Raw genomic sequence first — 115343 nt, forward strand, 5'->3', positions numbered from 1 at the left:
GCCGCCAAAGAAGTAGAGAAAAATAATTCGTTGCTGAAATTTTATGAAAACGCCGGACTGCGGCAGGCTGAAGCCATCATCAGTGCGGCAGGACTGGCCTATCGCGCGGGTGAGATCAGCTTTGCAGAATTATCCCAGTACCTGAGCCAGGCTATCGACATACAACGGAATTACCTGGAGCAATTGAACGCCTACAATCAATCCGTTATTCATTATGATTATTTCCTTCATCCTTAGTTCTCCTTTTATGAAAAAATATTTTTTCCCGATACTGATCCTTTCATTGGCGCTCTTTTCCTGCGGACAAAAAGATAGTGTTAAGCCTGCAGCACCCGCAGTGCAGGAAGAAGAAACACACAGTGAGCTGATCAGTATGACCGGTGAGCAGATCCGTAGTATTGGTTTGCAGACCGGCGTTATTGAAGAAAAACAATTGACCGCATCGCTGCGTACGACCGGTGCGCTGAGAGTGCCGAACCAAAACAAGGCGGTTATCAGTCCCGTTTATGCCGGCTCGATCAAAACCCTGCTGGTGCAACCCGGTAGTCATGTACAAAAAGGCCAGGTAGTAGCGACCATCAGCAATCCTGATTTTATGCGTACGCAGGAAGATTACCTGACGGTGAATGCGCGGATCCGCCTGGCAGAGCAGGAATACCAGCGTCAGCAGGAACTCAACCGGGGCAATGCGGGCGCTCTGAAGAATCTGCAGGCGGCAGAAGCCGAGCGGCAAGCGCTCCATACGAGGCGGCTGGCTTTATCGCAACAATTGCGGTTGATGGGCATTGACCCGGACAAATTATCCGCAGGTAAACTGGTATCCGTTCTCTCCCTGCGCACACCGATATCCGGTGTAGTGAGTACGGTTACTGCAAAAATGGGTAGCTATGTGGATGTGAGTACGCCCGTAGCGGAGGTGGTGGACAACAGTCAACTGCACCTTGATCTTTTTGTTTATGAAAAAGACCTGAACAAACTGCGCAACAACCAGCGTATTCACTTCACAATGACCAATAATCCCGGTAAAGAATACGATGCGGAGATTTATTCATTGGGATCATCCTTTGAAGATGAAACAAAAGCGGTGAGCGTGCATGCGCGTGTGATCGGTGATAAAACCGGACTGATCGACGGCATGAGCATCACGGCGCTGATCAGTCTTGACAAAATTGCTACACCTGCGGTTCCCTCCGACGCCATCATTGCGTACCAGGGCCAGGATTATGTGTTTGTGGTAAGTGAACCCGAAGCCAGGAAAGAAGCAACGGATCACGGTCATGACCACGAAGAAACAACGCCAGCCGGAGAAACTGTTTATTTTAAGAAAGTGCCCGTTGCGCGTGGCACAACGGAGGTCGGTTATACACAGATCACGTTATTACAGGAAATTCCTGCCAATGCCCGCATTGTAACAAAAGGTGCGTTTTTTGTATTGGCCAAACTGACCAATTCCGGTGAAGACGCACACGGGCATTAAGTCAAAATTCAAAAGTAAAAAGTCAAAAAAGTAGTAAGTAGCAGGTTATAGGTAAACAGCCATGGGGAGGTATAGGGTTTGAAACTTTCGAAAGCTGTTCGTAAAACCTTCTGCTGGCTCGTGAGGACACGAAGCAAGACCGCTGTTTATTCACAATTGACCATTGACCATTCACCATTGACCATTCACGTATTCTCATCAACATGAAAAAAATACAACTGAACATCGACCTGCTGTTGCCGGACGTTCCCGACGAAAAAGATGCCTGTGTCCGCCGCATACTGGAAGAATTGAAAGATGAACCCGGACTGGAGAAGGTGCATGTACTACCGGCTAAGGACGAACAACCGGCTCAGCTTTGTTTACACATTGACACGTCGGTAACCACGATTAAAGAAGTGGAAAAGATCGCGAAGGAAGCCGGCGCACGCATCACGGAACGTTATCGCCATCTGTTACTTGAAGTGCGTGGCATCCGCCATCAGCGGCAGACCAGTCTTATTGAAACACGACTGCGCAATAAAAAGGGAATACTGGGTGCTTCAGTATCGGGTACGGGAAATATCCTGATTGAATACGACAACACGTTAACTAACCGGGATGAAGTAATGCTGTTGTTGAAAAAAGAGGGATTAAGCGTTGTTGAGCCTGCACAGCAGCAGACAGCGCACGATCATGAACACGCGCATGGAGAAGAAGGCCATCATCACGGAGGGCTGCTCGGACCCAACAGTGAGTTATACTTCAGTCTTATCTGCGGGCTGTTTACCGGCGTGGCATGGGCATTGGAAAAATGGGCGGACGTTCATCCCGGTATCACCTTGGCTTTGTTTGGCCTGGCTTACCTCACAGGTGGCTATTATACAGCAAAAGAAGCTGTGCAGACCATCGCCAAAGGAGGATTTGAAATAGACTTTCTGATGCTGGTAGCCGCTGCCGGCGCAGCGATATTGGGAAATTGGTTTGAGGGTTCGTTGTTATTATTTCTCTTCAGCCTGGGTCATGCGCTGGAACATTTTGCGTTGGAAAAAGCACGCAAATCCATCGCGTCCCTGGCTGATCTGCGGCCCAAAACAGCCCTGCTTTCTGTAAATGGACAAACAAAGGAAGTAGCTGTTGAAACATTGCAAACCGGAGACATCATTCTCGTAAAACCGCACAGCAAGATCGCGGCAGACGGCGTAATCGTAAAAGGCAGCAGCAGCGTGAACCAGGCACCCATTACGGGCGAAAGCATGCCGGCAGAAAAAATGGCTATCCCTGCAAACGCACAAACAAACGGTAAGGTACCCGATGCAAACCGGGTATTTGCCGGCACGATCAACGGTGATGGATCATTGGAAATAAAAGTATCCGCTAAAGCCGCCGACTCTACGCTGGCAAGGCTGATACAAATGGTGAATGAGGCGCAAACACAAAAATCACCCACGCAACAATTCACCGACCGGTTTGAGAAATATTTTGTCCCCTCGGTATTGATATTGGTGGTATCGCTCTGCTTTGCGTTTCTCGTGATAGATGAATCGTTCAGGGAAAGTTTCTACCGCGCGATGTCGGTGCTGGTGGCTGCAAGCCCCTGCGCATTGGCGATCTCCACGCCGAGTGCGGTACTGAGCGGCATAGCACGTGCGGCACGGGCCGGTGTACTGATCAAAGGCGGACGACCGTTGGAAGACCTGGGCACCTTGCAGGCTATGGCATTCGACAAAACCGGTACGCTTACTGAAGGAAAGCCAAAACTTACATTGATAAAAACATTGTCCGATAAAATAACTGAAGCGCAATTACTTCAGATAGCGGTATCCATCGAATCCGGCAGCGACCATCCGCTGGCACAGGCCGTGGTAAAAGGAGGAAAAGAAAAATTAAATAACGCAACGATCGATGCTGCGGAACAGGTACAGGCCATACAGGGAAAAGGCGTTCAGGCTATGATCAATGGACAAAAAATAGCAGCGGGTAATCTCGCTTTGTTTGAAAAAGAAAACCCACCCGTTGCGGTAACCGATGCAGTGCATGAAGCGGAAAAAGCAGGAAACACCATCATACTTATCCGGAGAAATGAGGAGTACATCGGTCTGCTGGGATTGATGGATACGCCACGCGTGGAAGCCAAAGAAACCATTCGCCAGTTGAGAAAAGCAGGTATCCGCACCGTGGTGATGTTAAGCGGCGACAACCAAAATGTAGCAGATGCCGTAGCTGCGCAAACCGGCATCGACGAAGCCCGCGGCGGTTTGTTGCCCGAACAAAAAGTGCAGGCCATGGAAGAGTTGGTGAAGCGCGAGAAAAAAGTGGCCATGATCGGCGACGGTGTCAATGATGCGCCGGCGATGGCGCGCAGTACGGTTGGCATTGCCATGGGCGCAGCCGGAAGCGATGTAGCATTGGAAACTGCCGATGTTGCCCTGATGGGCGATCGTTTATCGTTACTGCCTTTTGCCGTGGGACTGAGCCGCAAGTCGCGGCAGATCATCCGGCAGAACCTGATTATCAGCCTGGGAATGGTCGCCTTGCTTGTGCCGCTCACCATTGCCGGAGTGGCAACGATCGGACCGGCGGTGATGGCGCATGAAGGTTCTACGCTGGTGGTGGTGATGAATGCATTGAGATTGCTCGGGTATAATTCAAAAGAGTGAATGGTCAATGGTGAATGGTGAATGGTCAATGGTGAATCGTGAATAAACAGCCGCTTTGGCTCGTGTCTTCCTACAACCCTATACCCTATGTCTTACACCCTACACCTTATGCCTTTTATCTTATGCCTTTCGGGCTATAAAAAACGGGCATTCATCGAAAAGTGGGGGCAACTCATCGAAATTCTGAAAAATCGGCAGACTATCTTCTTTTCTTTGAACTGGTTTAGAGGGCTAAAAGACAGGGCTGAGCAACCTTTCCAGGTTATTCAGCCCTTCTTGTTTTAAGTCAAAAGTAAAAAGTCAAAATTCAAAAGCGGGAAGAGGCAAAGTCCTTAAACTTATCACTCAATACTTATTACTTATTACTCAATACTTGCCTGCGAATTCCTTCGCAAATTCTTCCAGCCTGATGGCTCCTGTTACCGGCGCGCCTTGTTTGATGAAATCGGCGGGAATGATCCCTTTGCGGAAACCTGCGCCCATCTCCGTATACAAACCGGCAATTTCTTCGGGAACGCCCGCCGCTTTCATCCCTTCCAGTGACTGTTCATCGGTGAATTCAACCCAGGGAAGTCCGGGTTTGCCCACTGCTGTGCCGAGTGCCGTGGCTACTTCAGCCGCTGTGCGGTAGTCGCTCACCACATAACGCACTTCATGACCATTGCCCGGCTCCTGCAAAGCTTTGGCTGCGGCTGCGGCGATATCTTCCGGATGAACGAAGGGGATTTTGGTACCGGCCGGATAGTTGCCGCCAAGGATATCCTGGTGTTTGATCAGCGGAATATCATTGTAGGAATTGATATAAAAATAGCCGGCACGGAGATAAGTAACCGCCACCTCTTTCAGTTGCTGATAGCTTTGCTCAACGGCATACAAACCACCGATGGGGCCATTGCCTTCGGGGAGATCGGCGCCGATACTGCTCAGCATCACCACACGTTTAACACCACTGCGGCGAATAGCTTCGGCGAGCGCTTCCCCGGCGGCGGCAGTATGAGCTTTGATATTTTGTCCACCGAGATTGGGCGGAGTCATGGTATAAACAGCATCAGCACCTGTAAAGGCTGAGGTCAGGAAACCGGCGTCATCGATGGAGCCGATAGCCGCTTTTGCACCGAGCGCTTCAATGTCGCTGCGACGGGCATCCTGGCTGCTGATAACTGTTATATCGTGGCCAGCTGCGATGAGGGTTTGTGCCAGCGGTTTGCTGATATTACCGAGCGAACCTGCAATTGTAATCTTCATGGTATTTATTTGTTTTATTGAAAAGCAAAGCTAACTTTGTACTTACTTTTTTACAAGTACTTACCCCAAAGTATGTATCATGGCAGCAGTGAAAGAACAATCAACTATTCAGGCCAATAAGCGCATTGCGCAGGCCGAATGCCCGGTGACCTATGTAATGGAAAAGATCGGCGGCTATTGGAAACCGATCATCCTGTATCATCTCGCGGCCGGTGACAAACGCTACAGCGAATTAAAAAAAGCCATACCCGCCATCACGGAGAAAATGCTGATCCAGCATCTTAAACAATTGGAGCAGGACAACCTTGTGATCCGCGAGGCGCGGCCGGTGGTGCCGCCCTATGTTACTTACCGGCTCACCGCTGCAGGACATGGATTGCAACCGGTGATCCGTGCCATGGCAGAATGGGCTTTTAAGGATATCAAAGGAAGTTTTAAAGAAAAGGCGACGCGCAAATCAAAAGCGGCTATTGCTGCGTGAGGGATAGAAAGGGGAAGTACCGGCTAAAGCCGGTACCAAAGCCCTGCATAGCCCGGCCGCGCCGCAGGCGCGGACACGCCCAAAAAAGAAAACCAACTACTATTTGCCTTTCCATGCAGTACCAGACTTTTTCTCCAGCACCCGGCCTTTCCGATCTGATCGATTGTTACTGGACACTCGACGACGACGCTGATAGTCCCGCGGCAAAACAAACCATTGTTCCCGATGGCCGCATGGAAATGATTTTTCATCTCGGTGATCTGTATCAACAATACCTGCCCGATAATACCAGTATCATTCAGCCACGCTCCTTTGTGATCGGGCAACTTACGCGTCCCTTGACGATCGAACCCACGGGCAGGACCGCTATTTTCGCCGTTCGTTTTCAGCATGAAGGATTGCTTCCCTGGCTTTCTGTTCCGTTGAAGGAACTGGAAAATCGCGCAGTCGCGTTGGAGCAATTGTACGGAGAAGACGGCCTGGCGCTGGAACGGCAAATACATACAGCTTCGTCGGTGCATGACCGCATTGCCATTATCGAGAACTTTTTGAATCTGCGGCTCGGGTCATCCGATGAAATTGTGGCAAGAGCTGTGGATACGCTGCTCGAAGCGAACGGCCGGGTAACCGTAAAAGATATCTGCCAACCGCTGCCCATCGACCGGCGCCAACTGGAACGACGCTTTTCGGCAAGCGTGGGATTGAGTCCCAAACAACTCGGGCGGATCATCCGTTTTCAGTCCGTGATCCGCCGCCTGCTCGACGGACAGTTCTCTTCCTTTACGGCACTGGCTTACGACGGTGAATATTATGACCAGGCGCATTTTATCCGCGACTTCAAAGAATTTACGGGTTATACGCCACGGGAATTTTATGGCGACAATCTCCGGATGTCGTCCTTATTTTACGGTACGCAGGACTGATGACGCATTTGTACAATTCGATCTGCACACTATTTCTTCTTTTTGCCAAACCAAAAAGAATGCATTTATGAAAAGAAATAATTTCGCTTTTACGATCCTGTTATGCCTGTTGCTGCCATTTATGCACAACCAGACCCATCCGGCTAAATGGCTTACCGGCACCTGGGAATACAAAACCGCGAGAGGCAGTATTTTTGAAACATGGGAAACGGCAAACGACAGCTTGCTGCTCGGCCACTCTTATCGTTTGCACGAAAAAGATACTGTACCAATGGAAACGATCCGGCTGACCCGGGAACGGGACAGTCTTTTCTATATTCCAACCGTACAGGATCAGAACGGCGGTCAGGCTGTTCGCTTTGCGGCCACGGTGGTGAAGGACAATGAATTATTATTTACCAATCCTGCGCATGATTTTCCGCAATGGATCTCTTACAAACTGATCCGTCCCGATTCGCTGGTAGCCTCGATCGGCGGCACGTTGCAGGGCCGGGAACGCAGGCAGGTATTTCCGATGAAAAAAATCCGTTGATCCGTTTTTTTTCGTTGCCCTCAACGCTTCATTCGCCGGAAATAATTAACCGTTCGCAGATATCTTTTGTGCAGGCTGTCGCATTGGGCGCTATTTGTACTAAAAAAGATGATCAGCGCATTAAAGACATTGCCGGCCTGGATAAAAGTATCCGTTTATTTTATTATTCTCTGGTTAGGCACCCTGCTCGCAGGTACCGTCACCGTCCTGAATGACTTTTCGTTCTTCCTGGCCATAGCGGTATTAGCGGCCATGGCATTTACGGGTTCCCTGCGCAAGGCAACCATTGGTTGCGGCTTCTTTCCGCAACGCCGGCAACATTTAATACAGTTTGCTGCGGGACTGGCCTGCGGAATTTGCATGCTTTTGGTAACCGCATTTATCACTTTTTTGTTGACCGGTGACAGTTGGCAGTTCAATCGTCACCCCTCCCTCCCGCTTATTTTACTCACCTTTATCTTCTGTCTCTGGTCGGCTTTTGTGCAGGAAGCTGTTTTCCGCGGTTTCCCCTTCCAGGTAATGCTGCAACGTTACGCTCCGTGGATTGCACAACTGGCCATTGCCATTCCTTTCGGCCTCATGCATGTGAAGCAAGGCATGAGTGGCGGGGAAATCTTCATCACCATGCTTTGCACCGGAATGGGTTCGCTATTGTTTGGCCTCGCCTATATCCGGACGCGCAACCTGATGCTCCCGATCGGTTTGCATTGCGGCTGGAACTATGCACAGGCGTTGATACCACGAACACAGCCCGGTACTACACCCGATAGTCTTGTTATTGTTTCCGGTCATGTTGCGGATTACAATTTTCTGAATGTGATAGCTCCTTACTTATTGGTAGTATCCCTCGCCATTGTGCTGTTATTGTTTATGGGCCGGAATCTCCGTCAGCCTCAATCATCAACAATAGCTTAATATGGCAGCCCTTATTACCAATAATACCAGGACATTTTTACGTGTCATCGTCTTTTACCTGCTGACGGTATTAGTGTTCATTGCCGCAGACAGCCTCGCTTCAACAGGTATGGCCAGGCATATCAGGCTCATGCTGGCTGTAGCAGGCACGCTCGTACTTGTTTACGTTTTCTGCAAGACGGAACCGCTATCCCTGCACAATGCGGGTTTAATTCCTGACGCAAAAACCATTTACCGCCTCAGCGCGGGCATTGGTACAGGCCTGGGGATGGCCACCGTTCAGCTATGGGCATTAAAAACATGGGGACATATAACCATCACTACCAATGCCCTGCCGTTTTCCTTAGCAATCAGTTATGCATTGCTCTTTCTATTGCTTGCATTGCGGGAAGAAATTGTTTTTCGTTCCTGCGCACTTCAGGCGTTATGCCGGACGGCAGGCCCTGTACCCGGCCAAATCTTCATCCTGCTTATTTTTGTACTGGAACATTTACTGGGAGGAATGAACCTGATTACTGCAGTAATCGGATCCGGAATGGGTGCCCTGCTGTATGGTATAGCTGCTGTAAAAAGCAAAGGCATTGGCTTGCCACTCGGCTTGCATTTTGGCTGGAATACCGGACAATGGCTGTGGGGCTTAAAAAATATGCCTGGTTATAACATCATCTCCGTTGAAAAAGGTTACGCGCTACAAGCGGAAATAACCGGGATGATCGCTTTTTTTATCACCGCCACCATAACCATTCTGTTCCTCTATCTTTATTACGGCAAAATTACAGGCGGCAATGCTGTGCCGGCAAAAAGAAAAGTAATATGACTATTTCCTTCCTGCATAATCCGGGCTTCAGACAGCGATTGGTCATGCATGTGCTGTTCTGGATACTATTTTTTGCGGCACGCCTGTATCTAACGGCTATCACGTTCAATGTATACAGCCAGTTTCCTTTTTCGCTCACGATACTGTTGATACTGGCCAATACCCTTTTTGCTGCCGGGGTCTACTACTTCATCATTTACCTGCTATGGCCGCTTGTTCTGAAGAAAAAATACCTGCTGAGTTTTTTTATCATGGTATCGGTAGTGATTATTTACACTCTTGCAGACGCGTGGACCGAACAGCAATTGATAACAGCATGTCCTTCCTGCCTGGCCGACCTAAGGGTGACACAACCGGCGTACTATGCGCTGATCACGTCTGACCTGATCAATATCTTTCTTAAACGTTTCGTTACGCTCGGCACACCTGTATCGCTGCTGCTGATGCTGAGTATTCCGCTCTGTATTAAATTTGCGCTGAACGGATGGCGGCAGCAGACAAAAGCATTGCAACTGGCAAAAGAAAATATTGAATTGGAATTTAATTTTTTGAAAGCGCAATTAAATCCGCATTTTCTGTTCAATTCGATGAACAATATCTACGGCCTCATTCTTTCCGGCAAACAGGAAAAATCGGCCAGCCTGGTGACACGTTTGTCGGACCTGCTGCGCTACCTGCTTTATGAGTCCAACAAGCAATACATGGCGCTTGGCCGGGAGATCAAATTGATGGCGGATTATGCAGAACTGGAACGGGTACGGTTAAACTATACAACACTGGAGTTTACCCATTCGATCGATCAGCACGCCTACCAGATCGCACCCATTCTCTTCATGCCCCTGCTGGAAAATGCCTTTAAATTTTGCCCTGATCAACCAGGATCGTTTATACTCATTCATCTTGAAGTACAGAAGGCCGGCCTGTATTTCAGTGTCACCAATACCATCTCTCCCGATTATCAACCTGCAACAGCAGGAGGCATCGGGTTGAACAACCTTCATAAAAGACTCATCCTCTACTACCCGGGGCTTCATTATTACGAAGTGAGGACCAGCAGCGACACATATACGGCAACCATTCAATTAACACTGACATGAACCCGATCAAATGCCTGATAATAGACGATGAACCGATTGCGCGTGACGTGTTGAGAGTGCATATCTCGAAGCTGCCCGAACTTCAACTGGTACAGGAATGCCGCAACGCTGCTGAAGCAACGGAAGCCTTGTACGAACACGAAATAGATTTACTCTTTCTTGATATCCACATGCCGGTGATCACGGGTACGGAATTCCTGCGTTCGTTGCGGAACCCGCCACTCGTGATTTTTACCACCGCTTACGATAATCATGCGGTGGAAGGATTTGAACTAAATTCGGTCGACTACCTGTTGAAGCCGGTCAGTTTTGAACGCTTCTACCAGGCGGTGCAACGTGTGCGCGAACGATTGCAGCTTCATGCAAAACCGGCACCGGTTCAAACAGATCATTTTTTTCTCCGCCAAAACCTGAAGCTGATCAAAGTAGCTTTCGCAGATATCGTTTATATACAGGCCGAGCGGGATTTCTGTTCGCTTTACATGACGAATGGCAAACGGCTGCTGGCGGGTATGCAACTGAAAACATTTGAAGAGATGTTGCCGGCAGCATCGTTCATGCGTGTGCACCGGTCCTACATTGTACAGTTGTCACAGATCAGCGCCATCAATGGCAATACGCTTGAAACCGCCACTGCAGCCATTCCGGTGGGGAACAGCTACAGGGACGATTTCTTCCGGCGGATAAAAACAGGCTAGTTATTTCGTCGCATTCATCTGCTGCTCCCATACCAGTTTCCCTGTTTTATCAAAATACCGGACGCCGGTGAAACGGGTTTTGTTCTGAAACAATTCTCCTTCCTTTGATGCCGTTCCGATTCTCATGGAGCCATTTTCGTCGCCGATGATCAGCGCTTTGCTGCCGTCTTCGAGACAAACCATGTGCATGGCTTCACCGGAATCATCATCCAGTCCGATGACGGGTCTTGATTTACCGTCTTTGGTGGTATTGACACCGGCACCGCCGCGTTCCCATCCATCCTGTGTATTCCACAAGATGCCCGTGGAGCGGAACATGCGTACGCCCACATTGGCATCGGAAAGATTGTCGCCTACCTGCACCACATCAAACCCTTTGTCGTTCATGAATACAATTCCCTCAGCAGAATTTTTATAGGATGCGTACCATTTCATGTATTGATTGGGATCGCGGAATTTGCCGGCCCAGAATTTTCTGACCAGCGCGGTATCTGTCCGCACGCGGTCTTTGGAAGGAGGAATGGGTGCTCCGATGAGAATACGGTCGCGGCCGGTTTCATCTTCGATGATAATACCTTTGGCCCTGATCAGCCCGAATTTGTTTTCCCTGACAAAACTCAATGTCAGCAAGCCTGTCATCAGCAGACAGGCCGATACCGCTATAATGGTTTTTAGCTTTTTGTAATTCTTTTTCAGTTCCTCTAGTTGCTGCAATACGTTTTTGTCCATCATAATAACTTGGTTTAGTTAGTTTGATGGTAATACGTTTGAAACGCAGCTTTGTAACAGGAGTGAAAACCGGAAAGCCCGCAGACACAGGAATATAACTATGAACGACAGTTAACAATCAGCGGAAAAGCATTAACCGTCAACGGGTAATTTTTCGCTGTTCCATTTTGTTGGCGGTAGACTTTTCAAAGTCTTCGCGACAATCTTTGAGCGCTTCATCATAACCTGCGCGATCGCTGAAAGCAGCAGGATTATAGCGGGCACCGGGCTTGTGCTTTTTGTGCAGGTCGAACTGGCCGGCATGTGAAGCCACCCATATATCGAAACGAAGTGCCTTCATGGCGTCCAACGTATAAGCATAATCTTCGGCGATATGGGGATAGGCGGGAATATCGTTGAAATGTTTGTCGGTAACAATCGTTGGAATGTTGGCGATAAGGACATGCCAGGTTTTCTGTTCATCTTTAACATCGAGCAGGAAACTGCAGGAGCCTTGCGTATGCCCCGGATGGTGCAACATCTTCAGGTGGTTATTGCCGAGGCTGATGGTATCGCCGTCGTTGAGTAATTTATCGATACGTACGGGTCGAAAAACAGGGTTGTCGCCACCCAATGCATAATCCGAAGTGCCGCCGTCGACCACCACTGCCGAATCGCCGCGGTCGACGAAAAAACGTGCCCCGGTCATGTCCTGTATGGCGGCCATAGCACCGAGGTGATCGTAATGTGCCTGCGTGGTCAATAATATTTTTATATCACTGAATTTAAACCCGAGTTGCTCCACGCTCTTGCGGATCATATCAGCAGATGCTGCAAGGCCGGTATTGATCAGGATATGTCCCTGCGGCGAAGTAACGAGGTAACAGGCCAGATCATAGGTACCTACATAATACAGGTTGCCCGCTATGCGGAATGGAGCATAAGGTTTGGCCCAATCCTGCGTATAAGGTTTGGGTTCCTTCACGGTCTGGGCTTTCGCTGAAAGGCAGGAACCACATAAAATCACGATAAAAAACAACAAACGTTTCATGCTATAAAACTATTAGATTTCCTTAATTCACAGGTGATTGTTGATAATATTTCTTTCTTTATCTTTCATAAAACTTGTGTGTATGGGCAGCAATGTGGATCCCGGTAAAAATGAGTTGGAGCTGTTCCTTGACGGATTTCCGTCGTTAGCAGACCATAAGTCGCAATTGATAGACGAATTGCAAACAATTACTTTTCCGAAAGGAAGTATATTGATCCGGGAAGGGCAGCCACTGAACTATTGTTATTTTGTGTTGAAGGGCTGCATTCGTCAATATGTAAATGATGAAGGTGTGGAAAAAACGATCAATTTCTTTACCGAACACCAGGGCGTGGTGTCCTTTTCGGCCGGTCCGGACAACCGGTTCTCCGATCATTACCTGGAGTGCATGGAAGAGTGTATGGTAATTCGCGGAGAAATGAACGGAGGCGGGGAAATGCTGGAACAGATACCCGCACTACGCGAGATCATCGGGAAAATGATAGAAGCGGACCTGGGTCAAACACAGGAGGAACTGAAAAGATTTATTTTATTGTCGCCTGAAGAACGGTACGGTTATTTATTGCAGCAGCGCCCGGAGTTGATAGCGCGCGTGCCGCAGAAATATATTGCGAGTTATTTAGGCATAGCGCCTGAGTCGTTTTCGAGAATGAAACGGCGAATTGTCAATCGTGAATCGTGAATCGTCAATTGTGAATAAACAGCCATGGCCCTTCGAGAACCTCATGGACCATGGCTGTTGACTTATAACTTATTACTTAAAACTTACTACGTATCACTTATAACCTATAATCCACCACTCTCATGCATACCGGAAAACGCTTTACTCCTATCGAATTTGCCAAATGGACACGTAAGGATACTTATTGGATGTTACTGTTGGCTACCGTGCCGACTATTCTTTATGAACTCGGACTTAAATTCCTGGCCATCCCGCTGGCGCCGGTCGCTATACTCGGAACATCGGTTGCTTTTATTGTTGGTTTTAAAAACAATGCCAGCTACAGCCGGCTCTGGGAAGCACGGCAGATCTATGGTTCCATCATCAACGACAGCCGGAGTTTTGCTTACACTTTGCGCGATGCGTTGGGAACCGATAATAACAACATCATTCAACGGATGTTTTACCGGCACTTCGCGTGGCTGACCGCCCTGCGTTATCAATTGCGGGAACCACGCAGCTGGGAAAACATGCAGCGCTATAACAACAAGGAATTTCAAAAAGAACATTACAATATACCCGAGCGCCAGACCACACTGGAAGATGAATTACTTAAATTCCTTTCACACGAAGAACAGCAGTACATTCTTTCCAAAAAGAACCGTGCTACACAGCTCACGGCCCTTCAGTCCGAAGAACTGGCTGCCTTACGGCAAAAAGGATTGATCAACGATTTTCAGTGGACACAGTTGCAGCAGGGATTGATGAAGTTTACCGACGACCAGGGCCGCGCCGAACGGATCAAAAATTTTCCTTACCCCCGCAATTTTTCTTCTATCGCCACTTACCTGCTTTTTATTTTTGTGGTGATGGTACCATTTGGATTGCTGCGCGAGTTCGACAAACTGGGAGTGGGTACTTTTCTCGAAGGTTATTCCATCTGGCTTAATATTCCTTTTTCCGCCGTTGTTACATGGGCCTTTCACACGCTCGATACCGTTGGCGAAAGTTCCGTCAACCCTTTTGAAGGCAGTGCCAACGACGTGCCCATCACGCAGATCAGCCGCACCATAGAAATCGATATGCGCGACATGCTGAATGAATCTGCCTTGCCCGCACCCGTAATGCCGGAAAACAATATTGTTTTGTAAATATCAATAGTGACGGATCTTTTCCTCTTCGATATCGATGTGGTGAAGATATTTCCGGATCAGGTCTTCATCCATATGGCCGTCGGTTTTGTTGCGTTCGAGCAGCCACTTGCGTTGGGCATCGAGGACTTTTAAATAAATACTGCGCGTAGCGACAGGCATAACGGGATCCGAATCGTCGCGGCTTTTTTCACGCCACTTCGTCGCCATGTGTTCCAGCATCGGATGCTCTTTCAACTCCTGCTGGTGATTGGCCGAGAGATATTCCAGTGAACTGCGCGCCAGTTCCCGGCGGATCAACACTTCCGCGGCTTCTTCATCACCATAGTCATCGTAATAAGACGGAAGCTTGATGGCTTTGATCAGATAGGGCAAGGTCAATCCCTGCAATAGCAGCGTTACGAGAATCACGACAAACGTGATAAACAAAATAAGGTTGCGGTGCGGGAATGGCACGCCCTCCGATATATACACAGGTATGGATAATGCCGCGGCAAGCGATACCACACCGCGCATGCCTGTCCACCCCAATAAGAATGGACCGCGCAAACCCGGGCTTCTTGTATCCGCCACGGTAATAAAATTGCGCATGATCAGCGTGGTCACTACCGCGCCAAAGGCGGAAAGTATACGCGTAACGATCAGCACGGCCGTAACGATCAGTCCGTAACCAATGGCTTCATTCATCGCAACACCTTCCGTTTTCAGCCCGTCGGTAATCTCCGGCAGGTCAAGACCGATCAACAAAAACACCAATCCGTTTAATACAAAAGCAAGACTTTCCCACACGTTCACACCCCGTAACCGCGACGCGCTGCTGAGAAAGAGATGCCGTTTGTTGGACAACAACAATCCGCCACTCACCACGGCGAGCACACCCGAGCTATGCACTTCCTCCGCCGCGATGTACATCGCATAGGGTGTTACGATCGTAAGAATAATATCCATGCTGGGATCGGTCGGCAGGTATTTGTGCGCCTTCATAAAGATCAGTCCTACCACTATTCCAATGCCCACCCCGCCGATCACCATCCACACAAAACTCAGCGCAGCATCGTACCAGATGAACTGACCGGTGGCCACTGCCACTAACGCAAAACGAAAAATGATGAGCGACGAAGCATCGTTCAGCAGGCTCTCCCCTTCCAGGATCGACGATACCCGTTTGGGCACTTTTACAAACCGCAGAATGGCGCCGGCACTTACGGCATCCGGAGGTGATACAATACCACCGAGCAGGAAACCAAGTGCCAGGGAGAAACCGGGAATGAAATAATTGGCCACGAAAGCCACAGACAACGCTGTAAGAAATACCACTACAAAAGCAAAACTTCCGATGATGCGCCGCCAGCGCCACAGTTCTTTCCAGGAAATGGCCCAGGCTGCTTCGTATAAAAGGGGCGGAAGAAAAATAATAAAAATCATTTCCGGATCGATGTGCAACACCGGCACACCCGGAATGATACTGATGAGCAATCCTGCTACGACCAGTAAAACAGGATAAGCGATTTTAAGTTTATTGGCCAGCATGATGAGCAGGACGATCGCTACCATCATGGCGAGGTACAGGTGAAAGTGTTCTACCATCGGAGTGTTTGTGTGTTTATGCCCTAAATTTAAGGGATTAGCCGATGCAGAAAAGTGGCGGACTTATTTTTTGATTTTCAGGCGTATTTCGTACTGTTCACCAATTTTTTGTGCTTCCGGCCCCAGGCATCCAATTGAGCGATCAATGGCGCGAGATCTTTTCCGATTTTGGTCAGCTCATATTCCACACGTGGTGGCACTTCGGCAAACACGGTCCGTTTCACGATCTGCTGTTGTTCGAGTTCACGCAGTTTCAAGGTGAGCATGCGTTCGGTGATGCCCGGTATTTTCTTCCGCAGTTCACCAAAACGGTGTTTTCCCAAAATAAGATAAGAACAGATAGCCAGCGTCCACTGGGTACCCAATATACTGGCTGCGTACACTTCGGGGCATGCATCATTCATTATTTTCCTGTTCTCAAAATTGGTCGAACTTTCCTTTACTTGTCCCATTACTTACTTTTTTTATAGTACCCTACAATCGGCTGCAAAGATACCGGAAGCAGGGTAACCGCTGTAATTTTGTGCTATGAAAACGCTGATCATCATTACCCACCCCGACATCAACCATTCGGTTGTTAATAAAAGATGGATGGAGGAATTGAAAAAATATCCCGGTGAGTTCAGGCTTCATCATCTCGACACCACTTATCCCGACGGCATCATTGATGTGGCCAGCGAACAGGCACTGGTGGAGCAATTTGACCGCATTATATTCCAGTTTCCTTATTACTGGTTTTATGCGCCGCCGATGCTGAAGAAATGGTTCGACGAAGTGCTATTGCACGGCTGGGCTTACGGCAGTAAAAGCGGTTACAAATTACAGGGAAAGAAAATTGCATTGGCGATGAGCCTGGGTGTGGAGGAGGAAGAATATGCTCCCGGCGCGCGCTACCGTTACAGCCTGAAGACATTAACAGCGCCTTTTGAGTTGACCTTTGATTATGTGAAAGCAGATTACCGGCCCTTCTTTGCTTTCTACGGACTGGAGTATAACTTATCTGACGAGCGGCTGGAGCAGAGTGTGGTGGATTACCTGGCTTACTTAAGGGAGTTTTGACTCCTATATTTTTACCCGGCGACTCTCTCCAGCCCTGCCTTCAGTCCTTTAAAAATCATTTGTCCATAACCATCATCCGGTAAAAACGACTGACAGGAAAGGCCCGCCTGGTAATGAAGCGCCGCCTTTTCAAACTGGTGAAGGTCTTCGTAACATTTGCCGACATTCAGGTAAAGGGAAGGCAAAGCCGCTTTTACGGTATCATCCTTTATTTGTAATGCGTGCTGGAGTGCAAGTGTATCCCATATTAATTTTCCCTGCACATCCGGCTGGTGCCGCGCCACATAATGCGCCGCCGTAAATTTCTCTACATCATCTCCGGCCTTTTCCCATGCTTCGCCAAACAATCGCGCAGCTTCTGCGGGTTTGCCCTGTCCTTCCATTTCCATTCCTTTTGCGCAAAGGCGCACTATCTCGTTTTCCGGATCAAAATGCATCACTGAAAATAAATCTCCCGCAATAAATATGCTCTATAAATGATGACCAACCGGGTTAAGAGACAGACAAAGCATCGTTTTTTAATGTTGAATGGAAGTTGTTATTTGTCTTTGAACGCGGCTACCAGCAGCTTCTCCACCCGTTTGATCTCGTTCTCGTAAAGCGGTTGTTTTCTTCTTCCAAAATACAAGGTGTTTTCCGCAGCCTTATAGCCTTCCCAAAGTTTGGTGATGTCCCCTTTCTCGATCGCTTCGCGGCAGAGAAAATCCGGGATAACGGCCAGCCCTTTCCCGATAGATAAACAACGTGTGATGGAAAATTTATTCGGGACAATATAATTGGGCACAAAGCCCGGCAATTCATCAAAATTCGATTGCCAGAATTGTGTCAACGCTTCCATATCCGCGGCAGTACTGTACCACAATTGCGAGCGCATCCACTCCGCGAGTTTAGTCTTGTCCTTCTTCTGACGTGCGGAACGGAACCCCGATACATCGGTGCCCCTGCCGGCAATCAGCACCAGTCTTTCTTTGGCAAAGGAATGAAAAACCAGGTTGGATGCGTTGCTCGTGGTAGTGGTCAGTACCAGGTCTACCGAACCATTTTCCAATAATTGTATTAATTGCGGACTGCTGCCGAATTGCATCATGAGGTTGAAACCGAGTTCAGGGATATGCTGTTCCAATACATGCTGAAAAGTTTCCACGCACATGCCCACACTAACGGTTGCCGCCACGTCTCCGGATTTTCTCCGGAACCGCGTCTCGATATCTTCCAGGGTAGTGAGTGCATGGAGCAACTGCTGGTACAGGAGCTTCCCTTTTTCGGTCGGTATCATTTTACGCGGTGTGCGTTCGAACAAGGGAAACCCGGTATAGGCTTCCAGTGCGTTCAAATGCAAACCCACGCCGGGTTGTGAGATGTATAAGTCTTTTGCCGCGCCGCTCATGGTGCCTGTATCGTAGACCGCGCGGAAAGTCCGGAACCATTCGAGATTACCTTGCATACCAAATAATAATTATAGATATACCAAAGTTAACCTATTTTAATTATACATGTGCCTGTGCTAATTTTGTTCCATACAATCGATTCAGCACATGCAAAAGATATTCGTTATCAATGGCGGGCAGTATTTCGCCCACTCCGGCGGAGCCTTCAACAAAACGCTCACAGCACTGGACCAATCTTTTTTCACAACCGGAAACGGTTTTGAATTACAGGTCACGGACATTAATCAACCCTATGATCCGGCGGAAGAAGTGGCCAAATATGTGTGGGCGGATACGATCATTTATCATTTTCCTGTATGGTGGTTCAGCATGCCCAATAAATTAAAAGAATACATCGATGTCGTATTCACCGCCGGCCACCGCAACGGCATGTATTACAGTGACGGGCGTAAGTCGGCCACACCGGACCTCCATTACGGAACAGGCGGATTGATGCAGGGAAGAAAATACATGGTGACCACTACGTGGAATGCACCGGAAACAGCCTTTACCTTACCGGGTGAATTTTTCAACCAGACAAGTGTGGATGATGGCGTGCTGTTTGGCTTTCATCGCATGAATGCCTTTCTTTCATTGGAAAAAATTAAGGGTATTCATTTTCATGACCTGGAGAAAAATGTGACGCAACAACAGATCGACGATTACAGCAGGCGTTACCTCCGTCATCTCGAACAAAGTTTTATTTCTTCGGAGTTATCGCTGGCTTCTTAGTGTGCATTCGTCCGGCATCAATCCCACACATATTTCCAGGTGCCGTCGGATTGCTTTTTCCATACCGTATGAAAAATGCCGTGGTAGGACGTTTCTTTACCAGCAGCATCAGTTATCACCCAGCGGTATTTACCATAGGTGGAAGCCATTGTGCCGTCCGCGGATATTTCCACTTTATCCGCCGCCCAATAGCCTTTTGCTTTATTTTGCTGCCCCTGGTTGTAAAAATGATAAATGGCATCCGGTCCATAGATGAGGCTGTCCTTTTCCCTTTTGATAACGGCATCCGGCGATGCATATTTACGGAAAGCGAAGGCCGCTCCGTACTGGTTCAGATCCGCGGAGAAGGACAACTCCATTTGCTTTACTTCCTCCCGCCTTTTTTCCAGCTCACCTGCTGGCAGTTGTGCCTGCAGCACATGAGTGATCAGTAGAAATGCACACGCGAAAATGAGCCTGGTTCTTTTTAAGCATACCATTATTGACAATTTTAAATGATAAAATAGTACCGGGCAAATGCGGCAGAAAGGAGACTTTGAGCGTGTAGTTGATGCGAATGTAATAAAGGGCCTTAATAAATAAAAGAGAGGCGTAATAAATGGTTTGTAAAGACAGCAATTATGGCGACGAACTACGCAATACATCCATGAAAGAGAGAAGAAAGCGATAAACGATTGCTGAGGCCAGGATAAGTGCAGCTGCCATTGGCGATGATGCCTTCATCTTTGAAATAAAAAAGGCGCATAAAAATGCGCCTCCTGAGTCAAAAAAGGGCCAGGCCATTAACCGCAAAGGGATAAACTGCTACCCTAACATTTTTGCCAATAGCATCTTCAGCGTGTCGTGAGCCGGATCTTTTAGCAATATTTTTCCGTCGGTATCCAGCAGGAAAGTGGAGGGATAGGCACTTATCTTGTACAACTCTGCGGCTTCATTGCGGGGCTTGAGATCCGATAGTTCTTTCCATTCGAGTTTGTCTTCGCGGATCGCTTTGATCCACTTGCCCCGGTCCTGGTCAACAGATACACTGACTACTTCAAACCCTTTGTCACGCCACGCAGCATACAGTTCACGCAGGTGTTTGTTCTCTACACGGCAGGGCTTGCACCAGGAAGCCCAGAAATGCAGCAACACGACTTTTCCTTTGTAAGCGGACAGCGATGTAAGTGCACCGGTGCTGTCGGGTTGGGAGAAATCGGGAGCGCCCATACCGGGAAGTAAACGAAGCTTCTGATCAAGATCGGCTACCAGTTTTTGTCCGGCCGCTGATGTTTTCAGCGATGGATCCAGGCGTGCATAAAGATCTTTTACAGCCTGCATTTCGAGTTCCGTTTCTGCGCCACCCGACATGGACTGCAGTTCACTCAGAGCCACGGGGGAGGCGGGACAGGCAGCCACAAATGCTTCGATGGCTTTCCAGAATGGCAGATCGGTAAAGGCCATCGTGTCTTTCGGAGGCGTGTTCTTTAATTTTTCGTCGAGTATGCGGGAGTATTGCGCATACTCGCGGTTGAGTACGGTTCCTTTGACTTCTGCCGTGGCGGCCGAGTCTTTACTGGTGAGTTGTACCACGCTGCTGTCGATAAAGAAAAAAAGCTCGTCATAAGGCCAGGTGGCTTTTTGGCCGTTGCGGCTCAGTAACAACGAAACCTTTGCCGGAAATACCGCTTTGCCTCTGTACTCGAACGTTCCTTCTTTCAATGTACAGGAATCGAAATAAGCTTTGTTGTTCGATCCGTATCGGATATACACTTTCGCGGGTTGGGGATGTTGACCCAATTGCCCTTTTATAACGAAAGCCTGTTCTTTCTGTGCCTGCGCAATGATCGTACTGCCCAACAGGGCCAATACCGCAATGATTCTTTTAATTATATCCTGCATTTTGTGTAAGATTTGGATTGATGGTTATTTCAGATACAGGCAATGGCAGCAAGGTATCTGTTGCCTGCCATGACCCGCCTTTTCCCGCGGCCACGCCTGATGGGCCGCGCATTAGTGGATCGAGCCGTTGCGTTCTTTTCAGGTCAAACCAGCGATGTCCCCATTCGGTGAACAATTCCACGCGTCGCTCCTGCATCACGGCGTCCAGCATCGCATCAGGCGTTTGTGCACCGGAATAATCTGGCAGCCCTGCTCTCCGGCGAATGGCATTGATATCATCTACCGCCTGTGTTTTTGCCTGACGGGCGCGGGCCTCTGCGCGGATGAGGTATTGCTCCGCCACGCGCATTACCATCGCATATTCGGTAACGGCAGAACCACGCTGGTTGTTTTTATATTTCGAAGCATAATAATAGCGTGTGGCGCCTGCGGTAAAACTTCTCACCCAGTTTAAATAACGTTTGTCTCTTGTTTTGTCTTCAAAAGCATTTTCCAAATGGCTGCTCATGGCTACGTGATGCAGAAAGCCCGGCGACTGGGTCAATGTATAAAAATAGCCCTCAAGTGTATTAGTGATGGACGGATGAACGGAGGGCATTTGCCAGATGGCTTCGCTGCTGTTTTTCAAAAACACCTGGTTAATATCTGTTTTCAATTCATACCCTGCCGCATTGATCACTTCGGTTGCCTGCAGTTCCGCATTTACCCAGTCTCCCTTATAAAGATAAACTCTTGCCAGCAGCGCTGTGGCGGCTATTTTGTTAGGCCGTATACGCTCACCCGTTTCGGCATTATTCTGATTAAGGTATTCATTCTTTAAATGAGATTTTGCTTTTAACAGATCATCCACCATCAGCGCATACAGATCACGCTGCGGACTCCGCGTCAACCGGTTGTTGATCCGGTAATCCGTTGAGGTTACCAGGGGAACATCGCCGTATAAATTGACGGCATAAAAATTCATAAAGGCGCGGATAAAATAAGCTTCACCAAGCAGTTGATCTTTTACTTCTGTCGTAAGCGTGGCGGACCTTCCTACTCCGTCGATCACCGTGTTGGCTACGTAAATATGTTTGAACAACTGTGACCAGAAATAGGTGCCCGGACTGGAGACCAATTGATTAGTATAAAACTGTGTGGCAGCCACTCCGATAAAAAAATTATCGGTCTCGTCGGCGGCGGTACCCAGAAACTTACCAATACTCCAGTTGCCGTCAGCCATATTGTTTATCGTGATCATGTTGTTATAAACGCCCGTCAACACTGCAGTCGCCGTTTTAGCATCGGCAAAAACCGTCTGACCGATGAGGCTGCTGTCCGGCGCGGGCACTTCCACGGCTTTCCGGCAGGAATAAAATAACCCGGTAACCACAACCATCAACAACAGCATAAAAAAATATTGCTTTTTCATGTTACACATTTTAAAGAGTAAGATTGATACCAAAAGTGAGTACACGCAATGGTGGCAGACTCAGGTAATTTCGATTTTCCGGATCATATCCTTTGTAGTCCGTGAAGGTCAGCAGGTTTTGTCCCTGGAAGAATAACCGCGCCGCCTGCAGGTGCAGGGCCGAAAGTATCCGCTGCGGGGCCTGGTAGCTCAGGGATAAATTTTTCAACCTGATAAATGATGCAGTACGCACTACCTGGTCGCTCAGGAAGGCGTAGTTGGCCGAAAGCAGGGTGCTGTAATCCTGGTTATACCGTTGAATGAAAGCAACGTCGCCGGGCTTCTGCCAGCGGTCCAGTACCGATACAGGTTGGTTGGCACCGAATGTACCGGGCAATGCGCCCACACCTTCGTAAAAGAAGTTAAATCCTTTTTGTTGCACGAACTGTAATAAGAAGTCGACACTGAATTGTTTCCAGCCAACAGTGTGTTGCCAGCCTCCATACAGGCGTGGCGCCAGATCCACAAGGCTGTTGTTATCCACGAGTGGTATGGGATCCAGCGTAATCGCTCCGTCACTTCCGCGGAACTGGTACAATCCGGTTGCGGGATCAACGCCCGCATACCTGAATAATTTCTGTACCGAAAGCGGCTGACCGATGACCAGCGTTTCATTAAAACTGGAAGACCCGAGCCCGGGAAATGCGAGCAGTCTATTTCTCGGGACCGTCAGATTAATACCTGTGCTCCAGGTAAAATCCTTGTTACGAACGACGGTTGACTGAAGTACCAATTCAATACCTGTGTTCTGTACTTTGGCGGGAAGATTGATGGCTACAAAAGGAAATCCTGTAACTGCAGAAAGCGGCGACTGCAATAATTGGTTGGTGGAAATATTGCGGTAATAACTTGCCGAGAAACTCAGGCGGTCTTTCCAGAAGCCGAGCTCCAACCCTGCTTCCCATTTGCGGTTCACTTCCCAGGCAAGCTGATCATTGTAGAGGCTCACCGGATACAATCCCTGCGCACCGCCATAGGGATAAGTGGTAGACATATAACGGTCGAGGAAAGTATAATCGGCCAGTTGATCATTTCCGGAAGTACCATAGCTCGTGCGGAGTTTTCCGTAACTCAGTACCGGGAAAAATTGCTTCATCCAGTCTTCGCTGGTAAAAATCCATCCGAGACCTGCGGCGGCGAAATTGGCAAATTGCCTGCCAGGACCAAAACGGCTGCTCCCATCACGGCGTGCCGTGACATTTACCAGGTAACGTTCTTTCAGGTTGTAATTGATGCGGCCGTATCCGCCGTTGTATTTATAACGGATATCGGTCACATTATCCACCGCAATCGTTGAAGCGGCCTGCAGGTTGTTTAGCAACTGATCAGAACTGAAACCACGACCGGTTTGTTTAACAGCTTCATTACGGCTTTGCTGAAAACTCATACCCACGAGAAAACTCAATTTCCCTGCTCCTGTCTTTTTAACGTATTCCATCTGCGGTTCGGCAATCCAGGAAAGTGTATGAGCGGTGTTGAAGGTGGCTACTCCGCTGTTCTCACCCAATAACGGGTTGATGGAATTGAAAGGTTTGGTGATACGTTGATCACTTTGAATATTGGTTACACCGAGGCTGGTGCGCAAGGTCAATCCCTCCGCGAGGAGGTAACTGAGATTGAGATTGGCGAGGCTGTGGATATTGGTTGCTTTATAAAGTTGTTCGGTAATCGCATACGGGTTGCCCGCAATCCAGGTATTCTCGGCCCAGTTGAGCGTACCGTCTTCATTGTAAGGTTTGGGTGCATTGGGCGCCAGTGATGTCATTAAAAAAGTGAGATCGCTGCTGGGCAAGGTAGATTGATTGTATAAAAAAGTGCCGCGCAGGGCCGTTTGAAACCGCTGGTTGCGGGAAGCGGTGTTCACACCAAAATGCAGGGAAGCTTTCTGATCGCTGTTATCGCCGGGGAAAACGGTTGTTTCCCGGTGGTAACCTGTACCAACGATGTATTGTGTCTGTGTATTACCACCGCTGACGGATGCCTGCAGGTCATTGTAGGTCGCTTTGCCGCCGATGAGTTGGCCCTGCCAGTCCGTATAACTGTTTGGATCCCATGTGCTGCCGCCCAGCACATCAACATCGATAGCCGGATCGGGAACGGCACCGTCATTGGCAAAAGCTTCGCGGCGCATTTCGAGGTATTGTTGTGTGTTCAGGTATTTAACGCGGCGGGTAATTTTTCCAAAACCTGTATAGGCAGAAATATTTACGCGCATATCGCCAGCCACGCCTTTACGCGTAGTGATGAGTACAACGCCGTTGGCTCCCCGGCTTCCGTAAATGGCCGTTGCATCCGCATCCTTCAACACTTCGATACTTTGGATATCATTGGGATTGATCAGGTTCAGCGGGTTGCCGCCGGCCGGGTTGAGATTATTATCCGACTGTATCTCGGGTGCCACGGAAAAAATAACACCATCGATTACATAAAGGGGTTCATTGCCACTCTGGATGCTGTTCTGTCCCCTGATCTGCACCTGGAAAGAACTTCCGGGCATGCCGGAGAATTGCGTGATCGACATGCCGGGTACGCGGCCGGCCAATGCCAGGATCGGATTGGACACGGGTTGCCGCGCAATATCATCGCCGTTTACCTTACTGATATTGCCGGTCTTCAGGCGGTTGGTGGTGCGATAGTAACCGGCATTGATCGTCACTTCCTCTCCCTCCGTAGTCGCGGTTTGTACGGTGACCAACAATTCCGTCTGTCCATTCAATTTTATTTCTTTCGGTACGATGTTAACAGCCGTGATACGAAGGATCGCGCTTTTGTCTACACCTTTTAATTCAAAATAACCTTCGTTGCTGGTGCTGGTTCCCTGTTGTGTACCTTTCACCTGTATGCTTGCAGCAACTGGTTTGCCTGATTCATCTACCACACGGCCGCGTATGTCAATGGACGGAATCTCCTGTATGAGCACATTGCCTGCAGATGCCTGGGCGATAGCAGTAGTTTTCTTTTTCGACACAACAATCGTTTTGCTGCGGATATTGAATTCAAGTTCCTGGTTAGCAAAAATAGCTTCGAGGAATTGCAGGAGTGGCATTTCCTTTACGTCGATCGTTATGGGTTTAGCCTCGGCTATATGTTTATCATTATAAAAAAAAGAATAGCCGGTTTGTTTCTTCAATGCAGTAAATACGTTTTTCAGCGATACATTTTTGCCGGAGAACGTAACATATTCGCCTGCTTTTTCAGCGGACGCAGTTGATACGATGAGCAATAAAAAAATGCTGATCAGTCCGGACAGCACACGGTTCTCCATGCGGAATACCGGCAACAGCGGGATAGCCTTTTGCATACAATTGCAGTGTTTGGGTTTGCTCCGGCAGCCCGGAGCAAACAATGATTAATCAGATGGAATACTGCCAGGTGGTTGAAGCCACCGGCAATAGGGATGAATTAGCAGGATGGTTTAGGATGATCAGGGTATAACAGTAAGTATATTATCGTCTAACCGGAATTTTACGCCCACATCTTTGAGCACACCGAGTACTTCCTTCAGTGACAGATCACGCGGCAGTTCCCCGCTGAAACGCTGATCGTTCACATTTCCTTCGTAACGTATTTTAATATCATACCACCGCGACATTTCCTTCAGCACATTTTCCAGGGTGGTATTTTGAAAACTGAAAAGACCATTCTTCCAGGCCATCACGGACTCAATATCTGCTTGTCTGGATAGTTCTATTTTCATGTTGGTGACATTCGCCTGCTGACCCGGATTCAAGGTGACAGATTTTTGTGAACGGACATCGACGACATTTACAGCACCTTCGAGCAAAGTGACATAAGTCTGATTTTGATCGCGGTAGGTATTCATATTAAAATGTGTTCCCAATACTTTCACCTCTACCTCTTCGCTGGCTACATAAAAAGGCCTGGTTTTATCTTTTGCCACTTCCAGGTACGCTTCCCCGGTGATCGTTATCCTTCTTTCATTGCCCTGAAAGGCAACCGGAAAAGTGACCGTGCTTCCTGCGTTAAGCCATATACGTGTGCCATCGGACAACACCATATCGACAACTTTACTACCATTCGGATTGGCCAGCGTATTATATAATGTGCCGGCAACACCATTTCCATTGACAGCCTGGTAAGCGAAACGGCCATCGGGTAATTTGAGGAGTTGCATGTTTCCCTGCAAAGCCAACTGACCATCGGCGGCTTGCCCGAGATAAACAATAGTACCGTCATCCAACGTGACCGAAGCCTTTGAATGCGACGGAGCTTTTACATCTCTCGAACCGGTTGTAACAAGCGGCTCTGGTTGCTTTTGCGCGCGGAAGAAAGCATAATAACTGCCCGCGCCCACCAACACCAGCAGCCAAACTGCCACCATTGCTTTCAGCCAGCGGTTGCCGACAGACACTACTTTTGCCGGCAAAATGGTTTGCAAAGAACTGACTGACTTTTGCGGCAGCGGATCAACGATACCATCGAGCTGATCCCAATATCTTTTCTCCAATAAAATCAATTCCTCCTGCCATTCCGGATCGACGGCAAAGGCAGACAACTCCATCTCTTCTTCGCGGGTAATGATGCCCGCTACATAACTGTCAAATAAAACGGCAAGTCTGGCTTTGTCCATGATAAGATTAGTCTTCAAAAAGTAGTGTAAACAGAAAGTGACATGAGCGGATGTGTACTACTGGGAAAAAGAAAAGTTTTTTTCAATTAATTCCATGAAGCACAAAAATGGCCAGTGCAGGCGGGCCATAAAATGTATCGATCTCCTGGCGGAGAATACGCAGCGCATCGGAAAGATGATTGCTGACGGTTTGCGGCCGTATACCCAACTGACCGGCAATCTGGGCGTGTGACAAGCCTTTTTCCCGGCTCAATAAAAAAACCTTGCGCTGGCTGGGTGTAAGATGATGAATACGCTGACGGATAAATTCGTGCACAGAACGAAGCGTGAGTGTTTCGGCAGGTTCTTCGTAATGAGCCGAAGTCTCGTCCCGGCTGAGTTCCGCCATGATCAGCACCTCTTTGGCGCGTCGTTGAAACTGACGGTGCGCCTTGTAGCGGACGGCCTGAAAAAGATAACTATTGAAATTTTCGACTACGGAAAGGCGCTCGCGGTTTTTCCAGATGTCGAGGAAAATATCATGCACGATATCTTCTGCCGCATCGGTCGAACGGGAAAGCCCCAATACAAAACTGATCAGCCGCGGACGATAATAAAAAAATAGCTTGCGAAAGGCGGCTTCATTACCTGCTGCCACCTCCCGGATAATTTCCGACTCCTGGTATTCGCTCCACTGTTGCACAGCTTAAAAGTAAGTAAAGACAAAAGCAGAAGCCGCAAATGAGGGCCGTCGAATATGTGCCGGAAATGGTTGTATGTAGGTAAAAAAGCGACGTTCGTTTTGCAGACATATTAATTGCCTGACATCATTTTTTTATCGCCGCGCCAGTAAACGTACTCATGTCGTTTGAGCCATTCCGTTGTGCCGGTAAATTGCACTTCTTTTTTACGCGTGAACATTCGCCTGTCGAAGCGATAAGTTAGGCGGATCAGCGCGGGTTTATTGTCATTGCCATCGGTGCCGTTATGTTCAGTGGCGAACTCTACTCCATTTCCGGCGATAGTGGAAACATAGGAGATTTTATGTCCGTCGAAAAAGTTGCTGGCCAGGTCGATGGCGATGGTGTCGGCAGCATTGGCGGCAGGTTCGCCGGGATAACGATTGCTAAAAATATACTTCCTGCCATTCTCCAGCAGGGTAACAAACAGATCGGCCTGCATGGTGTACGGTTGCCCCGAAGAATAATCGAGATACGTGAGGTTGCCTTTCCAGGTGCCGGGCAGGTACTTCAACTGATCTGCTGTCAATTTGGATTGAGCAGAGAGTTGAAAGGAAATAGTAAGGAGAAAAATGGAAAGCAACTGTTTCATGGTAATGGTGGGTTTAAAGAAAAAATCAATTCAAATATAAAATGATCCGGTAGAAAAAACAGGTTAAATGTTGGGTAAAACGTCATGGTTCAGGGGTATCGGCGACTGTATTTTGCCGTATGTCAGGCAGGGGAATAGTAATTGAGATAGACAAGATCATCAACAGTATAGAGCAGGTATCGACTGGTAAAATCTTTCAGACGGATGTGGAGCCGGTTGAATGGGAGGAAGTGAAGGCGATACATAAAAAGGACGGATGGAATTTTAACTGGAAGCGGGAATCTAAATTACCGGCGCGGCGACTGTATAAGCTGGTCATTAAAGGCCATTCGGAATTAGTAAATTCGCACTATGGAAACTTCAAAGTTTAGTGATAGAGAAAAACACCGTCTTCTTGAAGCAATCGACTTTATTGGCACACAGGAAATGAGTGAGAGGCAACGTGCACTACTAGACAAGAAAGTGGAGCGGGCACTCCGTGCTTATCGTGAAAAAAGCTCTTCGGGAGGCCGGAGTATCGGCCTCAGGGACCGGTAGCTTGCCGGAAAGTTGACTTTTAATTCTTAGCGACTTTGCCCCTTATGCGTCTTTGCGTGAAAAATCCCTTCGGGAGGCCGAAGTATCGGCCTCAGCAACCGGTGGCTTGCCGGAAAGTTGACTTTTTGAATTTTGAATTTGACTTCCTAAAGTTCCTTCCGTAAAAACTGCTCGATAAGCACCGGTGTCAATTTTTCCGGTGAACCGTACCATACAATCCTATTATCGTCATCGATCAACACCGTACGCGGAATAGGCATTAATCCGTCCATTTCAACCAGCAACCTGCGCTGTATCCCTCTCGTGGTATCGCTCACTACAATCGTTTCAAATTTATTTTTCTTAAACGCTTCCGCGGCTTTAGCGGGGCGCTCGTTTGTAACCGATAAAAACACAACATTCCGCCCTTCAAATTTTTTCTTCATTTTATTAAGATGAGGTACCGCCTTTAAACAGGGCCTGCACCAGGTAGCCCAGAACTCCAGCACTTTGAACTTATTATTAAAATTTTTATCCGAAGGCTCGTTAAGCAGATAATCAGTAAATTGAATACTGTCAGTAATAGTATTTAGCAATTTGGCCTGTGGCGCAAATAAATCTTTCTGCGCAGCAGCGCTCACAGCAACCAGGACCAATAAAAGAAAGAAGACTTTTTTCATAATTGGAAAATACAAAATAGTTACAATATAGAGCCTATCTATCAAAGCATAGAATCAATCAATTTTAATTATCCGCTTATTGTCATACTTTTATCACGCAGGCATATATCACTTTTATCATAAACTTTTACAATGGGACAAGAATCCAACGACATCAGCAAATGCCCCTTTCACAACGGCACATTGAAACACAGCACCGGCGGTGGCGGCACCCGCAACCGCGACTGGTGGCCCAACCAATTAAAGGTTAATATCCTTCGACAGTACTCCGATAAATCGAATCCGATGGACAAAGGGTTCGATTATACAGCGGCATTCAACAGCCTCGATCTCGAAGCCGTGAAGAAAGATCTTCACGCCCTCATGACCGATTCACAAGACTGGTGGCCCGCAGATTTCGGACACTATGGCCCGCTCTTTATACGCATGGCATGGCATAGCGCGGGTACTTACCGCGTACATGACGGCCGCGGTGGTGCCGGTCAGGGACAACAACGTTTCGCCCCGCTGAACAGCTGGCCCGATAATGTTAGTCTCGATAAAGCCCGCAGATTACTCTGGCCCATCAAACAGAAATACGGTAATAAAATCTCCTGGGCTGATCTGATGATCCTCACCGGCAACGTTGCGCTCGAATCCATGGGCTTCAAAACCTTCGGTTTCGCAGGCGGCCGCGAAGATGTATGGGAACCCGCAGAAGATGTTTATTGGGGCGCGGAAAATACCTGGCTGGGCGGCGACCTCCGCTACACACACGGCTCCGAAGGTGTACCCAAAGAACATGGCGTCGTTTCTTCCGACGATAATGCCGATGGAAAAGTCCATTCCCGCAACCTGGAAAAACCTTTGGCGGCCGTACAAATGGGCCTTATCTACGTTAACCCCGAAGGCCCCGATGGCAACCCCGATCCTATCGCCGCAGCAAAAGATATCCGCGACACTTTCGGTCGCATGGCCATGAATGACGAAGAAACCGTGGCACTCATCGCCGGCGGACACAGCTTCGGCAAAACACACGGCGCCGCACCTTCTTCCCATGTGGGCAAAGAACCCGAAGCCGCCGATCTTGAATTGCAGGGCTTTGGCTGGAAAAATAGTTACGGCTCCGGCAAAGGCGCCGATACCATCACCAGCGGTCTGGAAGTTACCTGGACTAAAACGCCTACCCAATGGAGCAACAATTTCTTCGAAAACCTTTTCGCCTTTGACTGGGAATTGACAAAAAGTCCCGGAGGCGCCCATCAATGGGTAGCTAAAAACGCCGACAGCATTATCCCCGATGCATATGATGAAGGCAAAAAACATTTGCCGACCATGCTCACAACGGATCTCTCCCTGCGTTTCGATCCGGCTTATGAAAAAATCTCGCGGCATTTCCTCGAAAACCCGGATGCTTTTGCCGACGCATTTGCACGCGCATGGTTCAAGCTCACTCACCGCGACATGGGACCACGTGCCCGCTACCTCGGTGCCGACGTACCTGAAGAAGTACTGCTGTGGCAGGACCCGATCCCTGCAGTTGATCATGAACTGATCGGCGACAACGATATCAATTCACTGAAAGAAAAAATACTCGCTTCAGGTCTGAGCGTGTCCGAACTCGTTGGTACTGCCTGGGCTTCGGCTTCCACATTCCGTGGTTCCGACAAACGTGGCGGCGCCAATGGTGCACGCATCCGTCTTGCACCGCAGAAATACTGGCAGGTCAATAATCCTTCACAATTGCAGAAAGTACTGGGCATACTGGAAGGAATTCAGAAGGACTTCAATAGCACCGGTAAAAAAGTTTCTTTCGCCGATCTCATCATACTCGCCGGAAATGCCGGTATTGAAAAAGCTGCCAAAGATGCAGGACATAATGTGAGCGTTCCTTTTACTGCTGGCCGCATGGACGCTTCACAAGAACAGACAGACGTTGAATCATTCGGTTATCTTGAACCACTGGCCGATGGATTCCGTAATTACCGCGCCGGAAAAATGTCTATCGCAACAGAAGAATTACTGATAGATAAAGCACAACTGCTCACACTCACCGCTCCCGAACTCACCGTATTGCTCGGCGGACTGCGCGTATTGAACATCAACTACGATGGTTCTAAACATGGTGTGTTCACGGCTACTCCCGGTAAACTCACCAATGATTTCTTTGTAAACCTGCTCGACATGAAAACCGCCTGGAAAGCAACTTCGCAGGACAGAGAACTTTATGAAGGCAGTGACCGCCATACCGGCGAAGTAAAATGGACTGCGACACGTGCCGACCTGGTATTTGGTTCCAACGCAGAACTCAGGGCAATCGCCGAAGTATATGCAAGCGCCGATAGCAAAGACAAGTTCCTGAAAGACTTCGTGGCAACCTGGACCAAGATTACCAATCTTGATCGCTTCGATCTGGCTTAATGAAGACTAAGGATAAAGAAAGCCTCCGGAAACGGGGGCTTTCTGTTTTCTTAAAAATGGCCGTTTGAACAAATCAAATAAGGACGTTTTAACAAAGCCGCCCTTTTGTATGCAGGCTACTTTTGTTTCAACAAAACAATCATACAAATGGAACAAACAAACTACAACGGCGCTTTGCAACATCCCCTGCAAACATCGACCATCAGTACAACGATAGGTTGACAGCGCGCGCGAGTTAGGGACGCTGAGCGAGCAAGTAACCGGCGTAAAATTTGACATCAATTGATAATTATATCTTTGCACCAACAGGCATATGGAGTTTCAGACTAAATATATCACCCCGGATATCAAGCTATCGTGTTACAGCGATGGACTCTTCAAAACGGAAGTTGTGTTTGAACATCATATGCTTGTGTGGTTTATTTCCGGGGAAACAAAAATCATACAGGCAGACTGCACCGATGTGTTTAAACCGGGGGATATCTTCCTGATCCCGCGCAATCAACTTGCGACCATCATCAATTATCCGAAAGACGGCAAACCTCACCAATCGGTGGTCATGCACCTGACGGCAGACAGGCTGCGTGATTTTTATGCAGGACAGGATACAAACCCGAAAGCTCTTGTTGTAAAAAAAATACGCCGTTTCAATGAGCATCCGTTATTAAAGAGCTGCCTCTCGTCGCTGGTTCCTTATTTTGACATGCAGGAAGAATTTCCGGAAACCATTGCGCAACTGAAGATCACGGAAGCCATCACTATCCTCCGGACAATTGACAAAACAATCGACAATGTACTGGCCGATTTTGAAGAGCCGGGAAAGATCGACCTGGTCAGTTTCATGGAAAAGAATTTCATGTTCAATATGCCGCTGGAAAAGTTTTGTTACCTCACGGGAAGAAGCCTCACCACCTTCAAAAGAGATTTCAGCAAAGCCTTTCAAACCACGCCACAGCGTTGGCTGACGCTGAAACGGCTGGAACTTGCACACTATGAACTGACGAAGAAAAAAAGAAAGCCGGTCGACGTATATATCGAAACCGGCTTTGAAAATCTATCGCATTTTTCCTATGCGTTCAAAAAACATTTCGGCTATCCGCCTACCGCTCTCCGGCAATAAACGCCATTACATCTCTAATTTCTTCGCCACTTTTCCAATCGTCAGCCCCTGTACCAGGATGGAGAAAACCACTACGATATAGGTAATGGCCAGGATAAAATTTTTGTAAGGTCCGGGGTCTACCGACAAAGCCAACGCAATCGACACGCCGCCGCGCAGTCCGCCCCAAACCAATAACTTAACCGTAGCCGTACTGAATTTATTTTTGAAAGGAATGACCTTGGTGGGTATCCAGATAGAAAAAAAACGGGCGATCAATACGACCATAATACCAATCAGTCCCACGAGCCAGTAATCGGTTAGGTTTTCGATCAGCAACAGTTCAAAGCCGATGAACAGGAAGAGGATAGCGTTGAGAATTTCGTCGAGCAGCTCCCAGAACTTTTCGAGATAATCTTTTGTGGTATCCGACATCGCTGTCTTTTTACCATAATTACCAATGACCAATCCCGCGGCTACCATCATTAACGGACCGGAAATATGAATGGCCCTTGCCAATAAATAACCACCCATTACTGCGGCCAGCGTCAGCAATACGGCGATCTTGTAATCGTCGATCCGTTGCATGGCTTTTGACACGAGCCATCCGATGAGCAGACCACCGGCCAGTCCACCTACGGCTTCCTTGATCAGCAACCAGGAAATGCTACCCGCTGTAATTTCCACTTCGCTGTTTTGTGCCACCTGCAACAAGATCGTAAAGACCACCACCGCTACCCCATCGTTGAACAATGACTCGCCCGCCACTTTTGTCTCCAGGCTGCGCGACACGTTGGTTGTTTTGAGAATACCCAATACGGCAACAGGATCGGTTGGAGAGATCAATGCGCCAAACAACAAACAATAAATAAAAGGAACCTCGCGGTACACCAGCGGAAAGAGGAAATAAAGTATCGAGCCGACGAGCACGGTCGATAACACTACACTCAACGTGGAAAAAACCATGATGGGCGTGCGTTGTTCGCGCAGATCGGAAAGGTGAATATGAATGGCTCCGGCAAAAAGCAGGAAATTGAGCATTGCCCCCATCAACACTTCTGTAAAGTCGATGCCTTCCAGCAAACGGGAAAAGTGAAGAAAGGTTTTTGGAAAAAAACTACCGGTTACCACCAATATGATTGAAGCCAGCATGGCGATGACCATGATGCCGATGGTGGAAGGAAGTTTTAAAAAGCGGCCATTTATATAAGAAAAAACAGCGGCCAATACGATTAATACAGAGAAGGAGTAATACAGTTCCATTCGTAAAATTTAGATGATGTAATTGATCCGGAGGATCAGATGCTGTAATACACCCGTCAGTAAGAAGACGAGATAAGAAGGCGCGAAAGTAACGAATTTGAGGCAAATGTCGATCGTGAATCGTCAATCGTGAATCGTGAATAAATAGTACTCCTCAACCCCTTGGTTCGTGTATACACGAACCAAGGGATTGACTGATAACGTTCAGCAGCTGTTGCCTAAAACCTACAACCCTATACCTATAACCTTTACCTTATACCTTATACCTTACACCTTACACCTTACACCTTACACCTTATACCTTACACCTTACGCCTTCTCTCCGCTAAAACGGCTACAACAAAGCACGTTTTGGATACATCCGCTGACATTAGCAGACGCACCTTTGTATCACAAAAGTTTAGAAAAATGAAAGTCATTGTCACCGGTTCCCTGGGCCATATCAGTAAACCACTTACGCAATCGCTGCTCGGCAACGGCCATTCCGTAACCGTGATCACCAGTAACCCGGAAAAGCAACAGGCCATCGAAGAATCCGGCGCGGTGGCGGCAGTTGGCTCTGTGGAAGACGTTCCTTTCCTCGTAAAAACCTTAGACCAGGCCGATGCGATCTATTGCATGACACCGCCTAATTTCTCCGCACCCGACCAATTGGCGTATTATGAACTGATTGCCCGCAACTATGCGGAAGCTATTCGCCAATCGGGCATCAGGAGAGCCATTCACCTCAGCAGTTACGGTGCACACCTGCCTGCCGGTACGGGTTTCATCACAGGTTCGCACAGGGCGGAAAATATTTTCAACAACATTCACGGTATCAACGTAACGCATATCCGCCCCGGCTATTTTTATTACAACCTGCTGGGGTTCATTCCCATGATCAAAGCCGTTGGGTTTATGGGTAACGTTTATGGTGGCGACGACAAACTGGCCATGGTATCTCCGTTGGATATTGCCGATACAGTGGCGCAGGAAATCGTTCACCCCTACAGCAACTCCAGGTTCCGTTATGTAGTGAGCGATGACCGTACCTGCAGGGAAATAGCCGCCATTCTTGGAAAAGCCATAGGGAAACCCGAGCTCCAATGGCTGGTATTACCGGCCGACCAGGTTAAACAATCATTACAGGCAGCGGGTATTCCCAACAATGCGGCGGAAAATCTGTTAGAATTAGGTCAGGCTGTCCATAGTGGCATACTTCGTGAGGACTATGAAAAGCAGGTACCGGCCTTTGGAAAAATAAAACTGGAAGACTTCGCTAATGAATTTGCCTCTATTTATAAGCATACGATCAAACAATCATAATCATGGAAACAAAAAGTAAAATTGCCCTGGTCACCGGTGGCAGCCGCGGATTGGGAAAAAACATGGCCATCGCTATCGCAAAAAAAGGCCTTGATGTAGTCATTACCTACAACTCCAATAAAGAGGCAGCAGACCAGGTGGTCGCCGAAATCCGGTCGCTGGGCCGTAAAGCACTGGCGTTGCAACTCGACACCAGCAACAGTAAAAATTTCGAAGCATTCGCTACACAACTAAGCACGCAACTGACTGATGCAACCGGCAGCGCACATATCGACTACCTGGTCAACAATGCCGGCACGGCCCTTTATTCACTTGCAACAGATACAACTGAAGAACAGATGGATGCCATTTACAACATTCATTACAAAGGCGTATTTTTCCTTACACAAAAATTGTTGCCCTTCCTGAATAATGGTGGCGGTATCGTAAACATTTCCTCTGGTCTTACACGCATTGCGATGCCGGGTTCTTCCGTGTATGGTTCACTGAAGGCAGCGATTGAAACCCTTACACGTTACCTGGCCAAAGAATTGGGTGAAAGAAAGATCCGCGTCAACGTGATCGCGCCGGGTGCCATCGAAACGGACTTCGGTGGCGGTCGCGTAAGAGACAACAAGGAAATAAATGAACAGATTGCCGGTTATACTGCGCTGGGTCGCGTTGGACTTCCGGATGACATCGGTGGCGTGGTCGCATTTCTTTGCACCGATGATGCCTATTGGATCAATGCACAGCGGATAGAAGTGTCGGGCGGACAGGCAATTTAATTTAAAAGGGTCAATCGTGAATAGCGATTGGCTGGCTGAGGCTCCCGAAGCCGTCAATCGTCAATCGTGAGTCGTCAATAAATAGTCCGGTTGTTTACGTAAAACTCATAACACCCTTGGTTCGTGTATACACGAACCAAGGGTGTTAGATGAATGTTATTCACTTATTACCGGCTTATAACTTATTACTTAAAACTTACAACTTCTTATGAAGCCATACCATATCCGCTCTATCAGTGAATTCCACAACGTATTCAACCTGCCAAAGCCGGAGCACCCGCTGATCAGCGTGGTGGACTACGCTGTGCTCATTGAAGCAAAAGCACACAGCGAGATCAATGCAACGATTGCCGACTACTATTCGATCTCGATGAAACGGGGGCTGAGTGAAAAGATGCGTTATGGTCAGCAGGATTATGACTTCGACGAAGGCATCATGTACTTTCTAGCGCCGGGGCAGTTGTTACAAACCAATCCGGCCCGCAATCCCGATTTAAAACCGTCCGGGTGGATATTGCTTATTCACCCGGATTTTCTCTGGAATACATCGCTGGCAAAACAAATCAGGCAATATGAATTTTTCGATTATTCGGTGAATGAAGCCTTATTCCTTTCGGAAAAAGAAGAGACTACAATCAACGGCATCATTCAGAATATCCGGCAGGAATATCATACCAACATTGATAAATTCAGTCAGCATATCATCATTTCCCAGATCGAAACGCTGCTGAATTATTCGGAGCGTTTTTATCAACGGCAGTTTATCACGCGCCAGATCACAAATCACAACCTGCTCAACCGGCTGGAAGAAGTACTGGACGCATATTTCGGAAATCAGGATCTACTCAGCAAAGGCCAGCCAACGGTTCAATACATTTCCGGACAACTGAACCTTTCCCCCGCCTATCTGCGCAGCATGCTAAAACTGCTTACCGGCAAGAATACACAGCAGCATATCCACGACAAATTAATTGAAAAGGCGAAAGAAAAACTCTCCACCACTGATTTATCTGTTAGTGAAATAGCCTACGAATTAGGCTTCGAACATTCGCAATCATTCAGCAAACTCTTCAAAACCAAAACGGATATGTCGCCTTCCGGATTCAGGCAGGCGTTTAATTGATGGCAGACAGCCGTTGTAAGTAAGAAGTATTAAGTTATAGACACTTGTTGTTTCTTTAAGCACTTCTGAAGATGCACAAACACCCGGGGTTGGTTCGTGAAGACAACACAACTGTTCGGAGCATTTATCCGCCAGAGTCGCTTTTAATTTGTAAACGCAATGGCGACGTGAGGTATAAGTTAGCGCCCTTGTTGGTTTCCCGACCAACAAGCAAGCGTCAGGTAGCTTTGATAGTTTAAGGTCAACTTCGTACATAACCTCAACGATGAGCAGGCCCGTTGGTCTGGAGACCAGCGGTGGCATGATGTCGGAACGACAGGTCTTAAAATCTTCCGAACAGTTATGGTTAAGACACAAACCACTAACAAATCCGAATCACTGAATATCCATCACTATATTCACTATTGACTATTGACCATTCACCATTCAGCATTGACACTTTTTAATTTTGACTTTTTACTTTTGAATTATACACGCTACTTTCGCTATGAAATCACCAACCATGCGCAAACTCCTTTCACTCCATCTTCTTTTACTGATTACCGCTGGCCAGCTGTCAGCACAGCAGTCAGACCCGGAAAAAACAATCCTTCATAACGACAGTCTGTTCTGGGCGGCTTATAATACCTGCGACGTGGAAGGAATGTTAAAGTTCGTCAGCGATGACCTGGAATTCTATCACGACAAAGGTGGCCCCACCTATGGCAAAGAGGCTTTCGGCAAATCATTAGCCAATAACTTGTGCTCAAATAAAGATTTTCACTTGCGCAGGGAAGCCGTAGCCGGGACCGTACACATTTTCCCCCTGAAATCCAAAGACACGATCTACGGCGCGATCTTGTCCGGAAACCATGTATTCTATATCAACGAGACAGGCAAGAAGGAATTCAAAGATGGCCTGGCCAGATTCACGCATCTCTGGATAATCAGGGATGGGCAGTGGGTGATGAAACGGATATTGAGTTATGATCATGGTCCTGCCCCGTATACCAATACGCGTCAGGCTATTAAACCCGGTGCAGCGGCGCTAAAAAAATATGCGGGGAAATATGATGGCAAAGAGATTGGCATCATCACGGTTGTACCACAAGAGTCGACCTTGCTGTTGACAGCTGGAAAAAAACAATACATCCTCTACCCGGAAACAGCCACAAGTTTTTTTCTGAAAGAAAGAGACCTGGTTTTCGAGTTTGTACTGGACGCGAAAAAGAAAACAACTAAAATGGTGATAAAGGAAAACGGGAATGTGACGCAGGAAGCGGATAAACTACCTTAGTGTCGTTACATTCAAAAGAGCAGGCTTACCCAGAACACCCGCTTCAGCCACCGATTCATTTTGGCTTTTGAATTTTAACTCCTCACTTCTCCACCGCTGCTTTCAAATGAACGCCGGTATGTGAATCTGTCCGTTTGATCAGCTCTTCCGGTGTGCCTTCAAATAATACCATTCCGCCTTTGTGACCGCCTTCCGGCCCCATGTCGATGATCCAATCGGCGTTCTTGATTACGTCGAGGTTGTGTTCTATTACGATAACGGTGTTCCCTTTTTTCACCAATCCCTCCATTAACTCGATCAATCGTCCGACATCGGACAAATGCAGGCCCGTTGTCGGTTCGTCCATCACATAAATACTACCTTTTTTGTGCAATTCACTGGCGAGTTTGATACGCTGGCATTCGCCGCCGGACAGCGTGCTCAATGGCTGGCCGAGCGTCAGGTATTCCAGTCCCACCTCGATCATTGTATCCAGTTTTCTGCAGATATCTTTTGCCGTAAACACATTGCGCGCTTCGCGAACGGTCATTTCCAATACGTCCGAAATTGATTGGCCATTTAGTTGATAAGCCAATACCTCTTCCTTATAACGTTTGCCCTGGCATATTTCGCAGGGGGTTTTAACGCCTTCGATAAAAGCCAGATCCGTATAGATCACGCCGGTTCCCTGGCAGTTCTCGCAAGCACCTTTGGAATTGAATGAAAACAACGATGCATCCACTTTATTTTCAGCAGCAAAGGCTTTTCGGAGAAGATCCATCAGCCCCGTATAGGTTGCAGGATTCGAGCGCGTAGAGGCACCAACGGCTGACTGATCGATTACCACGGCCTGCGGATACGCACGTAAAAATTCCTGGTGAATGAGTGAACTTTTACCGGAACCCGCCACGCCGGTAATGACCGTCATAATACCTTCCGGAATATTTACGCTAACATCACGCAGGTTATTGGTTGTCGCATTTTTGATGGAAAATTGCCCACGCGCGGTACGCGGAGCAGACTTCAATGGCAATGAATGTTTGAGGAATTTCCCTGTAAGCGTATCACTTTTTAATAACCCGTCAAGGTTGCCCTCGTACATGATCTGTCCGCCTTTTGTACCGGCATGCGGTCCCACATCCACAATATGATCGGCGATATGGATCACGTCCGGATCGTGCTCTACTACTATGACCGTATTTCCTTTATCACGAAGTTTTTGCAATAAACCATTTAACCGGTATACATCCCTTAGGTGAAGGCCGACACTCGGTTCGTCGAATATATACAGCACATCGATCAGGCTGCTGCTCAGATGTTTCACCATTTTCACCCGCTGCGATTCGCCGCCGGAAAGGGTATCCGTTTCGCGATTGAGGCTGAGGTATTCCAATCCCATGTCTACCAGGTGCTGCAACCGTTCCGTTAGAGTGCGGACCATTGGTTCGGCAACGGGATCATCGATTTTCTTCAACACATCGATCAGTTCTCCTGCTTCCATCGCCGATAGCCCGGCTATGTTTTGTCCATTGATCTTGCAGGACAACGCCGCCTGATTCAATCGCGCGCCTTTGCAAAGCGGGCAAACCCCCTCCTGCAGAAAAGGCATGATCATTTTCTGTGTCCGCTCTGAAAGCGTTTTTACATCCCGGCGGATGTATGCCCGTTCAAACTTTTCAATGATACCCATGTAGGTGGCATTCATTGATCCCTCGCCCATTCGCAGTTTGAACTTACGCGGTTCGCTGTATAGCAGCAACTGCATTTCGTCATTGGTGAAGTCCGCTACTTTTTTATCCGGATCAAAAAAGCCGCTGTGGATGTACATATCTTTTTCCCAGGACACGAGGCCGGGAGCCGTTATCGCACCTTCGCGCAGTGACTTTGATTTATCCAGGAATTTCGACTGATCAAAGCCTAGTTTACGTCCGCGGCCATTGCATTCGGGGCACATGCCTTGCGGGTCATTGAACGAAAAAGCGTTGGCATAGCCAACAAAGGGTTTTCCAATCCGGGAGAACAGCACACGCATGACGGGAGAGATATCGGTGATCGTTCCCATGGTGGAATGCGATCCTCCGCCAAGCCTTTTCTGGTCCACTACCACTGCCATGCTTAATTTTTCAATGACGTCCGCATGAGGCTGGGGAAATTTGGGCAGCAGGTTGCGGATAAACATGCTGAAATTTTCGTAGAGTTGCCGTTGCGCTTCCGCAGCTATGGTGTCGAAGACAATGGACGACTTGCCGGAACCGGAAACACCGGTAAATATGATGAGCTGGCGTTTGGGCAAACGCAGATCGATATTTTTAAGATTGTTTTCACGTGCTCCACGTATCTCGATGTATTCTGACGTCATGAAGGGAAGGTTTTGCGGGGAAGCGAAACTACCGAAAAAAAATCGCGCAGCCTCTCCTGCATGGAATCAGTTTACCGGATAAGCATATTTCATGGACGGAATTGGAAGATCGGGTGATACGTGGCTGTTATTTGAGAAATAGCCTTTTATCAAACTCGAAAAATTCCGTGTTATTGATCTTTACTTTATGAAAAAGAGAATGCATTGGATTTATCAGATAATTAAAATCGCCCGGGACAACAACAGACGGTACTTTGGCAACTAAATATCCTCCGGACCGGACGAATGCGTCTCCGATTTCCTGTGTGGAAACGGGATGAGGAAACGCTTTCCAGTCACCTGGTAATGACGAAATATTAATCTCTAATATCTCTATGTCATCCGGAAGCTCAATTGTAACAAGCCAGTAATTGTCAGGTATTACACCCTGCGCTGAGTTAACTGCTATCTCGGTAGTGCACAACGCTCTCGACTGGCTTGTGTACACAACCGGAACACCTCTGCTATTCCATCGCCCACCAGTTTTCGCAGCTCCTTTACCAGAAAGATCCAGCTTGTACTTCTCCCTGCTTAAGCGGTAAACGATCATGCCAATATACCGTGTTCGATGCGTCCCAGCTCATCTTTTACCAATCCAATTCCAAAGCTGTTATCCAAAAGCTCCTTCGGTTTGATATTCCCTAAAGCAAGATTTTTTGACTCAAGCCAGGCGTTGAACTTATCGCGGTTAGCGAACACCTCGATACCGAGATTGTATAACATGGCTATCTGGAGAATTCTCTCCGAAAATGCAGGATTGAATCTTTTTTTCACCTTCCTGTGCCTTTGCATGGTTCTTTGTGACATGTTTAAAAATTTTGACCATTCGACTAATGTAAAAGGTGTGTGCTTCGCAAAATTCTGAAAGGTGGAGAACGTAAAGCCCTTCCGGATTTCAGTAATGAAATAAATCACTTTTTTATCATCAATCGAATCGTAAGAAAAATCGAAACTAATATCATTTGCTTTTGCCATGGAAGGATGTTCTATTGCAAATTTATACAACTCATCACAAAGTTGACGCACCTGATCACAGTTAATAGTAAACGTTTATTTCCCGGAAAACAACTTCTCCAGGTCGCTCGTGGCACCACCGTTATACACATGTCTTACCCCTCGTTCTTTTAATAATTTCTGCGCCTTCACACTGCGCAAACCATGTGAGCAAACGGTGATATACGTTTTGGATGTGTCCAGCTCCACATACCGTTCGCGCAGTTGCCCCAGCGGTATATTGACTGCGCCTTCGATATGTCCCGTTTCAAATTCCATTTGCGTACGTACGTCTAGCACCACGGCGCCTCGGGCAAGCAGTTTATCCAGTCCCTTGCTGAGCGTATTGATCCGGTAAATCCGGTAAGCTGTGTATAGCAACAGCAACACGCCGCCAATTATCAACAAACGTCTCATAATCTGCTCAGTATTTTTTTATCGATATAAAAAGTACCAAAGGGAATCAGGCAGGCTACCAACACTTTCCAGGTTGTTTCCCGGAAACGCCACTGCTGTTCAATAGCCACGCTCAGCGTATTGAGTACAAACAACAGGAACAAGGCACCATGTATGGGACCCAGCATCTTTGCCAGCCATGGCTCATCCATTAAATACTTCAACGGCACTGCCACAAATACCAGCACCAGTAAAGAAACGCCTTCCAGCCAGGCAATAAGCCGCAGCCTGCCGATGTTTGTTTTGAATAATAACGACATATCATCTGAAATAAGGTCGGTGAACGAATGGAGAAAACGGCCAGGGAATGGCGATAAAAATTATAAGCAGCGCAGCAGCATACCACAATAGCATCGTCCTGAATTTAGATTTGTCTGCCAATCTCCGTTTGGAAAGCGCAGAGCCCAATGTCAATACCACTATAGCTACAAACATCAGCAGGCTGTGTATCATTCCAAAGAATACAAGATCGAAACTATGTTGTGCCGTATCAAAATTCTTCAGGAAAAAACTTACCAGCGGACTCTGGAAATACAACACCAGACCTGCCATCAATTGCAGATGCCCGATGGTAGCCGTCCAATGCCGGACAGCATTGTCAACCGCTGTAAACATTTTCCCCCGGTAATATCCGCGGGCAGCTCTGCAGACAGCAATAACGAGACTCAACAACACCAACCACCGCAGGATTGAATGCAGAAAAATAAGTGTCTGGTACATATTCGCCAGTACGCTTAATGCGCAACACCGCAAAAATAAAACAAAAACATACTAACCGGTATGTTTTTAACGAAAAAAATTATCGCAATGTTTCCAGGTAGGTTTTCAACTGCTGGAGAAAGACGAGATAGACTGCTTTGTTATTGCTGAGCTTACCGATATTTCGGATACCCCAATAACCCGACATCACAAATACCGCAACTTGTTCCGGTTTTACATCAGGCCTGATCAGCCCCGCTTTCTTTCCCTTTTTTATAATATCGGTAATACCTTTTTTCCATTGATCGGATAATTCGTTCAGGGCTTTTGTGAAATCATGATGCCAGGGAGCCATTTCAAGTGTAAGATTAGCGGCGGGACAGCCGTATTCAACCTTCATGAATTTATTCTTCATCAAAATGTCGTACATCATATCGTATATAATATCCACGGGATCACCGTTTGCCTGCAGCGGACGGATAAAAGAACCGGCGAAAGACGGTTTTAGTAGCTCGTTGATGATAGCCACCCCCATTTCATCTTTGTTTTTGAAATGATAGTAGAAGGCGCCTTTGGTCACCCCGGTAGTAGCCAGGATATCATCCACACTGGTGGTCTGGTATCCTTTCTCATAGATAAGTCCGAAGGCTTTCTGAAGAATATTGAGTCGTGTAGCTGCGGCTTTTTTCATAACTGCTTGTCGACAAAAATACGGAACCTATCCGGGTTTTGCGTTTTGCTGCGTTCGCGAAGCAAAAGCTAACTACCTCTGCTCTTATTGATGGCCGCCAAAAATGCCTGTTTGTGGCTTTCTCCGATAGGTAAAATATTTTCACCGATTATCACCCTGCTTTTTTCGACTGCATCGATTTTATCAATGGCGGCAACAAAGGATTTGTGAATGCGCACAAAGCGGGACGAAGGCAATATATCTTCAAAGTTGCGCAGGCTGTCCAATGTCACCAGTTTGTCCGTGACGGTGTGAATGAACACGTAATCTCTCGCCCCTTCGAGGTAAAGGATTTCTGCAAAATCCACTTTCACGAGTTTGTTATCCGTTTTTACGAAAATATGTGAGGCGACCGGCGGCGGTTCCTGTGCAGTCAACTGCGAAGTAGCTTTCTGAATTGCTTTGCAAAAACGGTCAAACGAAATCGGCTTCAATAAATAATCCGTGACATTGTGTTCAAAGCCGGCAACCGCGTACTCAGTATAGGCAGAGGTAATGATTACTTTGCACCGCTGATCGATAGCCTGCATGAATTGCAGTCCATTTAGCTCCGGCATCTGGATATCGAGGAAGATCAGATCGGTTTTCGCGGGCACCGCCAGCGACAGCGCTTCCAGTGGCTTCGTAGTGGCCGCCACCAGTTGAAGCGAAGGAAGACGGGAAATATAACTCGTCAGCAGCTCAAGCGCCCAGGGCTCATCATCTACCAGTAAACATCTGATCATATTGGCTGCGCTTTTAAGGTGTTGATGGACAGTCGCGCTTCAAAAATACCATCCTGTTCATTTATTTCCAACGTATGTAAACCCGGGTATTGCAGCGAAAGCCTGCTCGCAACATTCCGGAGACCGATACCAGAGGTCTTGTCCTTCGAAGCTGTACTGATTTTATTGCTGGTAAAAAACAACAGCCTGACTTCGTCGATTTCTATTCCCATCACCACCGGATGATCCTTGTCGGTAACCACTCCGTGCTTGAAGGCATTTTCCACGAAGGAAATCAAGATCAGCGGAGCGATCACTTTACCGGAAGCGTCGCCAGTGATTGTATATCGGATAGCCGCATCCCTGATCCGGTAGCGTTGGAGTTCTATGTAATCATCGAGATAATTCAATTCCCGCGGCAGATCGATCCAGAGCGACTGACTTTCCGACAATACATACCGCATCATTCCTGATAATTTCTGAATGGCATTCAGGGAATCCGGGGAGCCATGATACACCATTGAATAAATATTGTTCAGGCTGTTGAACAGGAAATGCGGACTCACCTGTGATTGCAGAAAAGCCCGTTCCGCAGCTACCTTTTCTTTTTGTAACCGGACTTGTTGTTTTTCCGACCGCAGCCAGTCGTCTGCAAACCAGATAACCGTGCCGGCTATGATGAAATTGCTTAAACCCTGAAAGAAATTGTTGACGACGTACATCGGCCATTTGCTTGTGTAATCCGCATAGCAATAATTGCAGATGCCAAACCATTTCACGAAAAGATATTCCTGTATCAAAAAGCGGATTCCGACAAAAAGCAATCCCAACACAATCCAACTCAGGACAAGCAGGAGAAACTTTTTCTTCTTGAAAAGACGGGGAAGCAGCAGAAAGTAATTGATATAAAAAACAGCCGCAAATATCACAGCATTGCTGAGAAACAAAATATTGGTCACCCTGTCAATGCTGATAAACGAGTTCTTGTAGGCGAGTGAGTTTGCCAATTCTACGATCACCAGTACATAAAACCAGTAAGCCAGGTGAACGCCGATCAATATTTTTCTGCCCATTTGACCACCAAAATAAAACAAAACGGTCGAAACGGCTTTTACGCCCGATGAACACGCTCCTGTTGTCCACCAATGCTGTTAAATCCTCTGCCAACAAGATCAACGTAAATTTTCGTAGCACAAAAGAAGGCGTTTGCAGAAAATAAAAATGCGCGGACATCTCCGGAAATAATTTAGCCGCAAATCAAAAAGCCCCATGCGTTTATTCTTTACCTCCTGCCTGCTCATATGCATTTTCATTTCCACCAATGCGCAGACTTCTGTAACAGTGAAAGTGCTCGACAGCCTCGGCCTGCCTGTTACCAGAGCCACGGTCTCATTGTATAAAGCAGACTCAAAAATTATTATGAAAAACAGTATTTCCGATTCGTCCGGTAATGCCGTTTTTAGTAACCTGATAACCGGTGAATATTATGCAACCGCCAACGCAACCGGCTTTCAGGCGGAAACCTCCCCTGTCTTTTCAACGGACTCCATCCTGCAAAAAATCGAGTTGAAAAGGATCGTAAAAGAATTATCCGGCGTCACCGTAATGGCAGTCAAAGCCCTGATCGAAGCCAACGAAGACAAGATCATTTATAATGTAGAAAACGATGCTTCACTGCAGGGGCGTTCGGCGGCTGAAGCATTGGCCAAAGTTCCTTTTGTAAGTGTGGATGGCAACGGCGGCGTATACCTGAAAGGGCAAACAAGTTTCCAGATATTGCTCAACGGCAAACAAACTTCCATGTTTGCAAGTAACGTTGGTGATGTATTAAAATCGTTTCCCGCCAACACCATCAGCAAAATTGAAGTAATCAGCAATCCATCTGCCAAATACGAAGGCGAAGGATTGACGGGGCTGATCAATATCATCACCAGGAAAAAAGTAGCGGGCTACAACGGGCACACGGCCTTTAACTACAATACCATCGGACAAGTGAATCCGAATGCGAGCTTCAATGTGAAATATAGCAAACTCGGTATCACTTCGTTTTTTTACTATGCCCGTAATCTCGGTTATGATACGCATGGCGAACAAACCTATACGGCACTGAGCCATTCAGCCGCGTTTGCCCGCCGGCAGTTCACCGATACGGGAAGACATGCGGGATACAATGCCGGCGGCAACCTCGAACTTGCTTATGATATCGACTCGCTGCAGACCGTCAGTGTGTATGGCCGCATGACCAACGGTGGCAGTGAACCCGGACAAAGCAATACTATTATCAGCTACGACAATGCCGGCAATATATTGCAACAAACGCTTTTCGATACACGTACAGACATCGATTCTCCCGGTGGCGAGGTGGGCATGGATTATCTGCGAAAAATGCGAAAGCCAGGGCATTCCGTCTCGCTGAATATCAACCGGCAGTTCAATAAGACAACCGGCACAGTAAAAAGCGATCAATACAACTCATCGGACGACGATCGTTTTCTGCGAAACCATATCAGGGCGAAAAATATCCAGACAAGTGCACAGGCAGATTATACCCTGCAACTGGATTCCCGGTCAAAACTCGAAACGGGGCTGAGAGGTATCTTCCGGAATGTCAACTCACGCTACAATAGCCAGGTCAAAAGTTCACCGGCAGATGACTATACATTGGATCCTGCTAACTCGAATGAATTGAAATACACGCAAAGCGTAGCGGGCCTGTATGGCGTATATACCTATTCCGTAAAAGAAAAAAGATTAACGATAAAAGCCGGTGGCCGTTTGGAAAAGACAATGGTGAACGGACATTTTATTTCGAGTGGCACTGAGGTAGATCAGGATTACTTTTCCTTTTTGCCAAGTTTGTCGTTGAACAAAACGCTGAAGAACGGCAAACGCCTGTCGCTCGCCTGGAATCGCCGGATAGCGCGCCCCGGACTGGGTTATCTGAATCCTTTCCGTGACAACCGCGATCCGTTGTTTATTAGTTATGGAAATGAAAAATTGAAACCCGAATATGCCAACAACATCGATGCATCGGTGGCCTCGTTCTCTAAAAAATTCACTTATAGCCTTGCTATAAATACTTCATTCGTACGTTCCGGCATTCAGCGATTCATGGTGTTCGACGAAAGTACAGGCGTATCGGAACAGACATACGGCAATATCGGTCTGACCAACCTGGTTGGCCTCACCGGCTACCTGGCTTTCAACCCCAGCGAGAAACTGTCTATGACGTTTACGGGAAACCTGAATCGCATCATGATAAAAAATAAGTTGGTAGCCGACGAAAGAAGAAACGGCTGGTATGGTTCGGCTAATGCCTCTTTCAGTTATACACTTTCGAAAAAAATGGATCTGTTCAGCAACATCAATTACAGTACACCGCCGGTGCAATTGCAGGGACAAAATGGCGCGAACCTGTTTTATAACATGGGCGCTGCCTATTGGCTGTACAACAGAAAGCTGATGTTTAATGTCGCGTTGCTGAATGTATTCAATAAATACTGGCAGACGGACAACGTATTTGAGACGGCAGGCTTCCGGCAGGAATCAACTACCTGGCGCCCGGTGAGAGCATTCGCTGTGGGTGTGAGGTTTAGTTTTGGTAAACTGAAAGAGAATACTTCGCGGAAGAAAGGTGTAGTGGTGGATGATGGGAAGGTTGGGGATTAGGATTTTGACGACTGGATTTTTTCGATAACCTGCTCCAATTGATTCTTGAAAGTTGGAAGGTATTCCTGAATCACATTCCAGACAATTTGAAGATCTGTACCAAAATATTCGTGAATTAAACGGTTGCGCATTCCTTTTACCAAACTCCAGGGAATATCTGGATTACTGGCTTTCAACTCTTCCGAAAGGTGATTAACAGCTTCGCCGATAATATGGATATTATAAAGACATGCCTCCGTAACCATGAAATTGGAAGAAAAATCTTCAAAAGAAAGGTGTACTGTATACGTTCTTACATGCTCAATGCATGTAAGAATTTCATTTAACACAATAATGGGATCACGTCTAGACATAAATTATGTCTTTTTCAACGAAAGGCAGATAGGCAGGCTTGATAGATCGATGTGGGACAACATCAGTTTTCTTACCGAGGAGCTTTTCAATCTCTTCCGCCATCGCAACAAAGTTCAACCCCATTGGTCCGGTAATGTCTACCGAAATATCTATATCACTTTTTTCAGTAGCCTCACCCCTGGCATAAGAACCAAATACCCCAAGTCGAGAAATGGGATATTTCTCCTGAAGTTCGGCTTTGTGGGCACGCAGGATAGTCAGTATAGTATCCAGGGTATAAATCACGAGCATAAAATTACAAAAAGTATTCCGTGTTATGAAAATGTGTACCAAGGAGGAAAATTATCTCTCTAATGGAATGTAACGCTACAACAGCTCCTTCAACTGCAAGGTATACTCCTTCAGCTTTCCGTCCTCAAGCACTTTAATGCCAACCTCGTTCCCAGCTACCGATAACAGTTTCCGGTAGGTCTCGATCTTAGCACCTTCGATGCCGTTGATGGATACGAGCCGCTGCCCTTCCCGCAATCCCTGCTGCCAGGCATCCGTTTTTTCAATTACCGTAGTAATAACGATGCCCTTGTCTGCATACGCCAGTTTAATGGGACTTACCGGAACCTCGAATGCCTTTTTAAATAAATAATTGGGCTTGAGGTATAATTTGGACGCGGCATAATCGAGAATGATATCGAAACGGTTGATGATTTCGCTGCCTAAAATACCCAGGTAACCTTTATATGCGCTCACGCCTTCTTTATCGGAGGAAAGGCTCACGGGTAGTTTACCACTGATCTTATACTCACCAATCGCGATTTCACGAATAAGCGCATGTGTCGAAACAGTTTTACCGCTGAGGTTATCGCTCGAACTCACTACCGTTTTGCCGATCTTATCCAGCAGATTGTTGTTGTTGATGAAAGGTGTGTTCATCAACAGTAAAAGTCCGGCACCGCTGTCAAACAAAATATCACCCGAAAAGCTATCACCGTTCTGCAATTGTATGGAAATGGGAAATTGCGGTATGGGAATGCCATTCTTAAATGTAAAATCAATGACGCTGTAACCTGTTGTATTGAATTTATCTCCCGGTTCATTCAGCTCGATTTCCTTTTTCCCAAAATCGATTTTTGTTTGAAAATTCCGGATGATATCATTGCCTATAATCCCATCGAATCTTCTTCCCAGGTTGTTATTCAATCGCGTAAGATCTTCCAGTACTAAATTGATGCGACGGATATAAATATCCCCAGCGATCTGCAACTGCTGATTGGTGACGATATCATAGGACTTGCTGCCGCTGGCACCGGGTACGTTTTGTTTGAAATCGGGCTTCAGTTGCAGCCGCTCCGCCACTTTCTTGTCGAGCAAGGTGGTGGAAGCGCCGGTATCAAAATAAAAAACAAGACTGTCTTTGTTATCCGGCGCGGGCAGTTTGATCAGGATAAATTTGTCTTCATACAGTTCAAACGGAATGATCCATTTGGCGTAGGAAAAATGCGAGACGATAAGTAAAAGTAAACCTGTGAGCAGCTTCTTCATAAAGCAAATATAGAGAAATACGAAATTTTACGTATAATTTACCCAAAGAAAGACAAATAGCCCAGGTAAGCCATCGTCAGAAAAAACGAATCGATCAGTCCGTGAACGATGATGTTCAGGTAAAGATTTTGATACCTGATATAAATAAACCCGAATGCCAGACCGAATATAAACGTGGTGATCAATCCCGCTGTGCCCTGGTAAAGATGCGGGACGGAGAATAAAACAGCGCTTATTAAAATACTGAGCAGTTTTTGGTCGCCAATGATTTTTTTGAGCTGCGCGAATACGTAACCCCTGAACAACAGTTCCTCCCCGATCGCCGCGCTGATCCACATATAGCCCAACATCTTCCAATAGGTTTTCGTTTTACCTTCCAATCCGGCAAAAACGCCATAGTCGGCTGGTTCGTTGAGTATGCGGGTAATAAGCGGCTGAATTATAAAATCCATACACAACTCGAGGATAATCCAGAGAGCAACAGCTGTCAGGATGGTTTTACCCGTAATCGTTTTAAAGTTGAGCGCCTTCAGGTTGCGGTCCTGCAGCCAGGTGAGCAACAACACAACCAGTCCGATGCCTCCGATATGCCAGGGGAATTTGGCAAAGGGTACATAGATCAATGCAAGTGGGATCAACAGCAGCACCAGGCTGAGTAATTTGTTGTTGGAAAGTTTAGTGGTCATGGTTCATGTATATCGCCAAAAGTAAGGGGGCACATTTCCATCGATAAAGTTGTTTGTGGATAAACGGCTTCAGGTCAGGGCAAACGGGTTAAAAAATGTTAACACGCATTAAAGCTGTTGCCCGGTTTCCGATAATTGCATTAGTGGCTTATCGGTCTTTGTCCAGGGCGAAGGCCAGATACCTACACGGCTAAAAGAAAGCCTGTCTACTTTTTTCCGGCTGTTGCGTCCAAAGTCGATCCAAAGAAAATCCTTCTCAAAATAAAATTGATCCGGTGCCGATCGCCTGATCTCATATTTACGGCCGCCAAGCCTTTGCCAGTAAAGCTTTCCGCCGGTTTCCGTAATGTTGACCAGTTCTTTTTTGTCACTTTCATAAACACCAACGTATTGCGATAACTCTTTTTTCGTGATCGCGCTTTCTTCGAATTTGAAGGGTTTACCTGCCAGGTCCGCTGCGATGATGCGTGCCAGCACCTGTGGCATCGCTGCCGATTCTGCATTCAGCAGGAACACAATGTAGATGTCTTCTGCAGGCAGGTACATGGTTTCGGAAATGAATCCCGGTACCGCGCCGCCATGCCGGTACAGCACACTCCCCTTCAGGCTATCGATATACCAGCCAAAACCGTAAAAGGTAAACCGTCCATCATTCAGTGTTTGCGGCGTTAAAGCCAGTTGCCATGTTTTTTTACTGACAAGCTTCCCGGCTTTCAAGGCCTCATTCCAACGGTACATATCCAGCGCCGTTGCCAGTATTCCGCCCGACGCAAATAATTCATAGATGTCGTGGACGTACATATTTACGATACCCCGACGCAGAATGCCATACCCTCCGGGCCGTCCTTTGATGATGGGTTCATCGCCGGTGGCCACAAACGAGCTGTTCATACCGGATGGTTTAAAAATATTTTCCGTGATATAGTCCTGGTAGGTTTTCCCGCTCACTTTTTCGATAATGTACCCGAGCGTTTGAAAGTTGGCGTTGTTGTATTTCCATTGGCTGCCTGCTGCAAACTCAGGGTTCTTTGCCGCAAACCGTTCTACATCGGCCTGCCTCGTTTTCCCTGCCGGAATATTCGACGAATCGGCATAACCATTCCCATTCAATCCCGATGTGTGTGACAATAATTGCCGGATCGTGATCTGCGATATTGGTGCTTTACAGGATACATATTTTCCCAATGTATCTTCCAGCGATAGCAAACCTTTTTCCATCAATTGCAGGATGGCAATGGCTGTAAATTGTTTGGTGTTGGAACCGATGTAATACACCATCGAGGTATCGGAAGGCACCTGGAGTTCCAACTGTGCCATGCCAAAAGACCGCTGATAGATGACCTGTCCGCCCTTAGCAACCAACACGGTGGCGCCGGGCTCATCGGGTTTGAACTGGCTGCCCAGTAAACGGTCGATCCTGGACGTGGTACTGTCCTGCGCGGAAAGGTTGGGGCAATAGAATACCAGGAGCACGGAAAGTGCTTTGAAAAAATTGTTCATGTATTGCTGATTTAAATGACCGGGAGGTGTTACAAATTTAATTTAGCCATATAGGCGGCTTTCGCTGCCCGTCTTTTATTCCACGCATCGTCGATCCGTGCAAACAAACCGAGATGCGCAGTCAATTCATTTTCAGGAATGATGTTATCGTTGATCGATAAAGCCACCAATTCACTTTTCTCCACCCGCAGATGATACGTATTGCCTTCTTCGTCCTTCACCATCATGATGCGGTTGGCCATGTCCTCGTTACTTTTTTCAAAACGGATACTGGCAAGGCGGAACGTGGTATCCTGTTGTGGAGCTGGTTTGATTTTTCTTTTCGTCCTTACCACTTTCGCAGGTGCTGCTGCCGGATATTTCAACACATGTTGTATGTCATTTTTTCCCACCAATGCTGTTTCAGTCATGTCCTGCAGCAATACCAGCGTAAAGGGAATAGCCAGCAAAAGCATCAGTACAATAAGTTTAGGTAAAAGGCCAACCGTCTCGTTGCGCTTATCAATCAGGCGGTGCAAACGCCTGGCAAGCGGGCTTCCTTTTGCACTCAACGCGAAATGGTTGCTATTATCCGCGAAGCCGAAGGCCAGCAATCCTTTGAGGTAACCCGTTTTATTGCCATCGCAAAACAGTACCAGGTCATCGCAGCATATCTCGCGTTGTTGCCGGATAAGCCGGGAAAGCCAGACAAAAGCCGGGTTAAAAAAGAAGAGTGCGCCGGCAAAATGTTGCAGGGCGTTAACGAGATAATCGCGGCGATAAATATGGGCGAGTTCATGAAAAAGAATCGCTTCTATTTGCACGTACGGTAATTGCGAAAAGAAACCTGCCGGTACAATGATCATTGGTTTAAAATGACCTATAGTTACCGGCGCTTTTATCTTTGCCGATTCCGCGAGAAGCACGGATTTACCGATGGTCAGGTATGATGTAAACCTTGAAAATACCTGCTTCCATTCTTTATTTATTAAAGGCGTGGAATACCTCCTTAGCTGACGTATGCCATAAACATTATGATACAACCGGAACAATTTAAACACCACGAATACGGCCCACAGCGAAACGATCCATACAGCATATTGATCAACGAAACCAATTGCAGGACGGACCGGAGTATAATAACCCGTTCCCGTTGAAACGATCAGGTCATCAGTGCTCCGGAATGTAAAAAAGCATGCGGCTATGATACCAGCTATAAAAAGCATGAGCAGTGCGATGAGTACATTGTACCTGGAGGCCGCGGAAGCTCGTCGCGTAAGGATCAGTCCCGCAACCGTCAGGATGAATATGACGGCCCCGATCCACAATGAATGGATCAGCATCCAACTCAACAGGTGCAGGAAATCGTTAAACATATTATTGTTGTTCGAGTTTTTTGATCAACGCTTCAAACGTTTTCTTTTCTTCGGCGGTTAGCTTCTTACCACCGAGCAATTGCATAACAAGATCGGACGGCGATCCGTGGAAAACGCGGTCGACGATGGTGTTCAGCAAGGCTTTTTTTGTCTTCGCCTCTTCCTGCACCGCAGCGTAAACGTGTTTGGCCTTTGTATCATCCTTGGTGAGCATGCCTTTTTCTACCATGATCTGCATGAGTTTGAGTGTGGACATGTAGATGACCGGACGGACCTGTTCGTTGAGGTGATCGTTGACGAAACGTGCCGTCGAAGGGCCAGCCTGCCAGAGTATCTGCAGGATCTCGAGTTCGGATTTGGTAGGTTCCTGTGCGTCGTGTTTGGTTGAAATTGCCTTAGCCATGAACTAAAACTAAGAAACATTTCTTATAGTAAGAAATAATTCTTAGTTTTTTATGGTACATCAGGGGTCTGCCCTGGGGCGTACTGGCTTCAGTCGTAATCACCCGCATAACTAATTTTATAAATCGCTATGTGAAAAAGGGATCGCCACAACTGTATTGAAAAACTTTCTCACGCTCGAAAGCACCGGCCTATTCGCGCGCACCGCATTTGATAATGCAGGTTCACAAAAAGTGCCGGAGAAATGTGGCTTTATAAAGATTGGAGAGGACAAAGGCTTTGCCAGTGCGAGACCGGCGGAAATAACGGAATTCATGTATAAGCTTACATAAAAAAAGCTACCGCCGGCCGGCGGTAGCTTTTCAACAACTTATCCCTGCTGCGCAGGAACATTGGGATTCATCCATACCGCTTCCCAATGATGTCCGTCAAGGTCTTCAAAACTGTGTTGGTACATAAATCCGTAATCAGAAGGAGGATTGGGTATGGTGGCGCCCGCCGCCTGTGCCTTGCTGACTATTTCGTCCACGGCCTCTTTGCTATCAGCAGACAGGCAAATGGTACACTCGATGGACTTATGGGCGTCTACAATTTCCTTCTTCGTAAACGTCTGGAAGAAAGGTACTGTCAGCAGCATTACATAAATCGTATCACTGATGATCATGCAGGTTGCCTTTTCATCGGTAAACTGCGGATTGAACGTATAGCCGAGTTTGGTGAAAAATTCTACAGACTTGTTGAGATCTTTAACCGGAAGGTTGACAAAAATTTGTGTTGGCATAATTGTTTTGTTAAGTCGGTTAAAGATACAGGTGGCTCCGATTGTCGCTGGTAGCTGAAAACGACAATTTGGAGGGGCGAATGCGACGAGTCCGATAAGAATTGCCGATCCCCTTTAACAGAAATTTTGAGAAGTGAACCTGCGTTTTATGTTCGCCACAAAACAAACAATGACGGAGACGCTGTATCGTATCTATCAAAGAAATCGTTCCCCGGCAGGCACTTACGCTAGTGGTAAATATTATTTACGGTAAAAACTACGAGACCATGCCGATGCGTCACAACTGGCTCAATACCGGACATATTGGCCATTACGTATGAATGGAAGAAAAACAGTGGCATTCTTTTCAGTAGTGACGACCAAGAAACCAATATTGATTGACGATAACAGCATGGAAGAACTTGTCATCGAACACCACCGGGGTTATACTCGTTTGTCGGCACGCAGACGTCTGAATAAAGTGTGGAGCATCAAGATGGTAGGTACCCCGGTAGTGGAGTTTCATATCGATGCGGACTTTGAACGGACCTACGACCGCCATTTTAACTTTTAGGTAATTCGATACCGGCCTCCGTATTGCTGCCAGAAGATTCAAAAATTGTAGTGAGAGGTGGAAGAAGATTGTGACACATCAAATCTTTTCGATGAGTGGATGCTTTACCGCGCTTTCGGCGAGACGAGCATTCCGGGTATTATTTGTAAAGCTATCGCGGAAAAAATGCAAATGACGTGACATAAAAGCCTTTTCGCTGTCTTTAGTGCTTTTAATAGCGGTAGAATTCGTCACTTATTAAATGACTGTATTAGACCAAGTACATTCGCAGAAACATCTTAAAATAGTAGGATTTTCATTACTTTACCTTATTTTATACTAAAAAATGACAGATAATACTATAAGCATTTTAAACATGCTAAAAAGAGCAAAAAACACTTCCAAGTCAGTTCTGGACGTTTATAGCCATGCGAAAGCAAAACTAAGCTTATCTGAACAAGTGAAATTTTCACAAAATAAATCTGTCAAAAATTTTTGGGGTAATTCATTCCCCTCTATCGTAAATTTTGCTCAAGAAAGCTTTGCAACAAATTATTCAGGAGATCCAATAATTGAATGGAAGTATCTTATAGCTTGTTGCATTCATTACAAAGAAAGAATACTTGCATTCATCGATCTAAAAAAAGAATTCGAACTAAATATATTGAACGGAGATTTTGAAAATGCTGAGCTCTCTCTCTCTCTTATAACAGAGAAATATGGAGAGTCTTTGTGGTCGATAAACGCAACCTTTTTGCTATCGGAAAAACAAGGGGGTAGAGAGGCAAATTGGCAAAAATTATCTGAGATAATAAAAACGAAGGATGACGCCTTGTTTCGTTTAATAATTGAACTTGTAAGTAAAAAAAATGAATCGCTAATTCGCTTCGATGAATTTTTAAAATCGACTCATGAGCAAATTTCAATTTTACCTTTTGACGATTATATAAAGCAATTCGTTTATTACTGTCTAGGTATAAAATCTATAAATAACCCATTAAGTTCCGGCATTTTAATCTATCTTTTTTCAGGATTGCCAGTCATTGATAGGTACTTATTTTTAACCAGATTTTCTGAGTTGTTATATATATCATGCGATTCAGAAACATTTAAACCTTTTCTCTATCCAATCAGATCGTTGTACAAAACAATTGGACATAACACCATCTTAAGAAATATCTTGCTGTACGAAAACCAGGTATCATTAAATGATATCATGATCGATACAAACGAATTTGAATACTTTGAAGCATATTTGTCTGGAGATATTGAACGTGCTGCATCTATTATTGAGAATCTAATAGTCAATGAATTTCGTTTGAAGTATCTAATTGATTATTACACTTTATTGCCATCTGCATATTCAGCAAAAACTTTCGGAATTAACAACTCTTTATTGAATGAATTGTCAAGAACTATAAGTGGTGTTATAGATAAAGGACAACTATTTGTGTCTACCCTAAGAATGGCAAATAAGCTCGAATTACAAATGAGTGATTTTGTAGATTTGTCTTGTTTCACTTTTTTTGTAGGCAGGGAAAACACTCTTATAGACTCAGCGCCATACTTCAATTTGCTTCGCGCATTGGATGACGAAAATGTAGGGCCCAGTATGTTATTATATTTTAATGGACCGCACGAGATCAAAGCAACAAAGGATCTTTGTAAACGAATCGATGCTTTCCCTATGGTCTCAAGTCTTGTTGAAAAACTAAATAATTTTGACAATTCAAATATTAACTTATTTGATGCACAGACATTTGAAAAACTTTTTTTTGCTGATTTACTTACTGAAAGAAAGGATTTTATTACATCTATTCAGTTGTTAGAATCCGTTTTAATATCCGAAAATCTTTATGAGTCTTCCATTGCATTCCTTAAAATAATGGAGATATATCTGGAAGAACGACGTTTTAGAGCACTTTTGTTGCACTTCGAAAAATTTCTCACCATAAAGCCGGGTTTTTTTGAAAGAGTTAATCTCGAATTCATATGTAAGGAAATTGACGACTCTGACTTCGAAAATTTAGAAGATCTTATTATCACTCCGATTATTTTTTCGAAGGCTCAAATTAGTGCGCACTCAATCTATGGTGCCCTCGATTCATTTTTATCCTTCCATGGCGTGTCGAAACCAAGTTCTCTGTTTGACGCAACTACCAAATTTGAGCGGGGGTACTTCTTGCTACTTTTAAATGAAGTTTGTGTAATTGAAGTCATTAAATATTTGACAGTCTTTGAAAGCACAACAGAAGTCGAGAACGAACGACTAATTATTCTTAAATATCTTGCCGACTCAGAATTTCCAGAAAAAAAAGCAGTCATTGACGAATTTGTTGAAGTAGCTCAGCGAGAAGTAATAAGAAAAGGATTGCGCAATTATAACAGCGGAAAAATCACAACCGACTTTCTGCAGCTACGCAGACATATTACGGAAAAACTTTCATCCTCATTTTCCAGATTTAAAGATCAAAAGCTTTTTGTTGACGATAGTACTTATAAATCTGTTGATTATGAGAATCAAGGTCAAGTTAAAGTTATTTTAGACCTAAATTCACTGGGAACAATTAACCGCTATATCTCTTTAAAAGATCCATCGTTTCTATCTCTAAAATTGATCGTAAACGAAATGCGAGATATATTTCTCAACAGTAAAGAGCATGGATTAGATGGCCATTTAAGTACGCGAATTCGACATGGAATGCTTATCAACCATATCAAACGAGTTTTCGTCAACCATAACTTGTTGGCAGTAAAAGAAGGTAATTTATTCAACGATATTAACTTCTGGGAATATGTGCTATTTGAGAAACCTGATGCATATAATCCATTACAAATAATTTTTCAAGAATTTAGCATCAAACTTGACGAGTATTGTCAAAAACTGAGATCAGAGTACATACAAATAAAGACAGAAAAAGACCTAGACAAACCTAATGCACTTTTCGACTTTAGCTTTAATCCAGAGTTTTACATGAGGTTATATGCTGTTGTTGAAGAGCATAATATTGAGTCATCTGAATTTGTTGAATACTGTCTTTTTGCATTGTTACAAATCACCAACATTAATCTTGAAAATGTCCGGAGATATCTTCGAGAAACTGTGAATTCCGACCTCCGTATAATGCTAGAAGAAATTAAAATTAAAATACAAGAATTATTTCAAGATCATTTACATTCAGGAATTATAACTCAGGTCAATAAGGCAGCTACAGATATTACATATGAACTAGAGAACATCTCACGCTGGTTTCACTTAGCAGATGAAGACACTGAATTTAAATTGCAATTTACTGATATAATAAGCATAGCAGTCAAAGTAAGTAACATCTTGTATCCAACATTTCAATTAAATCCCACTATCAAAGCTAATAGTAACGAAAAGCTTACATGTTCAATTGGAATCATTGACATTCTCCGCAACTTAATCGAAAATGTGGTAGTTCATTCTGAATGCCTTCCGGAAGACCTCGATTTGAAAATTGATGGCTATTACTCCAACGACGACGGCGTCGTAAAAATTACTATGTCGCACCGACTGGGAAATGGAACAAACGTTCAAGAAATCAAAGAAAGATTTATCGAGTATAATTCTCAATGGAATAATAAGGATTTTTACGGAGATAGAATATCAAACGAAGGGAAAAGTGGTATTAAAAAAATTAGACGGTCAATCGAATACGATCTTGGTGCTTCTGAATCAAGCTTTGAATTCACATTAAATAATTACGTGATTATCATCTCGGTAACTTTTAATATCCCAAAATTATGAATAAGAACATAATAGTTGTTGAAGATGATCAATCAAAAGCCGAAGAAGTACTTGCTTTTCTTAGACAAAACTATCCCCAGTATGAGATAGTTCGGGTTTCATCATATAACTCGGCGATGCGATTTCTTCAAAATAGTTCATTTGATTTGATGATTCTTGATGTGACACTGCCAACATTTGAAGATGAGCATTTCATTGGAGAGAGGTCTTTCGAAAAATTTGGAGGCGTTATGATACTTCGTGAGCTAAAAAGAAAGCGTAAACTGTTGCCTACGATTTTATTTACAATGTTTGATGATTTTGGAATTAGAAATGAGCATATTTCGCTTGACCAAATATCAAAAGAGTTGGAAGAGAAATATAGCACATTCTTTCTTGGGGCAGTGTTTTATGAAAGTCCGCCAGGACGCGACTGGGCTACATCACTTCAAAAAATTATGAATGATAACAATTTTAATTGTGGATGATTTAGATGAAAAAGTAATAGCAATCTCGAAAATCATCGGAAAATTTGAAATCCCGACAACTGTATTAGTAGCTTCAGATTTAATGAATGCTCGCCGTAATCTAAATGAGAATGCGGTTGATATAGCTGTGCTTGATCTATATCTTCCAGTCAGGTTCGGAGACAATATTGATGAAAATGGCGGATTAGTGCTATTGAAAGAAATTCAGAGAGCAAAATTTTCCAGCATCCCGAAGATTATTTTTGGTCTATCAGTTGCGAATGACTTTCGATACGATGGGTTCTGGCCATTCTTCAAATACGACAGTAGCAATACATGGATAACGCCCTTCAAAACAGCATTTAATCATGTGAAAATTTATCAAAAAAAATACGAAGCCGATGCTGGTTATTTTGGATTTCAAGTATACTTGGAAGGCAAAACAGACTATGCCATCTTTGAAAGATGTCGATCATTATTTTTTGAGGATCGTAAAGATATTGTTTTTCGTTTCGAAAATGGGGCTGGTGCAGCATGGGTTACACGTCAGTTACTAGCCCATTGCATGATGTTGCCTTATGACAAACGCGATAATAGTCCAGTGAAGTGTGCAGGCGTATATGACAACGACCCTGCCGGTAAAAACGCGTTAAATCGGATTAATGGCTTTCTTTCGTTAGAGGCCGCAGAACGAAGACACTTTAGATCCTTTGTTATAAAAAAACATTACTCTCCAATAGCAAAATGCTTGCTTCCTGATGAAAGTTCTTGCGAAATGGAAGATCTATACTGTGCGTCACTTTGGCTCTGGGCGTATGAAAACAACTTGCTAACGTTAAGGGCTGAACCACGGATGCTCGTAAAATTTGAAATAACAGAAATTCTAAATGATCTTCGATATTTGGAGGATATCAGTGAAGAGCAGTGTACCACTTTTTTAAAAATATACTCTGAATACGAGTTCATCGATGAAAGTAAAACAACAATGGTTTCACATTGGCTGAAATCGGACGAATCACAATTGCAAAGAAGTATGCTGCCCATAAAATTTCTCCTCAATGATATTATTAATTATTGTGACGAATAGTTGAAGAAAAAAAAATTATAATATAGCTACAACTTTTGAAACGTCGACAGCTACTGATGGAATTTTTCCAAAACTCCTGGCAAAATAAGTATCAAAAAATCTGAAGATTAAATTAAACTGGTTCGAGTGGCCTTGTTCTATATAATTGAAATAGAACCTAATATGCTATAATCGTAAAAGCCTCACCTAATCAGCCCTTAGTGATGCCGCAAAGGAAATGTCACTATATAACTAAAAAAAAAAGGCCTGACCGAAGTCAGACCTTTCCTGTGATCCCGCTGGGACTCGAACCCAGGGCCCTATCATTAAAAGTGATATGCTCTACCAACTGAGCTACGGAATCTTACCAGCAATCCGAAGACCGCTTTCCCGTTTTTGGGAGTGCAAAAATACGGGGCCAATCCTTTCCTTCCAAAAAAAGTGCAATATTTCTGCAAATTATTTTTTCAATCTAGTTCTCCTTCAACGCTTTCTCTATTTCCCGCAACATCTTCCCACATTGCTCCACATGACCATGCTCCGTTTCACAGTTCACATATACCATCTCCCCACGCCTCCCATAGTACACACTCATCGACCCATCTTCGCGCACCTCCTCATTGTGCTGCCACACCGCGTTATATCCCGCCGCTGCCAGCCGCTGATACATCACACTGTCCGTCGTCAGAAAAAAGTCATCCGGGTCCCGCTCCGGCATGTGGATCACTTCCTTCGTGTCCATTTCCCCATCCCCCCCCTGCCGGTACGTGTGCACCGAAAGTCCTCCTTCCGTATTATTGTGCAAAGCCACCATGCATTTCGTTTGTCCCGGCACCAAAGCCAGTAAGTCCCGGCCAAACCTGTAAGCCGCCTCCACCGCTTCCCCACTTACTTCACCAAACCGGTCCAGGCTTTTCGCCGCTCCTTCTTTCGAGTAGATCCTGTTCGGATCCACTTTGTATTGCTGCCTTCCTATTGTAAATTTCAGTAACCGCTCTCCGCCATTTTCTATCCTGATCAGCAGTCCCCCGTTTTCCGATAACCATTCCCTCGCGGCTTCCACCGATGAACATTCATCATCATGTACATTGATCGCGGTGATCGCACGCGGCTGGCCATAGTACGAGAGTTCCACCCATACATCCGTTTCACCCAATGCCAGTTTCTTCCGCTCCACGTCCGGCCGCTGCGCACAGGCGCTCACCATCAGCAGCAGCATACATATACCAATCCAGATCCTTCGTAACATGTAAGAAAGATACAACCTTTTGCCACCTCCGGCTTTACAGGTTGATAACTTCCGCGTTTTCAAGTAGGTTTGCATTTATAAATTGTTTGTTATGGCTGCATATTTCCAGGATAAAGTAGTGGTGGTCACCGGCGGTACCGACGGTATCGGCAAGTCGCTCGTGGAGTTATTGTTGTCTCACGGCGCCAAAGTGGCTACCTGCGGCCGCAATCACGATAAACTTTACCAATTGCAGTCCGAGAATCCCTCATCTCCCTTATACACCATGGTGGCCGACGTCAGCAGCGAGAACGATTGCCGGCGTTTCATCGACATGACCATCCGCACCTTCGGCGGCATCGACATCCTTATCAACAATGCCGGTGTGTCGATGCGCGCTTTGCTCCGCGATACTACCATCGACGTGATCCGCAAAGTGATGGACATTAATTTCTGGGGCACGGTTTATTGTACCAAGTACGCGCTGGATTCTATCATCGAACGCAAGGGAACCATCGTTGGCGTGTCGTCCATCGCCGGCTATCGCGGTCTGCCCGGCCGCAACGGTTATTCCGCTTCCAAGTTTGCCGTGCAGGGCTGGCTCGAGTCTATCAAAACAGAATTGATGGACGATGGCGTACACGTGATGTGGGTTTGCCCGGGCTTCACCGCTTCCAATATCCGCAACGCCGCATTGAACAAAGACGGTGAGCAGGGCGGCGAAAGCAAGATGAATGAAAAGAAATTGATGACCTCAGATGAGTGTGCCGTGCATATCCTCAAAGCCGTTGAAAAAAAGAAACGCACACTCGTGCTTACCTTCACCGGTAAACAAACAGTGTTCATGAATAAGTTCTTCCCCAAATGGGCCGATAAACTTGTTCACCGTTTTTATTTCCGTGACAGACAACTGGTAAAGTAGCAGTGCTTATTTTTGCGGCACAGGCATCTATTTTTTAAACACCAAATTCCGGCCTCCTCTATTAAATTATGTCGTTGATCACCCTCACCTCGGATATCGGGCACCAGGATTACCTGGTGGGTGCGATCAAGGCACAACTCATACAGATAAATCCCGAGTTCCGGCTGGTGGATATTTCCCATAATATTTCGCCCTTCAATTATCCGCAGACCGCTTATATCTGCCGCAGCGCTGTTCAACATTTCCCCCCGTATAGTTATCACCTCATCCTGGTCAACCTGTTCGAAAAAAGACCCGAACGCCTGCTGCTGGCCTTTCACCAGGAACAGTATTTTCTCTGCGCCGACAACGGCCTGCTGAATATGATCCTCGAAGGAAAACCTGAAATGGTGATCGGTGTTCCGTTGGATAAAAGCGAGATCCGCAATACACTGCATTGCACTTCCGTGATGGGCCGCGTGGTGAACGAACTCATGCAGGGCACGGCACTCACCCAGATCGGTGAACCAGATATTGCTTATACCGAAAAAAACCACCTGCGCCCCTTACTCGATCAGAATTATATCGAAGGACAGATCATTTTCATTGACAATTTCGAGAACGTGATTGTCAACATCACCCGTGAACAGTTCGAAGAGCAACGCCGCGGACGCAGTTTCCGCATCGTTTTTAAACGCGATGAGGTAATCGACCGCATCAGCGAGTCATACGCCGATGTGCAGGAAGGCGAAAAGCTCGCCATTTTCAACAGCGCCAATTATCTCGAGATCGCTATCAATAAAGGCAATGCCGCGGGTTTGTTTGGCTTAAAAGGTTTTTCGGAAAAAACAAGACAGGTAGCCGGCATTATGCAAAACCAACTCTTCTATCAGACCGTCCGGGTCTATTTCGAATAGAATTTGTCGATATCATTCGCCAGTGATTCGATGAACAACGCATATCCTTCCGTATAGTTATTTTCCACCGCCGGATAAGGTACATCGCTGATGCGGTAAAACCCCTTTCTGATGATGTCCCAGGCTTTCGTGGCCTGCGCCGAGTCGGCAAATTGCCGGGCAAACCTGTTTTCCATCGAAAAGTTTTGCAGCCCCACGCCGTGCTGGTAATATTTAAAAGGAACAATCATCCTTTCCGCATAGAAGTAATTCGCTTCGCGTCCGATTACATGAAAGTAATGGCCGTAGTAGCGCAGTATTTTCACGATTTTATCCGCCATTTGTTTTTCCGTGGCATCGGCCGGCAGCATTTTTCTCCAGGTGTTCTGGTCTTTGTCGAGCAGCACGGCATCTTTTTCATCCAGTCGTGCATAATACCAGTTTACATCCAGCACCCGGCCTTTTACGTTTACAAGATGCCTGACGATCATTTTACCGTCTTTCATTTTGGCATCCTGTCCCGTGAACCGCTCCATGCCTAACCCGGCGTTCCGGATTATAAGGATGCCGTCCGGTGAGAGCGCCCAGGAACCGGGTGCGGCCATAATACTGTCGGCCTGGTATATTTTACCATCTGGTTCAAAACGCAGCAGTTTCAGCCCGTGCAGCATGAGCAGCGAGTCCTTTACCTCGTTGTAAAGGTCACGGCTGTCCTCCATTTCTTTATCAAGGCGGGAATACAGCGCTACCCAGCTACCCTCTAAACGGAGCGGTTCATTTTTAGCTTTTTTGCCCGATCCGCAGCCCGTGATCACGGCTGAAAGCAGGGCGAGGAGAAGAAGAAAACGCATAAGCAGCGGTTTAAGCCGGGCAAAACTAAGAAGAATCTGCAATCCCGTGAATTTCAGCGGGCCGGGACTTAACGAAACTGTTCGTTGGACGGTGCACGGGATGAACTGAATATCCCTATTTTTGCCTTCTTTCAAAATAGACCCCATTATGAACTTCAAAAAAGTTAATAACCTCACCGGCTGGGCCGTTTTCTTTGTCGCCTTGCTGACCTACATTTTTACGCGCGAAGCCAGGGGCAGCCTCTGGGATTGCGGTGAATTCGTGGCCAGCGCCTACAAGCTGGGACTTCCCCACCCTCCGGGCGCGCCAATGTTTACCCTGCTGGGCAGGTTCTTTATTATACTTTTTGGAGATAATCCGCAGACCGCCGCCAACGCCGTCAACTTCATGAGTGCTGCGGCCAACGCCTTCACTATCCTGTTCCTGTTCTGGAGCGTTACGCATTTTGCCCGCAAAATGTTTGTGTCCCACGCTTCACAGCCGCTGACAGGTCCGCAATTGTTTACCGTAATGGGTGCAGGTGCGGTTGGTGCATTGGCTTATGCATTCAGCGATTCATTCTGGTACAGCGGTGTGGAAGGTGAAGTGTATGCTCTTTCTTCTTTCTTTACCGCACTCGTATTCTGGGCGATGCTGAAATGGGAACACGCCGATGAGAGCGCAACGGATGCCGGTGCAAGAACCCGCTCCGACCGCTGGATCATTTACCTGTTCTTCATGATGGGTCTCTCTATCGGTGTTCACTTGCTGAACCTCCTGACCATTCCTGCGATCGTAATGATTTATTACTACCGCCGTTACACGCCTACCGTTAAAGGTTCGATCATCGCCTTTCTCATCGGTTGCGTAATCGTTGGTATCGTGCAGGTGGGCGTTATTCAATACTCCATGAAGGCGGCCGGCCAGTTTGACGTATTCTTCGTCAACCAGCTCGGCACTCCTTTCTTCGCTGGTTTTGCTTTCTACTTCGTACTGCTGGCCGCCCTGATCGTGTGGGCACTCAGCTTCAAGGAAAAAGACATGACCAAAACGAAACTCTCCATCTGGCTGATATTGTTCCTGGCGCTTTCGCTGCTGCCGTTCATCGTGAGCCTCGGCTCCGGCGGATGGAAGTTTGTGAAGTTCCTCTTCGTCGGTGGTATTGCAGTACTGGTAGGTTACCTGCTGCGCCCCGGTGCACTCAAAATATTGAAGCTGGGCCTGTGGTGCTACGCTTTCATCATGCTGGGTTACTTCATGTACTTCACCGCGCTGATCCGCTCCAATGCGAATCCCGCGATCGACATGAACAACGTAGACAACCCGATCAACCTCGTTTACTACCTCAGCCGCGAACAATATGGCAGCGCGCCGATCGTATACGGCCCGCATTTTGCCGCCGAAATCGACCGCGCAGATCCGTATGAGTACGGTGAAATGAAATACGTAAAAGGAAAAGATAAATACATCGAGATCGGCCGCGAGCAGACTCTCCGCTACGAACGTTCCGATTATCAACTCTTCCCGCGCGTATGGGACGCCAGCAACGACCAGGATCACGCCGACTTTTATGCCGACTGGCTAAGCATCGGAAAAACCACCGATGCCGAAGGGCGACAGAAATACGAAGCGCCCACCCTCAAGCAGAATATGGAATGGTTCTTCACCTACCAGCTCGGCTTCATGTACTGGCGATACTTCATGTGGAACTTCTCGGGTAAACAAAACGATATCCAGGGCGATGGTAACAAACGCGACGGTAACTGGATAACCGGTATTTCCCTGATCGATAATGCCCGGCTGGGCGATCAATCGCAACTACCCGACAGCCTGAAAGATAACAAAGCACATAACTCACTCTATTTCCTGCCGTTCATTCTGGGTATTGTGGGATGCGTGTATCAATATTTCAAAAACCGGAAAGACTGGATTGTGAGCATGCTGCTCTTCTTCTTCACCGGTATTGCCATTGTACTTTACCTCAACCAACCGGGCAACCAGCCACGTGAACGTGACTATGCCTATGCGGGATCGTTCTACGCTTTTGCAATATGGATCGGTCTGGCGGTGGTAGCGTTCGTACGACTGGCCAATGAGAAAAAAGACAAGTTCACTTTCCAGAACCTGATGATTTACGGAGGTGCATTGACCTTCCTGATCACGGTACTGAGCTGCCTGCCGGGCAACTCTGGTGGAGGTGTGATGATGGCAAGCCTGCTGGCAACAGCATTGTACCTCGCCGTAACGGCGGGTGTCACATTCCTGGTGAGGGCAATCAGCAGCGGAGGACAAAACCTTTCCACGCTCAGCCTGGCTTCTACCCTTATCTGCCTGGCCGTGCCGGCAGTAATGGTCCAGCAGGAATGGGACGACCATAACCGCAGCACCAAAACCGTGGCGCCGGACCTGGCACGCGATTACCTGGAAAGCTGTGCGCCTAACGCTATCCTGTTTACCTACGGCGACAACGATACATACCCGCTGTGGTACGCACAGGAAGTGGAAGGCATCCGTAAAGACATCCGCATCATCAACAACTCGCTCCTGGGTATCGACTGGTATATCAACCAGCTCCGTACAAAAGTGAACGAAGCCGATTCAGTAGATGTGATCTGGACGCCCGAGCAGATCGAAGGACATAACCGCGAATACCTTTACATCCGTGAAGATCCGCGCTTTGCCAACCAGGCTCCCGACCTCTTCCGTTTCATGAAAGAGTTCCTCGGTAAAGTAACACCTGACCCTGAAACCGGCCGCGACAAAGGTCCGCTGTATATGCCACTGCGTCGCTTCACCCTGCCGGTAGATGTGGAACTTGTCAAGAAAAATGGCACCGTTAATCCCGGTGACAGTGTATTGAGCGAACTGCCCGTAACGCTGCCCGAAGGACGTTCTTATATCGGACGTAACGACCTGATGGTGCTCAATATCGTGGCTGCCAACAACTGGAAACGCCCGATTTACTTCACCTCACCTTACGGTGTGGCAGGTTTTGATAATTTCCTCCGCAAGGACGGACTCACTTACCGCCTGGTGCCGATCATTCCGAAGAATACTTCAGCCAACTGGATGATCAATACCTACGGACGCGACAATAACCTGGACGTGATCGGTAAAAACCTGATGGACAAGTTTGTGTTTGAAAGCAAAAAAGGCACTTACTTCGACGAAGAGAACCGCCGTCATATCCTCAATATCCGCAACGCTTACGCCGAAGCCGCAGGTAACCTTGCCGATGCAGGCCGTAAAGATGAAGCGAATAAACTGCTGGAAAAATGCGTGAGCATGATCCACGTAGAAGATATGCCTTACGGTATGGTGAGCCGCCGCAACAACCATAACATCAACGGTCTCGTATTCCTGGAAGCCGCTTATAAAGCCGGCAACCTGAAACTGGCTAACGAAGTGAAAACTGCCATTCAGAAAGACCTGCAACAGCAGGAGCAGTATTACAAATACCTGCAGGCAGAGAAGGAAGAGTTCTACTCCTACTTCGATGGCCAGGGAGGAGAAGCAGACCGTAACCGCCAGTTGTTGAGCATGATCAACGCGCTGGAACAACGGTACAACCCTACTGCCGCACAAAAACAGCAACAACAACCGCAGCAGGAACTTCCGGGACAAACGATTCAAACGGCCCCGAAAGATTCACAGGCTAAATAATCAAAAGTTAACCCCCACAAAATCGTGGGGGTTCTTTTTTACCGCAACTTTCCGCCTGCCCGCGTGTTATAAACAGAAGCGGAGCTTTTTCCGTAAATTACCTTCAGAAAAACACGGCAGGCACATGAGAGGTTACCAATTTACCGGGTTCAATCCCGATGAGCAGGGCAAAAGCCGTTTTGATCAGTTGCTGAATATCTTTCTCCAGTTGCTGACCTATACAAGCGGCGACGTAAGCGAAGCCCTTAAATGGCTGAACGAACTCGACAAACAATACTCCCTCACGGACGATGAGTACGCGATGGGCGATTTTATAGACGATTTAAAAAACAAAGGCTATATCTCCGACGATCAGCAGACGGGAGAAATACGTATTACGCCTAAAACCGAACAGGGCATCCGCAAGAAAAGCCTCGAAGAAATATTCGGTAAACTCAAAAAAAGCAAACAAGGCGATCACCGCAGTTTCAAACCCGGCCAGGGCGATGAACAAAATGCCGAAACAAGACAGTTTCAGTTTGGTGATATGCTTGAGCAGATCGATTTCACGGAAAGCATCCGCAATGCGCAGATCAATCACGGCATCGAGAGTTTCCGCATGCAGGAAGATGACCTGGCCATCCGGGAAACGGATTACAAAGCCCAGACCTCTACCGTGCTGATGATCGATATCTCCCATTCCATGATTCTCTATGGGGAGGACCGCATCACGCCCGCGAAAAAAGTAGCGATGGCATTGAGTGAACTCATCAAGACACGTTACCCCAAAGACACATTAGATATTGTGGTTTTTGGAAATGATGCCTGGCCTATTGAAGTAAAAGACCTCCCCTATCTGCAGGTAGGTCCTTATCATACCAATACCGTTGCGGGTCTCGAGCTCGCCATGGATATTTTGCGCCGGCGCAAAAATCCAAACAAACAGATTTTCATGATCACGGATGGTAAACCTACCTGCCTGAAGATCGGTAAACGCTATTATAAAAACAGCTTCGGCCTCGATCGCAAAGTCGTTAACCGTTGCATGAATCTTGCTGCGCAATGCAAGAAATTAAAAATTCCTATTACTACTTTCATGATCGCTACGGATCCGTACCTGCAGCAATTTGTGCAGGAATTTACCGAGATGAACCAGGGCAAGGCTTTCTTTGCTTCGCTGGATAAACTCGGTGCCTTTATTTTCCGCGACTTTGAAAGTGGCAAACGCAAAACTGTATTTTAACCTACGCTACTATGCAATTACACACAATAAAAACCTTGGGAGAACTCAAAGCCTCCGGTTATCAGTCCCGATCGATCAAAGATGAGATCCGTCACAATTTACTGCACCGCCTCCGTCACCAGGAGCCGACCTTCTCGGGTATCGTAGGTTACGAAGACACCGTTATTCCCGATGTGGAAAGAGCGCTGTTGAGTAAACACAATATCCTGTTTCTCGGTCTGCGCGGACAAGCCAAGACGCGTATGGCGCGCCAGATGACCGAGCTCCTGGATGAATATATTCCCACTATTCCCGGCAGCGATATCAACGACGATCCACTGAACCCGGTATCGGGGTTTGCCCGCGCATTGGTGGAAGAAAAGGGCGACGATACGCCTATTACATGGCTGCACCGCAGTCAGCGTTACGGAGAAAAACTCGCTACGCCCGATGTAAGCGTAGCCGATCTGATCGGTGACATCGACCCCATCAAAGCAGCTAACCTGAAACTGAATTTTGCCGATGAACGCGTACTGCATTACGGCATTATCCCGCGCAGCAACCGTTGCATTTTTGTGATCAATGAATTGCCCGACTTACAGGCGCGCATCCAGGTAGCGTTGTTCAACATACTCGAAGAAGGCGATGTGCAGATTCGCGGATTCAAGCTGCGGTTGCCTCTCGATATATTATTTGTGTTTACGGCCAACCCCGAAGACTATACCAATCGCGGTTCGATCGTAACACCATTGAAAGACCGTATCGAAAGCCAGATCCTGACCCACTATCCACGTACGATCGAACAGGCGCTGGAGATCACCGGCCAGGAAGCTGGTATCGCCGACGACCAGAAAGAACTGGTGGAAGTAAGCGACCTGGTTCGCCGGTTGATCGAGCAGGTAGCGTTTGAAGCGCGCGGCAGTGAACTGGTGGATAAGAAAAGCGGCGTATCTGCGCGACTCACTATTTCTGCTTTTGAGAATGCCGTGAGTGCCGCCGAGCGACGCGCCATTATCAACAATGAGAAGCACACACAGGTCTGGATCAGCGATCTGGCGGGCATCATTCCTTCCATCACCGGTAAAGTAGAACTGGTATATGAAGGAGAACAGGAAGGTCCGTTCCAGGTAGCGATGAACTTGTTGGACAAAGCGATCCGCACACAGTTCGTGGAATATTTCCCCAATCCTGAAACATTGAAGAAGCGCCGCAATACAGGCAAGGCATCACAGGAAAAAGTAGACGATCCTTATCGCCCGGTGATCAACTGGTTTGACAAAGGCAATCACCTGCATTTGTCCTTCGGTAATTCGGATAAGGAGAAGCTGATGGCGCTTTACCAGGTGGACGGATTACATGCTGTGGTGAAAAAATTATATCCCGGAGCCGACGAAGAGCAGGCCGGGCTGTTGATGGAATTCGTATTGCACGGTCTCGCGGCTCATTCGCTTATCAGCAAAAAAATCTTCGAAACAAAAGTTGAATTCAAAGACCTCATCGGCAGCATGATGAACCTGGGAGGCATGAGCACGGAGGAAGATGAATTTGATGAAGAGAGTTGAAGCTAATTTGATGATTTGATAATTAGGAAATTCATTGAGCTCATTTTTCATTCAATTCTCAAATTATCACATCAGTAGAAAAACTGTTCACTAACAATCTTCCCGTCCTTCACTTTGTACAGCATCAGTTGTTTGATCTGAATGCGGCCGTGTGGTTGTACGGTGATGTCGAGTTCCCTGGCTACTACAAAATGATCTCCGGCTATTAACGGCTCAGAAGTGTGTGCGCCGTGCAGTGCGGTAATACGACCAACGAAGTCCTCTCCTTTCTGACGTACGGCGGCTTTGCCTTCTGCATAACCGAAATATGGAGAATCAACCGGATCGATGCTTTTCACATCATCGGAGAAAAACTCATCCTGTATTTCAAACCATTTATCCTGTTGTGCCAGTTCATTGAAGCGGACGGCAATTTGCTGTGTTGTCATTGTCTGAGGTTTTGTTACAACAAAGCTACCGGCCGTTGTTGACTTCGAGAGGGTGGGATTTGGTCTTTCTGGCTGGATATTTTGGCCAGAAGTCGTGAATAGTCAATCGTGAATCGTGAATAAAAAAGGGAAGTCCTTTGGAGACCTCCCATTAATTGAGAATAATATTGACGATTCACCATTGACTATTCACCATTGACTATTCACTATTCACCATTGACTATTCACTATTCACCATTGACGATTCACGACTAAAAGAACACTCCCAACCGCAACGCCCAACGGTTCAGGGTTACCTTACCGTCGTTCCATTTTTTGTTGCGGGTAACATCGGTGAAACCGTTTTCAAAACCGAGACCGAAAAACAAATCCGTTTTCTCGGCGATATGGTATTCGGCACCGGCACCGATCAGCAGACCCATGTTCAGCGGGTTAACGTCCTTCAGAATTTTTTGTTTGGTGGCAGAGGTTGAACCATATTCCCAATCAGCACGTGCACCGATCAGTTGGCCGAGATACGTACCAAATTGGCCCCAGTAACGCAAACCGTTATTCGGGTTTGTTTTCAATTTGATGGAAAGCGGCACCTGGATGTATTGCAGGCGGATATCATACACCTGCTCGGCACCGGCAGCTTCTGCACGGCGGAGACCTTTGTTGGCATCCGTATACTTGAGGCTGGCGGCAGCATGCGTTACTTCAATGCCGGAGGCAAAAGCACCACGGCCATCGCTGAACATAAAATCAGCCATCAGGCCGTAAGAGAACCCAAATTTGCTTCCGTCTTTTTCCAACCCATTGTCAGCAGGACGAAGGTTATTGATGAATACAGGGTCCAGTTTAAAACCCAGACGAACACTCCGTCCGCGGAACTCTGTTTGTGCCATAGCAGCTCCGCTGACAGCGAGCAGCAGACCAAGTACCAGGATTCTTTTCATAGATCGTTAATTTGATGTTGGGGCAAAGATCATACAAAATCAGCAATTTAGAAGCATTTTACTTGTATTTACCGGCTCATACAATATTCACTTCCCGCTCCAGTTCCACACCGAATTTTTCTTTTATGGATGAAATGACCTTTTCGCTCAAAGCGACGATCTCCGCTCCCGTGGCATGGCCATGATTCACCAATACCAATGCCTGGCGCGCATGTACACCGGCATCACCTTCGCGGTATCCCTTCCAGCCGGCCTGCTCGATCAGCCAACCCGCCGCCAGCTTCATCGTTCCATCCGGATTGAGATAAGCGACCATATCGGGATATTTTTTTTTCAGCTCATCAAACTGCGGAATGGTAATGCTGGGGTTCTTAAAGAAACTGCCCGCATTGCCGGTTTCTTTGGGATCGGGAAGTTTGGATTGACGTATAGAGATGACCACATCTGATACATCGCGGATGGTGGGGTGTTCAATACCACGCGCTTTGAGCTCGGAGGCTATGGCTCCGTAAGAGGTGTTCAACACCGGTTGTTTTCGTAATTTAAAAGTCACATCGGCAATCACGAACTGTCCCTTGTATTTTCTTTTGAAAACACTTTCGCGATAACCAAATTCGCAAGCCTGCGCGCGGAAGGTATAATTGCTGCGTTCGTTTAAATGAAAGGCAGTGAGTTGTTCAAACAGATCTTTTATTTCCACCCCATAAGCCCCGATGTTCTGCATGGGTGATGCCCCTACGCATCCGGGAATCAGCGAAAGATTTTCGAGTCCGCCCCATCCGTGTTCAATCGTATACAACACGAACTGGTGCCAGTTTTCTCCCGCGCCGGCTTTTACATAAACGAATTCAGCATCCTCACTCACTTTACGAATGCCGCGGATATCATTTTTCAAAACCAGCCCGTCGAAGTCTTTTGTCAGCAGTACGTTGCTGCCACCGCCGAGGATCAGCAACGGCAGTCCCGGATACTTCGACAGGATGTCGTTGAGCGAGGCAATGCTGTCAAATGCCGCGTAGTAGCGGGCATTGGCGGCCACGCCAAATGTATTCAGGTCCTTTAATGGAAAATTTTCCAGAACTTGCATTCTATGAATTTAGGCAATGATACTGTAAAAAATAAGAGTGGAAAAACGGCTGCCATCATCGGCGCTACCGGCATGATCGGAAAATATCTGCAGGAAGCCCTTTACAAAGACGAGCGGTTCGACACTGTGCGTCTTATCGTTCGCCGCCCGATGGAAAAGCCACATCCCAAAGCCGAAGTGAAACTCGTTGACTTCAACGATGCCGAATCTGTGAAACTGGCATTGGAAGACGTGAACATTGTTTTTTCCTGTATCGGCACCACACAAAAGAATGTGAAAGGCGATAAAGCGCTTTACCGCCGCATCGATCTTGAAATTCCTGAGCGCGTGGCAAAATATGCGTACGAAGCCGGGGCGGAGGCATTTGCAATGGTATCTTCCGTTGGCGCCGATGCATCCAGCCGCAATTTCTATCTCCGCCTCAAAGGCGAAGCAGAAAATGCGGTTATTGCCAGCAGTATTCCTTCCATCCACATCATGCGTCCTTCCATGTTGCTCGGCCACCGCGATGAGCAACGTCCGGGTGAAGGTTTTCTTCAATCAGCCACCAAAGCCGTATCGGGCTTGTTATTCGGCTCCTGGAAAAAATACCGCGCCATTCACGGCCGCACCGTTGCCCAGGCCATGATCAACGCCGCGCTGTCAGGTAAGCAGGGTGTGCATTGGTATCATTGGGAGGAGATGGAGGGTAATGTGTAAATGTGTCCGCCTGCGGCGGAATGTGTAAATGTGAAAATGAAAGCAACTTCCGTATATACTGCTATTTTTCAGGACTGGAAGAATCTGTGTAACGGTAACTGTTTTTTGTATTAATCATTTTCACATTTTCACATCTACACATTTCCACATTCCTAAACCCCATCCACATCCGGCACAACAATCACATTTCTGAATCTTTTATCATTGTGCAGGATCGCAATCTGTTCTAACAATTCCTGTTTGCAGGTGCGGATCAAGTGCTGATCGCGGGGAAGTTTGAGCAACAACTCCATTAAATATTGATTGCGCACGCGGCTGATCATCGGCTCAGCCGGTCCGGACATGTATTCTTTATAGCGGTTTTTTAATGCGTCGGCATAGCGATGCGCCGCATCGTGTACAACATCTTTCAGTTTATGGCGGAACGTTAATTGTATCGTGCGCGAGAAGGGCGGGTAAAAGAATTGTTTGCGTTTCTGCATTTCATCTTCATAGAAATGCTCATAGTTATGTTCGGTAACAAACTTTAATACGGGATGGCCGGGCTGTGTGGTTTGTATCAGCACGCGGCCCATCGTATCGCGTCTGCCGGCGCGGCCACTCACCTGCTCCATCAATTGAAAAGCCCGTTCATTCACCCGGAAGTCGGCAAAATGTAACAAGCCATCAGCATCCAGGATTCCAACAAGATCCACTTTTTCGAAGTCGAGGCCTTTTACCACCATCTGCGTGCCCACCAAAATATCTACACGCTGCTGTTCGAACTGCTGGATCAACTGATCATGTGCATGTTTCCCACGTACTGTATCGATGTCCATCCGCGCCACTTTCGCCTGCGGAAAGGTTTCCTGCAGCAACTCTTCAATGCGTTCTGTCCCAAAATTTCTTTGTACAAACTGATCACTGCCACAGGCAGCGCAGGTATACAAAGGCGTGTACGTGGTTCCGCAGTAATGGCACTGTAGTTTATTGGTAAGTTTATGAAATGTCAGGGAAACATCGCAGTATTTACATTGCGGCACCCAGCCACACATGCTGCAAACCTGGTACGGTGTGTAACCACGGCGGTTCTGGAACAGAATTACCTGCCGCTGGCGGCCTACTACTTCTTCCACTGCTTCCACCAGTTGCGGCGACAACATGATCTTTCCTTTCTCCTTCGCATTGATCCGGCGCGTATCCACTATTTCGATGCCGGGCATCTGCATATTACCGAAACGCTCTGCCAGTACAGCTTTGCCGTATTTGCCATTTTGCGCGTTGGCATAACTTTCCAGCGAAGGAGTGGCACTGCCCAGCACGACGCGCGCACTGAAAAGCGATGAAAGATAGATGCCCGCATCACGGCCGTTGTATCGCGGCGCAGGTTCCTGTTGTTTATAAGAAGTATCATGTTCCTCATCACAAACGATCAATCCCAATTCGCGGAACGGCAGGAATACGGAGGAACGTGCGCCCAGCACTACTTTCAACTCGCCGCTTTTTACTTTGTTCCAGATCTCGACGCGTTCATTCTGCGAGAAGCGCGAATGATAAATACCGATGTAGCCGCCAAAATGTTTTTGCAAACGGCGGATGATCTGCGACGTCAGCGCAATCTCGGGAAGCATGTACAATACCTGCTCGCCGCGGCGGATATGTTCTTCGATCAGCCGGATATAAACCTGCGTCTTGCCACTGGAGGTAACCCCGTGCAACAAACAAACAGGTTTTTGTAAAAGCGATTCCTTGATCTGATCAAAAGCTTCCTGCTGCGCGGGACTCAGCGCAAAATCGATCTGGATATCGCGGGGCGGGTAACGTATACGATCCACCTCTCTTTTTTCCAAACGAAGGATTTTCTTTTCCACCAATCCTTTCAACTGCGCATCGGAAGCGCCTGATTTTTTCAGCAGCTCCGGCTTGGTCACTTCGCCATCTGAACGGGAAAGGTGCAGGTAGGCCAGCAATAATTCCATTTGTTTTTCAGCGCGGCGCAAACGCGGATCTTCATTCAGTAATTGCTCCAGCGCTTCTTCTTTGTCGTACGGCTTCTCCAGCAACACATAGGTTTCCCGGCGCGGATTGTAGGTTTGTTTCAATGCCTCCCAAACGAAACAGACACGTTTGTTGATCAGCCGGTTGATCACCGGATAAGCATGTGGTGAATCGAGCAACTGCTGCACTTCGCCAAGTGTTAGTTGCTTTTTGATCAACAATGCCTCGGCCACCAGGTATTCGTCGTGATCGAGACTGCTGAAATCATCCCCGTATTCTTCGTTGAATAGTAAAATCGTTTCGCTGGATAATTTGAAATGTGCGGGCAATGCGGCGGCCATTACTTCGCCTTCGCTGCACATGTAGTAGCCGGCCATCCATTCCCATAGTTTCAATTGTTCTTCAAAAACCACGGGTTCGGTGTCGAGTACATTCAGGATGTCTTTGGGCTCGAATAAAGCGGGCCTTTCGGTATGCAGCCTTTTGAGAATACCCGCATATTTTTTGTTTTTGCCGAGGTTCACTTCCACGCGGCAACCGGGTTTGGCCGTGTCCTGCAGATCGGCCGGCACGGACCAGGTATAATTACGCGGCAATGCCAGCGGAATGATTACTTCTGCATAGACATTCTTTCCGGGGAAAAGAGCGATATGAGCATCTTGTTGCGACATCAAGCGATAAAGTTAATTCAAAAGTCAAAAGTAAAAATTCAAAAAAGTGAACCGTCAATAGTCAATGGGTGAATGACGCTCCCTGCGGCGCTCGAATGGCGTGCGTGAATCGTAAATACCATGGTTCGTGTATACACGAACCATGGTGGCGGGAGAAAAACGATCAATCGTCTATAAAAGACCGGCTGTCGACTTATAACTTAAAACTTACTACTTAATCCAGCTCGCTTTGTAAAACCGCAGCCGCTCCTCCATATACGTATGCACTAGTGCTTTGAGCGCCGGCAAATCTGCTTTTGTGAGACCTTCAACGGGGATTTCGTCGAGGTACACGATCCGGTTGCGGCCGGGTGTAAAAGAAAACACGCCGCCGTAATGAAGACGGTCGTAAGTATCGAGGAATAACACGGGTTTGATCGGTGTTTGCGTTTCGATGGCGAGGCGGAAGGCGCCGTCATAAAACTCTTTCAGCGGCTCGCCGGTTTCGTTGAAGGTGCCTTCGGGAAAAACGAGTACGGAAATGCCTTTGCTGATCAGCGAACGAAGGATGCGCAGACTTGCCGCGCGATTGGCAGGGCTGCTCCGGTCCACCGTTACGATGGCATTTCTGTAAATAAAACCGAATACCGGTATGCGCGCCATTTCCACTTTGCCCAACGGGCGCACCTGCTGGTGATACGCTTTCACCAGCACGGCAGAATCGAGATAAGAAATATGGTTGTTAACAAAAATAAACTGGCGTTGGCGGTCGTGCGGCGCTTCGTAAATGAAGCGGTGAAAGATGCCGATCAATGGAAACCAGAGGTCGGCCCAGCGGGCGCAAAGCCAGAGAATCATGTTACCACCGCGGATCTTTCCCAGAAAACTGGCGAAGATCACAAACGGAAAGATCACCAGCATGATGGCAATGAACAATACGATGGCATACAGGCTGTAGAGCCATTGCAAAGGTTTCAGCAGCACTTTCATCAGCGTTTATTCTGGTGTTTTTTATCGTCGCCGGGGCAACTGCATTCCCATTCCGTACCGAGGTCGATGGCGGTCACTACTTTGGTCTTAAAATCACACTGGGCAAAAACGATGCGTACGCGCTGGCCATCGGCCGTTTCGCCTTCGAGTGCGTATTCGGGACAGGGCTTTGCCTGCACATTGCTTTTACTGTAATTGATGCGGCCGTCGCGCATGATGCCTTCCACTTCTGTTTTGGTAATATGCCGGCACTCCATACGGCAATGGGCATGACGGGTATACTCAAGAAAGGAAGTACGTCGGTCGAAGCCCCGGTTGCGGTTGACGGTGGAGGCGGGATCTTCGGTACGCGTTTTTTTACCGGTATCGGTATTGGCTGTATGGTCGTTGGAACAACGGCGGACCAGCAGCAATACCAGCCCCAGCAATACCACCAGGACGAGCGGTAACCATTTCTTATTCAATTGCTTTGTTTTACCGGCAAAAATAGGATTGTCACCGCAATCAGGGGCTGGCGAATCTTTGCTATCTTTGCGCACTTATGTCCGCACAGACCGTCGCTTTTCATACACTTGGGTGCAAACTCAACTTTTCGGAAACCTCCGCCCTCTCGCGCATGCTTGAGCAGGAAGGCTTTGCGAAAAAGGAATTTGACGACGTGGCGGACGTATATGTGATCAATACCTGTTCGGTTACCGACAATGCCGATAAGGAATGCCGGCAGCTGGTACGTCGTATCCAGCGTCGCGCGCCGGAAAGTTTTGTGGTGATCACGGGATGTTATGCTCAATTGAAACCGCAGGAGATCGCCTCGATCCCCGGGGTGGACCTGGTATTGGGTGCCGGGGAAAAATTCAACATTGCGCAGCACATCCGCCAACTGGCCAAAGGCGATCCCGCCCGTATCTGCAGCTGCGATATCGGCGAAGTATCTGGCTTTCACTCCTCCTATTCGATCAACGACCGTACCCGCACCTTTCTGAAAGTGCAGGACGGATGTGACTATAACTGTTCTTTTTGCACCATTCCGCTGGCGCGTGGCAAAAGCCGCAGCGACAGTATCGCCAATGTGGTAAAGCAGGCGGAGGAGCTGGCGGTGGCCGGTGCAAAGGAAATTGTGCTCACGGGCATCAACCTCGGCGACTTCGGGAAGGGTCCTGATGGTGCCGGAGCGCCGGTGAGTATACAATACCGTGAAGAAAACTTCTTTCAACTGGTGCAGGCTTTGGAAAAAGTGGAAGGCATTTCGCGTTACCGCATCTCTTCTATCGAACCCAACCTGCTGACCAATGAGATCGTGGAATTTGTGGCCAACAGCGACAAATTCATGCCGCACTTTCATATCCCGTTGCTAGGCCGAAACTTCGGCCCGAAGTGTCGGGCCTTACCCCTTATGCCTTACGCCGGCTGTTTACTTAAAACTTATTACTTAGTACTTACTACAGTCTCCATGCAACTTTTCGAACGCCAATTTGTCTTTTAGAAAGAGATGAAAAAATACCAGGTCACCATATCATTCGAAATGGGCGAAGATTTTAACGAACTCATTCCCCCGCACCGCACGTATATCAATTTCCTGATCAACAAGGAAATCATTGATCAATATGTTGTGAGCATTGACTCACAGCAGGTATGGATCACCCTGAACGCCGGGGATGCGGCGGAAGTGGAGAAAATATTAGAGAAAAGCCCCCTCGCCCGTTACTGGTCGTACCAAATCTATGAATTGTTTGTCTGGGACGGTCAGCATTACCGTCTGCCGGCCGTACAGCCCAACTGATATTCCGGCATCCCTTTCCATCATCGGCCAGAATAAACCCCTACACGGTTAATAAGGTAAAACAATTAGTTGCCAGAGGCTTGACATATGTCAACAAAATAGGTGTATACGTTTAAAATAGGTGTAAAAGCTTAGAATTCTTAAAAGTTTACCCCATTTTTACGGCTCATCCAATCCTCTGCGAAATGCGAAATCTGTTTACCCGGACGCTTACCAGCGTCTTGTTACTGACTGCATTTTTGTCCCCGTTCAGGGGCAAATCCCAGGTACTGGTTCATTCCACTACCGGTTATTCCGTAAGCATCTCCGTGGTGCCTGTCAACCTGATTCCCAGTACATATAGTTGCCAGTGGGGCTACAATTATAATTTGAGCCTGGCTTACAATGTCGTTTTCTCGGGTACCAACATCCCGTCTGCCCTGTATACGTTGCAGGGTACGGTAGGTTGTACCGGTGGAGCAAGCCTTTTTTATAGCCTGCCGCTTAGCGGTGGTATGGGATTCTATGTCACCAATACCAACCCATGGCGTGGGATAGCAGATTGTGCCACGGCCACGTTGCAGTCATTAAGTTGCAACAATGTGCGTGTAAGGATCAATGGTCCCGGCATTCCCGACCAGACGGTGACAGTGCCGGTACTGACGGCATTGCCCGTAACGCTTACCGAATTCACGGCGAAGGCGGTGAACAGCGGCGTGGCTTTGCGCTGGACGACCGCTACGGAAACAGCCAATAAATCCTTTACGGTAGAAAGATCGGCCAACGGCCAGACCTGGCAGGACCTGCAGGTGATCAATGGCGCGGGCAATTCCAATACACTTCTCTCCTATACCTATACCGATGCGCAGCCGCTGGCAGGCGATAACTATTACCGCTTGCGCCAGACCTCGGAAAATAACAGTACCAGTTATTCAGAAACGCGTACGGTGAATGTAGCGGCGCAGGCGAATAAAATTGTAGCCTACCCGGTACCGCTGACGGGTGATGTATGCCAGTTACGAGGACTGACCGATCCGCAGCAATACATGTATTCGGTAATCAGTATTGCGGGCATGACTTTACGCCAGGGACAGTTGAACAGTGCGGCAGTGAATGTAGGCGGGCTGGCGAGGGGCACGTATGTGTTGAAGCTGGATCATAAGAAGACGGGCGAGAGTGTGCGGTTGACGATTGTGCGGCAATAGATTAGTAGAGAAAAGTTCAGAAAAAAGCAGGAAAAAATTTGGCAGAAAGAAACGCGGGCTTATCTTTGCACTCCCGAAACGGAAAAGGGAGTTTAGCTCAGTTGGTTCAGAGCATCTGCCTTACAAGCAGAGGGTCGGCGGTTCGAGCCCGTCAACTCCCACGGATAAAAAGCATCAACTTAGGTTGATGCTTTTTTCGTTATAGGAAGTTTATCCTCTCCAAGGCGGAATCTGCCTTACAAGCAGAGGGCGTGTCCCACCCTAGCGGATCGGCATCCCGACACTTCGGGACGATCCCGGGGCTTCGGTCCGAGACTTCGGTCCGAGACTTCGGACCCGATTATTCGGGTGTCAACTCCCACGGAATAAGAAACCTTCACAGTATGTGAAGACTTTTATGAACACACTCCGGCCATTCTTGATGCTCACATTAATAACAGATTTTTATTATTTTCACCCCCTCAACAAAACAACCATTACTACAAGCCATCTCCCATGTCTGAAAATTCCGCCGGTACGGGCGTCAAAACCATTCTGTTTGTTATTCTCTCTCTCGTTTTTATTTGTTTCAGGGTAGCCCGCTGCGTTATAAAAGAGAAGAAGTCTTCCGCGGATACCTACAGCCTTAATACACAATACCTGGCTCAGGAAGATCAGCGTTTAAAAACCATTCAGCGAAACAACTGGCATTCCAAGATTTCCGTTACAACCGAAGAGTTTAGTGATAGCGGGCCCAACACCAAAAAACATCCGGCCATTTACGTAAACAACCGGCTCAACGCAGATCTCGATGAGATCGGGATTGAACTACTATACATGGATAAAAAAGGTAAACTGATCAAAAAAGACCTCATCAGTTTATATAATATAAAAGCTTTCAGCCGAGACACTACCACGGTTAAAAACTATAAAAACACAACTTCTCTCGAGGCGGAAATTGTTTTACTAAAATCAGAAAAGCTTGAATTGTGTTTTCCTGACGGGATTGGATCATCGGCCGATCCCTACCATTGCTACTAATCGCCCACTCCTCTTGCAATATTCAAACTAAGTAGTACATTAGTACTACAAGTCAACCTTAACTACCTTATCTATGAAGTATTTCATTCACGACGGCCAGTCGGAGCTGGGTCCGTTTACACTTGATGAGCTCAAGGCTCAGAAAGTTTCTCCCTCAACACATATCTGGTACGAAGGCCTCGCAGGCTGGGCAACTATTGAAAACGTTCCAGAACTTAAACAGCAATTGTTTTCCTATGGAACACCTCCGCCTTTTCATTCAGGTTATTCTTCAGAAAAAAACAATTATACACCGCCCCCTCCGCGTGAAACTGTCTATGTGCAGCCATTTCCTGAACAAAAGCATTCATTTAATAAACCGCTTATTATTACGCTTGTGGTTATTGGTGTAATTATCCTTGCCTTCTTGTATCGAAGCAATAGTGATAAAAGCGAAGTGATGGCGGCTGTTAAAGAAACGCAGAATCGTGAGGATTACGAAGCAACGCGTATCGCCGCAGAGAACAAGAAATACAGAGTTTATTGGGATAAATACATATTGATTGAACGAGGAGATGTTTATATCGACTACACACTTGGTGGTATTGATAAGTTCAACGTCTTTGTAACGAATAAAACGGAACGATACCTTGATCAGGTTGATATCCTTGTATCGTATATTCTCAAAAATACACGCGTCTATAAAACAGAAGTTATTAGTCTCTCTAATATAGCTCCCGGAACGAGAGAATCAGCGCCCGCACCCGAGAGTTCAAGAGGCATGAGTGTAAAAATTGAAGTGCGTAAGATTCTGAGTAAGGCAATGAAGTTCTGTTATCCGCTTGGACAGGGCGGCGTTGAAGATCCTTATTATTGTGAGTAATTTTTACAATTAAACTTTTTTATGAGTCAATTTATTGTATCCGAAGCGTGTAAGATCCCCTATAAGAAAAACAAGAAAGGAGTCAAACATATTTCTAGTGAGGAAAAACATATATTCTGGGAAAATCACAAGAAATATTCATCGAAAAATGGTTGTTATATTTTTGCGATTCAGACAAGAGGGCTGACTCCATTTTATGTCGGAAAATCCTCACGCCATTTTTTTAAAGAGATTTTCACTGACCACAAACTTGGCAAATACAATAGCGTTCTTCACTCCTATACGCATGGAACTCCTTATATGTTTTTCGTAACGCCAGCTAACTCCAGAACCAAAATCAGTATAACCAAACTTGCTCAAATTGAAACATATCTCATTCAATCAGCTGCAAGAGCGAATGAGAATTTGGTCAACATAAAAGGAACGAGTGGGCCATCTTGGTCGATTAAAGGAGTGACTAAAAGGACAAAGGGTAGTCCGAAAAAAGCAGACACAGCATTCATAGGTATGTTGAAAATTCAGCAATGGTAAATTGCAGGGAGCATAAATCTCGAATTAAAATTACTATACTGTATTATTTAAAAGTTTCAGGAACACCAGGATTTTTTTATTGAAAAGAAGATAATCGCATGTAATCGAAAACTAACATCCGATACTAAATATTTTACTTCACGTCTATTGTTTCAAAAAAAAGCCGACCAGGTCTCCCCGATCGGCTTTAAAGTTTATTTATAAGAGCCTTTACACCCCCTGATAATACCTTACATAATCCACAATCAACCACTGCGGAAAATAAGTATTCGCATCCGGTGAGCCGGGCCAGTTGCCGCCCACCGCCAGGTTAAAGATCAAAAAGAATTCTTCATTAAACGGATACAATACCCCATTCAGATCGGCCTTGTTTACCGTAGAGAACAAATTACCATCTAAATACCATTTGATCTGGTCCTGCTTCCATTCCAGTGAGTATACATGAAATTCATCCGCCAGTGTGCCGGTTGACAAAGCCGTACTGCGTGAGATCTGCGTGCTCGCCGGGCCGGGGCCGAAGTGCAGCGTACCATGCGTACGGTTCGGCTCATGCCCCACCATTTCCATGATATCTATTTCGCCGCTTGTGGGCCAGCCACCATACACACTCGCCTGCGGCATCATCCAGAACGCGGGCCAGATGCCTTTACCCTTCGGCAATTTCGCACGGATGTCGATGCGGCCAAATTTGAACATCTTTTTACCGGAGGTGAGAATTTTAGATGACGTATAGTTCCGCGTTCCAAATTGCTCTTTGTTGGCCTCGATAATGAGTTTACCATCCTGGAAGAACAAATTCTGCGGACGGCCTGTATAGTATTCCAGTTCATTGTTTCCCCATCCACACATCGAAGGGCAGCCGTCTCCATCCTGGTTGCTCCAGGCCGTTGCATCCAGCGCCCCGTTATTAAATTCATTCGACCAGGCCAGCGTAAAGCCTGCATAACTCGTAGGTGCGTCGTAACCGTTATTGTTAAACGGTACTTTGGTGTCGTCATTTTTTATCGTCACGGTGGCCTGCGCTCTTACCAGCACCACATTCGACGGATCGTTCAGTGTTACCGTCAGCATGTCGTCGCCTTCTTTGATATCGTCGGCTACTACGCTCAGCGCAATGTTTTTGGTCCGTTCTCCCGCAGCAAATTGCAGGGTGCCGTTCAAAGCCGTGTAGTCCTCTCCTGCTTTGGCGGTGCCGTCTGTTGTGGCATATTTTACGGTCACGGCATTTTTGGGTTCGCGGTCGAGTGTCACCTGTATATTAAAGGTGGTTGTACCGCCGTTGCCTTCAAATAAAGTCACGTCTTCTACCGTGAGGTTGGGATGCGGATCGGGTGCATTGTCTCCACCACTTTTTTTACAGGCGCTTACCATTACCAATGATAACATCGCCGCTCCGGTCAGTTTATTGATATACGCGTACATAGTCTACTTCCATTTTTTGTGGAAAAATGCTATCGTCTATTCCTTCCTTTCCGCCCCAGTTGCCGCCTACCGCTACATTGAGCAGCAAGTGGAATCGCTGGTCGAAAGGCCATTCGTTGAATGTTTTCTTTTCGTTTACAAATTCATAGTACAGGTTGTCGTCCACACCCATGCGAATCTTATCCGGTGTCCATTCCATCACGTATACGTGAAAGCCGTCCGTTACTTCCGGCTTGGCTATGCCTCCCGGTTTGTGCGTACCGATCGCATGGTTATAGGTACCGGTATGTACGGTGCTGAACAAAGAATCCGGCAGGTAACCTACATATTCCATGATATCGATCTCCCCGCTCTCCGGCCAGCCACCGTATTTCCAGTCGGTAGGCAACATCCAGATCGCCGGCCAGATACCACGGCCTTTCGGCAGTTTGGCTCTTACTTCGATGCGCCCGTATTTCCAGTCGCCTTTGTATTTCGACAACACGCGTGCGGAAGTATACTTGTTGCCTTTGTACTCTTCCTTGTTCACATGTATAGTGAGCAATCCATTGCCGACTGAAACGTTGGCGGGACGGGCATCGGTGTAATATTGTTTTTCATTATTACCCCACCCATGTCCGCCGGTATCGTAGCTCCAGCGTGTCGTATCCGGCATGCCTGTATAATTGAATTCATCGGCCCATACCAGTTTCCTGTTCTGCGCCGTCACCGCCCAGCTCAACAGGCAGCTTACTAAAATTAATACTCCTCTCATAATTTTCTCTGCTTCATTGATCTTAAAAAAAGGGCGGGCTTGTTTAACCCTAATTCGCCCGCCCTGCACTCACTGCTTGTCGTGCTTGCTTAACGTTCTTTATTATTCGGGTACAAAATGGAATTCCCATGTACCCCAGTCGTAGTTTTTACGCAATACCAGTTCGGTTGCTGAATAAGAAAGCACATCATAGGTGATGCTTGCTTCGGGACCGTTGGTGGTACCATTGTCGCCAGCTTTGTAGATGCCGAGGAATGCGCCGGTGCCTGTTACTCTTATTTTGCTGTTGCCGATTACGGAGAAACTGTGTGTGCCCGAGCCCCATGCGCGGTATTGCGGAGCAATGTCATTGATCGGGTGACAGCCGATGGCCACTCCGATATTGTTTGGCCACGGTGCACCATTTTCATCTTCCACCCAGATATCACCCTGGTTATCGAACCGGTATACAGAGCCAACGGCCGTAAAGATGAACCGGTCGTTGAACGTACAGGGACGTGCCGCCACATCACTTGCCGGATTCTCCCACCATATTTGTGTGAGTCCGGGAGGACCTACACGCAGCGCTGCTGCCGTTGGTTTGAGTTTCCAGGTTTTGGTAGCACAACCTGTCAGTACAGCTTTCAATCCCACACATCCGTTGGGATCATCTGCCGCTACGGTTACCGATTGAGAAGCAGAGTCGATACCACCCTGCCCCATCGCCAGCAATTTGATCGTGTACGATCCCGCTGAAGGGAAGTAGGCCGTATCCACCGCTTTGCCGAATCTTGTTCCGCTGCCGTCACCATTGTCCCAACGCCATTGCGTGGTATGGGATGAGGTGCTCGTTAACAGGTAACGGTTCACCATGCCGGGAATGGGAGTGGCAGTGAAGGAGGCGTCCGGCAAGGCACCGAGTTCTTTATTTTGTTCGTCGGGACTGCACCCGGTAATCACCAGTGCTGCTATGCCCGCGAGAAAGAATATTTTTTTCATATACGCTGTCATTTAAGATTAATAGCCAGGGTTTTGTTTCAGGTTACCTTGTGAGATATCGATCTCTGATTGCGGTATCGGCAATATTTCGTTTTTGCCGCTTGTGAATCCTTTTGATCCCAACACGGTTGCCGCTCTGTTGGTACGGATCAGGTCAAAGAAGCGATGTCCTTCAGTAGCCAGTTCAAGCTGCCTTTCTTTGTAAACATTATCCAGTGTAACCGCTACGGCAGGCAAACCGACCCGGCTGCGTACACCTACAAATCCGGTACGGCCATTCAGCAGGTCTCCGGCTCTTGTGGTGCTGCCGCCGCTGCGCAGCAAACATTCGGCTTCCATCAGGTAAGTATCGGCCAGGCGTATCTCAATTTCATTATACGGCCAGTTCAATTCTGCCGTACCCACCGCCGAGCGGAAGGATTGCATCGGTGCATATTTTTTAATGAAGTAGTCGGTGTTTTGGTAACGCGCATTGTAGGTGGCACCATTTGCGCGTAAAGCTGCACCATCGATGATCGTGTATTGAAAACGCGGGTCGCCCTGCATGGCCGTCACCAGGTCGAGTGAAATCGGTGCAAAGCCCCAGCCTGCCGAATAAGTAGATCCGGCATAACCATCCATGCCGATGAATTGTGGAGCCACATTGCCTTCACCGCCATTGATCCATCCCCAGTCGCCCCATGCTGCTGCATTAGAGTGCGGAATTTCCCAGATCGATTCCGAACTGAAGCGATTATCAGGACGGAATATATCGCCGTAGTTAGGCAGCAATGAATAGTTAGGCGCCGTGTTTACTTCGTTGAACAAGGTAGCCGCCTCGGCCATGCGTGCATTGTTGTTTTGAAACAGGATCACTTTTCCCAACAATGCTTTTGCACCATTTTTTGAAATGCGTCCGTTTTCCGATACCGGGATAGTCAGCGGCAAATCGGTGATGGCTTCTCTCAGATCTTTTTCGATTTGCGTCCATACTGCTGCAGGTTCTGCCTGTGTTTGTTTATACAGATCGGCAGTAGGAATATTGGCAATGATCAAAGGAATGTGACCAAACCAGCGGATAAGATCAAAGTAAAAATAAGCGCGCAACGCTTTGGCTTCCGCCGTTACTCTTGCACGAAAGTTTGTACCGAGCGAAGTAGAGTTTTCAATTTTTGACAAGATCAGGTTCGCCCTGTATATACCGGTATAACTTTTAGACCAGAGTCCGACCTGCGGACCGATAAAAGAGGTCATGGTAAAGTTATCATACGATACCCAACCCGGTTGGTCTGATGCATCACTGCCGCCGGCATGCGCTTCATCAGAAGCTACGGACAGCAATGGCATCTTCATGGTATACCCGCCGGATGTGCCCCATTGCATTACATCGTACACGGCAATGAGTCCCTGGTACACCTGTTCTTCATTTTTATAAAAGTTATCTTCCAGATCCGACCCTCTCGGTTCCAGTTCGAGGAAGCTTTTGCTGCAGGAGCTCAGTGTAAGAGCTGCCGCTGCCAATACCACTCCGAAATATTTTGTTATGTTACGTTTCATACCAGTTGTTTTTTTCATTTAAAAACCAATGTTGATACCTGCCATCAATGCACGTGGCTGCGGATAGATACCGCGGTCGATGCCATTGCTGCTGCCGATCTCCGGATCGAAGCCGGTGTATTTGGTAAACGTGAGCAGGTTATTACCCATCACATATACACGCACTTTACTCAAACCTACACGGGTGAGCCATTGATTAGGCAGTGTATAACCGATCTGCAATGTTTTGATGCGGAAATAAGATCCGTCTTTGATGAAAAAGTCGGAAGCGGTACTGAAATTTTTATTGGGATCACCATCTACTAATCTTGGGAAATAGTTGGAGGTTCCTTCACCGATCCAGCGGCCGAGTGCTTCGGTAGTATAGTTGGAAGTAGGCAGGTCGAAACGGCGGATCGCCTGGAACACATCAGCTCCTGCTACACCCTGGCCAAATACCGTGAAGTCAAATCCTTTGTATTCGGCACTGATCGTAAAGCCATAACTCCAGTCAGGAGTAGGGTTACCAATCATCGTGCGGTCGTTGGGATCGATCACGCCATCACCATTATAGTCTACAAAGCGGATATCACCAGGGCTTGCGTTGGGTTGCAGCTTGATACCATCTTTGTTTACGTAGTTGTTTACGTCATCCCAGTTCTGGAACAGACCGTCTGTTTTGAATCCGAAGAAATAATCCAGCGGGCGTCCCACGGTTGTGCGGGCAATCTCCAGTCCCTGCGGGCTGAAGGTCTGACGGTTGGCCAGGTAATCCAGGTCATCGGTGATGAAGGTCACTTTGTTGCGCAGTGAGGCTACGTTGCCCGATACGCTCAGGTTCACTTTGCCTAACTGGCGGCGATAACCGAGTTCGAGTTCTATGCCTTTATTTTCCATAGAGGCGATGTTCTTGATGGGACCGGTGTTACCTACATACATTGGCACATTCACGCGCTGCAGCATGTTGGTGGTCTTTTTGTTGAACCAGTCGAAGCTCACATTGAAGTATTTGAAAATAGTAGCGTCGAATCCGATATCGGTCTGCGAAGTTTCTTCCCATTGCAGATCCGCATTGGGAATCGCGTTGGGGCTGAAACCTGTGATCAGTTGGCCATTCAGTGTGTAGTTGCGGCCACCACTTACGGTTGACAGGTACGCAAAGTTCTCGATACGGTCGTTACCATTCACGCCATAAGAAGCGCGGAGTTTCAGGAAGCTGATCTTGTCTGTTTGCGGGAAGAAAGATTCGCTTGAAGCGATCCAGCCGGCAGACACGGACGGGAACATACCAAACTTCTTGTTGCTGCCGAAACGGGAAGAACCATCGCGGCGCAGGATCGCCGTCAGCATATAACGCTGATCATAGTTATAGATCAAACGGCCAAACATGGAAGCCAGTCTGTTCTCATATTCATAACCACCGCTGAACTGATTTTCAGCAGGCACTACGAAGTTCATGGAAGCATCTTCGATACGTGTAACGGGAATACCTTTCTTGGTATTCTTGTTGCCCTCACCTTTATTTTTCTGAGCGGATGTACCGGCCAGCAGGGTGAACGAATGGCGGTCGATGCTGCGCTGATAAGAGAGTGTATTTTCCCACAGGTAAAATAATCCTCTGTTATTATTACGTGTGTAATCGTTCAGTGTGATGTTCTGGTTGATGGAGTTCAGGTAGAACAGCGGTTGAAAACTTGCATCGCCCCAGAAAGCCAGGTCGGCGCCGATGCTGGAACGGAATTTCAATCCCTGTATCAATTCAATCTCCGTAAACACATTGGCAACGATCTTGTCGGACCAGCCATAACCCTGTGCCACTTTCACGGCAGCCAGCGGGTTCAGGATTTCCGATCCGATGTATTTGGAAATACCATAAGGATTGCCTTTGTCATCCCGCACGATAAACGGACTTGTGCTAAGGCCATTATAAGGAGCCTGCGACAGTATAGCAGGGTCTGTTTCGATTACAGGCGTAAGCGGGTCCATATTAATAGCACGGTTCAGCGGCGTACCATATTCGCTGTTGGTGCCCACACCTACCGAGCGGATATGCGTGTAACCAACATTGTTGCCAAACGTAATGCGTTTGCTGATCTGGTGTGTGGCATTGAAGCGTGCGGTGAAACGCTGAAACTTCGAATTGGAAGAAGTAACGATCCCTTCCTGGTCGAGATAACCGAAGGAACCGAAATAAGAAGATTTGTCGCCCGAACCGGAGATGCTTAATTCATGGTTCTGAATGCGTGCGTTGTCGTTGAAAACGGCTTTCTGCCAATCGGTGCCTTCACCGAGTGCGGCAGGGTCGTTGAACATGATCGGTTTGTTGCCGTTGACGCGCATTTCATTCATCAGTGTGGCGTACTCGCGGGCATTCAGCAAATCCAGTTTACGCCAGGGCGCCTGGGTGCCTACGTAGCCGTTGTAATTAACACTGATGCGACCCTGACGGCCTTTTTTGGTAGTGATGAGGATTACACCGTTGGATCCCTGCGTACCATATATAGCGGCGGAAGCCGCGTCTTTAAGTACGTCGATGGATTCGATGTCGGACTGGTTGAGGTACTCGATACCTCCGTTGATCACGATCCCGTCCACTACATAAATAGGGTCGGTGGTGGCGGTAAGACTGGACGCACCGCGGATCCGCACTTTGGCAGACTCGCCGGGCTGTCCGGAATTGGCCGTTACCTGCACGCCGGCGATACGTCCCTGGAGGGATTGCTCCACGCGGAACACAGGCATGTTTTCCAGGTCGCTGGCTTTTACGCTCGAGATGGCGCCGGTCAGGTCGCGGCGTTTCTGCGTACCATAACCTACCACCACGATCTCGTCGAGGTCGCCGGCCTGGAGCTGCAGCTCGAAATTGTAATTACCTGAAGTTTTGATTAATTCCTCCCGGCTGATCGAGCCCGCGTAAGAAACAACGATCTGGCTGCCCGCCGGTACAGTTAAGGAGTAGAAGCCTTTACTATCAGTCATGGTGGAAGGCGTGCCACCTTTAACAGCTACCGTGGCTCCGTTGAGCACCTCTCCGGTTGACATGGCAGTCACTTTTCCGGTGATCTGAAGGTTCTGGCTCTGTGCAGTGAGAAAAAAAAGGAGAAAGGTCCCGAGGGACAGTACAATTTTCCATTTCATATGCAAGCGTTTAGGTTTGTGTGCCCGAAGGCAAAAGCAAGTAGTTAAAATTAGGCTCATCGACCCCCGAAGGCTAATTTTCGACTACATCAACACTACATCATGTCGCAAACGACCCATTTTTACACCCCAACAACACTACATCATTGCGGTTTTTTGCTTACATTCGGTGTACTTGTCCGGAAAACATGAGATTTTCGATTGCCTTGCTTCTGCTAAACTGTTGGCTCCTGCAGCCCCTCCGCAGCCAGAATACCATTGGCCTGCCGGAAATATTGAACTATTCCAAACTTTCCTACCGGGCCGGCACCCAGAACTGGGACATCTGCCAGGACAAAAGCGGGCTGCTTTATTTTGCCAACAACGAAGGCCTGCTCAGTTTCGACGGCACTTACTGGAAAAATCACCCGCTTCCCAACAAAACCATCGTCCGCTCCATCGCTATCGGCACCGATGGCCGGTTATATGTAGGCGCGCAGGACGAGATCGGGTACTTTTCGCCGTCACCAACCGGCATCCTCACCTACCATTCGGTCAAAGACATGATCCCGCCGCAGCACCGGTCGTTCACCGACGTGTGGGATATTGTTTGTTTTGAGGGAAAAGTATTCTTCCGGTCTAACGACCGTATTTTCATGCTGGCAGATAACCATATAACGGTTTATCCGTCCAATACCTGGTTGTTCCTGGGCGTGGGTCCGCAGGGGCCGATCGCGCAGGATGTAATAAAAGGTGTGATGCTGTTCCGCCAGGGCAGTTGGCAATCGCTTATTCCGCGGGAAAACATGCCGCCGGGATTTCTGATCACCGCCGTGGTGGCCCTGCATCCCGATACGCTGTTACTCACCACCCTGAAACACGGAATCTTCCGGATGAGCCACGGCAAGCTGGAAAAAATGCAAACACCGGCACTCAGCCAGATCGCCGACTACCATATATATGGAGCAACACTGATCGATAAAAACTCCATCGCCCTGGCCACGACAACCCGCGGTTGCGTGATCATCGATCCGCAGGGACAAACCATCCAGCAATTTTCGCGGCAGGAAGGACTGCAGAATAACAACGTGCTGGCCATTTATGCTGACAAGCATAAAAACCTCTGGCTCGGGCTCGACAACGGCATCGACTTTATTGCTTACAACAGCGCCATCAAAAATATCTTTCCTGACAAATCCAACGAAAGCGCGGGTTACTCGGCCATCATCCACCAGGCGCATCTCTATCTCGCTACCACTAACGGACTGTACTCGGTGCCACTGGAAGAACGACAGGATCTGAGTTTTGTAAAAGGCAACTTTCAACAAGTGACCAATGGCCGGGGGCAGGCATGGAATCTGTCAACCGTAAACGGACAGCTGTTAATGGGTCACCACGAAGGTGCGTATGTGATCAATGGCGATCAGGCAAAACCACTTGACAACAGCGGAGGCTTCTGGACATTTCAACCGCTTAATTCCGTATCTCCCAGTGATCTGATGGTGGCCGGCACCTACCAGGGCATTCGTTTTTTTACCTATAAAAATGGAAAATTTGTTCACGACGGTGCGCAGGCCACTTTTGAATCGTCGCGGTTCGTGGCGGTCGATCACCAGGATGTATGGGTATCGCATCCGTATAAAGGCGTTTACCGCGTAAAATACAACGACGGCAAACCAACCGTTCAATCCTACGCAGAGAAATTCCGTCATGGTTTAAGTAGCAACGGCAACTATATCTTCCGCATACGCAACCGCATAGTAGTGACAACGGAAAATGGCATCTATGAATACGATGCGGCAACGGACAGCTTTTTACCATCGGCTTACTTCCGGCAGATCTTCGGCGATCTCATTATCCGTTACCTGCGCGAAGACATGCAGGGAAACGTATGGTTTGTATATGATAAAAGTTTAGGCGTGGCCGACTTTTCCGGCGCCAAGCCACGCATCATTTATATTCCGGAACTCAACCGCAAACTCGTAAGTGGATTTGAGCAGGTATATCCTGTGGATGAGCACAATATTTTTGTAGGCGCGGAGAAAGGATATTTCCATATCAACTACGCCAAATACAAACAACATCACCCCGTATTGCAGGTGCACCTGCGCGAAGTAAAAGCGCTGGGCAAAACAGACACCTTGTTATTCGGCGGTTACTTCCGCGATGTGAGCCAGGACCAGACACAACAGCAAACGCCATCGATCAACTACAACTCGAACAGCCTGCATTTTACTTTTAGCGCACCGTTATATGAACAACAAACGAATATCGAGTACAGTTATTACCTGAAAGGATACGATAAGAAATGGTCTGAATGGAGTGAGAAAACGGAAAAAGAATATGCCTATCTCCCACCGGGCACTTACAACTTTCAACTGAGGGCACGCAACAACCTGGGCAATGAATCGGTTGTATACAGTTACTGTTTTTATGTACTGCCGCCGTGGTATCGCAGCTGGTGGGCCTATACGCTTTATGGATGTTTGGTACTGATGGGTGCTTATCTCGTTTATCGCTGGCAAAAAAGAAAATTCCAGCGCCAGCGTACGCAATATGAAACCGAGCAAAGACGTCTTCGCTACCTGCATGAACTGGAAGTAGCGCAATACGAAGAAGAACAAAAGCGTCAGCAATACCTGCACCAGTTGGAACTGGAGAAAAATGAGAAAGAAATCATCCGGCTGAAAAATGAAAAACTGGAAGCGGAGATCGCCTTTCAAAATAAAGAAATGGCAAGTACTACCATGCACCTGGTGAAGAAAGGAGAACTGCTGACGAAGATGAAAGACGAACTGCAAAAAGTGACGCGCAGTACCGATGATGAAAAATCGCTCGATGTATTTCGCCGCATGATCAAAACGCTGGGCAACGAAGATAAAATGGATAAAGACTGGGAACACTTTACCATTCACTTCGACAAGGTGCACAATGATTTTTTCATTGCATTGAAAGCAAAGCATCCCAACCTTACGGCCAATGAACTGAAGCTCTGTGCGTATCTCCGGATGAACCTCAGCACCAAGGAAATTGCGCAGCTCATGAACATCTCGGGGCGTGGTGTGGAAATCAGCCGTTACCGGCTGCGGAAAAAACTGCAAATCCCGACGGAAACAAACTTATTTACCTATTTCCTTGATTTCCATTCCAATACTAAAGACTCGCCTGTGGCTCCTGCACCGGACAGCCGAGTGTAAAAAGTTTTATACTTTTGCAATATGGCTTTGCAACATGATTTTGATACGCGGGAAGATGTAGCAACCGCGGAGATGACCGAAACGCAGGACCCCTGCAGCCTGATTGTGTGGAACGATGAGGTCAATACATTTGAATGGGTGATTGAAACCCTGGTGGAAGTATGCGGCCATAGCCAGGAACAAGCCGAACAATGTTCCTATATCATCCACTTCCAGGGTAAATATGCCGTGAAGCAGGGAAGTTATGATGAACTTAAACCTTTATGCGACGCCATTACCGAACGGGGCATCGGTGCTACCGTTGAAGTAATTGCCGGTTGAATCAAGCAGTAAACCGTGCCCGTCTTCTCCCTTGACGATACGCTGAACTTTCCCCATCCTGCGCTGGCAGAAGAAGATGGCTTATTGGCCGTTGGCGGCGATCTTTCGCCTGAACGGTTGCTGGCTGCTTACCGCCTGGGCATCTTTCCGTGGTACAACGAAGACGAACCTGTGCTGTGGTGGAGCCCGGATCCACGTTTTGTTTTGTTTCCTTCGGAATTAAAACTGAGTAAATCGGTACGTCCCTTACTCAACAAAAATGCCTTTCGTTTTACCGTAAACAAAGCGTTTGCGGAAGTGATCGCACACTGCCGCGAGGTACCGCGTGCGGGACAGGAAGGCACCTGGATTTCACCGGAAGTGGAAAATGCTTACACGGAATTGCACCGCCGTGGTTATGCGCATAGTGCAGAAGTATGGGAAAATGATAAGTTGATCGGCGGGCTTTACGGCATCCGTATCGGTACTGTTTTTTTCGGGGAAAGTATGTTCAGCCTGCGCAGCAATGCATCACGTTATGCCTTTGCAAAGTATGCACAGCTTTTGCAAAAGGATGGCGTGGAACTGATCGATTGCCAGGTGTATACCGCTTATCTTGAAAGCATGGGGGCGAGGATGATTGAAGGGAAGGAATTTAGAAATCATTTAGGCCTGAAGGCCTAAATGATTTCAATGTGGAAATGTGCCCGCGCTTCGCGCGGGTCCGTGTGCAGATGAGAAGACCGCTTCGGGAACCTCTGCGCTTATTCATTTTCACATTTACACATTTACACATTTTTCAAAATCTTGTTCCCAGGTAATGCGGCAACATGGCCCGCCAGGTAGGCCAGTCGTGCGGATAACCGGGTCCCCAGTTGTCCAGTTCATACCCGATGCCCTTGTCATATAAGATGCGGGCAAAACGTCCGGCGGCATCAGGATCTTCATGTGCACCTGCACCGGTAAGAATATGAATGTGGCCGCTGCGGCGGATTTGTTCGAGTATGTTGTGATCCGACAGTTGGGGAATATAATGTTGCGGGCTGTTGAAATAAACATTATCGTCGTAATGCCCTTTGGTGTACTCGGTAAGGTCATACACACCGCTCATGGCTATAACACCATTGATGAGATCAGGGCGTTTGAGGAATAAATTCATGCTATGCAAAGCACCGAAAGAAGCACCTGAAACAACGATGGGTGTTTCCCAACTGGTGCTGTTACGGATAAACGGTATTACTTCATTGTACACATAATCGTTCCACTGCTGATGGCGGACTGATTTCTGCCAGGGATCCATATTGTTGTTCAGCCAGCTTTCGTTGTTGATGCTGTCAATCGAGAATACTTTTATTTTACCTCCATCAATAAAGGGTGCCAGTGCGTCGATCAGTTGGAAACGTTCGTATTCCAGGTAATCGGCAGCAGCCGTAGGTACGAGCAAAAGGGCAAAACCGTAATCGCCGTAAGTGGCAATGGGCATTTCTTTTCCGAGCGAAGGACTATACCATGATGTGATGGATCTGTTCATGCGGGTTATTTGAAGCTTCAATATATCAAGTTTTAAGGTAAAAGGCAAAAGGTGTAAGGTGAAAGGTGTAAGGCTTAAGGGGTAAGGTTATTGATTTTTGGTTGTGGTGCTTACCTGCCCCTTTACCATTCACTAATTGACGATTGACTCCCGAGACTTCGGGATGACGATTCACCATTCACGGGTGAAAAAACGGTTCCACCTCCGGGAAAAAACCCACGAATAGATCAAATTTTTTTATAAATAACACTAAAAACGCCTAATTGGTCATATTCTTTGCAATTATCAACTGTTCCCACTTGGTATTTTCACGTACGATTTCTACTTTAGCGCGACCGTATTTTTACTAGGATCAGCCCTCCGCCACCAAACCTCCAGCAGCTGTCCCTATATCCCCCGAAAATCCACCTTGGGAACTATTATGTTCCGTTTAATAAAACACGGCCAAAGCCGTCGCACCCGTTATGACTAAAACCGAACCCATCCGGATCATACTGGTTGATGACCATGATCTGACCAGGAATTCACTACACCAATTGCTCGGCAACGACCGCCGCTTCCATATTGTAGCACAGTGCGACAATGGTATGGACGCCATTCACCAGGCCGATCAACTCGAACATGATATTATTCTCATGGACATCAATATGAGTCCGGTCAACGGATTTCAGGCCACCAAACGTATCATCGGAAATTCGCCGGGAGCCCGTATCATCGGCTTCTCCGCCCACAACCACCCGCGATACGCCACCACCCTTTTCTCCCTCGGCGCCCGCGGATTCGTAACCAAAACATCGCCCTTCCTGGAACTGATCAACGCCATCCTGCAGGTACACAAAGGCGAACAATACCTCTGTGAAGAAGTGCGCAACAACCCCAGCTTCCGCGACCGCGACATACCCGTGAAATAATCGGCCGCTGCGCGAAAATTAAACTTGATGCACGCCGGAAAAGCTGGTAATTTTGCCGCCTTATGGAATTGAGCAAAAATTTTGAACCCGGCCAGATCGAGCAAAAATGGACCGGTCAATGGCAGCAAAAAGGCTATTTCAACAGCAAACCGGATGACCGTCCCGCGTTTACCGTGGTCATTCCCCCGCCGAACGTCACAGGCGTGCTGCACATGGGCCATACACTCAATGAAACCGTACAGGATATTCTTGTCCGTAAAGCCCGCATGAGCGGCTTCAATGCCTGCTGGGTACCCGGCAGCGATCACGCCTCCATTGCCACTGAAGCCAAAGTGGTTCAAATGCTCCGCGATAAAGGCATCGACAAAAACACCCTTTCCCGCGAAGAATTCCTGACCTATGCTTTTGAATGGAAGGAAAAATATGGCGGCATCATCTACAACCAGATCGAAAGACTCGGTTGCAGTGTCGACTGGAACCGCGTAACCTTTACCATGGACAGCGATTATTACAAAGCTGTTATCAAAGTATTCGTTGACCTGTACAAAAAAGACCTGATCTATCGCGGCGCACGCATGATCAACTGGGACCCTGCGGCCAAAACAGCCCTCAGCGATGAAGAAGTCGAGTACAAAGAAGTACAGGGTAAACTTTACCATGTTAAATATGTATTGTCCGATGACAACGGACAACCTACCACGGAGTCCATCACCATCGCCACCCAACGCCCCGAGACTATCATGGGTGATACGGCAGTATGCGTGAACCCGACCGATGAACGCTATACGCACCTCAAAGGCCGCAAGATCCTCGTGCCCCTGATCAACCGCGCCATACCGCTGATCTTCGACGAATACGTGGACAAAGAATTTGGTACCGGCGCATTGAAAGTCACACCGGCACACGATATCAACGACTACAACCTCGGCCTCAAACACAACCTGCCCGTAATCGATACCCTCAACGAAGACGGCACACTCAGCGAAGCCGCCGAAATCTTCGTGGGAACGGATCGCTTTGCGGCACGCAAAAAAGTAATTGAACAACTGGCCGCTGAAGGGTTGCTGGTGAAAGAAGAAGAATATACGACACGCGTAGGCTACTCACAACGCAGCAATGCCGTGGTGGAACCGCGCATCTCCACGCAATGGTTTGTACGGATGAAAGACCTCGCCGAACCCGCTTTGAAAGAAGTGACCGAAGGCCGCATCCGCATTCACCCCGGCGATAAATTCCTGGCTACCTACCGCTACTGGCTCGAGAATGTAAAAGACTGGTGCATCAGCCGGCAGCTCTGGTGGGGACAACAAATCCCTGCCTGGTACGACGAAGCAGGTAACTGCTACGTTGGCGAAACCCTCGAAGAGGTGCAGGCAAAATATCCGGAAACCGCCGGTCAGTCGCTCAGCCGCGACGTCGATGTGCTCGATACCTGGTTCTCTTCCTGGCTATGGCCAATCGAAGTATTCAAAGGCATTACCAAACCCGGCAATCCGGAAATCAATTATTACTACCCGACCTCCGTACTCGTAACGGGACAGGACATCATTTTCTTCTGGGTGGCCCGCATGATCATGGCCGGTATGGAATACCAGCACGAGAAACCATTCAGCGATGTTTACTTCACGGGCATGGTTCGCGATAAGCAGGGCCGCAAGATGAGTAAACAATTGGGCAACTCCCCCGACCTGCTGCACCTGATCGATACTTATGGTGCTGATGCCGTACGTTTCGGTATCATGATCTCCTCGCCCGCCGGCAACGACCTGCTGTTCGACGAAAGCAGTTGCGACCAGGGTAAATTTTTCAATAATAAAATCTGGAACGCGCTCAAACTGGTGAAAGGCTGGGAATCGCGCATCGGCGAAACCCCTGCAGCCGGCAACGATTTTGCCGCTGAATGGTTCCAGAACCGCCTCAATGAAGCACGCGAAGAAGTAGAACGCCTCTATCGCGAGTTCCGGTTGAGTGAAGCATTAAAAACGATCTATTCACTTATTTGGGACGATTACTGCAGTTGGTACCTCGAATGGGCAAAACCCGGTTTCGAACAGCCAATCAGTGCCGATGTATATAAAAAAGCGGTTTACTTTTTCGAAGAACTGATGCAATTGCTGCACCCGTTCATGCCGTTCCTTACCGAAGAAATTTATCACCTGCTGCAAGACCGCGAAGACGATCTGTGCGTGCGTCAGTTTACGGCTTTGCAACCGGCCAACGAAAAAATACTGCAAAGCGGCGCCCTGCTGAAAGAAACCATTTCAGCTATCCGGGATGCGCGTACGAAAGCACAACTCAAACAACGGGATGCGATCGTTTTATCAATCCAGACGGCTCAGCAAACTACTTACGAGGAAATACAACACCTGCTGGCCAAGCAAGTGAATGCGACTGAAGTACATTTTGTCCATGCGGCTGTACCCGACTGTATCAACGTAGTGGTACAGAAAGACCGTTTCTTCCTCGCCACCGAGAAAGAACTTGACACTACTTCACAAAAAGAACAATTGCTGAAAGATCTCGAGTACTACCGCGGCTTTCTCGGATCAGTAGAGAAAAAACTCAGCAACGAAAAATTTGTTCAGAACGCGAAGCCCGAAGTGGTAGCGATGGAACAAAAGAAAAAAGCCGATGCCGAAGAAAAGATCATCGCCATCGAAGAAAGCCTGAAAACGTTGTGATCCGTTAACGCGGAATAATGCTCACCGGCAATACAAACTCATAAGACACGGCCTTCCGGGGTTCGTAGAAATCTGTATCCAACAGATAACTCACCCGGAAGCCGAAGGTCAATGAATATTGATTCCACCATTTCGTGTCGAAATAAATTTCTCCCCCCGTGCTTCGCTGATCAACCGTGAATTGTTTATCGCGTGAGTACACACGTGTAAGATCGTAGAAAGCATTCGCCCGGATGCGTTGTATGTAAGCGATGTTGGCAAATCCCCAGTCAGGATACCACAACGGAAAATGATAGTTAGCCGATGCACGCCACATACGTGCAGCATAGATCGCATTGTACCCTCTTGAATAAGGAAAACGGCTGCTGAATAAAGCATTTACCGTATCGGATTCCTGGAAGGCGCCTGTGAACACCAGGCTGTGCGAGTAAGCAGCACCGGGCAGGTACACCGCCGCACCAAACAAGGATTGCCAGCTTTTATAATTGGTGATGGCATGACGGTAGTTGGCATTGACATTATAACCCAGCCGCGGAAAAATATGCTGACGCGCCATTTCCGTTTGCTGCCCCCACGAAAAGAAATGATGCAGGTAGGAGAATTGAAAATTATCAAACCTGTCTTTGTTTGCGCCCTTGTTATAATCCGATCTGTAAAAATAGTTACTGCCGATATTGAACTGCCGGACCGTTTTGCCTTTGGCCCATGTCAGCGGCACATTCAATCCCACGCGCAGATCAACCTGGTCCCAGTTTCTCGATAAGGTATCCGAATAACGAACCGAGCGGTCAAACGTATATTGCGCGCCGGCGCTCAGGTAAGGAAAGAATGCACCATAAACAAAACTTGCACCGGCTGCATGCGTTTTGTCATTTTCATTGTACTGATAATAAATCTCCGTTTCCGTAGTGTTGAGAATATTATTTCCATACAAAGAATAAGTCAGCAACGGGTCTTCGTAATAAGGACGCCAGCTATGAAAATTGAACAGTCGTGTAGACTTGCGGTATTTTTTATCGGGGAAAAAACGCGTTGGCAACTGGCCAAGTAATCCTGCCAGTGTATCGGCCGGTTGTGATTTGCCTTCGGCAAAAATGCGGTCGCTTACTTCCACCCAGGCCAGCCGGCTGCTGTCGGTCTGCAACAACTGGTAACCATCTGCGGTAAAAGTGGACCATACAAATTTTCCTTTATCCGCATTCACCTGGTAACTGCCCAATGGCGAACGAAGTACACGGAATATTTTACGGTCGGCAAAACGGTAGGCATATACCTGATCGCTGCCTTCATAAGAGGCCGTATAATATACTGCGGTATCCGTTACCCATGGATTGCCTATTGCATGATAGGAAGGTGATGTCAGCCGCACAATACTCCCCGCATTGATATCTGCTTCAGCCAATGCCATCCGTCCGTCACGCAGCCGCACAGCCGTGATCACCCGGTCATTGCCCGCAAACTTCGGATCGGAAAATACATTGATCTCGTCCGATGTGATTTCTTTCAGCACTTTGCCATCGCCGGCATCAAGCACGTGCAATGCCGAACGACCACCGGGATCCTGCTGCACCGCTACAATGCGATCACCTTCCGGCGAGATATCAGGAACAAAGTATTTGGTACGATGACGAAGGGTGCGTTCTTTTTTGGCTTTTATGTCCCATATTTTGATCACACTGTAATCGCGCCAGCGCCAGCGTGGATCCGATTCATAAGCGGCATACACTACTTTGCCGTTGCGACAAGCATATTGATCGTCGAGCGCAATGTCGCGCACACGCAGGCGGTGAATACCCGATGCGTCCTTCAGCATAAAAGCCGGACGTTTGTTATAAGATGTGCGGAGAAATAAGACCGAGTCCTGCCCGATCATAAATGGAAAGCGGTCGTTGTTTACCACGCGCCCGTCCTGTTTCACCACTGCTGTCGCTTCGGTTGCGGGTGCGGGTGGTAATTTTTCTTTGAAATGCTGAAAAGCATTATTGTAAAAATCAGCATACTTTAACCCTGTATATTTTTTTACCGCGCGTTGGAAGGGATAGAACAAGCCTTTGTAGGCGCTGGCATCTCTGGTAACGTTTGCCCATACATCTGATCCATATTTTTCACGTCCGTATTGCACCAGTAAATAACCCAGGTTGTAATGGGTGGGAACATAATCTTTCAGTGAACCATTGCGCAGCTTCATCCAACTGTATTTTTTATCCGCTTTCCACAATGCAGGATAGGCATTGAGAAAAAGGGGTAAACGGCCTCTGCCCTGGCGGGAAAGCCGTGTTTCATTGTACACTGCATCGCCTTCAAAGAACCAGTCAGGCACTGCCGCACTGATGGCTACGGAATAACCTTCTTCGCCAAATACACCTCTGGCCACACGGCTCAATCCGTTGTTGAAATTATTGAACTGTTCCACGTGGCGGTATTCGTGCAGTGACAACTGATCTGTCCAGGGAATGCTGCCCTGATCGAAATTGTCACGCTCTGGTGTAAGATAGAATTCACTGCGGTAAGGTCCCAATCCTACATACCCATTTGCAATCACCGTATTGTTTTGCAGCACGATGTTGATGCGCCGCATTTGTGAGCCCAACGCGTAAGGTTGCTTCGCTGCAAGATGGTGCACGATCCCTGCCACCCGTACGGCCTGGCTATCGAGTCCTTCGGGATAAATGATCCGTGCCGTGTCGGTCTCTATCTGCCGCCACTTTACGGAAGATGGGGTTCCGCCGAATTGCTGGGCGCAAAGTTGAGTGGTCAGTAAACAACAAAAAGCAGCAAATAGAAAGCAGCGCATGGTTGGGCTAGTTTTGTTTGAAAGGAAAGATACGGGTTACTCTTTGTAGATCGCTACCTGGCGTTGCATTCCTGTAGCGTCGCGGCGCAGGTAGCCGCGGAACATACCGGGCGTTGAAAAGGGCATTGCAATATTTCCGTCTTTGTCTACGGCGATCAGGCCGCCATCGCCACCAAGCGCGGGCAATTTTTCATTGATCAATATGTCAGCCGCTTTTTCCAGCGATTCATGGCCGAGTTCCATGCGGTCGCAAACGGATTTGGCGATTACAAGCCGGATAAAATATTCGCCCCAGCCCGTGCAACTGATGGCCGCTGTTTTGTTGTCGGCGTAAGTGCCTGCACCGATGAGGGGGCTGTCGCCTATTCTTCCGAATTTTTTATTGCTCATACCGCCGGTGCTGGTGGCCGCGGCCAGGTTGCCGTTGGCGTCGAGTGCTACTGCCCCCACCGTTCCGAACTTTTCCCCGGGTGCCAGGATAGAGGACGTTTTTTTACCGCTGCTGTCTTTGAGCGTTGCCAGCGAATCGCGGCGGCGTTGCTGTTGCCAGCTTTTCCGCCGGTCTTCTACGGAGAAATAGGCATTATCGACCTGTTGCAGTCCCTGCAGCCGGGCAAATTCTTCGGCGCCGCGCCCGGCGAGCATCACATGTGGACTTTTTTCCATTACTGCCCGGGCGGCGGAAATGGGGTTCCGGATGGTGGTCACTCCCGCGACGGCCCCTGCAGCCAGGGTTTTACCGTTCATGATCGAGGCGTCCAGCTCGTGGCGGCCTTCGGCTGTAAAAACGGCTCCGCGGCCGGCATTAAATGAAGGGTCATCTTCCAATACGCGCACCACCTGCTCAACCGCATCCAGGGCCGAGCCACCACTGTCGAGAATGCTGTAACCCTTGTCCAGTGCGCGGTTGAGGGCATCCAGCGCTTCCCTTTCCCGAAGCGGGTCCAGCTTGCCCCGCTCCAGCACGCCCGCCCCGCCGTGAATAACCAGCACTACCCGGGAAACGGGCCTGCCGGTCTTCTGGGCAAGCACATTTACCGACAAAAAACACAGGAAGACGATCCAGGTGAATTTCATAAAAACGATTTACGGCAATTTAGCCAATCCGGGCCGTTCCACAGCAACGGCATAATAATTCGTTAAACGGTCTAATTAGTTGGGTATCAAATTTGCCGTTGGTGGCTATTAAATTATTTTTACAAAATAATCAACCGGTCTGAAGAAATTTAAGAAGATAGTATTGTGGTTCTTTGCAACCCTGCTGATCCTGCTGGCAGCGGTTTGGATTTTTATCCAGACCCCTTTCGGGCAAAACTGGATCATCAGCAAGGTAACCAGCCGGCTTTCCAGTGATCTCAAGACCCGCATCTCCATTAAAAAGGTCGATTTCTCTCTTTTCGATAAAATGAACCTGAAAGGCGTACTGATAGAAGACCGTCAGCGCGATACCATCCTCTCCGCCGGCGAAGTAACGGTGCGCATCACCGACTGGTTCTTTCTCAAAAAAAATGTTGAACTGAAATATATCGGGCTGAAAGACGCCGTGATCAAAATGCAACGCAGCGAAGACTCCGTTTGGCGCCATCAGTTTATCATCGATTATTTCTCTACGCCTTCTTCCACAAAAAAGAAAGAAGGTGGCATCGTTCTTACCCTCAATGAAATTCAACTCGACAATGTCCGCTTCCGGCAGCAGGATGCCTGGCTGGGAAAAGACATGTTTGTCTACCTGCACAGTTTAAAACTGAAAGCCAGACAGGTTGATTTTTCCAGGCGCCTGATCCGGTTGGAAGATCTGAACATCAACAGCCCGCTGATCGCGCTTTCCAATTACAAAGCGAAAAAGCCACCCGTTCCGCAAGAAGCCGTCGTGGTCAATGATTCCGTTGCCTGGAATCCGCTCAACTGGGTAGTGCAGGCCGACAGACTGGACATCCGCAACGGTACATTTAAAAATGACAACTACGATGCGCCCTATGCAGAAGAAGGTTTTGACGGAAGGCACATTGATTTTTCCAGCATCAATACCAGTCTCCGCAATATCCGTTGGGAAAAAGACACCATTACCGGCGGTGTGGAACTTTCCACTAAAGAAAAAAGCGGTTTCGAAGTAAAACGGCTGACGGCAAAGATGAAAGTGACACCGCGCGAAATGGCTTTCAATGACCTGGAAATATTAACGCCGCGCAGTACCATCCGTCATTCGTTCCGCATGAGCTTCACCGACTTTTCGGAGATGGGTGACTTTATCAACAAAGTGCGGATGCAGGCCGACTTCACCGATACTTATCTCGATAGTGACGACATCGCTTTTTTTGCGCCATCGCTCAAAACCTGGAAGAAGAAGATCAATCTGCGGGGGCGCTTTGCGGGTACGGTGGCGGATATGGCGGCCCGCGACGTATTGATACAGGCGGGAGAACATACCATGCTCTCCGGCGACATCAGTATGGCCGGTCTGCCCGACATCAACCGCACCTTTATCGACTTTAAAGCAAATGATTTCCGTACTACCTACGGCGATGTAGCCGTATGGGTGCCGGCGATCAAAAAAGTAGAAAGCCCTGATCTGCGCAAACTGCAGTACGTGCGTTTCAAAGGAAGCTTTACCGGGTTTATCCGCGACTTTGTAACCTACGGGACCATCACGACCAATCTCGGCACTGTAAAAACCGACCTCAACATGAAGCTGCCTGCGGGGCAGCAGCCTGTTTACTCCGGAACTGTATCGACCGAATATTTCCGTTTGGGCGAATTCATCCGCGAACCGCTGCTTGGCGCAATCGCCATGGACGGCACCCTGAAAGGAAGTGGCTTCCAGGAAAAAAGACGCATTGCCACACTCGACGGCAAAGTACATTTTGTTGATTTCAACAACTACCGCTACCACAACATCACGCTTAATGGCAGCCTGAATAAAAAGGAATTCGACGGCCTCGTGTCCATCGATGATAAAGAAGCGCAACTAACCTTGAACGGCCTGATCGACTTCAACCAGCAACCGCCGGTATTCAACTTTCTTGCAGATGTAAAACGCGCCAATCTTAAAAACCTGAACCTGCTGGACCAGGATGTGGCGTTCACTGGTAAATTCAATGTGAACTTTACCGGCAGTAACATCGACAACTTTCTCGGTGATGCGCGGATCACGGATGCCACAATCACACGCGACGGTGTTCCGCTTCCCTTCGATTCACTGATCGTGTCGTCCTATATTGAAAATGATAAGAAGACCTTGCAGGCGCGTTCCAATGAATTCGATGCGAGGGTAACGGGAGATTTTTCGATCCGTGAGCTGCCGGACGCATTCAAACTTTTCCTGAATAAATACTACCCCGCGTATATCAAAGCACCGAAACATATCCTGGAAAAGGAAAGTTTTGAATTTGACATCACTACCGGTTATATCGAAGATTATATCCGGATTTTTGATAGTACGTTTACCGGTTTCAACAACAGCCACGTAGCAGGCAATCTCAATACCACTACCAATACGCTGGTGCTGAACGCGGAAGTGCCGCAGTTTAAATACCTGCAATACAATTTTGATGATGTAACGCTTACAGCAAATGGTACGGCAGATAGTCTGGGACTTTTCGGACGCGCGACCAATATCCGTATCGGAGACAGCCTCAACGTACCGCTCGCTTTGTTCCGTATAAATGCCCACAACGACACTTCGCAGGTGCGCATCTTTACCGGCGCCAACCAGGGCATCGACCAGGCGCGTATCAATGCCACAGTGCTCACCTACCAGAATGGTGTACGTATCGAATTTGAGCCCTCGAATTTTGTCGTAAATGGAAAAACATGGACGATCGATGAAACAGGCGAGCTGGAATTCCGCAACAACGTGCCGGCCAACGGACGATTATTATTAAGAGAAAGTGACCAGGAAATAACGATACGAACGCATCCATCAGACGTAGGCACCTGGAACGACGTGACGGTGGAATTGAAAAAAGTAAACCTCGGCGATATAGCTCCCCTGATCATGCCGCGTAACCGTCTGGAAGGATTGGCCTCCGGCACGGTGCAGATCGAAGACCCGACCGGCAAACTGCGTATCACTTCCGATGATTTCATTGCACAAAGCCTTCGCCTCGACAATGACTCGCTCGGCGATGTAAAGGCCACGGTATTGTATGATGGCGAAACCAAACAACTTTCCATCAAAGGCAATACGGTAAATGAACAGAACAGCCTCGCCTTTGACATGAAGCTGTTTCTTGAAAACAAAGAATCGCAACGCAACAATATCATTTCCCTGAAAGCAAATACGTTTGAGCTTAAATACCTCGAGCGTTTCCTGGGTACACTATTCTCTGACATCAGCGGTTACATCACCGGCAACTTCGATCTGAAAGGCTCGTTTGATCAGCTGCAGATTGCGGGTAAAGGGCAACTGAAAGATGCGGGCCTGCGCGTTAAATTCACGCAATGTTATTATAAAATTGAAGACCGGGAAATAGAACTCAAACCAACGGAGATCAATCTCGACGGCATCATCCTCCGTGATGTGGTAACGGGAAATCCTGTGTACCTGACCGGTGGCATTCAGCATCAGTCCTTCACTAATATGTTCTTCGATCTGAACGTCGGAACGCGCAAACCCGGCACGCTCGACGACGACAACAACCTGCCGATCCAGTTATTGAACACGACGTTCAACGACAATAAACAATTTTATGGTAAAGTAAAAGGCACAGGTTCCTTCTCTTTATCGGGGCATCAGTCCGACATGTATATGAAGATCGATGCGGTGGCTTCTACTACGGATAGCAGTTCGATCACTATTCCCTCTACGCAAAGCAAGGCATCGGGCATGGCAGATTTCCTGGTGGAAAGAAAATTCGGACGGGAAATGGTGGACAGCAACACAGGCAATGGCAATTCCAATGTAGTGTATGATGTGGACGTAACTGCCAACCGTATGGTAACGGTCCGCGTCGTGCTGGATGACCTGACCGGTGATGAAATTGAAGGCAAAGGCTCAGGTACGTTGAATATTCACTCCGGTACATCCGAACCGCTTTCTTTGCGTGGCAAATTTGATATCGAGGACGGGAAATATGTTTATACGTTCAAATCATTTTTATCCAAACCCTTCCGTATTGTCAAGGGCGGGAGTAGTTCCATCAGCTGGAATGGCGATCCGATGGCGGCTCAGATACAATTTCAAGCCCAATATGTGGCGGAGAAGGTAAGTTTTGCCCCCCTGGTAACCGGCCTCAACCTCGATCAGGCGATCGGCAGTCAGCGGGAAAATATCATCGTGGTGGCCCAACTGACAGGGCAGCTATTTAAGCCTGACTTCAAATTCAGCCTGGAGCTGGAACCGAACAGTAATGTCAACAACAACTTTTCCGTAACCAGCGCATTGGAGCAACTGAGGAAAAATGAAAATGAAATGGTGCGCCAGGTAACGTACCTGATCGTATTCAACAGTTTTGCTCCGCCCGAAAGCAACCAGGCAAGTTCATCCGGATTCGGCGGAGCGATCAACGAGCTTACTTATAATACCATCAGTAGTATCTCCGGCTTGTTCTTTAATGAAATAAACCGGAAGCTGAACTCAGAATTGTCCAAAATACTGAAGACGGATAACGTGTCGGTCAACTTCAGCGGCTCGGTGTATAACCGCAACCTGCTGAATCAGCCAAACAACAACTTTAATATCAACCAGAGTAATTTCAATGTGAACGTGCCGATCTCGATGTTCAAAGACCGGTTCATCCTTACATTGGGCAGTACGCTGGATGTGCCGTTGCAATCAAGTATCCAGCAGAACGTGCAGTTTTTGCCGGATGTAACGGCGGAATGGCTGATCAATGAAACAGGTACGATCCGGGCGAGCTTCTTCTATCGCCAGAACCTTGACTATCTTACCACATCGAGTTCGGGTGCTGCCCGGAACAAAAGATCGGGGGCCAGCATTTCTTACCGCAGGGAATTTGATAATCTCGGGGAATTATTGAGGGGACGTAAAAGAGCAGCCAGGAAACAGCAGGCCGCGCCACCACCGCCAAAGCAGGATAGTGTGGAAACCGTGCCGCCGGTGAAAGGGACAGGTGAATAGTGAATGGTGAATGGTCAATAGTGAATGGTGAATAGTGAATAGTTCGCCTTGGTTCGTTTATACACCTTTTACTTACCGGCTGTTTACTTATTACTTACTACTTATTACTTACTACTTCCCCTACAGTTCGTGTCCTAACTTCTCCTTCTTCGTTCTGAGATAACGTTCATTATGTGGATTGGGGCAAACCGCAATTGGTACATTTTCCACCACTTCCAGTCCGTAGCCCACCAGTCCTACACGTTTGCGGGGATTATTGCTCATGAGGCGGAGTTTTGTAACGTTGAGGTGACGGAGTATCTGTGCTCCGATGCCGTAATCGCGCTGGTCCATCTGGAAGCCGAGGTGAAGATTGGCTTCAACGGTATCCATGCCTTCTTCCTGGAGGCGGTAAGCTTTCAGTTTGTTGAGCAAACCGATGCCGCGGCCTTCCTGATTCATATAAAGAATGATGCCTTTGCCTTCTTTTTCCACCATTTCCATGGCTTTTTCCAGTTGCTCCCCGCAATCACAACGCAGGGAACCCAGGATATCACCGGTAAAACAGGAAGAGTGTACCCGGGTAAGTACCGGTTCGTCTTTTTCCCATTCCCCTTTGATCATGGCCAGGTGTTCGTTATTGGAATGTTTGTCTTTAAAGGCTACGAGTTTGAAATTTCCGTGTTTGGTGGGCATCTCTACCCGTACGATTTCCTCTATCAGCGAGTCGCGTTTGATGCGGTACTCAATGAGGTCTTTTATGGAAATGATCTTGAAATCGAACTTTTTAGCTACTTCCAGCAGTTCGGGCAGCCGGGCCATGGAGCCGTCGTCGTTCATGATTTCCACCAGTACGCCGCCATAAGGTGCGGGAAAACCGGCGAGTCGCGCCAGGTCTACGGAAGCCTCGGTATGTCCGGCGCGGCGGAGTACGCCGCCTTTTTTGGCCCGGAGCGGAAAAATATGGCCGGGACGGCCCAGTTCCAGCGGGTTGATAAAGGGATCGATCAGGGCGTGAATGGTTTTTGACCGGTCATGTGCAGAAATACCGGTTGTACAGCCATGTCCCAGCAGGTCCACCGACACGGTGAAGGCCGTTTCGTGGAGGGCGGTGTTGTTGCTGACCATCAGGTCGAGCCCGAGCTCATCACAGTGTTCTTCCGGAAGCGGTACGCAGATCAGGCCCCGCCCGTGTTTGCTCATAAAATTGACGATTTCCGGGGTAATGGCAGCGGCGGCACAGATGAAGTCGCCTTCATTTTCCCGGTCCTCGTCATCAACCACGATAATAATCTTTCCGTCACGGATATCCTGGATAGCACTTTCGATTGAGTGGAACATACTGTACAATTTATACAAAGGTAGGAACAAAAAAAAGTCTGTAAAGTTTACGGGCCGGAAAGCCCTGTCCCTGGTGTCATTATACTATCATAATTTGTTAATATTTGCTTATATTTAGTTGTAGAATATTCCCTTTCTTTGCAACCAAACATCGTAAACAAATCTTTATGCTTAAGAGAATTTTATTTCTTCTGGCAGTTTCATTTTTATCCGGGGCACTGTTTGCGCAGGTAACTACCAGTAGCATCACCGGTACTGTGAAATCCAGTAACGGGGAAGCGCTGGTAGGTGCAACCATTACCGCCATCCACACGCCCTCCGGAACCAGTTATGCCACCATTGCCAAAAAGGACGGAGTTTTCAACCTCGTTGGTCTGCGTATCGGCGGTCCGTACACGGTAACCGTCGGATTTACAGGCCAGCAGCCTCAGACTTTTGAAAATGTCACCCTTCTGCTGGGTGAATCGTACAACATCAGCGCCGTGCTCGGTACCGACGAAAAGGAACTGACCGGTGTGGTAGTAACCGGCCGCGGACGCAGAAGCGCCACTGAAAAGAAAGGCCTGAGCACGGTGGTTAACAGCCGTCAGCTCACTACGCTTCCCACCATCAGCCGCAGCATCACCGACTTTACCCGTCTGACCCCTCAGGCCAACGGTACTTCTTTCGGTGGTCGTGACGGACGTTACAACAACATCACCTTCGACGGTGCCAACCTGAACAACAACTTTGGTCTGAACGACAACCCGCTGCCCGGCGCCGGTAACAACCCGGTTTCCCTGGACGCGATCGATGAAATATCTGTAAACATTGCTCCTTTTGACGTTCGTCAGGGCAACTTTACCGGTGGTAACATCGCCGCTACGACCAAAAGCGGTACCAATACCGTTCACGGAACAGTGTATGGCTACATGCAAAACCAGGAAATGGTCGGTTATAAACTGAACGGCGACCGCGCACCCAAAGTACCCTTCAAATCGAAGATCTATGGTGCAAGCGTAGGTGGCCCGATCATCAAAAACAAAGTTTTCTTCTTCGTTAACGCAGAAAAAGAAACCAAACCACCTGCAGCGGGTATCACCTGGACGCCAACCGGCGGTTCCGGAACCGGTAACGTATCAAGCGTAACGGCGACCGATCTGCAGCGTGTATCTGACTACGTAAAAACCTTCGGATACGATCCGGGTGTTTACGACCGGTTCTCTGCTTTCAGCAACGAAAACCATAAAATCCTCGGTAAACTCGACTGGAACATCAGCCAGGCCCACAAGCTGACCCTGAAGTACAGCGATTTCAAAGGAACACAGGACTTCCTTCCCAGCCAGAGCGGCGGTATCAACGGTGCCAACAGCTCAGGCCTGGTGACTTACGGTCCTAAATTCTCCAACCGCGCTATGGGCTTCTCCGGTACTACTTACCAGCAGGAAGACATCGTGCGCTCCGGTGCACTGGAACTGAACAGCAACTTCAAAGGACGTTTCGCTAACCAGTTCCTGGCTACTATCACCAAAACGAGTTCTGACAAAATCCACCCTGGTGGTCAGTTTCCCTTTGTGGACATCCTCGTGGGTGGTGGTGACATCAACAACTACATCAGCGTAGGTAACGAACCTTTCAACGGTAATAACAACAGTGTTATCAACGATATCTACTCTATCACCGACAACTTCACCTACTTCGCGGGCAAGCACACACTGACTGCCGGCGTAAGCTATGAATATCAGAAAGTAGGTAATATGTTTATGCCCGGTTCTCAGGGATACTATGTGTTCAGCAGCGTTGACGACTTTGTCAACAACCGCGCTCCCCGCCTGTTCTCTCTTACTTATGCACTGGACGGAAGCGATGCCGTATACTCAGCCAACCTGAAAATCGGTCAACTGTCTGCTTATCTGCAGGACGATTACAACGTAAACGACCGCCTGAGAATTTCTGCAGGTGTGCGTATGGACAAGCCAATCTATCCTGAGCAGCCACTTGAGAACCCTTACATCACTAACCTGACTACGCTGACAGACATCAATGGCAACCCTACCCGCTACACAACCGGCGAATGGCCTAAATCACGTGCTTTGATCTCTCCGCGTATCAGCGCACGCTGGGACGTAGAAGGCAACAGACGCCTGATCGTTCGTGGTGGTACTGGTATCTTTACCGGTCGTATTCCTTTTGTATACCTGACCAACATTCCTTCGACGAGCTCAATGTATACATTTGGTACGCTGGTAACTCCTACTACACCCGGAGCCAACCTGAACAATTTCCTGTTCAACCCAAGCGGTACCGCTTACAATCCTTTCTACAACTCCAGTCTGCCCGCAAGCGTATTCCCGACCACTGCAGGTACATCTGCCCAATCGGCTTTCGCCCTGGCATCAAAGGATTTCAAATTCCCGCAGGTTTGGAGAACCAACGTAGGTATCGACAAGCAACTGGGTAAAAACTGGACCCTGACACTGGATGCGATGTTTACCAAAGACATCAATGCCGTGTACATGTTCAACGCCAACCAGAAAGCTCCTGACGGAACGATCACTACCGGTACAGTAACCCGTCCCCGCTACTCAGCTTCTACTTCTGCTGTACGCCGGATCAACACTGCTATCAACAATGCGATCGTACTCGACAACACCAGCAAGGGTAGCTCGTTCACCGCTACTGCGCAACTGGCTAAATCCTTCTCTAAAGGATGGTACGCTTCACTGGCCTATAACTATACTTACGCTGTTGACGTAACCGCTAACCCCGGTTCTCAGGCTGCATCAGTATGGGGTGCCAACCCTGCGCTGGGTACGCAAAACAGCCTCGAACTGTACTACTCTAACTTCGCAGTACCTCATCGTGTAGTAGGTAATGTTTCTTATCGCTTCGAATACCTGAAGCACCTGGGAACTACTATCTCTCTGTTCTATGAAGGCAGACACGGTGGTACCTATAGCTATGTATACAATGGTGACCTGAACAACGATGGCAACAACAGCTCTGACCTGATGTACATCCCTCGTAATCCTTCTGAAATCACCTTTGTAAACAGCTTCACTTATCCAAACGGTGTTACTTACACCAAAGCTGAAATGGAACAGATCTTCATGAACTACATCAACCAGGACCCTTACCTGAGCAAGCACAAAGGACAGGTTGCTGAGCGTAACGGTGCCAAAAACAAATGGTTTGACCGTGTGGACATGAAACTGGTTCAGGACATCTTCACCAAAATCGGCAAGCAGCGTCATACACTGCAGTTCACTGCTGACATCTACAACGTACTGAACCTGATCAACAGCGATTGGGGTGTACGTCAGATCACCACAGTAAACAACCCGCTGCAACTGGTATCTGTTACCGGCAACGTTCCTACGTTCCGTCTGACTACTTTCCAAAACGCTCCTGTTACAAAAACCTTCGTGAACAACGTGTCTACAAGCACATCATGGGGTATGCAACTGGGTGTTCGTTATATCTTCTGATCGAAACGATCCCGATAAAAAGAAAGGCTGCCTTTGGGCAGCCTTTCTTTTTAATGTGGAAATGGTAAACAGCCCCCTACGGCCGGCCCTTTGGGAGCCTCAGGCATCTCAAACCTGAGTATTAATTTATAACTTGAAACTTATTACTTACGCCCGAAGTATCGGGCGGCTGTTTAATTCTATCCCTTAAAAAGATGCCATTAAACTAACAACAGCAACTGTGCCTGCAGTAAATAGCATAAACAGGATACCGCCGATTTTGGAGCGCATAAAATAATCAGCAGAAAAATAAAGGGCAGAGAGACCTATTCCCCATACTACCAATGCAACAAAGAAAAACAAATCACCCAATCCGTATCCAAACGTAACTGATCCACTGAAGCCAAGCCAGATAACGGCAATCAGCCATAACAGAAACAAATAGTAGATAATGGAAGTGGCGATTTTCATTCAGTCAAAAGTAAAAAAACAAAATTCAAAAAAGCGGAAAGTGAATAAGGGAGTAAAACAGCTTGACCCAACCGCCTTGATTCGTGTATACACGAACCAAGGTGATAATTTACCAGCTATCGTAAAACCTGTAAAGACTACCACTGGCAAAGGTCCACTCAGGCGTATATAAGGGTTGCCCTTCCGCTGCTTTATACCAGGGACTGTTATCATCCGCGGGATTGCGGACAACATGCACATCCTGCGCCGGCATATAACTTTGCGCCAGCAAAAATATTTTTTCATTTCGGGCACTCGCGGCTACGTCCACCACGATCATGGCATGGCCGGGATAACCTCCTTCGATCCACACATCACCGGCACGGATATCCCGTATATTTTCCACACGCTGCAGGGACTGTTGCAAACTTGCCGTACCGCAATAAGAAAACACCACTCTCAAATACGCATCAAAACATTGACGCAGGTTGGTACACGCTGAACTGCTTTGTCGCTTTATCAGTTTGTTTCCCTGCAGATGATAACGAAACCCATTGCACCACTCAGCGAATGAAAGTACAGTCCTATCCGAAGCTTTAAAATTTATCCGCGTATACTCACCACGGTTAAAAAAATATTCCGCCCGCAAGCGCATCACCGCATCCGCGCACTGTTGCAGATTTTCCCTACCAACCGATACATCCAGCACCGCATATTGTGCGGATTGATTAGGCTTCTTTGTACCATTGTACAGGTAAACAATATTATCTTTTTTCAGGGAAACTTTTCGCAACCACGTGCCGAAGGAAGAATCTGACAAAACGAGACGGCTATAACCAGCCGGCACAGCAATTTCACCGATCGTATTCTGAGCAACCTTAGCGGGCCCGGATAAATTTTTATCAGCAGGAAGTTGAGAAGAGGATACTCCGGTACACGCTTGCATACTACTGAATGCCACCAGCAGGAAGAACAGTTGATTCATACACAGGTTTAGCAAAAGGAGATGACGCGGCTGATCTCTTCCATAAGAATGTCTGTTAAAGAAGGTTTAAACAGCCCTGGTTCTTTGCGTCTTTGCGTGAACCGATGCTCTTTTTCACGCAAAGCTGCAAAGTAAATAAGACGCAAAGAAAGGTATCGGAAACTGAGGCCAACGATTGACTCCCGAGACTTCGGGATGACCATTCACCTATTCACCATTCACGATTCACGATTGACTCCCGAGACTTCGGGATGGCCATTCACCTATTCACCATTCACCATTCACGATTCACGATTGACTCCCGAGACTTCGGGATGGCCATTCACCTATTCACCATTCACCATTCACGATTCACGATTGACGATTGACAATTCACTATCTTTATCCTCAACGATCTGACTATGGACATTGCCTACAACCTGAGTGAAGACAAAATGAAACAATCCCTCTCGGAAATGCGTCGCCGGCTGGAAAAAATTTATGAAGGCGGAGGGAAAAAAGCTATCGCGCGT

Annotated in this window: 98 protein-coding genes and 2 tRNA genes (2 of these 100 cut by a window edge); 47 read left to right on the forward strand and 53 right to left on the reverse strand. The window is 47.5% G+C overall.

Annotated elements, in window-relative coordinates; translation table 11 throughout:
• From H608_RS0104600 to H608_RS0104610, 3 genes are all read left to right on the forward strand, one after another.
• Nucleotides 1–237, forward strand: partial view of a CusA/CzcA family heavy metal efflux RND transporter gene (locus tag H608_RS0104600; RefSeq protein ID WP_028786646.1) — the 3' end only. It extends 4065 nt beyond the left edge of the window; 237 of the gene's 4302 nt are visible here — the last part of the coding sequence; its start codon lies off the left edge, out of view; it ends in the stop codon at nt 235–237.
• A 10-nt stretch (nt 238–247) separates the two neighbouring features.
• A complete protein-coding gene (locus H608_RS0104605) occupies nt 248–1477 on the forward strand; it encodes an efflux RND transporter periplasmic adaptor subunit (protein ID WP_028786647.1) in 1230 nt (409 codons plus the stop codon).
• A gap of 203 nt (nt 1478–1680) precedes the next feature.
• Nucleotides 1681–4116, forward strand: coding sequence for a heavy metal translocating P-type ATPase (locus tag H608_RS0104610; protein WP_028786648.1), 2436 nt, complete (start codon nt 1681–1683; stop codon nt 4114–4116).
• A 366-nt stretch (nt 4117–4482) separates the two neighbouring features.
• Here the strand turns inward: H608_RS0104610 and H608_RS0104620 are convergent, their stop codons facing one another.
• Nucleotides 4483–5361: an NmrA family NAD(P)-binding protein gene (locus H608_RS0104620; protein ID WP_028786650.1), complete on the reverse strand. Its 879-nt coding sequence runs from the start codon at nt 5359–5361 to the stop codon at nt 4483–4485.
• A 79-nt stretch (nt 5362–5440) separates the two neighbouring features.
• Here H608_RS0104620 and H608_RS0104625 point away from each other — a divergent pair, with 79 nt between their 5' ends.
• From H608_RS0104625 to H608_RS0104655, 7 genes are all read left to right on the forward strand, one after another.
• Entirely contained in the window at nt 5441–5842 is a 402-nt protein-coding gene (locus H608_RS0104625) for a winged helix-turn-helix transcriptional regulator (protein WP_028786651.1), read from the forward strand.
• Between the two features lie 113 nt (nt 5843–5955).
• Complete coding sequence (locus H608_RS0104630; protein ID WP_028786652.1) at nt 5956–6765, forward strand: helix-turn-helix domain-containing protein; 810 nt, start codon at nt 5956–5958, stop codon at nt 6763–6765.
• A 67-nt stretch (nt 6766–6832) separates the two neighbouring features.
• On the forward strand, nt 6833–7297 hold the full coding sequence (locus H608_RS0104635; RefSeq protein ID WP_028786653.1) for a DUF6265 family protein: 465 nt from the start codon (nt 6833–6835) through the stop codon (nt 7295–7297).
• A gap of 108 nt (nt 7298–7405) precedes the next feature.
• Nucleotides 7406–8212 carry a CPBP family intramembrane glutamic endopeptidase gene (locus H608_RS23425; RefSeq protein WP_028786654.1) on the forward strand — a complete coding sequence of 269 codons (807 nt, stop codon included), beginning with the start codon at nt 7406–7408 and terminating at the stop codon, nt 8210–8212.
• 1 nt (nt 8213) lies between these two features.
• The gene (locus H608_RS0104645) at nt 8214–9029 is read left to right on the forward strand and encodes a CPBP family intramembrane glutamic endopeptidase (protein ID WP_028786655.1); all 816 of its coding nucleotides are present in this window, start codon (nt 8214–8216) and stop codon (nt 9027–9029) included.
• Nucleotides 9026–10126 (forward strand): sensor histidine kinase, encoded by a 1101-nt coding sequence (locus tag H608_RS0104650; protein WP_081658794.1) that lies wholly within the window; start codon nt 9026–9028, stop codon nt 10124–10126. Before H608_RS0104645 ends, H608_RS0104650 begins: the two co-directional genes overlap by 4 nt.
• The gene (locus H608_RS0104655) at nt 10123–10824 is read left to right on the forward strand and encodes a LytR/AlgR family response regulator transcription factor (protein WP_028786657.1); all 702 of its coding nucleotides are present in this window, start codon (nt 10123–10125) and stop codon (nt 10822–10824) included. Before H608_RS0104650 ends, H608_RS0104655 begins: the two co-directional genes overlap by 4 nt.
• On the opposite strand, the gene H608_RS0104660 is transcribed toward H608_RS0104655, so the two are convergent.
• Both H608_RS0104660 and bla read right to left on the reverse strand, forming a co-directional pair.
• Nucleotides 10825–11556: a hypothetical protein gene (locus H608_RS0104660; protein WP_028786658.1), complete on the reverse strand. Its 732-nt coding sequence runs from the start codon at nt 11554–11556 to the stop codon at nt 10825–10827. It lies immediately after the preceding gene.
• Between the two features lie 136 nt (nt 11557–11692).
• Nucleotides 11693–12583, reverse strand: a complete 891-nt coding sequence (gene bla / locus H608_RS0104665) for a subclass B3 metallo-beta-lactamase (RefSeq protein ID WP_028786659.1) — start codon at nt 12581–12583, stop codon at nt 11693–11695.
• A gap of 82 nt (nt 12584–12665) precedes the next feature.
• Between bla and H608_RS0104670 the strand changes: the two genes are divergently transcribed.
• Nucleotides 12666–13265: a Crp/Fnr family transcriptional regulator gene (locus H608_RS0104670; protein WP_051268041.1), complete on the forward strand. Its 600-nt coding sequence runs from the start codon at nt 12666–12668 to the stop codon at nt 13263–13265.
• Between the two features lie 122 nt (nt 13266–13387).
• A complete protein-coding gene (locus H608_RS0104675) occupies nt 13388–14395 on the forward strand; it encodes a bestrophin family protein (RefSeq protein ID WP_028786661.1) in 1008 nt (335 codons plus the stop codon).
• Nucleotides 14396–14398: 3 nt separating this feature from the next.
• Here the strand turns inward: H608_RS0104675 and H608_RS0104680 are convergent, their stop codons facing one another.
• Entirely contained in the window at nt 14399–15982 is a 1584-nt protein-coding gene (locus H608_RS0104680) for a Na+/H+ antiporter (protein ID WP_028786662.1), read from the reverse strand.
• Between the two features lie 77 nt (nt 15983–16059).
• The gene (locus H608_RS0104685; protein WP_028786663.1) at nt 16060–16434 is read right to left on the reverse strand and encodes a winged helix-turn-helix transcriptional regulator; all 375 of its coding nucleotides are present in this window, start codon (nt 16432–16434) and stop codon (nt 16060–16062) included.
• Between the two features lie 76 nt (nt 16435–16510).
• Between H608_RS0104685 and H608_RS0104690 the strand changes: the two genes are divergently transcribed.
• A complete protein-coding gene (locus tag H608_RS0104690; RefSeq protein WP_028786664.1) occupies nt 16511–17041 on the forward strand; it encodes an NAD(P)H-dependent oxidoreductase in 531 nt (176 codons plus the stop codon).
• Between the two features lie 11 nt (nt 17042–17052).
• Here H608_RS0104690 and H608_RS0104695 read toward each other — a convergent pair whose 3' ends face one another.
• Together H608_RS0104695 and H608_RS0104700 are read right to left on the reverse strand one after the other, a co-directional pair.
• Entirely contained in the window at nt 17053–17478 is a 426-nt protein-coding gene (locus tag H608_RS0104695) for an rRNA adenine methyltransferase (protein ID WP_028786665.1), read from the reverse strand.
• A 101-nt stretch (nt 17479–17579) separates the two neighbouring features.
• A complete protein-coding gene (locus tag H608_RS0104700; protein WP_028786666.1) occupies nt 17580–18485 on the reverse strand; it encodes a LysR family transcriptional regulator in 906 nt (301 codons plus the stop codon).
• A 91-nt stretch (nt 18486–18576) separates the two neighbouring features.
• On the opposite strand from H608_RS0104700, the gene H608_RS0104705 reads away from it, so the two are divergent.
• Nucleotides 18577–19200, forward strand: a complete 624-nt coding sequence (locus tag H608_RS0104705; protein WP_038007213.1) for an NAD(P)H-dependent oxidoreductase — start codon at nt 18577–18579, stop codon at nt 19198–19200.
• Between the two features lie 17 nt (nt 19201–19217).
• Here the strand turns inward: H608_RS0104705 and H608_RS0104710 are convergent, their stop codons facing one another.
• The 7 genes from H608_RS0104710 to H608_RS0104745 form a co-directional block, all read right to left on the reverse strand.
• Nucleotides 19218–19679, reverse strand: a complete 462-nt coding sequence (locus H608_RS0104710) for a YybH family protein (protein WP_028786668.1) — start codon at nt 19677–19679, stop codon at nt 19218–19220.
• A 325-nt stretch (nt 19680–20004) separates the two neighbouring features.
• Nucleotides 20005–21081, reverse strand: coding sequence for a TlpA disulfide reductase family protein (locus H608_RS23430; protein WP_051268042.1), 1077 nt, complete (start codon nt 21079–21081; stop codon nt 20005–20007).
• Complete coding sequence (locus tag H608_RS0104725; protein WP_162142842.1) at nt 21065–22492, reverse strand: RagB/SusD family nutrient uptake outer membrane protein; 1428 nt, start codon at nt 22490–22492, stop codon at nt 21065–21067. Before H608_RS0104725 ends, H608_RS23430 begins: the two co-directional genes overlap by 17 nt.
• A gap of 10 nt (nt 22493–22502) precedes the next feature.
• Nucleotides 22503–25832 carry a SusC/RagA family TonB-linked outer membrane protein gene (locus tag H608_RS21285; protein ID WP_051268043.1) on the reverse strand — a complete coding sequence of 1110 codons (3330 nt, stop codon included), beginning with the start codon at nt 25830–25832 and terminating at the stop codon, nt 22503–22505.
• A gap of 123 nt (nt 25833–25955) precedes the next feature.
• Entirely contained in the window at nt 25956–27122 is a 1167-nt protein-coding gene (locus H608_RS21290; protein ID WP_051268044.1) for a FecR domain-containing protein, read from the reverse strand.
• Between the two features lie 82 nt (nt 27123–27204).
• Nucleotides 27205–27804, reverse strand: a complete 600-nt coding sequence (locus H608_RS0104740; RefSeq protein WP_028786670.1) for an RNA polymerase sigma-70 factor — start codon at nt 27802–27804, stop codon at nt 27205–27207.
• A 110-nt stretch (nt 27805–27914) separates the two neighbouring features.
• Entirely contained in the window at nt 27915–28433 is a 519-nt protein-coding gene (locus H608_RS0104745) for a hypothetical protein (protein WP_028786671.1), read from the reverse strand.
• A gap of 119 nt (nt 28434–28552) precedes the next feature.
• Between H608_RS0104745 and H608_RS21295 the strand changes: the two genes are divergently transcribed.
• The gene (locus tag H608_RS21295; protein ID WP_051268045.1) at nt 28553–28804 is read left to right on the forward strand and encodes a hypothetical protein; all 252 of its coding nucleotides are present in this window, start codon (nt 28553–28555) and stop codon (nt 28802–28804) included.
• Nucleotides 28805–29116: 312 nt separating this feature from the next.
• On the opposite strand, the gene H608_RS0104755 is transcribed toward H608_RS21295, so the two are convergent.
• Entirely contained in the window at nt 29117–29674 is a 558-nt protein-coding gene (locus H608_RS0104755; RefSeq protein ID WP_155990055.1) for a TlpA family protein disulfide reductase, read from the reverse strand.
• 87 nt (nt 29675–29761) lie between these two features.
• Between H608_RS0104755 and katG the strand changes: the two genes are divergently transcribed.
• Both katG and H608_RS0104765 read left to right on the forward strand, forming a co-directional pair.
• The gene (gene katG, locus H608_RS0104760) at nt 29762–32029 is read left to right on the forward strand and encodes a catalase/peroxidase HPI (RefSeq protein WP_028786673.1); all 2268 of its coding nucleotides are present in this window, start codon (nt 29762–29764) and stop codon (nt 32027–32029) included.
• A gap of 313 nt (nt 32030–32342) precedes the next feature.
• Entirely contained in the window at nt 32343–33149 is an 807-nt protein-coding gene (locus tag H608_RS0104765; RefSeq protein WP_028786674.1) for a helix-turn-helix domain-containing protein, read from the forward strand.
• 6 nt (nt 33150–33155) lie between these two features.
• Here the strand turns inward: H608_RS0104765 and H608_RS0104770 are convergent, their stop codons facing one another.
• Nucleotides 33156–34391, reverse strand: coding sequence for a cation:proton antiporter (locus H608_RS0104770; protein WP_028786675.1), 1236 nt, complete (start codon nt 34389–34391; stop codon nt 33156–33158).
• Between the two features lie 408 nt (nt 34392–34799).
• Between H608_RS0104770 and H608_RS0104775 the strand changes: the two genes are divergently transcribed.
• The 4 genes from H608_RS0104775 to H608_RS0104790 all read left to right on the forward strand — a co-directional run bounded on the left by H608_RS0104775 (nt 34800) and on the right by H608_RS0104790 (nt 38862).
• Complete coding sequence (locus tag H608_RS0104775) at nt 34800–35696, forward strand: NmrA family NAD(P)-binding protein (RefSeq protein WP_028786676.1); 897 nt, start codon at nt 34800–34802, stop codon at nt 35694–35696.
• 2 nt (nt 35697–35698) lie between these two features.
• A complete protein-coding gene (locus tag H608_RS0104780) occupies nt 35699–36463 on the forward strand; it encodes an SDR family NAD(P)-dependent oxidoreductase (RefSeq protein WP_028786677.1) in 765 nt (254 codons plus the stop codon).
• A 208-nt stretch (nt 36464–36671) separates the two neighbouring features.
• Entirely contained in the window at nt 36672–37586 is a 915-nt protein-coding gene (locus H608_RS0104785; protein WP_028786678.1) for a helix-turn-helix domain-containing protein, read from the forward strand.
• A 502-nt stretch (nt 37587–38088) separates the two neighbouring features.
• A complete protein-coding gene (locus H608_RS0104790; protein WP_028786679.1) occupies nt 38089–38862 on the forward strand; it encodes a nuclear transport factor 2 family protein in 774 nt (257 codons plus the stop codon).
• A gap of 82 nt (nt 38863–38944) precedes the next feature.
• Here H608_RS0104790 and H608_RS0104795 read toward each other — a convergent pair whose 3' ends face one another.
• The 9 genes from H608_RS0104795 to H608_RS23435 form a co-directional block, all read right to left on the reverse strand.
• Nucleotides 38945–41200, reverse strand: a complete 2256-nt coding sequence (locus tag H608_RS0104795; protein ID WP_028786680.1) for an ATP-binding cassette domain-containing protein — start codon at nt 41198–41200, stop codon at nt 38945–38947.
• Between the two features lie 127 nt (nt 41201–41327).
• Entirely contained in the window at nt 41328–41789 is a 462-nt protein-coding gene (locus H608_RS0104800) for an RES family NAD+ phosphorylase (protein WP_028786681.1), read from the reverse strand.
• The gene (gene parS, locus H608_RS0104805) at nt 41786–42214 is read right to left on the reverse strand and encodes a type II RES/Xre toxin-antitoxin system antitoxin (protein ID WP_028786682.1); all 429 of its coding nucleotides are present in this window, start codon (nt 42212–42214) and stop codon (nt 41786–41788) included. The genes H608_RS0104800 and parS overlap by 4 nt, the downstream gene beginning before the upstream one ends.
• A gap of 75 nt (nt 42215–42289) precedes the next feature.
• Nucleotides 42290–42649 (reverse strand): rhodanese-like domain-containing protein, encoded by a 360-nt coding sequence (locus H608_RS0104810; protein WP_028786683.1) that lies wholly within the window; start codon nt 42647–42649, stop codon nt 42290–42292.
• On the reverse strand, nt 42646–42948 hold the full coding sequence (locus H608_RS0104815; RefSeq protein WP_028786684.1) for a DUF3817 domain-containing protein: 303 nt from the start codon (nt 42946–42948) through the stop codon (nt 42646–42648). Before H608_RS0104815 ends, H608_RS0104810 begins: the two co-directional genes overlap by 4 nt.
• 1 nt (nt 42949) lies before the next feature.
• Nucleotides 42950–43408 (reverse strand): hypothetical protein, encoded by a 459-nt coding sequence (locus tag H608_RS0104820; RefSeq protein ID WP_028786685.1) that lies wholly within the window; start codon nt 43406–43408, stop codon nt 42950–42952.
• 79 nt (nt 43409–43487) lie between these two features.
• Entirely contained in the window at nt 43488–44078 is a 591-nt protein-coding gene (locus H608_RS0104825) for a TetR/AcrR family transcriptional regulator (RefSeq protein ID WP_028786686.1), read from the reverse strand.
• A 68-nt stretch (nt 44079–44146) separates the two neighbouring features.
• Complete coding sequence (locus H608_RS0104830; RefSeq protein WP_028786687.1) at nt 44147–44842, reverse strand: LytR/AlgR family response regulator transcription factor; 696 nt, start codon at nt 44840–44842, stop codon at nt 44147–44149.
• Nucleotides 44839–45894 (reverse strand): sensor histidine kinase, encoded by a 1056-nt coding sequence (locus H608_RS23435; protein ID WP_051268046.1) that lies wholly within the window; start codon nt 45892–45894, stop codon nt 44839–44841. The genes H608_RS0104830 and H608_RS23435 overlap by 4 nt, the downstream gene beginning before the upstream one ends.
• A gap of 196 nt (nt 45895–46090) precedes the next feature.
• On the opposite strand from H608_RS23435, the gene H608_RS0104840 reads away from it, so the two are divergent.
• Nucleotides 46091–48490: an outer membrane beta-barrel protein gene (locus H608_RS0104840; protein WP_028786688.1), complete on the forward strand. Its 2400-nt coding sequence runs from the start codon at nt 46091–46093 to the stop codon at nt 48488–48490.
• On the opposite strand, the gene H608_RS21305 is transcribed toward H608_RS0104840, so the two are convergent.
• The 8 genes from H608_RS21305 to H608_RS0104885 all read right to left on the reverse strand — a co-directional run bounded on the left by H608_RS21305 (nt 48487) and on the right by H608_RS0104885 (nt 55107).
• The gene (locus H608_RS21305) at nt 48487–48843 is read right to left on the reverse strand and encodes a HepT-like ribonuclease domain-containing protein (RefSeq protein ID WP_051268047.1); all 357 of its coding nucleotides are present in this window, start codon (nt 48841–48843) and stop codon (nt 48487–48489) included. The genes H608_RS0104840 and H608_RS21305 overlap by 4 nt on opposite strands.
• Entirely contained in the window at nt 48836–49135 is a 300-nt protein-coding gene (locus H608_RS0104850) for a nucleotidyltransferase family protein (RefSeq protein ID WP_211227027.1), read from the reverse strand. The genes H608_RS21305 and H608_RS0104850 overlap by 8 nt, the downstream gene beginning before the upstream one ends.
• A 75-nt stretch (nt 49136–49210) precedes the next feature.
• The gene (locus H608_RS0104855) at nt 49211–50383 is read right to left on the reverse strand and encodes an aspartyl protease family protein (protein ID WP_028786690.1); all 1173 of its coding nucleotides are present in this window, start codon (nt 50381–50383) and stop codon (nt 49211–49213) included.
• 38 nt (nt 50384–50421) lie between these two features.
• Nucleotides 50422–51069, reverse strand: a complete 648-nt coding sequence (locus H608_RS0104860; protein WP_028786691.1) for a CPBP family intramembrane glutamic endopeptidase — start codon at nt 51067–51069, stop codon at nt 50422–50424.
• A gap of 108 nt (nt 51070–51177) precedes the next feature.
• Nucleotides 51178–52569 (reverse strand): serine hydrolase domain-containing protein, encoded by a 1392-nt coding sequence (locus tag H608_RS21310; RefSeq protein WP_051268048.1) that lies wholly within the window; start codon nt 52567–52569, stop codon nt 51178–51180.
• A gap of 29 nt (nt 52570–52598) precedes the next feature.
• Entirely contained in the window at nt 52599–53924 is a 1326-nt protein-coding gene (locus H608_RS0104870; RefSeq protein WP_028786692.1) for a M56 family metallopeptidase, read from the reverse strand.
• 1 nt (nt 53925) lies between these two features.
• Nucleotides 53926–54327: a BlaI/MecI/CopY family transcriptional regulator gene (locus H608_RS0104875; protein ID WP_051268049.1), complete on the reverse strand. Its 402-nt coding sequence runs from the start codon at nt 54325–54327 to the stop codon at nt 53926–53928.
• A 369-nt stretch (nt 54328–54696) separates the two neighbouring features.
• Entirely contained in the window at nt 54697–55107 is a 411-nt protein-coding gene (locus H608_RS0104885) for a VOC family protein (protein ID WP_028786694.1), read from the reverse strand.
• Nucleotides 55108–55423: 316 nt separating this feature from the next.
• On the opposite strand from H608_RS0104885, the gene H608_RS0104890 reads away from it, so the two are divergent.
• The 4 genes from H608_RS0104890 to H608_RS0104905 all read left to right on the forward strand — a co-directional run bounded on the left by H608_RS0104890 (nt 55424) and on the right by H608_RS0104905 (nt 60944).
• Entirely contained in the window at nt 55424–55660 is a 237-nt protein-coding gene (locus H608_RS0104890; protein WP_155990056.1) for a hypothetical protein, read from the forward strand.
• A gap of 325 nt (nt 55661–55985) precedes the next feature.
• Entirely contained in the window at nt 55986–59411 is a 3426-nt protein-coding gene (locus tag H608_RS0104895; protein WP_028786696.1) for a hypothetical protein, read from the forward strand.
• Nucleotides 59408–59878 (forward strand): response regulator, encoded by a 471-nt coding sequence (locus H608_RS0104900; protein ID WP_028786697.1) that lies wholly within the window; start codon nt 59408–59410, stop codon nt 59876–59878. Before H608_RS0104895 ends, H608_RS0104900 begins: the two co-directional genes overlap by 4 nt.
• Nucleotides 59853–60944, forward strand: a complete 1092-nt coding sequence (locus tag H608_RS0104905) for a response regulator (RefSeq protein WP_028786698.1) — start codon at nt 59853–59855, stop codon at nt 60942–60944. The genes H608_RS0104900 and H608_RS0104905 overlap by 26 nt, the downstream gene beginning before the upstream one ends.
• Before the next feature lie 270 nt (nt 60945–61214).
• On the opposite strand, the gene H608_RS0104910 is transcribed toward H608_RS0104905, so the two are convergent.
• Both H608_RS0104910 and H608_RS0104915 read right to left on the reverse strand, forming a co-directional pair.
• Nucleotides 61215–61287, reverse strand: a tRNA-Lys gene (locus H608_RS0104910).
• Nucleotides 61288–61395: 108 nt separating this feature from the next.
• Nucleotides 61396–62172 (reverse strand): hypothetical protein, encoded by a 777-nt coding sequence (locus H608_RS0104915; RefSeq protein ID WP_155990057.1) that lies wholly within the window; start codon nt 62170–62172, stop codon nt 61396–61398.
• 91 nt (nt 62173–62263) lie between these two features.
• On the opposite strand from H608_RS0104915, the gene H608_RS0104920 reads away from it, so the two are divergent.
• Both H608_RS0104920 and H608_RS0104925 read left to right on the forward strand, forming a co-directional pair.
• Nucleotides 62264–63073 (forward strand): SDR family oxidoreductase, encoded by an 810-nt coding sequence (locus H608_RS0104920; protein ID WP_028786700.1) that lies wholly within the window; start codon nt 62264–62266, stop codon nt 63071–63073.
• A gap of 68 nt (nt 63074–63141) precedes the next feature.
• Nucleotides 63142–63969: an SAM hydrolase/SAM-dependent halogenase family protein gene (locus H608_RS0104925; RefSeq protein WP_028786701.1), complete on the forward strand. Its 828-nt coding sequence runs from the start codon at nt 63142–63144 to the stop codon at nt 63967–63969.
• Here the strand turns inward: H608_RS0104925 and H608_RS0104930 are convergent.
• Nucleotides 63957–64799: a hypothetical protein gene (locus H608_RS0104930; protein WP_028786702.1), complete on the reverse strand. Its 843-nt coding sequence runs from the start codon at nt 64797–64799 to the stop codon at nt 63957–63959. The genes H608_RS0104925 and H608_RS0104930 overlap by 13 nt on opposite strands.
• Before the next feature lie 148 nt (nt 64800–64947).
• Here H608_RS0104930 and H608_RS21320 point away from each other — a divergent pair, with 148 nt between their 5' ends.
• The 3 genes from H608_RS21320 (at nt 64948) to H608_RS0104945 (ending at nt 71205) form a co-directional block, all read left to right on the forward strand.
• Entirely contained in the window at nt 64948–68442 is a 3495-nt protein-coding gene (locus H608_RS21320; RefSeq protein WP_051268050.1) for a glycosyltransferase family 117 protein, read from the forward strand.
• Between the two features lie 124 nt (nt 68443–68566).
• The gene (locus tag H608_RS0104940) at nt 68567–69664 is read left to right on the forward strand and encodes a vWA domain-containing protein (RefSeq protein WP_028786703.1); all 1098 of its coding nucleotides are present in this window, start codon (nt 68567–68569) and stop codon (nt 69662–69664) included.
• Nucleotides 69665–69675: 11 nt separating this feature from the next.
• Nucleotides 69676–71205, forward strand: a complete 1530-nt coding sequence (locus H608_RS0104945; RefSeq protein WP_028786704.1) for a MoxR family ATPase — start codon at nt 69676–69678, stop codon at nt 71203–71205.
• A 71-nt stretch (nt 71206–71276) separates the two neighbouring features.
• Here H608_RS0104945 and H608_RS0104950 read toward each other — a convergent pair whose 3' ends face one another.
• From H608_RS0104950 to murB, 3 genes are all read right to left on the reverse strand, one after another.
• Nucleotides 71277–71633 carry a nuclear transport factor 2 family protein gene (locus tag H608_RS0104950; RefSeq protein WP_028786705.1) on the reverse strand — a complete coding sequence of 119 codons (357 nt, stop codon included), beginning with the start codon at nt 71631–71633 and terminating at the stop codon, nt 71277–71279.
• 251 nt (nt 71634–71884) lie between these two features.
• Nucleotides 71885–72571 carry a porin family protein gene (locus tag H608_RS0104955; RefSeq protein WP_028786706.1) on the reverse strand — a complete coding sequence of 229 codons (687 nt, stop codon included), beginning with the start codon at nt 72569–72571 and terminating at the stop codon, nt 71885–71887.
• Between the two features lie 76 nt (nt 72572–72647).
• Complete coding sequence (gene murB / locus H608_RS0104960; RefSeq protein WP_028786707.1) at nt 72648–73658, reverse strand: UDP-N-acetylmuramate dehydrogenase; 1011 nt, start codon at nt 73656–73658, stop codon at nt 72648–72650.
• 3 nt (nt 73659–73661) lie between these two features.
• Here murB and H608_RS0104965 point away from each other — a divergent pair, with 3 nt between their 5' ends.
• Entirely contained in the window at nt 73662–74357 is a 696-nt protein-coding gene (locus H608_RS0104965; RefSeq protein WP_051268051.1) for an NAD(P)H-binding protein, read from the forward strand.
• Between the two features lie 152 nt (nt 74358–74509).
• On the opposite strand, the gene priA is transcribed toward H608_RS0104965, so the two are convergent.
• The 3 genes from priA to H608_RS0104980 all read right to left on the reverse strand — a co-directional run bounded on the left by priA (nt 74510) and on the right by H608_RS0104980 (nt 78438).
• Nucleotides 74510–77005 carry a replication restart helicase PriA gene (gene priA, locus H608_RS0104970; protein WP_051268052.1) on the reverse strand — a complete coding sequence of 832 codons (2496 nt, stop codon included), beginning with the start codon at nt 77003–77005 and terminating at the stop codon, nt 74510–74512.
• Nucleotides 77006–77215: 210 nt separating this feature from the next.
• Nucleotides 77216–77974, reverse strand: a complete 759-nt coding sequence (locus tag H608_RS0104975; RefSeq protein WP_038007242.1) for a lysophospholipid acyltransferase family protein — start codon at nt 77972–77974, stop codon at nt 77216–77218.
• On the reverse strand, nt 77974–78438 hold the full coding sequence (locus tag H608_RS0104980) for a DUF4258 domain-containing protein (RefSeq protein ID WP_028786711.1): 465 nt from the start codon (nt 78436–78438) through the stop codon (nt 77974–77976). Before H608_RS0104980 ends, H608_RS0104975 begins: the two co-directional genes overlap by 1 nt.
• Nucleotides 78439–78515: 77 nt before the next feature.
• On the opposite strand from H608_RS0104980, the gene H608_RS21325 reads away from it, so the two are divergent.
• From H608_RS21325 to H608_RS0105015, 7 genes are all read left to right on the forward strand, one after another.
• Nucleotides 78516–79457, forward strand: a complete 942-nt coding sequence (locus H608_RS21325) for a radical SAM protein (RefSeq protein WP_245565721.1) — start codon at nt 78516–78518, stop codon at nt 79455–79457.
• A 6-nt stretch (nt 79458–79463) separates the two neighbouring features.
• Nucleotides 79464–79754: a hypothetical protein gene (locus H608_RS0104990; RefSeq protein WP_028786712.1), complete on the forward strand. Its 291-nt coding sequence runs from the start codon at nt 79464–79466 to the stop codon at nt 79752–79754.
• Between the two features lie 185 nt (nt 79755–79939).
• Entirely contained in the window at nt 79940–80938 is a 999-nt protein-coding gene (locus H608_RS0104995; protein ID WP_028786713.1) for a hypothetical protein, read from the forward strand.
• A gap of 86 nt (nt 80939–81024) precedes the next feature.
• Nucleotides 81025–81099, forward strand: a tRNA-Val gene (locus H608_RS0105000).
• 334 nt (nt 81100–81433) lie between these two features.
• Complete coding sequence (locus H608_RS0105005) at nt 81434–81958, forward strand: hypothetical protein (RefSeq protein WP_028786714.1); 525 nt, start codon at nt 81434–81436, stop codon at nt 81956–81958.
• 73 nt (nt 81959–82031) lie between these two features.
• Nucleotides 82032–82820 carry a DUF4339 domain-containing protein gene (locus tag H608_RS0105010; protein WP_028786715.1) on the forward strand — a complete coding sequence of 263 codons (789 nt, stop codon included), beginning with the start codon at nt 82032–82034 and terminating at the stop codon, nt 82818–82820.
• 21 nt (nt 82821–82841) lie between these two features.
• Nucleotides 82842–83351: a hypothetical protein gene (locus H608_RS0105015; protein ID WP_028786716.1), complete on the forward strand. Its 510-nt coding sequence runs from the start codon at nt 82842–82844 to the stop codon at nt 83349–83351.
• Between the two features lie 210 nt (nt 83352–83561).
• Here the strand turns inward: H608_RS0105015 and H608_RS23440 are convergent, their stop codons facing one another.
• The 5 genes from H608_RS23440 to H608_RS0105040 all read right to left on the reverse strand — a co-directional run bounded on the left by H608_RS23440 (nt 83562) and on the right by H608_RS0105040 (nt 91158).
• Nucleotides 83562–84773, reverse strand: a complete 1212-nt coding sequence (locus H608_RS23440; RefSeq protein WP_051268053.1) for a family 16 glycosylhydrolase — start codon at nt 84771–84773, stop codon at nt 83562–83564.
• Nucleotides 84754–85527: a glycoside hydrolase family 16 protein gene (locus tag H608_RS0105025; protein WP_051268054.1), complete on the reverse strand. Its 774-nt coding sequence runs from the start codon at nt 85525–85527 to the stop codon at nt 84754–84756. The genes H608_RS23440 and H608_RS0105025 overlap by 20 nt, the downstream gene beginning before the upstream one ends.
• 102 nt (nt 85528–85629) lie before the next feature.
• Nucleotides 85630–86505, reverse strand: a complete 876-nt coding sequence (locus tag H608_RS0105030) for a PKD domain-containing protein (protein ID WP_028786718.1) — start codon at nt 86503–86505, stop codon at nt 85630–85632.
• Nucleotides 86506–86523: 18 nt separating this feature from the next.
• Nucleotides 86524–88041 (reverse strand): RagB/SusD family nutrient uptake outer membrane protein, encoded by a 1518-nt coding sequence (locus H608_RS0105035; protein WP_028786719.1) that lies wholly within the window; start codon nt 88039–88041, stop codon nt 86524–86526.
• An 18-nt stretch (nt 88042–88059) separates the two neighbouring features.
• Nucleotides 88060–91158, reverse strand: coding sequence for a SusC/RagA family TonB-linked outer membrane protein (locus tag H608_RS0105040; RefSeq protein ID WP_028786720.1), 3099 nt, complete (start codon nt 91156–91158; stop codon nt 88060–88062).
• 188 nt (nt 91159–91346) lie between these two features.
• On the opposite strand from H608_RS0105040, the gene H608_RS0105045 reads away from it, so the two are divergent.
• The 3 genes from H608_RS0105045 to aat are packed head-to-tail and all read left to right on the forward strand — an operon-like array spanning nt 91347 to nt 95318.
• A complete protein-coding gene (locus tag H608_RS0105045) occupies nt 91347–94334 on the forward strand; it encodes a ligand-binding sensor domain-containing protein (RefSeq protein WP_028786721.1) in 2988 nt (995 codons plus the stop codon).
• 21 nt (nt 94335–94355) lie between these two features.
• A complete protein-coding gene (locus H608_RS0105050) occupies nt 94356–94655 on the forward strand; it encodes an ATP-dependent Clp protease adaptor ClpS (protein WP_028786722.1) in 300 nt (99 codons plus the stop codon).
• A gap of 15 nt (nt 94656–94670) precedes the next feature.
• Nucleotides 94671–95318, forward strand: a complete 648-nt coding sequence (gene aat / locus H608_RS0105055; protein ID WP_028786723.1) for a leucyl/phenylalanyl-tRNA--protein transferase — start codon at nt 94671–94673, stop codon at nt 95316–95318.
• A 115-nt stretch (nt 95319–95433) separates the two neighbouring features.
• Here the strand turns inward: aat and H608_RS0105060 are convergent, their stop codons facing one another.
• Entirely contained in the window at nt 95434–96165 is a 732-nt protein-coding gene (locus H608_RS0105060) for an esterase family protein (protein ID WP_028786724.1), read from the reverse strand.
• A gap of 464 nt (nt 96166–96629) precedes the next feature.
• Here H608_RS0105060 and H608_RS21335 point away from each other — a divergent pair, with 464 nt between their 5' ends.
• Both H608_RS21335 and H608_RS0105070 read left to right on the forward strand, forming a co-directional pair.
• On the forward strand, nt 96630–97076 hold the full coding sequence (locus H608_RS21335) for a response regulator (protein ID WP_051268056.1): 447 nt from the start codon (nt 96630–96632) through the stop codon (nt 97074–97076).
• Between the two features lie 62 nt (nt 97077–97138).
• A complete protein-coding gene (locus tag H608_RS0105070) occupies nt 97139–99757 on the forward strand; it encodes a valine--tRNA ligase (RefSeq protein ID WP_028786725.1) in 2619 nt (872 codons plus the stop codon).
• 4 nt (nt 99758–99761) lie between these two features.
• Here the strand turns inward: H608_RS0105070 and H608_RS0105075 are convergent, their stop codons facing one another.
• Both H608_RS0105075 and H608_RS0105080 read right to left on the reverse strand, forming a co-directional pair.
• Entirely contained in the window at nt 99762–102551 is a 2790-nt protein-coding gene (locus H608_RS0105075; protein ID WP_028786726.1) for a TolB-like translocation protein, read from the reverse strand.
• Nucleotides 102552–102587: 36 nt separating this feature from the next.
• On the reverse strand, nt 102588–103628 hold the full coding sequence (locus tag H608_RS0105080; RefSeq protein WP_028786727.1) for an isoaspartyl peptidase/L-asparaginase family protein: 1041 nt from the start codon (nt 103626–103628) through the stop codon (nt 102588–102590).
• A 163-nt stretch (nt 103629–103791) separates the two neighbouring features.
• On the opposite strand from H608_RS0105080, the gene H608_RS21340 reads away from it, so the two are divergent.
• Nucleotides 103792–108630, forward strand: a complete 4839-nt coding sequence (locus tag H608_RS21340) for a translocation/assembly module TamB domain-containing protein (RefSeq protein WP_051268058.1) — start codon at nt 103792–103794, stop codon at nt 108628–108630.
• 120 nt (nt 108631–108750) lie between these two features.
• Here H608_RS21340 and H608_RS0105090 read toward each other — a convergent pair whose 3' ends face one another.
• Entirely contained in the window at nt 108751–109950 is a 1200-nt protein-coding gene (locus tag H608_RS0105090; RefSeq protein ID WP_028786728.1) for a bifunctional 3,4-dihydroxy-2-butanone-4-phosphate synthase/GTP cyclohydrolase II, read from the reverse strand.
• Between the two features lie 167 nt (nt 109951–110117).
• On the opposite strand from H608_RS0105090, the gene H608_RS0105095 reads away from it, so the two are divergent.
• Nucleotides 110118–113417 carry a TonB-dependent receptor gene (locus H608_RS0105095; RefSeq protein WP_028786729.1) on the forward strand — a complete coding sequence of 1100 codons (3300 nt, stop codon included), beginning with the start codon at nt 110118–110120 and terminating at the stop codon, nt 113415–113417.
• Between the two features lie 186 nt (nt 113418–113603).
• Here the strand turns inward: H608_RS0105095 and H608_RS0105100 are convergent, their stop codons facing one another.
• Together H608_RS0105100 and H608_RS0105105 are read right to left on the reverse strand one after the other, a co-directional pair.
• Nucleotides 113604–113867: a hypothetical protein gene (locus tag H608_RS0105100; RefSeq protein WP_028786730.1), complete on the reverse strand. Its 264-nt coding sequence runs from the start codon at nt 113865–113867 to the stop codon at nt 113604–113606.
• Nucleotides 113868–113976: 109 nt separating this feature from the next.
• Nucleotides 113977–114831: a DUF4846 domain-containing protein gene (locus H608_RS0105105; RefSeq protein ID WP_028786731.1), complete on the reverse strand. Its 855-nt coding sequence runs from the start codon at nt 114829–114831 to the stop codon at nt 113977–113979.
• Between the two features lie 401 nt (nt 114832–115232).
• On the opposite strand from H608_RS0105105, the gene H608_RS0105110 reads away from it, so the two are divergent.
• A protein-coding gene (locus H608_RS0105110; protein WP_028786732.1) for an acyl-CoA carboxylase subunit beta crosses the window boundary here: on the forward strand, nt 115233–115343 show its start. It continues 1500 nt past the right edge of the window; the window shows 111 of its 1611 coding nt (coding positions 1–111); it begins with the start codon at nt 115233–115235; its stop codon lies beyond the right edge, outside the window.

Origin of the sequence: Terrimonas ferruginea DSM 30193 (assembly GCF_000425585.1) — a bacterium.
GTDB lineage: Bacteria > Bacteroidota > Bacteroidia > Chitinophagales > Chitinophagaceae > Terrimonas > Terrimonas ferruginea.

Excerpts from the sequence above, each read along its gene's own strand:
- H608_RS0104655 (WP_028786657.1), top strand. The coding sequence starts at position 10,123 with ATGAACCCGATCAAATGCCTGATAATAGACGATGAACCGATTGCGCGT.
- H608_RS0104955 (WP_028786706.1), bottom strand. The coding sequence starts at position 72,571 with ATGAAAAGAATCCTGGTACTTGGTCTGCTGCTCGCTGTCAGCGGAGCT.
- H608_RS21310 (WP_051268048.1), bottom strand. The coding sequence starts at position 52,569 with ATGAACAATTTTTTCAAAGCACTTTCCGTGCTCCTGGTATTCTATTGC.
- H608_RS0104685 (WP_028786663.1), bottom strand. The coding sequence starts at position 16,434 with ATGGGACAAGTAAAGGAAAGTTCGACCAATTTTGAGAACAGGAAAATA.
- H608_RS0104635 (WP_028786653.1), top strand. The coding sequence starts at position 6,833 with ATGAAAAGAAATAATTTCGCTTTTACGATCCTGTTATGCCTGTTGCTG.
- H608_RS0104705 (WP_038007213.1), top strand. The coding sequence starts at position 18,577 with ATGCAAAAGATATTCGTTATCAATGGCGGGCAGTATTTCGCCCACTCC.
- bla (WP_028786659.1), bottom strand. The coding sequence starts at position 12,583 with ATGAAACGTTTGTTGTTTTTTATCGTGATTTTATGTGGTTCCTGCCTT.
- priA (WP_051268052.1), bottom strand. The coding sequence starts at position 77,005 with ATGTCGCAACAAGATGCTCATATCGCTCTTTTCCCCGGAAAGAATGTC.
- H608_RS23435 (WP_051268046.1), bottom strand. The coding sequence starts at position 45,894 with ATGGGCAGAAAAATATTGATCGGCGTTCACCTGGCTTACTGGTTTTAT.
- H608_RS23430 (WP_051268042.1), bottom strand. The coding sequence starts at position 21,081 with ATGCAGGATATAATTAAAAGAATCATTGCGGTATTGGCCCTGTTGGGC.
- H608_RS23440 (WP_051268053.1), bottom strand. The coding sequence starts at position 84,773 with ATGTACGCGTATATCAATAAACTGACCGGAGCGGCGATGTTATCATTG.
- katG (WP_028786673.1), top strand. The coding sequence starts at position 29,762 with ATGGGACAAGAATCCAACGACATCAGCAAATGCCCCTTTCACAACGGC.
- H608_RS0105090 (WP_028786728.1), bottom strand. The coding sequence starts at position 109,950 with ATGTTCCACTCAATCGAAAGTGCTATCCAGGATATCCGTGACGGAAAG.
- H608_RS0104680 (WP_028786662.1), bottom strand. The coding sequence starts at position 15,982 with ATGGTAGAACACTTTCACCTGTACCTCGCCATGATGGTAGCGATCGTC.
- H608_RS0104810 (WP_028786683.1), bottom strand. The coding sequence starts at position 42,649 with ATGAGACGTTTGTTGATAATTGGCGGCGTGTTGCTGTTGCTATACACA.
- H608_RS0104860 (WP_028786691.1), bottom strand. The coding sequence starts at position 51,069 with ATGACCACTAAACTTTCCAACAACAAATTACTCAGCCTGGTGCTGCTG.
- H608_RS0105105 (WP_028786731.1), bottom strand. The coding sequence starts at position 114,831 with ATGAATCAACTGTTCTTCCTGCTGGTGGCATTCAGTAGTATGCAAGCG.
- H608_RS0104975 (WP_038007242.1), bottom strand. The coding sequence starts at position 77,974 with ATGAAAGTGCTGCTGAAACCTTTGCAATGGCTCTACAGCCTGTATGCC.
- H608_RS21320 (WP_051268050.1), top strand. The coding sequence starts at position 64,948 with ATGAACTTCAAAAAAGTTAATAACCTCACCGGCTGGGCCGTTTTCTTT.
- H608_RS0105040 (WP_028786720.1), bottom strand. The coding sequence starts at position 91,158 with ATGAAATGGAAAATTGTACTGTCCCTCGGGACCTTTCTCCTTTTTTTT.
- H608_RS21285 (WP_051268043.1), bottom strand. The coding sequence starts at position 25,832 with ATGCAAAAGGCTATCCCGCTGTTGCCGGTATTCCGCATGGAGAACCGT.
- murB (WP_028786707.1), bottom strand. The coding sequence starts at position 73,658 with ATGCAAGTTCTGGAAAATTTTCCATTAAAGGACCTGAATACATTTGGC.
- H608_RS0104990 (WP_028786712.1), top strand. The coding sequence starts at position 79,464 with ATGAAAAAATACCAGGTCACCATATCATTCGAAATGGGCGAAGATTTT.
- H608_RS0104820 (WP_028786685.1), bottom strand. The coding sequence starts at position 43,408 with ATGTACCAGACACTTATTTTTCTGCATTCAATCCTGCGGTGGTTGGTG.
- H608_RS0104670 (WP_051268041.1), top strand. The coding sequence starts at position 12,666 with ATGGGCAGCAATGTGGATCCCGGTAAAAATGAGTTGGAGCTGTTCCTT.
- H608_RS0104855 (WP_028786690.1), bottom strand. The coding sequence starts at position 50,383 with ATGAAGAAGCTGCTCACAGGTTTACTTTTACTTATCGTCTCGCATTTT.
- H608_RS0104725 (WP_162142842.1), bottom strand. The coding sequence starts at position 22,492 with ATGAAAAAGCAATATTTTTTTATGCTGTTGTTGATGGTTGTGGTTACC.
- H608_RS0104625 (WP_028786651.1), top strand. The coding sequence starts at position 5,441 with ATGGCAGCAGTGAAAGAACAATCAACTATTCAGGCCAATAAGCGCATT.
- H608_RS0104710 (WP_028786668.1), bottom strand. The coding sequence starts at position 19,679 with ATGGTATGCTTAAAAAGAACCAGGCTCATTTTCGCGTGTGCATTTCTA.
- H608_RS0104870 (WP_028786692.1), bottom strand. The coding sequence starts at position 53,924 with ATGTTTAACGATTTCCTGCACCTGTTGAGTTGGATGCTGATCCATTCA.
- H608_RS0104925 (WP_028786701.1), top strand. The coding sequence starts at position 63,142 with ATGTCGTTGATCACCCTCACCTCGGATATCGGGCACCAGGATTACCTG.
- H608_RS0104920 (WP_028786700.1), top strand. The coding sequence starts at position 62,264 with ATGGCTGCATATTTCCAGGATAAAGTAGTGGTGGTCACCGGCGGTACC.
- H608_RS0104995 (WP_028786713.1), top strand. The coding sequence starts at position 79,940 with ATGCGAAATCTGTTTACCCGGACGCTTACCAGCGTCTTGTTACTGACT.
- H608_RS0104630 (WP_028786652.1), top strand. The coding sequence starts at position 5,956 with ATGCAGTACCAGACTTTTTCTCCAGCACCCGGCCTTTCCGATCTGATC.
- H608_RS0104675 (WP_028786661.1), top strand. The coding sequence starts at position 13,388 with ATGCATACCGGAAAACGCTTTACTCCTATCGAATTTGCCAAATGGACA.
- H608_RS0104650 (WP_081658794.1), top strand. The coding sequence starts at position 9,026 with ATGACTATTTCCTTCCTGCATAATCCGGGCTTCAGACAGCGATTGGTC.
- H608_RS0105010 (WP_028786715.1), top strand. The coding sequence starts at position 82,032 with ATGAAGTATTTCATTCACGACGGCCAGTCGGAGCTGGGTCCGTTTACA.
- H608_RS0104830 (WP_028786687.1), bottom strand. The coding sequence starts at position 44,842 with ATGATCAGATGTTTACTGGTAGATGATGAGCCCTGGGCGCTTGAGCTG.
- H608_RS0104875 (WP_051268049.1), bottom strand. The coding sequence starts at position 54,327 with ATGGCTAAGGCAATTTCAACCAAACACGACGCACAGGAACCTACCAAA.
- H608_RS0104940 (WP_028786703.1), top strand. The coding sequence starts at position 68,567 with ATGAGAGGTTACCAATTTACCGGGTTCAATCCCGATGAGCAGGGCAAA.
- H608_RS0105080 (WP_028786727.1), bottom strand. The coding sequence starts at position 103,628 with ATGAAATTCACCTGGATCGTCTTCCTGTGTTTTTTGTCGGTAAATGTG.
- H608_RS0104605 (WP_028786647.1), top strand. The coding sequence starts at position 248 with ATGAAAAAATATTTTTTCCCGATACTGATCCTTTCATTGGCGCTCTTT.
- H608_RS0104610 (WP_028786648.1), top strand. The coding sequence starts at position 1,681 with ATGAAAAAAATACAACTGAACATCGACCTGCTGTTGCCGGACGTTCCC.
- H608_RS0105035 (WP_028786719.1), bottom strand. The coding sequence starts at position 88,041 with ATGAAACGTAACATAACAAAATATTTCGGAGTGGTATTGGCAGCGGCA.
- H608_RS0105025 (WP_051268054.1), bottom strand. The coding sequence starts at position 85,527 with ATGAGAGGAGTATTAATTTTAGTAAGCTGCCTGTTGAGCTGGGCGGTG.
- H608_RS0104765 (WP_028786674.1), top strand. The coding sequence starts at position 32,343 with ATGGAGTTTCAGACTAAATATATCACCCCGGATATCAAGCTATCGTGT.
- H608_RS0105095 (WP_028786729.1), top strand. The coding sequence starts at position 110,118 with ATGCTTAAGAGAATTTTATTTCTTCTGGCAGTTTCATTTTTATCCGGG.
- H608_RS0104890 (WP_155990056.1), top strand. The coding sequence starts at position 55,424 with ATGAATGGAAGAAAAACAGTGGCATTCTTTTCAGTAGTGACGACCAAG.
- H608_RS0104690 (WP_028786664.1), top strand. The coding sequence starts at position 16,511 with ATGAAAACGCTGATCATCATTACCCACCCCGACATCAACCATTCGGTT.
- H608_RS0105015 (WP_028786716.1), top strand. The coding sequence starts at position 82,842 with ATGAGTCAATTTATTGTATCCGAAGCGTGTAAGATCCCCTATAAGAAA.
- H608_RS0104885 (WP_028786694.1), bottom strand. The coding sequence starts at position 55,107 with ATGCCAACACAAATTTTTGTCAACCTTCCGGTTAAAGATCTCAACAAG.
- H608_RS0104900 (WP_028786697.1), top strand. The coding sequence starts at position 59,408 with ATGAATAAGAACATAATAGTTGTTGAAGATGATCAATCAAAAGCCGAA.
- H608_RS0104950 (WP_028786705.1), bottom strand. The coding sequence starts at position 71,633 with ATGACAACACAGCAAATTGCCGTCCGCTTCAATGAACTGGCACAACAG.
- H608_RS0104945 (WP_028786704.1), top strand. The coding sequence starts at position 69,676 with ATGCAATTACACACAATAAAAACCTTGGGAGAACTCAAAGCCTCCGGT.
- H608_RS21305 (WP_051268047.1), bottom strand. The coding sequence starts at position 48,843 with ATGTCTAGACGTGATCCCATTATTGTGTTAAATGAAATTCTTACATGC.
- H608_RS0104795 (WP_028786680.1), bottom strand. The coding sequence starts at position 41,200 with ATGACGTCAGAATACATCGAGATACGTGGAGCACGTGAAAACAATCTT.
- H608_RS0104775 (WP_028786676.1), top strand. The coding sequence starts at position 34,800 with ATGAAAGTCATTGTCACCGGTTCCCTGGGCCATATCAGTAAACCACTT.
- H608_RS0104780 (WP_028786677.1), top strand. The coding sequence starts at position 35,699 with ATGGAAACAAAAAGTAAAATTGCCCTGGTCACCGGTGGCAGCCGCGGA.
- H608_RS21290 (WP_051268044.1), bottom strand. The coding sequence starts at position 27,122 with ATGGACAAAGCCAGACTTGCCGTTTTATTTGACAGTTATGTAGCGGGC.
- H608_RS21295 (WP_051268045.1), top strand. The coding sequence starts at position 28,553 with ATGTCAGGCAGGGGAATAGTAATTGAGATAGACAAGATCATCAACAGT.
- H608_RS0104800 (WP_028786681.1), bottom strand. The coding sequence starts at position 41,789 with ATGATCGTTTACCGCTTAAGCAGGGAGAAGTACAAGCTGGATCTTTCT.
- H608_RS0105045 (WP_028786721.1), top strand. The coding sequence starts at position 91,347 with ATGAGATTTTCGATTGCCTTGCTTCTGCTAAACTGTTGGCTCCTGCAG.
- H608_RS0104965 (WP_051268051.1), top strand. The coding sequence starts at position 73,662 with ATGAATTTAGGCAATGATACTGTAAAAAATAAGAGTGGAAAAACGGCT.
- H608_RS0104700 (WP_028786666.1), bottom strand. The coding sequence starts at position 18,485 with ATGCAAGGTAATCTCGAATGGTTCCGGACTTTCCGCGCGGTCTACGAT.
- H608_RS0104695 (WP_028786665.1), bottom strand. The coding sequence starts at position 17,478 with ATGCATTTTGATCCGGAAAACGAGATAGTGCGCCTTTGCGCAAAAGGA.
- H608_RS0105070 (WP_028786725.1), top strand. The coding sequence starts at position 97,139 with ATGGAATTGAGCAAAAATTTTGAACCCGGCCAGATCGAGCAAAAATGG.
- H608_RS0105005 (WP_028786714.1), top strand. The coding sequence starts at position 81,434 with ATGTCTGAAAATTCCGCCGGTACGGGCGTCAAAACCATTCTGTTTGTT.
- H608_RS0104770 (WP_028786675.1), bottom strand. The coding sequence starts at position 34,391 with ATGGAACTGTATTACTCCTTCTCTGTATTAATCGTATTGGCCGCTGTT.
- H608_RS0105075 (WP_028786726.1), bottom strand. The coding sequence starts at position 102,551 with ATGCGCTGCTTTCTATTTGCTGCTTTTTGTTGTTTACTGACCACTCAA.
- H608_RS23425 (WP_028786654.1), top strand. The coding sequence starts at position 7,406 with ATGATCAGCGCATTAAAGACATTGCCGGCCTGGATAAAAGTATCCGTT.
- H608_RS0104930 (WP_028786702.1), bottom strand. The coding sequence starts at position 64,799 with ATGCGTTTTCTTCTTCTCCTCGCCCTGCTTTCAGCCGTGATCACGGGC.
- H608_RS0105050 (WP_028786722.1), top strand. The coding sequence starts at position 94,356 with ATGGCTTTGCAACATGATTTTGATACGCGGGAAGATGTAGCAACCGCG.
- H608_RS0104915 (WP_155990057.1), bottom strand. The coding sequence starts at position 62,172 with ATGTTACGAAGGATCTGGATTGGTATATGTATGCTGCTGCTGATGGTG.
- H608_RS0104645 (WP_028786655.1), top strand. The coding sequence starts at position 8,214 with ATGGCAGCCCTTATTACCAATAATACCAGGACATTTTTACGTGTCATC.
- H608_RS0104850 (WP_211227027.1), bottom strand. The coding sequence starts at position 49,135 with ATGCTCGTGATTTATACCCTGGATACTATACTGACTATCCTGCGTGCC.
- H608_RS0105060 (WP_028786724.1), bottom strand. The coding sequence starts at position 96,165 with ATGAACAGATCCATCACATCATGGTATAGTCCTTCGCTCGGAAAAGAA.
- H608_RS0104620 (WP_028786650.1), bottom strand. The coding sequence starts at position 5,361 with ATGAAGATTACAATTGCAGGTTCGCTCGGTAATATCAGCAAACCGCTG.
- H608_RS21325 (WP_245565721.1), top strand. The coding sequence starts at position 78,516 with ATGTCCGCACAGACCGTCGCTTTTCATACACTTGGGTGCAAACTCAAC.
- H608_RS0104840 (WP_028786688.1), top strand. The coding sequence starts at position 46,091 with ATGCGTTTATTCTTTACCTCCTGCCTGCTCATATGCATTTTCATTTCC.
- H608_RS0105100 (WP_028786730.1), bottom strand. The coding sequence starts at position 113,867 with ATGAAAATCGCCACTTCCATTATCTACTATTTGTTTCTGTTATGGCTG.
- H608_RS0105030 (WP_028786718.1), bottom strand. The coding sequence starts at position 86,505 with ATGAAAAAAATATTCTTTCTCGCGGGCATAGCAGCACTGGTGATTACC.
- parS (WP_028786682.1), bottom strand. The coding sequence starts at position 42,214 with ATGGCAAAAGCAAATGATATTAGTTTCGATTTTTCTTACGATTCGATT.
- H608_RS0104895 (WP_028786696.1), top strand. The coding sequence starts at position 55,986 with ATGACAGATAATACTATAAGCATTTTAAACATGCTAAAAAGAGCAAAA.
- H608_RS21335 (WP_051268056.1), top strand. The coding sequence starts at position 96,630 with ATGACTAAAACCGAACCCATCCGGATCATACTGGTTGATGACCATGAT.
- H608_RS0104660 (WP_028786658.1), bottom strand. The coding sequence starts at position 11,556 with ATGATGGACAAAAACGTATTGCAGCAACTAGAGGAACTGAAAAAGAAT.
- H608_RS0104905 (WP_028786698.1), top strand. The coding sequence starts at position 59,853 with ATGATAACAATTTTAATTGTGGATGATTTAGATGAAAAAGTAATAGCA.
- H608_RS0104745 (WP_028786671.1), bottom strand. The coding sequence starts at position 28,433 with ATGAAACAGTTGCTTTCCATTTTTCTCCTTACTATTTCCTTTCAACTC.
- H608_RS0104825 (WP_028786686.1), bottom strand. The coding sequence starts at position 44,078 with ATGAAAAAAGCCGCAGCTACACGACTCAATATTCTTCAGAAAGCCTTC.
- H608_RS0104790 (WP_028786679.1), top strand. The coding sequence starts at position 38,089 with ATGCGCAAACTCCTTTCACTCCATCTTCTTTTACTGATTACCGCTGGC.
- H608_RS0104815 (WP_028786684.1), bottom strand. The coding sequence starts at position 42,948 with ATGTCGTTATTATTCAAAACAAACATCGGCAGGCTGCGGCTTATTGCC.
- H608_RS0104785 (WP_028786678.1), top strand. The coding sequence starts at position 36,672 with ATGAAGCCATACCATATCCGCTCTATCAGTGAATTCCACAACGTATTC.